The 115,343-nt window shown below is 41.7% G+C and carries 99 protein-coding genes, 1 tRNA gene and 2 pseudogenes (2 of these 102 only partly in view); 49 read left to right on the top strand and 53 right to left on the bottom strand.

Annotated features, from left to right (window positions below; translation table 11 throughout):
• Positions 1–137, top strand: the 3' end of a protein-coding gene (gene cysK, locus GSQ19_RS04870; protein ID WP_011321669.1) for a cysteine synthase A. 826 nt of this gene lie to the left of the window's left edge; only the last 137 of its 963 coding nucleotides appear in the window; the start codon falls outside the window, past its left edge; the stop codon is at positions 135–137.
• A gap of 95 nt (positions 138–232) precedes the next feature.
• Here the strand turns inward: cysK and GSQ19_RS04875 are convergent, their stop codons facing one another.
• From GSQ19_RS04875 to GSQ19_RS04890, 4 genes are all read right to left on the bottom strand, one after another.
• A complete protein-coding gene (locus GSQ19_RS04875) occupies positions 233–658 on the bottom strand; it encodes a YidH family protein (protein ID WP_011321670.1) in 426 nt (141 codons plus the stop codon).
• A 303-nt stretch (positions 659–961) separates the two neighbouring features.
• Complete coding sequence (locus tag GSQ19_RS04880) at positions 962–1,762, bottom strand: RMD1 family protein (RefSeq protein ID WP_011321671.1); 801 nt, start codon at positions 1,760–1,762, stop codon at positions 962–964.
• Positions 1,763–2,211: 449 nt separating this feature from the next.
• Positions 2,212–2,835: a hypothetical protein gene (locus GSQ19_RS04885; RefSeq protein ID WP_011321672.1), complete on the bottom strand. Its 624-nt coding sequence runs from the start codon at positions 2,833–2,835 to the stop codon at positions 2,212–2,214.
• Between the two features lie 107 nt (positions 2,836–2,942).
• Positions 2,943–3,695: a cadmium resistance transporter gene (locus tag GSQ19_RS04890; RefSeq protein WP_011321673.1), complete on the bottom strand. Its 753-nt coding sequence runs from the start codon at positions 3,693–3,695 to the stop codon at positions 2,943–2,945.
• Positions 3,696–4,064: 369 nt separating this feature from the next.
• Here GSQ19_RS04890 and GSQ19_RS04895 point away from each other — a divergent pair, with 369 nt between their 5' ends.
• The gene (locus tag GSQ19_RS04895; RefSeq protein WP_011321674.1) at positions 4,065–5,000 is read left to right on the top strand and encodes a LysR family transcriptional regulator; all 936 of its coding nucleotides are present in this window, start codon (positions 4,065–4,067) and stop codon (positions 4,998–5,000) included.
• Here GSQ19_RS04895 and GSQ19_RS04900 read toward each other — a convergent pair.
• Together GSQ19_RS04900 and GSQ19_RS04905 are read right to left on the bottom strand one after the other, a co-directional pair.
• Positions 4,997–5,683, bottom strand: coding sequence for a cadmium resistance transporter (locus GSQ19_RS04900; RefSeq protein ID WP_011321675.1), 687 nt, complete (start codon positions 5,681–5,683; stop codon positions 4,997–4,999). The two genes, GSQ19_RS04895 and GSQ19_RS04900, sit on opposite strands and share 4 nt — an antisense overlap.
• 53 nt (positions 5,684–5,736) lie before the next feature.
• The gene (locus GSQ19_RS04905) at positions 5,737–6,528 is read right to left on the bottom strand and encodes a sulfite exporter TauE/SafE family protein (RefSeq protein ID WP_011321676.1); all 792 of its coding nucleotides are present in this window, start codon (positions 6,526–6,528) and stop codon (positions 5,737–5,739) included.
• Positions 6,529–6,959: 431 nt separating this feature from the next.
• Between GSQ19_RS04905 and GSQ19_RS04910 the strand changes: the two genes are divergently transcribed.
• Complete coding sequence (locus GSQ19_RS04910) at positions 6,960–7,727, top strand: phosphatase PAP2 family protein (protein ID WP_011321677.1); 768 nt, start codon at positions 6,960–6,962, stop codon at positions 7,725–7,727.
• Between the two features lie 147 nt (positions 7,728–7,874).
• Positions 7,875–8,303 carry a DUF7980 family protein gene (locus tag GSQ19_RS04915; RefSeq protein WP_011321678.1) on the top strand — a complete coding sequence of 143 codons (429 nt, stop codon included), beginning with the start codon at positions 7,875–7,877 and terminating at the stop codon, positions 8,301–8,303.
• Between the two features lie 34 nt (positions 8,304–8,337).
• On the opposite strand, the gene GSQ19_RS04920 is transcribed toward GSQ19_RS04915, so the two are convergent.
• The 3 genes from GSQ19_RS04920 to GSQ19_RS04930 all read right to left on the bottom strand — a co-directional run bounded on the left by GSQ19_RS04920 (position 8,338) and on the right by GSQ19_RS04930 (position 10,984).
• Positions 8,338–9,141, bottom strand: coding sequence for a prohibitin family protein (locus tag GSQ19_RS04920; protein ID WP_011321679.1), 804 nt, complete (start codon positions 9,139–9,141; stop codon positions 8,338–8,340).
• A gap of 592 nt (positions 9,142–9,733) precedes the next feature.
• A complete protein-coding gene (locus GSQ19_RS04925; RefSeq protein WP_011321680.1) occupies positions 9,734–10,558 on the bottom strand; it encodes an alpha/beta fold hydrolase in 825 nt (274 codons plus the stop codon).
• 195 nt (positions 10,559–10,753) lie between these two features.
• A complete protein-coding gene (locus GSQ19_RS04930) occupies positions 10,754–10,984 on the bottom strand; it encodes a hypothetical protein (RefSeq protein ID WP_011321681.1) in 231 nt (76 codons plus the stop codon).
• Between the two features lie 87 nt (positions 10,985–11,071).
• Between GSQ19_RS04930 and GSQ19_RS04935 the strand changes: the two genes are divergently transcribed.
• The 3 genes from GSQ19_RS04935 to GSQ19_RS04945 all read left to right on the top strand — a co-directional run bounded on the left by GSQ19_RS04935 (position 11,072) and on the right by GSQ19_RS04945 (position 16,286).
• Positions 11,072–14,695: a WD40 domain-containing protein gene (locus GSQ19_RS04935; protein ID WP_104009998.1), complete on the top strand. Its 3,624-nt coding sequence runs from the start codon at positions 11,072–11,074 to the stop codon at positions 14,693–14,695.
• Positions 14,696–14,994: 299 nt separating this feature from the next.
• A complete protein-coding gene (gene ycaC / locus GSQ19_RS04940; protein WP_011321683.1) occupies positions 14,995–15,630 on the top strand; it encodes an isochorismate family cysteine hydrolase YcaC in 636 nt (211 codons plus the stop codon).
• 62 nt (positions 15,631–15,692) lie between these two features.
• The gene (locus tag GSQ19_RS04945) at positions 15,693–16,286 is read left to right on the top strand and encodes a putative antibiotic biosynthesis monooxygenase (protein WP_011321684.1); all 594 of its coding nucleotides are present in this window, start codon (positions 15,693–15,695) and stop codon (positions 16,284–16,286) included.
• A gap of 58 nt (positions 16,287–16,344) precedes the next feature.
• Here the strand turns inward: GSQ19_RS04945 and GSQ19_RS04950 are convergent, their stop codons facing one another.
• On the bottom strand, positions 16,345–16,773 hold the full coding sequence (locus GSQ19_RS04950; RefSeq protein ID WP_011321685.1) for a hypothetical protein: 429 nt from the start codon (positions 16,771–16,773) through the stop codon (positions 16,345–16,347).
• 368 nt (positions 16,774–17,141) lie between these two features.
• Between GSQ19_RS04950 and psbQ the strand changes: the two genes are divergently transcribed.
• From psbQ to GSQ19_RS04965, 3 genes are all read left to right on the top strand, one after another.
• Positions 17,142–17,609 (top strand): photosystem II protein PsbQ, encoded by a 468-nt coding sequence (psbQ, locus tag GSQ19_RS04955; protein WP_011321686.1) that lies wholly within the window; start codon positions 17,142–17,144, stop codon positions 17,607–17,609.
• A gap of 136 nt (positions 17,610–17,745) precedes the next feature.
• On the top strand, positions 17,746–18,828 hold the full coding sequence (locus GSQ19_RS04960) for an NAD(P)/FAD-dependent oxidoreductase (RefSeq protein WP_011321687.1): 1,083 nt from the start codon (positions 17,746–17,748) through the stop codon (positions 18,826–18,828).
• 136 nt (positions 18,829–18,964) lie between these two features.
• The gene (locus tag GSQ19_RS04965) at positions 18,965–19,813 is read left to right on the top strand and encodes an alpha/beta fold hydrolase (protein ID WP_011321688.1); all 849 of its coding nucleotides are present in this window, start codon (positions 18,965–18,967) and stop codon (positions 19,811–19,813) included.
• A 4-nt stretch (positions 19,814–19,817) separates the two neighbouring features.
• Here GSQ19_RS04965 and GSQ19_RS04970 read toward each other — a convergent pair whose 3' ends face one another.
• Positions 19,818–20,468 carry an esterase/lipase family protein gene (locus GSQ19_RS04970; RefSeq protein WP_011321689.1) on the bottom strand — a complete coding sequence of 217 codons (651 nt, stop codon included), beginning with the start codon at positions 20,466–20,468 and terminating at the stop codon, positions 19,818–19,820.
• Positions 20,469–20,862: 394 nt separating this feature from the next.
• Between GSQ19_RS04970 and GSQ19_RS04975 the strand changes: the two genes are divergently transcribed.
• Positions 20,863–21,315 carry a hypothetical protein gene (locus tag GSQ19_RS04975; protein ID WP_011321690.1) on the top strand — a complete coding sequence of 151 codons (453 nt, stop codon included), beginning with the start codon at positions 20,863–20,865 and terminating at the stop codon, positions 21,313–21,315.
• On the opposite strand, the gene GSQ19_RS04980 is transcribed toward GSQ19_RS04975, so the two are convergent.
• The 4 genes from GSQ19_RS04980 to GSQ19_RS04995 form a co-directional block, all read right to left on the bottom strand.
• Positions 21,312–22,391: a tetratricopeptide repeat protein gene (locus GSQ19_RS04980; protein ID WP_041456528.1), complete on the bottom strand. Its 1,080-nt coding sequence runs from the start codon at positions 22,389–22,391 to the stop codon at positions 21,312–21,314. The genes GSQ19_RS04975 and GSQ19_RS04980 overlap by 4 nt on opposite strands.
• A 167-nt stretch (positions 22,392–22,558) precedes the next feature.
• The gene (locus tag GSQ19_RS04985) at positions 22,559–23,266 is read right to left on the bottom strand and encodes a 16S rRNA (uracil(1498)-N(3))-methyltransferase (RefSeq protein ID WP_011321692.1); all 708 of its coding nucleotides are present in this window, start codon (positions 23,264–23,266) and stop codon (positions 22,559–22,561) included.
• Positions 23,267–23,489: 223 nt separating this feature from the next.
• Complete coding sequence (gene sir / locus GSQ19_RS04990) at positions 23,490–25,442, bottom strand: sulfite reductase, ferredoxin dependent (RefSeq protein WP_011321693.1); 1,953 nt, start codon at positions 25,440–25,442, stop codon at positions 23,490–23,492.
• Between the two features lie 345 nt (positions 25,443–25,787).
• Positions 25,788–26,765 carry a DUF1517 domain-containing protein gene (locus GSQ19_RS04995; RefSeq protein ID WP_011321694.1) on the bottom strand — a complete coding sequence of 326 codons (978 nt, stop codon included), beginning with the start codon at positions 26,763–26,765 and terminating at the stop codon, positions 25,788–25,790.
• 1,056 nt (positions 26,766–27,821) lie between these two features.
• On the opposite strand from GSQ19_RS04995, the gene GSQ19_RS05000 reads away from it, so the two are divergent.
• Positions 27,822–29,069, top strand: coding sequence for a glycosyltransferase family 4 protein (locus GSQ19_RS05000; RefSeq protein WP_011321695.1), 1,248 nt, complete (start codon positions 27,822–27,824; stop codon positions 29,067–29,069).
• A gap of 15 nt (positions 29,070–29,084) precedes the next feature.
• On the opposite strand, the gene thiS is transcribed toward GSQ19_RS05000, so the two are convergent.
• Both thiS and GSQ19_RS05010 read right to left on the bottom strand, forming a co-directional pair.
• The gene (gene thiS, locus GSQ19_RS05005; RefSeq protein ID WP_011321696.1) at positions 29,085–29,297 is read right to left on the bottom strand and encodes a sulfur carrier protein ThiS; all 213 of its coding nucleotides are present in this window, start codon (positions 29,295–29,297) and stop codon (positions 29,085–29,087) included.
• Between the two features lie 98 nt (positions 29,298–29,395).
• Positions 29,396–30,502 carry a thiamine phosphate synthase gene (locus GSQ19_RS05010; RefSeq protein ID WP_041456531.1) on the bottom strand — a complete coding sequence of 369 codons (1,107 nt, stop codon included), beginning with the start codon at positions 30,500–30,502 and terminating at the stop codon, positions 29,396–29,398.
• Positions 30,503–30,898: 396 nt separating this feature from the next.
• On the opposite strand from GSQ19_RS05010, the gene GSQ19_RS05015 reads away from it, so the two are divergent.
• Positions 30,899–32,611 carry a DUF1565 domain-containing protein gene (locus GSQ19_RS05015; RefSeq protein WP_011321698.1) on the top strand — a complete coding sequence of 571 codons (1,713 nt, stop codon included), beginning with the start codon at positions 30,899–30,901 and terminating at the stop codon, positions 32,609–32,611.
• A gap of 204 nt (positions 32,612–32,815) precedes the next feature.
• On the opposite strand, the gene GSQ19_RS05020 is transcribed toward GSQ19_RS05015, so the two are convergent.
• Positions 32,816–33,466: a group I intron-associated PD-(D/E)XK endonuclease gene (locus GSQ19_RS05020; RefSeq protein WP_011321699.1), complete on the bottom strand. Its 651-nt coding sequence runs from the start codon at positions 33,464–33,466 to the stop codon at positions 32,816–32,818.
• A 68-nt stretch (positions 33,467–33,534) separates the two neighbouring features.
• A tRNA-Arg gene (locus GSQ19_RS05025) sits at positions 33,535–33,608 on the bottom strand.
• Positions 33,609–33,972: 364 nt separating this feature from the next.
• Between GSQ19_RS05025 and GSQ19_RS05030 the strand changes: the two genes are divergently transcribed.
• The 3 genes from GSQ19_RS05030 to GSQ19_RS05040 all read left to right on the top strand — a co-directional run bounded on the left by GSQ19_RS05030 (position 33,973) and on the right by GSQ19_RS05040 (position 36,963).
• Positions 33,973–34,632 (top strand): Npun_F0813 family protein, encoded by a 660-nt coding sequence (locus GSQ19_RS05030; protein ID WP_011321700.1) that lies wholly within the window; start codon positions 33,973–33,975, stop codon positions 34,630–34,632.
• Positions 34,633–34,815: 183 nt separating this feature from the next.
• Entirely contained in the window at positions 34,816–35,673 is an 858-nt protein-coding gene (locus GSQ19_RS05035) for a hypothetical protein (protein WP_011321701.1), read from the top strand.
• Between the two features lie 18 nt (positions 35,674–35,691).
• Positions 35,692–36,963, top strand: coding sequence for a hypothetical protein (locus GSQ19_RS05040; protein WP_011321702.1), 1,272 nt, complete (start codon positions 35,692–35,694; stop codon positions 36,961–36,963).
• Between the two features lie 120 nt (positions 36,964–37,083).
• Here GSQ19_RS05040 and GSQ19_RS05045 read toward each other — a convergent pair whose 3' ends face one another.
• From GSQ19_RS05045 to GSQ19_RS05065, 5 genes are all read right to left on the bottom strand, one after another.
• Positions 37,084–38,025 (bottom strand): ADP-ribosylglycohydrolase family protein, encoded by a 942-nt coding sequence (locus tag GSQ19_RS05045; RefSeq protein WP_011321703.1) that lies wholly within the window; start codon positions 38,023–38,025, stop codon positions 37,084–37,086.
• 152 nt (positions 38,026–38,177) lie between these two features.
• On the bottom strand, positions 38,178–40,028 hold the full coding sequence (locus tag GSQ19_RS05050; protein ID WP_011321704.1) for a bifunctional serine/threonine-protein kinase/formylglycine-generating enzyme family protein: 1,851 nt from the start codon (positions 40,026–40,028) through the stop codon (positions 38,178–38,180).
• Positions 40,029–40,415: 387 nt separating this feature from the next.
• A complete protein-coding gene (locus GSQ19_RS05055) occupies positions 40,416–41,141 on the bottom strand; it encodes an ABC transporter permease (RefSeq protein ID WP_041456536.1) in 726 nt (241 codons plus the stop codon).
• Between the two features lie 415 nt (positions 41,142–41,556).
• On the bottom strand, positions 41,557–41,727 hold the full coding sequence (locus tag GSQ19_RS05060; RefSeq protein WP_153228335.1) for a hypothetical protein: 171 nt from the start codon (positions 41,725–41,727) through the stop codon (positions 41,557–41,559).
• A gap of 63 nt (positions 41,728–41,790) precedes the next feature.
• Positions 41,791–43,212 carry a site-specific integrase gene (locus GSQ19_RS05065; RefSeq protein WP_011321706.1) on the bottom strand — a complete coding sequence of 474 codons (1,422 nt, stop codon included), beginning with the start codon at positions 43,210–43,212 and terminating at the stop codon, positions 41,791–41,793.
• Positions 43,213–44,007: 795 nt separating this feature from the next.
• On the opposite strand from GSQ19_RS05065, the gene GSQ19_RS05070 reads away from it, so the two are divergent.
• The 3 genes from GSQ19_RS05070 to GSQ19_RS05080 all read left to right on the top strand — a co-directional run bounded on the left by GSQ19_RS05070 (position 44,008) and on the right by GSQ19_RS05080 (position 47,393).
• Entirely contained in the window at positions 44,008–45,087 is a 1,080-nt protein-coding gene (locus tag GSQ19_RS05070) for a glycosyltransferase family 4 protein (RefSeq protein ID WP_011321707.1), read from the top strand.
• Positions 45,088–45,298: 211 nt separating this feature from the next.
• A complete protein-coding gene (locus GSQ19_RS05075) occupies positions 45,299–46,444 on the top strand; it encodes an alanine--glyoxylate aminotransferase family protein (RefSeq protein ID WP_011321708.1) in 1,146 nt (381 codons plus the stop codon).
• Between the two features lie 298 nt (positions 46,445–46,742).
• Positions 46,743–47,393: a hypothetical protein gene (locus GSQ19_RS05080; protein WP_011321709.1), complete on the top strand. Its 651-nt coding sequence runs from the start codon at positions 46,743–46,745 to the stop codon at positions 47,391–47,393.
• A gap of 240 nt (positions 47,394–47,633) precedes the next feature.
• On the opposite strand, the gene GSQ19_RS05085 is transcribed toward GSQ19_RS05080, so the two are convergent.
• Positions 47,634–48,227, bottom strand: coding sequence for a MarC family protein (locus tag GSQ19_RS05085; RefSeq protein ID WP_011321710.1), 594 nt, complete (start codon positions 48,225–48,227; stop codon positions 47,634–47,636).
• Positions 48,228–48,474: 247 nt separating this feature from the next.
• On the opposite strand from GSQ19_RS05085, the gene GSQ19_RS05090 reads away from it, so the two are divergent.
• Entirely contained in the window at positions 48,475–49,290 is an 816-nt protein-coding gene (locus tag GSQ19_RS05090) for a carbon-nitrogen hydrolase family protein (RefSeq protein WP_011321711.1), read from the top strand.
• Between the two features lie 97 nt (positions 49,291–49,387).
• Here GSQ19_RS05090 and GSQ19_RS05095 read toward each other — a convergent pair whose 3' ends face one another.
• The 7 genes from GSQ19_RS05095 to GSQ19_RS05125 form a co-directional block, all read right to left on the bottom strand.
• Positions 49,388–49,975 carry an HMA2 domain-containing protein gene (locus GSQ19_RS05095; protein ID WP_011321712.1) on the bottom strand — a complete coding sequence of 196 codons (588 nt, stop codon included), beginning with the start codon at positions 49,973–49,975 and terminating at the stop codon, positions 49,388–49,390.
• Between the two features lie 822 nt (positions 49,976–50,797).
• Positions 50,798–51,100, bottom strand: coding sequence for a DUF5132 domain-containing protein (locus tag GSQ19_RS05100; protein WP_011321713.1), 303 nt, complete (start codon positions 51,098–51,100; stop codon positions 50,798–50,800).
• Positions 51,101–51,174: 74 nt separating this feature from the next.
• On the bottom strand, positions 51,175–53,487 hold the full coding sequence (locus tag GSQ19_RS05105; RefSeq protein ID WP_011321714.1) for a heavy metal translocating P-type ATPase: 2,313 nt from the start codon (positions 53,485–53,487) through the stop codon (positions 51,175–51,177).
• Positions 53,488–53,590: 103 nt separating this feature from the next.
• On the bottom strand, positions 53,591–54,298 hold the full coding sequence (locus GSQ19_RS05110; RefSeq protein ID WP_011321715.1) for a hypothetical protein: 708 nt from the start codon (positions 54,296–54,298) through the stop codon (positions 53,591–53,593).
• Positions 54,299–54,333: 35 nt separating this feature from the next.
• Positions 54,334–55,491 carry an HMA2 domain-containing protein gene (locus GSQ19_RS05115; RefSeq protein ID WP_011321716.1) on the bottom strand — a complete coding sequence of 386 codons (1,158 nt, stop codon included), beginning with the start codon at positions 55,489–55,491 and terminating at the stop codon, positions 54,334–54,336.
• Between the two features lie 91 nt (positions 55,492–55,582).
• Complete coding sequence (def, locus tag GSQ19_RS05120; RefSeq protein WP_011321717.1) at positions 55,583–56,122, bottom strand: peptide deformylase; 540 nt, start codon at positions 56,120–56,122, stop codon at positions 55,583–55,585.
• Positions 56,123–56,435: 313 nt separating this feature from the next.
• Positions 56,436–57,686, bottom strand: coding sequence for an HhoA/HhoB/HtrA family serine endopeptidase (locus GSQ19_RS05125; RefSeq protein WP_011321718.1), 1,251 nt, complete (start codon positions 57,684–57,686; stop codon positions 56,436–56,438).
• A 169-nt stretch (positions 57,687–57,855) separates the two neighbouring features.
• Here GSQ19_RS05125 and dnaA point away from each other — a divergent pair, with 169 nt between their 5' ends.
• Both dnaA and dnaN read left to right on the top strand, forming a co-directional pair.
• Positions 57,856–59,238: a chromosomal replication initiator protein DnaA gene (gene dnaA / locus GSQ19_RS05130; RefSeq protein ID WP_011316900.1), complete on the top strand. Its 1,383-nt coding sequence runs from the start codon at positions 57,856–57,858 to the stop codon at positions 59,236–59,238.
• 417 nt (positions 59,239–59,655) lie between these two features.
• Entirely contained in the window at positions 59,656–60,819 is a 1,164-nt protein-coding gene (gene dnaN, locus GSQ19_RS05135) for a DNA polymerase III subunit beta (protein WP_011316901.1), read from the top strand.
• A gap of 94 nt (positions 60,820–60,913) precedes the next feature.
• Here the strand turns inward: dnaN and GSQ19_RS05140 are convergent, their stop codons facing one another.
• From GSQ19_RS05140 to GSQ19_RS05150, 3 genes are all read right to left on the bottom strand, one after another.
• Positions 60,914–61,855 (bottom strand): ABC transporter permease, encoded by a 942-nt coding sequence (locus GSQ19_RS05140; RefSeq protein WP_011316902.1) that lies wholly within the window; start codon positions 61,853–61,855, stop codon positions 60,914–60,916.
• A 3-nt stretch (positions 61,856–61,858) separates the two neighbouring features.
• The gene (locus GSQ19_RS05145; RefSeq protein ID WP_011316903.1) at positions 61,859–62,821 is read right to left on the bottom strand and encodes an ABC transporter permease; all 963 of its coding nucleotides are present in this window, start codon (positions 62,819–62,821) and stop codon (positions 61,859–61,861) included.
• A 350-nt stretch (positions 62,822–63,171) separates the two neighbouring features.
• Complete coding sequence (locus tag GSQ19_RS05150; protein WP_041455884.1) at positions 63,172–63,891, bottom strand: class I SAM-dependent methyltransferase; 720 nt, start codon at positions 63,889–63,891, stop codon at positions 63,172–63,174.
• 308 nt (positions 63,892–64,199) lie between these two features.
• Between GSQ19_RS05150 and GSQ19_RS05155 the strand changes: the two genes are divergently transcribed.
• The 3 genes from GSQ19_RS05155 to GSQ19_RS05165 all read left to right on the top strand — a co-directional run bounded on the left by GSQ19_RS05155 (position 64,200) and on the right by GSQ19_RS05165 (position 65,598).
• Positions 64,200–64,652 (top strand): DUF3531 family protein, encoded by a 453-nt coding sequence (locus tag GSQ19_RS05155; protein WP_011316905.1) that lies wholly within the window; start codon positions 64,200–64,202, stop codon positions 64,650–64,652.
• A 7-nt stretch (positions 64,653–64,659) separates the two neighbouring features.
• A complete protein-coding gene (locus GSQ19_RS05160) occupies positions 64,660–65,091 on the top strand; it encodes an NUDIX hydrolase (RefSeq protein WP_011316906.1) in 432 nt (143 codons plus the stop codon).
• Positions 65,092–65,304: 213 nt separating this feature from the next.
• Entirely contained in the window at positions 65,305–65,598 is a 294-nt protein-coding gene (locus GSQ19_RS05165) for a DUF6679 family protein (protein WP_010996177.1), read from the top strand.
• Positions 65,599–65,953: 355 nt separating this feature from the next.
• On the opposite strand, the gene GSQ19_RS05170 is transcribed toward GSQ19_RS05165, so the two are convergent.
• Positions 65,954–66,364: a hypothetical protein gene (locus tag GSQ19_RS05170; protein ID WP_224311609.1), complete on the bottom strand. Its 411-nt coding sequence runs from the start codon at positions 66,362–66,364 to the stop codon at positions 65,954–65,956.
• Positions 66,365–66,697: 333 nt separating this feature from the next.
• Here GSQ19_RS05170 and GSQ19_RS05175 point away from each other — a divergent pair, with 333 nt between their 5' ends.
• A complete protein-coding gene (locus tag GSQ19_RS05175) occupies positions 66,698–67,237 on the top strand; it encodes a PadR family transcriptional regulator (protein WP_041455885.1) in 540 nt (179 codons plus the stop codon).
• A 352-nt stretch (positions 67,238–67,589) separates the two neighbouring features.
• Positions 67,590–68,018 (top strand): hypothetical protein, encoded by a 429-nt coding sequence (locus GSQ19_RS05180; RefSeq protein WP_011316909.1) that lies wholly within the window; start codon positions 67,590–67,592, stop codon positions 68,016–68,018.
• Positions 68,019–68,112: 94 nt separating this feature from the next.
• Here GSQ19_RS05180 and GSQ19_RS05185 read toward each other — a convergent pair whose 3' ends face one another.
• Together GSQ19_RS05185 and GSQ19_RS05190 are read right to left on the bottom strand one after the other, a co-directional pair.
• The gene (locus GSQ19_RS05185) at positions 68,113–69,126 is read right to left on the bottom strand and encodes a serine/threonine protein kinase (RefSeq protein ID WP_011316910.1); all 1,014 of its coding nucleotides are present in this window, start codon (positions 69,124–69,126) and stop codon (positions 68,113–68,115) included.
• A gap of 342 nt (positions 69,127–69,468) precedes the next feature.
• A complete protein-coding gene (locus GSQ19_RS05190) occupies positions 69,469–70,371 on the bottom strand; it encodes an alpha/beta fold hydrolase (RefSeq protein WP_011316911.1) in 903 nt (300 codons plus the stop codon).
• Between the two features lie 210 nt (positions 70,372–70,581).
• Here GSQ19_RS05190 and GSQ19_RS05195 point away from each other — a divergent pair, with 210 nt between their 5' ends.
• On the top strand, positions 70,582–71,103 hold the full coding sequence (locus tag GSQ19_RS05195) for a Ycf51 family protein (RefSeq protein WP_011316912.1): 522 nt from the start codon (positions 70,582–70,584) through the stop codon (positions 71,101–71,103).
• Positions 71,104–71,272: 169 nt separating this feature from the next.
• Here the strand turns inward: GSQ19_RS05195 and GSQ19_RS05200 are convergent, their stop codons facing one another.
• Positions 71,273–71,500, bottom strand: coding sequence for a hypothetical protein (locus tag GSQ19_RS05200; protein WP_153228364.1), 228 nt, complete (start codon positions 71,498–71,500; stop codon positions 71,273–71,275).
• Between the two features lie 164 nt (positions 71,501–71,664).
• On the opposite strand from GSQ19_RS05200, the gene GSQ19_RS05205 reads away from it, so the two are divergent.
• Genes GSQ19_RS05205 through GSQ19_RS05215 form a run of 3 tightly spaced genes read left to right on the top strand, consistent with a single transcriptional unit; the run spans position 71,665 to position 74,419 of the window.
• Positions 71,665–72,855 carry an iron-containing alcohol dehydrogenase family protein gene (locus tag GSQ19_RS05205; protein ID WP_011316914.1) on the top strand — a complete coding sequence of 397 codons (1,191 nt, stop codon included), beginning with the start codon at positions 71,665–71,667 and terminating at the stop codon, positions 72,853–72,855.
• Positions 72,852–74,063 carry an aspartate aminotransferase gene (locus GSQ19_RS05210; protein WP_011316915.1) on the top strand — a complete coding sequence of 404 codons (1,212 nt, stop codon included), beginning with the start codon at positions 72,852–72,854 and terminating at the stop codon, positions 74,061–74,063. The genes GSQ19_RS05205 and GSQ19_RS05210 overlap by 4 nt, the downstream gene beginning before the upstream one ends.
• Before the next feature lie 29 nt (positions 74,064–74,092).
• Complete coding sequence (locus GSQ19_RS05215; RefSeq protein ID WP_011316916.1) at positions 74,093–74,419, top strand: ArsR/SmtB family transcription factor; 327 nt, start codon at positions 74,093–74,095, stop codon at positions 74,417–74,419.
• 366 nt (positions 74,420–74,785) lie between these two features.
• Here GSQ19_RS05215 and GSQ19_RS05220 read toward each other — a convergent pair whose 3' ends face one another.
• A complete protein-coding gene (locus GSQ19_RS05220) occupies positions 74,786–75,094 on the bottom strand; it encodes a hypothetical protein (RefSeq protein ID WP_011316917.1) in 309 nt (102 codons plus the stop codon).
• Between the two features lie 452 nt (positions 75,095–75,546).
• Here GSQ19_RS05220 and GSQ19_RS05225 point away from each other — a divergent pair, with 452 nt between their 5' ends.
• Entirely contained in the window at positions 75,547–76,317 is a 771-nt protein-coding gene (locus tag GSQ19_RS05225) for a pentapeptide repeat-containing protein (protein WP_011316918.1), read from the top strand.
• Positions 76,318–76,347: 30 nt separating this feature from the next.
• Positions 76,348–76,968, top strand: coding sequence for a TenA family protein (locus tag GSQ19_RS05230; protein WP_041456542.1), 621 nt, complete (start codon positions 76,348–76,350; stop codon positions 76,966–76,968).
• 16 nt (positions 76,969–76,984) lie between these two features.
• On the opposite strand, the gene GSQ19_RS05235 is transcribed toward GSQ19_RS05230, so the two are convergent.
• On the bottom strand, positions 76,985–78,223 hold the full coding sequence (locus tag GSQ19_RS05235; RefSeq protein WP_011316920.1) for a glycosyltransferase: 1,239 nt from the start codon (positions 78,221–78,223) through the stop codon (positions 76,985–76,987).
• Positions 78,224–78,670: 447 nt separating this feature from the next.
• Between GSQ19_RS05235 and ilvD the strand changes: the two genes are divergently transcribed.
• The gene (gene ilvD, locus GSQ19_RS05240; protein WP_011316921.1) at positions 78,671–80,362 is read left to right on the top strand and encodes a dihydroxy-acid dehydratase; all 1,692 of its coding nucleotides are present in this window, start codon (positions 78,671–78,673) and stop codon (positions 80,360–80,362) included.
• 405 nt (positions 80,363–80,767) lie between these two features.
• Here the strand turns inward: ilvD and GSQ19_RS05245 are convergent, their stop codons facing one another.
• Positions 80,768–81,862, bottom strand: a complete 1,095-nt coding sequence (locus GSQ19_RS05245) for a sensor histidine kinase (RefSeq protein ID WP_224311612.1) — start codon at positions 81,860–81,862, stop codon at positions 80,768–80,770.
• Between the two features lie 515 nt (positions 81,863–82,377).
• Here GSQ19_RS05245 and GSQ19_RS05250 point away from each other — a divergent pair.
• The gene (locus tag GSQ19_RS05250) at positions 82,378–82,509 is read left to right on the top strand and encodes a hypothetical protein (RefSeq protein ID WP_306660006.1); all 132 of its coding nucleotides are present in this window, start codon (positions 82,378–82,380) and stop codon (positions 82,507–82,509) included.
• An 8-nt stretch (positions 82,510–82,517) separates the two neighbouring features.
• Positions 82,518–83,255 (top strand): hypothetical protein, encoded by a 738-nt coding sequence (locus GSQ19_RS05255; protein WP_011316923.1) that lies wholly within the window; start codon positions 82,518–82,520, stop codon positions 83,253–83,255.
• On the opposite strand, the gene GSQ19_RS05260 is transcribed toward GSQ19_RS05255, so the two are convergent.
• The 4 genes and pseudogenes from GSQ19_RS05260 to GSQ19_RS30615 all read right to left on the bottom strand — a co-directional run.
• Positions 83,235–84,395, bottom strand: coding sequence for an NAD(P)/FAD-dependent oxidoreductase (locus GSQ19_RS05260; protein ID WP_011316924.1), 1,161 nt, complete (start codon positions 84,393–84,395; stop codon positions 83,235–83,237). The genes GSQ19_RS05255 and GSQ19_RS05260 overlap by 21 nt on opposite strands.
• Positions 84,396–84,514: 119 nt before the next feature.
• Positions 84,515–84,814: an RNA-binding regulator gene (gene rbp, locus GSQ19_RS05265; RefSeq protein WP_011316925.1), complete on the bottom strand. Its 300-nt coding sequence runs from the start codon at positions 84,812–84,814 to the stop codon at positions 84,515–84,517.
• A 196-nt stretch (positions 84,815–85,010) separates the two neighbouring features.
• Positions 85,011–85,241, bottom strand: a pseudogene (locus tag GSQ19_RS05270) (DUF6745 domain-containing protein); the annotation flags it as partial.
• A gap of 234 nt (positions 85,242–85,475) precedes the next feature.
• Positions 85,476–85,610: pseudogene (locus GSQ19_RS30615) on the bottom strand (hypothetical protein); the annotation flags it as partial.
• 380 nt (positions 85,611–85,990) lie between these two features.
• Here GSQ19_RS30615 and topA point away from each other — a divergent pair.
• The 5 genes from topA (at position 85,991) to GSQ19_RS05295 (ending at position 93,460) form a co-directional block, all read left to right on the top strand.
• Complete coding sequence (gene topA, locus GSQ19_RS05280; protein ID WP_011316928.1) at positions 85,991–88,636, top strand: type I DNA topoisomerase; 2,646 nt, start codon at positions 85,991–85,993, stop codon at positions 88,634–88,636.
• 344 nt (positions 88,637–88,980) lie between these two features.
• On the top strand, positions 88,981–89,079 hold the full coding sequence (locus GSQ19_RS29680) for a DNA topoisomerase I (protein WP_162470529.1): 99 nt from the start codon (positions 88,981–88,983) through the stop codon (positions 89,077–89,079).
• A 19-nt stretch (positions 89,080–89,098) separates the two neighbouring features.
• Positions 89,099–89,548: a type II 3-dehydroquinate dehydratase gene (gene aroQ, locus GSQ19_RS05285; RefSeq protein WP_011316930.1), complete on the top strand. Its 450-nt coding sequence runs from the start codon at positions 89,099–89,101 to the stop codon at positions 89,546–89,548.
• A 180-nt stretch (positions 89,549–89,728) separates the two neighbouring features.
• Positions 89,729–90,664, top strand: a complete 936-nt coding sequence (locus GSQ19_RS05290) for an ADP-ribosylglycohydrolase family protein (RefSeq protein ID WP_011316931.1) — start codon at positions 89,729–89,731, stop codon at positions 90,662–90,664.
• A 270-nt stretch (positions 90,665–90,934) separates the two neighbouring features.
• Positions 90,935–93,460 carry an HD family phosphohydrolase gene (locus tag GSQ19_RS05295; RefSeq protein ID WP_011316932.1) on the top strand — a complete coding sequence of 842 codons (2,526 nt, stop codon included), beginning with the start codon at positions 90,935–90,937 and terminating at the stop codon, positions 93,458–93,460.
• A 34-nt stretch (positions 93,461–93,494) separates the two neighbouring features.
• Here the strand turns inward: GSQ19_RS05295 and GSQ19_RS05300 are convergent, their stop codons facing one another.
• Positions 93,495–93,986 (bottom strand): hypothetical protein, encoded by a 492-nt coding sequence (locus GSQ19_RS05300; protein ID WP_011316933.1) that lies wholly within the window; start codon positions 93,984–93,986, stop codon positions 93,495–93,497.
• 372 nt (positions 93,987–94,358) lie between these two features.
• Between GSQ19_RS05300 and GSQ19_RS05305 the strand changes: the two genes are divergently transcribed.
• Positions 94,359–96,302, top strand: a complete 1,944-nt coding sequence (locus tag GSQ19_RS05305) for an FAD-dependent oxidoreductase (RefSeq protein WP_011316934.1) — start codon at positions 94,359–94,361, stop codon at positions 96,300–96,302.
• A 324-nt stretch (positions 96,303–96,626) separates the two neighbouring features.
• Here GSQ19_RS05305 and GSQ19_RS05310 read toward each other — a convergent pair whose 3' ends face one another.
• A complete protein-coding gene (locus GSQ19_RS05310; protein WP_011316935.1) occupies positions 96,627–96,917 on the bottom strand; it encodes a hypothetical protein in 291 nt (96 codons plus the stop codon).
• Between the two features lie 353 nt (positions 96,918–97,270).
• Between GSQ19_RS05310 and GSQ19_RS05315 the strand changes: the two genes are divergently transcribed.
• Entirely contained in the window at positions 97,271–97,657 is a 387-nt protein-coding gene (locus GSQ19_RS05315) for a hypothetical protein (protein WP_041455889.1), read from the top strand.
• Between the two features lie 145 nt (positions 97,658–97,802).
• Here the strand turns inward: GSQ19_RS05315 and GSQ19_RS05320 are convergent, their stop codons facing one another.
• Positions 97,803–102,863, bottom strand: coding sequence for an nSTAND1 domain-containing NTPase (locus GSQ19_RS05320; RefSeq protein WP_011316937.1), 5,061 nt, complete (start codon positions 102,861–102,863; stop codon positions 97,803–97,805).
• 635 nt (positions 102,864–103,498) lie between these two features.
• On the opposite strand from GSQ19_RS05320, the gene GSQ19_RS05325 reads away from it, so the two are divergent.
• Positions 103,499–104,233: a hypothetical protein gene (locus GSQ19_RS05325; protein WP_011316938.1), complete on the top strand. Its 735-nt coding sequence runs from the start codon at positions 103,499–103,501 to the stop codon at positions 104,231–104,233.
• Between the two features lie 257 nt (positions 104,234–104,490).
• Here the strand turns inward: GSQ19_RS05325 and GSQ19_RS05330 are convergent, their stop codons facing one another.
• The 3 genes from GSQ19_RS05330 to GSQ19_RS05340 all read right to left on the bottom strand — a co-directional run bounded on the left by GSQ19_RS05330 (position 104,491) and on the right by GSQ19_RS05340 (position 107,288).
• Entirely contained in the window at positions 104,491–105,489 is a 999-nt protein-coding gene (locus GSQ19_RS05330) for a hypothetical protein (protein WP_011316939.1), read from the bottom strand.
• Positions 105,482–106,840: a radical SAM/SPASM domain-containing protein gene (locus tag GSQ19_RS05335; protein ID WP_011316940.1), complete on the bottom strand. Its 1,359-nt coding sequence runs from the start codon at positions 106,838–106,840 to the stop codon at positions 105,482–105,484. The genes GSQ19_RS05330 and GSQ19_RS05335 overlap by 8 nt, the downstream gene beginning before the upstream one ends.
• A gap of 157 nt (positions 106,841–106,997) precedes the next feature.
• Positions 106,998–107,288: a hypothetical protein gene (locus GSQ19_RS05340; RefSeq protein ID WP_235622525.1), complete on the bottom strand. Its 291-nt coding sequence runs from the start codon at positions 107,286–107,288 to the stop codon at positions 106,998–107,000.
• Positions 107,289–107,881: 593 nt separating this feature from the next.
• Between GSQ19_RS05340 and GSQ19_RS05345 the strand changes: the two genes are divergently transcribed.
• From GSQ19_RS05345 to pstB, 5 genes are all read left to right on the top strand, one after another.
• Positions 107,882–109,039: a sulfate ABC transporter substrate-binding protein gene (locus tag GSQ19_RS05345; protein ID WP_011316942.1), complete on the top strand. Its 1,158-nt coding sequence runs from the start codon at positions 107,882–107,884 to the stop codon at positions 109,037–109,039.
• 49 nt (positions 109,040–109,088) lie between these two features.
• Complete coding sequence (locus tag GSQ19_RS05350; RefSeq protein WP_011316943.1) at positions 109,089–110,090, top strand: PstS family phosphate ABC transporter substrate-binding protein; 1,002 nt, start codon at positions 109,089–109,091, stop codon at positions 110,088–110,090.
• A 70-nt stretch (positions 110,091–110,160) separates the two neighbouring features.
• Positions 110,161–111,102, top strand: a complete 942-nt coding sequence (gene pstC, locus GSQ19_RS05355; protein WP_011316944.1) for a phosphate ABC transporter permease subunit PstC — start codon at positions 110,161–110,163, stop codon at positions 111,100–111,102.
• 6 nt (positions 111,103–111,108) lie between these two features.
• On the top strand, positions 111,109–112,008 hold the full coding sequence (gene pstA / locus GSQ19_RS05360) for a phosphate ABC transporter permease PstA (RefSeq protein WP_011316945.1): 900 nt from the start codon (positions 111,109–111,111) through the stop codon (positions 112,006–112,008).
• 61 nt (positions 112,009–112,069) lie between these two features.
• The gene (gene pstB, locus GSQ19_RS05365; RefSeq protein WP_011316946.1) at positions 112,070–112,897 is read left to right on the top strand and encodes a phosphate ABC transporter ATP-binding protein PstB; all 828 of its coding nucleotides are present in this window, start codon (positions 112,070–112,072) and stop codon (positions 112,895–112,897) included.
• Positions 112,898–112,904: 7 nt separating this feature from the next.
• Here the strand turns inward: pstB and GSQ19_RS05370 are convergent, their stop codons facing one another.
• A protein-coding gene (locus GSQ19_RS05370) for a HEAT repeat domain-containing protein (RefSeq protein ID WP_011316947.1) crosses the window boundary here: on the bottom strand, positions 112,905–115,343 show its 3' portion. It continues 396 nt past the right edge of the window; 2,439 of the gene's 2,835 nt are visible here — the last part of the coding sequence; its start codon lies off the right edge, out of view; its stop codon occupies positions 112,905–112,907.

Consider the following 115,343-nt stretch of genomic DNA (forward strand, 5'->3'; position numbering starts at 1 on the left):
CAGCTATTCAGGTGGCAAAGCGTCCAGAAAATAGCGGTAAGTTGATTGTTATGGTTCAACCTAGTTTTGGCGAACGCTATTTGAGTACCACGTTGTTCAAGGATTTATCAGAGTTGGAAATATCTGCACTCAATTAATACTGAGTTGTCAGCAAAAATAGTAACTTAGGCCGGAAGTGGAGAGTGGAGATCCAGCATCTTCCATCCTAGTTTACTAATTTCTTTACACTCCATTACTCCAGAATATAAGTATTCAGATAATCTAGAGGAACGGTAAACACATAGTACAGTACACCCCCTCCCAGGAGAATCACAGCCAGACTCGCCAGAAGTATCCAACGGTCTGGTGGTTGATAAGTATCCTCGTCAATATCTTTGCGAACAGCGAAATAATGCTGTGTTGAAAGTAACACGGTCAATACTCCGACTAAGGCAAATGCCAATCCCAACTTCCAACCATTACCAGGAGGCTGTGATGCTAATGGAGGTTGAAGAATCCGCAATCGCACAATCAACACACCAAAACCCATGAGTGCAATACCACTCCGCATCCATGCTAGATAGGTACGTTCATTAGCTAAATGATCTCGGATTCTATCGGATCTATATTTCTTTTTTACTGAATTTTTACTTGGCAATTTTTCGGCTTCTATTGTCATGAGATATATTTATTTATTTGCTTCTCAAGTAATTTTAATATTTCATCTATTTTACAAAATTAAGCTGACATTTTTTAGGAAATCAATAAAGATTTCTCTAACAAAAATAGTAATCAAATTAATTGATTAACTTAGAGATTTTAATAAATGGTTTCTATCAAAAATTGGGCATTACTGAATATGAGGAGGAAAATTAATAACTCATCAAGTATGATTGTATTGCGATGCAGAGAGAAAACACCCGCAAAGATATGATGCGCGCGATTCATATTGTGATTCAGTAAAGCCAACTTTTTACTAGCATTAGCGTTTAAAAATTATGTCGTACAGCGACAGGAGAATTTCCACCACAATCAAAATCACCACATACCATTCTACTCGCTGGCTACTGCTATGCTGCATGAACTCCAGCACAGTTTGTGCAGTTTGAGAAATTAGCTCTAGTTTTCGTTCCAAAGCATTATGACGCTCACGGATTTCATATTCATCTTCCAAACGCAGATATAAGTTTTCTAGTTGTGGTGATTCCCATAGCAATTCCGGCTTATCGATAATTTCTACTCGACCCACAATTTTATGTTGAACTAACAGGGTAGCTCCAAGTTGACGCAATAATTCCCGACTTTTGCGTTGACTCCTATTGTCACCCTGGAGACTAGCCGCGAACGGTTCAATTTGATCAAATACAGTTGCTAGACTCGTTTCATAGTGAGATAGAACAACACTCTTAGCAAGAATATCAGCCACTATCTGTAAACGTTCTACGCTAAATTCATGCAGGAAAATTTTCCCTTCTTTAACTCTTTCACTTTCCGCAATATTGCGGCGAACATCTACCTCTTCTGTTTCCGGTTCAGTAAAAGAATCACTAACTAGAGAGGATAGTTTGCTCAAAAATGCTACCTTTTCCATAGGCTCAAGGTTGAACAAAACAACTGCACCATAACTCAGAAGCACAGCACAACCTTGTTCACCTACGGTAACTATTAATGGCATAGTCGCCAAGCAATCATAATTCTCCAATCTTTGTAGGTTAATTTTCTTACCAAGGAATAGGGCTTGCGCTTTAAAGCTATCTTTGCCGTGAAAAAGGAGTTTTTGCATTGTCGCCTGACACTATATTTTTGTCCATCAAGGGAATACCAGGAAATAAATTATCCCATCTTGTGATGCGATTAAGATGCCTGCTACTCATCACAGACAAGTAGGATATCCATCCTAGAATAAATTTTGGGACTTTTTTATGGAGAATTCCCTCTATGGCTATAGATTTTCTAGTAGATTACTAGCCAGTTGTAGTGGAGCGATGACCGAGTACTGTAAATTGGTTGCTGCGTGACTTTACAGCATAGGGTCAACAACTGGCGATTTGTTGCGGCTGTTCCGCTCTCTTGATATCTCATTTAAACTGGAAAATATAGATAAGTTATGCCAAATTGCCAAAATCTTTGAAGTCCGTCATAAATTGACAACAAAAGAGCCGGAAGAATTCCGACTCTTTATTTCTGTGCAATGTTTTAGCTGAACAGACCTATTCAATTCCTACCAGTCACTTAATCTTCGATTTTCGCTGTGGTAACTCCTGCATCTAGTGCGGCTTGAGAATTTTCGGGAATAAACCAGTTAACTTCGCCAGATTGGAAAACCTTTGCAGGTGGAAGATTGAATTCAATTTCACTAGTTTGGGGGTTGTTTGTAGCAACTAACCTAGTTCCATGAACAATCTTAACAACTTGAGCGGGAGTGGCTGCTTGTTCTGCTGTAGCAGCTTTTCCAGGAAGATAAACACCTTGACAGTCCCACTCATCATCAGTTTCTGCACCACTAGGAAGCAGATATAATTCATTGTCGTAGGTCGAGGTAGATTTTTTCGGTTTTTCACCGTATATCAATAGTGTTTTATCTGTTTCATTGCGACAAATTCCCACAGGTTCTTCACTATTTTCTATAATGTATTTTTGGTATTGCAAGTTAGAAATTCTTTGCTCAATTTCTGGTGTTCCCCCTTGGGTTTGTCTATCCTGTAAAGCAGAGTCTAGTGATTTGGTGATTTCTATATAGTCTGGGTCATTAGCTAATTTCTTTCCTGCCCAAGATGGTGAAGCAACCATCAAGTTGACCAAGAGTAATAAGCAAACTAGCGCGGTTTTGAGTAGAGTATTCTTGAAAATTTTCATGGTTTTCTCCTGAAAAATTAGTGGTTTCGGATGCTAACTACCTAATTGAAGGTATTAATTGAGAATTTTTACATCTATCTAATGATGCAAGTTACTAAGATAAAAGCTCATTTTTGTTTAATTCCAGGTATAACTTCTGCTTCAGGTGCTTCCAAGGAGAATCTATAATTTACTCGCCAAATATTCTTGCTTAAAATTAACAGGTAAGACCCAATGCTTACACAGATTATGAAAAGTAAAATGGGAGTTTCTATCGTTTGGCTTTCTATAAAAATGGAAACACCTAATCCTATTAAAAGAAAGGGAACTAAAGAATTACCATAGTGGGTAATTGCAGAAGCGATCGCCTTGATCTGAGTTAAGTGATAGGCTAGATAACACCACACACCTACCATCACAAAGAAAACTAGCAAAATTACCAGTAAGTTATCCCATGTATTCGTAGCAAACATGGGCATATAGATACTAATGTTGTCACTACCATTCGCAATTGTGACTGCTGCTACACCATAGGTTTGGGGTGAAAGAAAATTGTTCCACCAAGACGGCGAAGATTCAAGAGTATTTAAATCCTCTGTGTCGCTAGTCTCTTGATTTAGTAAGCGATTGATGCCAATAATTATCGGCGCAATACCCAGTAGACCAATCCAAGACCCTGGGATGATGAATCTGCCAAAGAAGCTAGGCAAACTGGCAACTACTAAGGCACTAAAACCCAAATACTGACCGATAAATATATGGCGACGGCGAAAACAAGCATTTATTTGTGAGAAAAACAGTGACAGGACGACAATATCGTCGAGATTAGTAGCCACAAAAGCCGTGAATCCTGTAGAAATAGCAGTCAGTAGTTCGCTCATGGGTGCGTTGTGTCTCCTTAATGGTAGTGACCGTCAAGCATCTGTATGGGTGAAATGGAGGTTGTGAGTGTGGAAAATTGGTAAGTTCAGAAAATCATCAGTGTAGTTAGCACTTTGACTAGAGGTATAGTTTCACTCTATGGTTACCTATCAATAAGAGCAAACAGTCTTTTTTGTTAAATCCATAGACTGAATTTATGGATGTGCAGATATGACTGCAACAGTGGAAGTAAAGATCATTACAACAATCTACAGTTAGTCGCTAAATTTACCGTATAATTCCTTTAATATCTTCAAAATAACTGCTACGCGATTTATCACAATTGCGGAGATAGTTAATTTTGAATTTTGAATTCGGAGCAGAGCGACGTGACGCTAGAACAGTTACGCATTTTTTTAGCTGTGGCGGAAATGCTGCACTTTACCCGTGCAGCTGAAGCACTTTATATTACTCAACCAGCAGTTAGTGCTGCTATTCAAAGCTTAGAGACAGAATATGGTGTCAGATTATTTCATCGCATTGGTCGTCATATTGAAATCACAGATGCTGGTAAATTATTACAAGGTGAGGCGCAAAAGATTATTGACCATGTACAGTTAACAGAGCGCGGTTTGAAGGAATTAAATAATCTGCAACGGGGAGAATTAAAGATAGGTGCAAGTCTCACCGTGGGTAACTATTGGTTACCCGAAAAAATTAGCCAGTTCAAGCAGTTATATCCTGGCATTTTTATCAATTGTCAGTTGGGAAATGCTGAGGAGATTTGTGATGGAACTGCTGTAGGTATGTATGATTTGGGTTTAGTGACAGGGGAGATTAAAGCATCATTACGACAATCTTTAGAGCAAGACGAAGTAGGAAGCGATCGCCTACACATTGTTGTGGGTAAATCTCACCCTTGGTTTCAGTATAATGAGATTTATCTAGATGAATTATTCCGTACAAGTTGGGTGATGCGTGAATCTGGTTCTGGCGCACAGCAGATGTTTGAGCAAGCCTTACAAAGTTGGGGAATTGAGCCTAGTCGCTTAAATGTTGTACTTAATCTCAACACTAGTGAAATGGTAAAAGCAGTTGTAGAAAGTGGTGTTGGCGCATCTGCACTTCCAGAATCAATGGTCAAGAAAGAATTACAACTAGGGACATTACGCGCTGTGCAAATTATCAACCCACAGAAACAATCCAAGACGGAATTAGAAATTATCCAGCCAATTTGGAAACTAAAACACCGTCAACGGTTCCATACACGAGTCATGATGGCTTTTGAAGATATGCTCATGCAGGATAATGTACAAGTGGCCTAGTTCGACGTTGGTTGCTTTTTTACTAAAATCGCTAAACAAATACAACTAGCTACCAACTTTACCAAAGTTAAAGATTCTGTTTTTAAAATAATTATTCCACCCAATATTATTAAAGCAAAAGGCAAAATATAGTTACTGTACTGACTTAATATATTAGCTATCTTAGTTTGATAAGTGAATTTATAAGCCGCATAACACCAAATTGCTATTAATATAAAAAATACTCCGATAATAATTATAAAATTCACTACATTACTACTAGCAAATAATGGTATATAGACGCTAATGTTATCGCTGCCATTAGCGATGGTGATGGCGGCAACTTTGTAAGTCTGTGAATTAAACAAGTTGTTTGTGTTTGTATCTTGATATTCTGTTGTAAAGTTTACCATCTCTAGAGTTTCATTTTCTTCTCCATTCACCAAACTACTGATACCCATTGCCATCGGTATTAATCCCAGGAGTCCAATCCAGTTGGGTGGTATGATTAATCCCCCAAATAACCCAGGGAGACTAGCAATAATTAACACTATAAAGCCTAAATATTGACCAGCGACAATATGCCGACATCTAAAAATAGAATTTACCTGAGAAAAAAGTATTAATAAAATTATGACATCGTCAATATTAGTAGCCACAAAAGCTGATATTGCTACTAAAAATGTAGTAATCAAATCACTCATAAGAGTGTATCCTAATTTATTAAATCGGCTTAATTACTCTCCACAAATTCCACCTAATAAACCAACTTTAAACTCACCAACATTAATATAAAGTAAACCATAAATCGTAGTGGTTTCTGTGGCGCAATTTGACAGACTTTAGCTCCTATTAATACTCCTGGTACTGAGCCAAGCCATATTGGTAATACGAGATTCCAATCAACTGTTCCCAAGGTGAGATGTCCAACAGCCGTGAAAATTAACAGAATTGCGGCTTGGGAAATATCTGTACCGACTAATTTCCGCGCATCCAACCGGAAAAATGCAATCAGTACCAAGGCAAACAATGAACCAGAAGCAACACTTGTCAGACCTACAACACAGCCTAAAAACGCTCCTACAATTACCGTCTGTAAGCGTCCTAGCTGAGTAGTTAAGTCAAATTTGGGTAGTTCAGGTAGTTGTAACTGTGGAAAGAAGGTCAATAGCAGCATTTGCATTAATGCCAAAATAGTGACTGATAAAATCGTCACACCCAACAAATGCAGCATAATGTCATTTAAGCTATGTTCGGCTTTCAGTTTTATCAGGTGCAGTATTCCTACTCCCAGCAAAGAACCAGGAACACTCCCCAATGCCAACCATTTCACCACTTCTCTATCGACGGTTTGTTGCTGCCAATGTTTTACGCTACCAATGACTTTCATTAACGTCGCCGCCACCACATCAGAACTTACTGCTACGGCAGGTGGTACTTGAAAAGCGAAAATCAACATTGGGGTAATGAGAGAAGCACCACCAATTCCCGTTAAACCAACAACTATACCAACTAGAAAGCTGAAAAGAGGCAATAAGAAAAAATCCATACTCCTGTCCTTAACTAGGGTTTTGTGAATGCGGCTTTGTTGAGCCGAAACTAAAAGACTGCTTGTAATACCAATTTGAAAAACGAATGGGACAGGTGGACTCCCAGAACCCAGACAGTGATTCTCAATCTAAAATCCAAAGTGGTGTAACGCTGTTGTGCAGAATGTTTCGTGTGACCACAAGTTTTTGAATAAATAGTGGGAGAATCTCATTAAGTACTTAAAGTTTACCGATTTACCGTATTTTAGTGTTAAAAGTAATAAAAGTCTATCTTTTTGTAGACCAGAGCAAAACTCCAGTATGAATTAATACTTATATAGGAATAGGATTTTCTGGAAAACAAATCATCACAAATACTTTTACTTCAGTGGATAAACTATAATAGTATTGATAAAAACTACACTATTTTTATCGTGATAGAGTATTTGATATGCCATTTTTAGAAAAAGTCCGAGATGAAAAGTTGCGATCGCCTATTGGATTTGTGCAAAGATTGTTAACCATACACTGGCGCTCTTTGTTGGTACTGTTTTTGGGAGTATATATACCATTACAAATTTTTGGACTGCTAGCGTTAGAGGTGCGGTATAACGAGGGTGGTTTTCCTTGGGATTTACCGATTTTGGTGACGCTTCACGCTGTAAAACTGCCAAATTTGGATATATTTGCCGCCATACTCACAAAATTCGGTTCTTTTTGGACTATAGCCCCTACTTTAACTGTTATTGGCCTGATATTACTATTGCAACGGCGCTGGCGCTCTCTCTCGTATTTACTGATTACTGCTGCGGGTAGTGCTACTATCAACCGCACAGCTAAAATATTTTGGCACAGAGTCCGGCCTCATCTATGGGAATCAGTCGCACCAGAGTTTGATTATTCATTTCCCAGTGGTCATGCTATGACGAGTATGACGTTGATTGCCATATTGGTAGTTTTAACTTGGGGTAGCACTTGGCGTTGGTTAACAGTGATTTTAGGTAGTGTGTATATCTTAGCCATTGGTTGGACAAGGCTATATTTAGGAGTACATTTTCCCAGTGACATTATCGCAGGTTGGATGGTGGCGATCGCTTGGGCAATTGGCGTAAGTTTTATCATTCGACCATTATCACAGGCAGCCAATATTACAACTGAAAAACCCATGATTGAAGCAAAGTTACTTCCTGAAGAACGGGAATTGCTCCATAATGAGTAAAACTTTCCATAGAATCATGGAGTATTTTAATACAAAAACCCTATGTATAATTCACCTGTTTCTTAAATTCCGACTTCTGTTTAGCTCTAGACTTTTTCGACCTTTTGCTTTAAAGTACGGTTAAACGATAGAATTACTGTACAAAAAATGAATGATATCCCAAACAGTCATCAAGAGTTGTTATCACACATCTCAGAAAATGTGCCTAAAACATTATTACAGAGGCTCAGAGGTGGGTTTTTCTTAGTAATTGGATACTTATTATCGCCATTATGCTGGTGGAATGATTTGGTATTTAATTTACCAATTGCTTATTTTTTCGGCTATATTTGTAGTCTGTTTGCACCTAAATTACTGATGCCTGGCGTGATTATCGGTTACTGGTTGTCTAACATCATTGGCATTTTGTTAATGCAGGCAGGTACGATTGATGTGTTGCAAAAACAAACTCAAGAACGTAACGTCAGAAAAGAAATCTTAACAGGCTTAGTTTCTTCAACTGCCTATACATTCTTGATTATGATATTAATCCACTTTAAAGTTCTCGATACTCCTAGTTTTTTTGCTGGTAGTTAGTGAAAAACCCAGTTACTTCCTCTGGGTTACTTAACTACTTTAGTTTTAAAATTTCACGCAAATTTAAAACCTGAGGTGCATCATTATTTATAATTATAGGTAATTTACCATCCCATTTTTCCACAGCTTGCCTTACCAAAATATCATTAGTTAAACTATCACTTAACAATCTATTTATTTCTGCTTCTCCCTTAGCCAAATTTACTTTAGCTTCTGCTTGTTTTACCGCTTTCATAGCTATAAAATCTGCTCTTCTAGCATCTTGCTCTGCAATTTGTTTGGCTTCAACTGCTTCAATAAACTTATCTGAAAATCTCACATTAACTAGTGAAATATCATCAACTGCAATATGGTAGTCACGCAATCTCGATGTTAATGTTTGATCAAAGCTAGATTTTAGTTCTCCTCGCCTAGTCACTATTTCTTCTGCTTTGTAGCCAGCGATAACTGCTTTGATGATTTCTTCTATTGCCGGATTGATAATTTTCTCAATTATATCTTTTTCCTCACCAATTTCTTGAAACATTATATTGGTTTCTTCAGGAAGAATATGCCAGTTTAACGCTACATCTATAAAAACATTTTGTAAGTCTTTAGAAGAAGCTTCAGTAGATATTTCTTGTTTTTGGATTCTGACACTGATCTTCTTGACTGTATGGACAATAGGAATGATGATATGTATTCCTTCATCTATAACTGTTTCTTGTACTTTGCCAAATTGCATTAATACACCGCGTTCTCCAGCATTTACAACTACAAAAGGTGTCAGCAAAATTGAAATTAAAAACAAAAATGCAGTTATTTTACCAGCATTATTTTTAAATTTAATTTGTTTCATATTTACCCACAATAATTATAAAACTGTAAAATTTTATAAAAATAGAATCCACATTTGTATGGTGTATTAAATGAAGTAGATTATTCAAAATCTAAAAATTCATAGACGATTATAAAGCAATAGAAAAATATGAGTATTATTTTGGAACTTTTAATTTTTGAACTATGTAAACAGTATCACTATTTTAAAGCTGATTTCAATACAAGTTGACCACAAATAATATAGTTAAACTTTCTTGTCGTGAAGCACGACAATATTTGCTTAATTATCAGAGTAATTGAATAATATTTTTAACTTTTCAATATCAATTAAATAATATCAGGTTAAGCTTTACAGTCTGACTTTTGACATAAGCGGTTATTTATAAAGCACAACAGTTCAGTTAAGGTAGCGCGTTTAGTCTAATGTGTTGGGTTAAGTAATCAATGACAATGATGAATTTTTGGTTTTTCATCTGATTAACCCAATATTTTAAGCTTGCCGCGCTACTACCTCTAATGCACTACTTTAGCTGTGTCAGTCCAGTAGTTTGACCTCATGCCACAGATAATAATTTAAACTTATTTTTGATTAAGGGCGAAACGCGATCGCTCTATTCTTTAAGAAACGATAGTAGGTCGGTGTTGAGTTGATCTTGGTGCGTATTCGTCAGTCCGTGGGGTGCGCCAGGGTAGATTTTCAGGGTAGCATTCTTCACTAATTTTGCAGCAGCGATCGCCGCAGCACCAATCGGCACAATTTGGTCATCATCGCCGTGGATTATCAGCGTTGGTACGTCGAACTTTTTCAGATCCTCGGTGAAGTCGGTTTCCGAGAATGCCTTGATACAGTCGAAGGTGTTTTTGTGACCCGCCTGCATTCCTTGGAGCCAAAACCAGTCGATCATGCCTTGTGAGACTTTGGCACCCGGACGATTAAAGCCAAAGAATGGGCCACTGGCAAGATCCTTGTAGAGTTGCGATCGGTCAGCCAAGGAACCAGCACGAAGCCCGTCGAACACTTCGATGGGTAGTCCATTAGGATTATTCTCTGTTTTCAGCATCAGTGGCGGAACGGCAGAAATCAGCGCAGCTTTGGCGACTCGTGCTGTACCGTAGCGACCAATATAGCGAGCTACTTCACCACCGCCGGTAGAGAAGCCGATCACCGTTGCCCCATTTAGGTCTAGGATTTCCATCAGTGCGGCAAGGTCGTCGGCATAGGTATCCATCTCGTTCCCTTCCCAAGATTGGCTTGAGCGCCCATGACCACGGCGATCGTGAGCAATGCAGCGAAATCCGTGGTCTGCGAGAAAAAGCATCTGAGCTTCCCAACTATCAGCATTCAACGGCCAGCCGTGGCTGAAAACAACGGGCTTTCCTACCCCCCAGTCTTTGTAATAAATATTTGTACCGTCTTGGGTTGTGATTGTACTCATAAGGCTCCTATGGATCTTGGGTTGAACAGAAAGATGGCTTGGCGTTCAAGCCGTTGTTCTCATTCTTCAACTTGTATCCAATTCAGACCACTCAACTTCTTTGAGTTAAGCTGCAAATTAGCAATTTCCACTATGGCTCAAATTCAACATTTGCGATAGATATCCACTAAACGCATTTCACTGGGAATCAAAGCTTTAAGTTGCTGCTTCATCAGTCTCAATCGCCAGTTTTACCTCTGTTTTAGGAACTTCTAGCAGTTGTTTTGAAAATGATGAATTTATCTTTTCAACAATCTTTTGCTGTGGTTTTTTGGCGCACCAAACAAATGGTATAAATTTTCTTAATTCTTTAATGGCGATCGCTTGTTCTATACCTAAAGACATATTTTTAGCTAGAGTTACAGTGAGATCCAGGCTAAATTCCATAAAACTGGTATATTCCTGGTGAATACATCACCGCTCTCAGTTCCCTAGAATACTTGCTTCACCTTTTTCTACTGCCCACTGGCCAAAATGGATGCTAATGCAACGAAATCCAAGCGCAAACGCTCTACTCATGGACGGGTGAGAGGAATTGTCCTATCGCCTCACGGATGGCAGAGGTTTCAAGCAGCAAAGCAAAAAGCAGAATCTCAGGAAACTTGGGGCAAAAGGTTCACTCAGGAAGATTTGAGCGATCGCACCAGACTATCACTCAATACCCTCGCCCGTATTTTTAAACGTGAACTCGGAGTTGATCGCCAGTCATTAGAGCTTCTTTTCCAGGCGTTTGGGATGGAATTAACCCAGACTGATTATGTAACCCCGATTACATCTGGAGCAGAATCAGCAAGTCATTGGACAAATCCTCAACAAGACTGGGATAACGCGGTCGATGCCTCGGTGTTTTATGGTCGTGAGGCGGAGTTAGCACAACTGTGGCAGTGGATAGTGACTGAACGCTGTCGCGTGGTTGGGCTACTAGGAATTGGAGGGATTGGCAAAAGTACGATCGCCGTAAAAGCAGCCCTGCAAATGCAGACAGAATTTGAAATTGTGGTCTGGCGATCGCTGGCTAATGCACCTTCACTAGATGAACTCCTGACCAGCCTGCTGAAATTTTTCATGCCACTTCAGGGTGATGATCCCATCATCCCTGCCACTCTCGAAGAAAAGCTTTCTCTATTGATGCAGTATTTGCGCTCCCAGCAATGTCTGTTGATTTTAGATAACACTGAAACCATTCTGCACAGTGAACAAGCAGGTCAATGGCGCTCAGGTTATGAAGCTTATGGACAACTTTTAAGAACTCTCGGTGAAACGCCCCACCAAAGTTGTTGCTTGCTAACCAGCCGTGAGAAACCACAGGAAATGGCATTAATGGAAAGCGCCCAGGGTAGAGTGCGATCGCTATCCTTAAGTGGACTCACACCCGATGATGGCCGCGCCATCTTTCGAGAAAAGGGAGAATTTACAGCTTCAGAAGCTCAGTGGCAAACGCTAATTAATCACTATGGAGGCAATCCCCTGGCGCTGAAGATGGTGGCAGCCGCTACCCAGGATGTATTCAACGGCAGCATTGCTGAGTTTTTAGCCTACATCAGTCAGGGAATTTTCATCTTTGAAGACATCCGTAATTTACTTGATCGTCAGTTTAATCGCCTATCGCCAGGGGAGCAGAAAATATTGTACTGGTTTGCCATTTACCGAGAACCAGTAGCGATCGCAGAGATTATTCACAATGTCGTCGGTTCAGCCGCCGGGCAAAGCGTTCCCCAACAGGTAAACTCACTACTGAGGCGATCGCTCATCGAAAAAATAGATGGGTTATTTTTCTTACAGCCTGTTGTCATGGAATATGTCACAGAACGATTGATTCAACAGGTCTGCACAGAATTTGCAACTCGGCAGCTTGATGTATTGCAAAGCCATTCATTGATTCTGGTACAAGCAAAGGATTATATCCGAGAGATTCAACTGCGATTAATCATGCAGCCTGTGGTGGAATGGCTTTTATCTTGTTACAGAAATCTGTCAGAGGTTGAGGACAGAGCCAGGCAATTATTGGCACAGCAGCGACAGCCATCAAGACATAGGGCAGGATATGCCGTAGGTAATTTGATCAATCTTCTAGTGCAGATGAAAGTGGATTTGCGTGGCTCTGACTTTTCTGAACTCGTAGTACAGCAAGCCGACCTGCGCCAGGTCAACTTAGCAGGAGTCAATTTTCAAAATGCAGATTTAACCAAGTCCATTTTTTCAGAAAGCTTAAATAGTGCCATGTCCATCGACATCAGCCCAGACGGTGAGACTGTTGCCGTTGGCGATTCAACTGGACTGATCTATCTCTGGCAGATCACTACAACTAAACTATTAGCTACCTTTGAAGGTCATACAAGCTGGGTATGGAGCGTTGCCTTTAGTCCCGATGGTCACAAGTTAGCCAGTAGCGGTAGTGATACTTCGATACGGTTGTGGGATGTCCAAAGCGGACAGTGCTTACGGGTTTTAACAGAGCATACAGGCTGTGTTTGGTCAGTGAACTTTAGTCCCGATGGTCAACGGTTGGCTAGTGGCAGTGACGATCAAACGGTGAGAGTTTGGAATTTACAAGGAGATTGTCTTCAGGTTTTAAAGGGACATACAAAAAACGTTTACTCAGTTCACTTCTCGCCTGATCATCAAACCTTAGCAAGTGGCAGCAAAGACGAGTCTATTCGCATTTGGAACGTAATCGATGGGAACTGTCTCAATGTGTTGCAGGGACATACTGAAGGCGTTCATTGTGTACGTTACAGTCCTGATGGTCAACTGCTAGCCAGTGGTAGTTTTGGTGGGTCGATTCGACTCTGGAGTGGGCAACTTCACACCAACGCCTATCAATCAAAAGTGCTGCATGGACACACCAATTGGGTTTGGAGCATGGCATTTAGCCCAGATGGTGGCATTTTGGCGAGTGGAAGTGACGATGGTACTCTCCGCCTTTGGAACGTCCAAGATGGACAGTGCATCAACGTTCTAAGCGGTCACACCGACGATGTTCTGGCTATTGCCATTAGAGGGCAGCTAATGGTGAGTGCAAGTCAAGATCAAACGGTGCGGCTGTGGAATCTGCACGGGCAAAGCCTGAAAACATTGCGCGGGTGTACCAGTGGAATTCGCTCTCTCAGCCTCAGTCCAAATGGTAAAACCCTTGCTAGTAGAGGGCAGGATGAAACAATTCACCTATGGCATTTGCAGTTCGATGGCGATTTATCATCACCCCTTCGCCCTGACAAAACCTGGCAAAGAGTGACTGATACAACTGCTGGTTTAACTAGTTGGACTTCATATTTAAGCTTTAGCCCTGATAGCCAAACAGTTGCAACTAATGGGCAGGATGGCTCGATTTTGATATGGAATCTGCAAACGGAATCTCTCAGTCAATGGTCAGGTCATGATGCGCCCGTGTGGACAGTAATGTTCAATCCTAGCGGGAAAACCTTGGCAAGCGGTAGCCACGATCAAACTGTGCGGCTATGGGATGTACAAACTCATCAATGTCTACAAGTGCTGCGCGGTCATCAGGATGGTGTGCGAGCGATCGCCTTTGGTACTGATGGTCAACGCCTGGCAAGTGGCAGTTCTGACCAAACCATTCGCCTGTGGGAGGTGCAAACAGGAGCGTGTCTGGGAGTGTTGCAGGGTCACTCTGGGGGAGTGTTCACCTTGGCATTTACTGCCCACGATCAGCAGTTAATTAGTGGGAGTTTTGACCAAACTATTCGCTTATGGGATCTCCAGACAAGAGAGAGCATACAAATACTGCGGGGACATACAGGTGGAATCTGGACTATTGCCATCAGCCCCGACGGTAAAACCTTGGCAAGTGGCAGTGGTGATCAAACCGTTCGCCTGTGGAATTTGCAAACAGGACATTGTCTACAAGTGTTGCATGAGCATAGGAGTTGGGTAACTTCGGTGAGCTTTAGTTCCAATGGTCAATTTTTACTGAGTGGCAGCGACGATCGCACAATTAAGGTGTGGGACATAGGGACAGGACGCTGTATAAAAACATTGATAGTGGATCGGCTGTATGAGGGCATGAATATTCAAAGGGCAAAGGGATTAACGAACGCTCAAAAAGCAACATTGAAAGCTTTAGGAGCCTTGGTGTAGTCTATGCCAAAATAAGTGCGTTAGCGTAAAGCCTACGGCATAGCTTCGCTTACCGCGTAGCGTTCCGAAGGAATAGAGATAGCTTACCGAAGGTATCACCTTAACTGGGTGATTAACTGGTGGATCTTGAGTGGTGTAATTTGGTCAGATTTTGCAAACTGAGTTCGTGTTGCAACAGCTTATGCCATAAGCCATTGAAAGATAAAGCACATTTAATTTTTACAACTCAATGGTTTCTGATTCTGGAGAACATTCTGCAATTCCTCATTCCCAGTAACTCAAATTAGGAGAAATACCTTATGTCTACATTCAAGTACAACCGTCTAGACAAAAATAATGCTGCGGTTTTGCTAGTCGATCACCAAACTGGACTGTTCTCACTTGTGCGTGATATTGGTGCAGCCGACTTCAAAAATAATGTGCTAGCCCTAGCAAGTGCAGCCAAGTTTTTTAACCTACCTACAGTTTTGACAACTAGCTTTGAGCAAGGCCCCAATGGAGTCATCATACCTGAACTGAAGGAAAAGTTTCCAGATGCTCCCTTTATTCCGCGCCCTGGACAGATCAATGCTTGGGACAACGAGGACTTTGTTAAAGCCGTAGAAGCAACAGGTAAGAAGCAATTGATCATTGCCGGAATTGTCACCGATGTGTGTGTTACTTTTTGTGCGCTTTCGGCATTAGAGGCAGGTTATGAGGTGTTTGTTGTCACCGATGCCTCTGGAACCTTTGATGAAGCCTGTCGCTATGCAGCATGGGATCGAATGTCTCGTGCTGGAGTTCAGTTGGTCAATTGGTTTAGCGTTGTGTGTGAATTGCACCGTGACTGGCGTAACGATATTGAAGGACTAGGTAGTCTCTTAGCTGGGTTTATTCCTGACTACAAAAACCTGATGACCAGCTATGCAGCAAACTCAAGTGCTGGATCTCCCTAGTGGTGAGCCACATAAACTTTGCGTGGTGGTGATCTGAGAGGCAAAATATCAAAATACTCAGAATGTTAAATCCTATGTTCGATGAACCATTAGCAAGCAATACCAGTGAAGAAAGCTATCCAGTCACAGCAGTGATCTCTCATGTAGTGAAATCGGGGCGCGAGCAAGGTTACGAAGCATGGTTTCACGGTATCGCCGCAGATGCACGAAAATTCAAGGGACATCTGGGTGTCAGCACTATTCGACCCCAGGATCACACCCATCTTGAATATGTGGTCATTCTCAGGTTCGATTGCTACGACAATCTCAAAACCTGGCTAGAATCTGATATTCGGCGAGAGTGGATTGAGCGATTGCAGCCCTTGATTGAAAAGCCTGAAACAGTTCAAACACTAACCGGATTGGAAACCTGGTTTACTCTTTCAGACAGGCCGATGAAGTCTCCACCACCCCGCTACAAAATGATGTTAGTAACGTGGTTGGCAGTGTTCTTAACTCTCCCTATGCTCAATCGTTTGCTAGCACCGTTGTTGTCTGGCTTGCCTGTATTGCTCAATCAATTGATTAGTACAGGAATCGGTGTCGCCCTACTCACCTACGTGATCATGCCGCGCCTAACACAATTATTTCGCAAATGGCTGTATCCTACTCCATAAAACTAGATCCTTCGAGAAGTTTACATCTTCAAAATCGATGTAAACTCAACCAGACTACCTAATCACCAGGTTGATTGAATACATCTAAAATATGGCGGCAAACTTGTTTAAGCTGATTACCAACTTGAGGCGAAGGTACAGACTCACCAACAAAAGACCAGTTTTCCACGGTAGACAGTCGCCATACTTCACCCCGATGGTCAAATCCGGCTGCCTCCAAACCGATCGCCCGGCGTAATTTTGTGATCGGGTCTTGGTAAAATCGGATCTGGATTAAAACACTACGACTACGCCAAGATTTGCTAACCCCAGGAAAATGAAAACCAATATCAATAGAATCTGGATCAACTAACTCTCTAGTTTCCGGATCATTCTTCCAAGGTTTTAAATCTGATTTGGCATCAGGAAACTCAAACTTAAATAAATTGACTACTGTGGCAATCTTGCTGGCGAGTTCAAGGTTGATTGCTTGTTCAGCTGCGTTCACTAAAAAACACTCCTTTATTTTGTCAGTCTAGGGGGAATGTGACAACAAAAAATCGCCAGAAGGCTTATCATATTGGTGTTTTAGCTTATCAATACCTTGGAGATTTCGCAACTCCATATCATGCTTTCCTCATAATGAGGGTGAGGTAAATTGAGTAATGAGTATTTGATTTACAGTTCGGACAGTATACTAAATTATCTTGGGTAATTATACTCAAAAAAAGCTGTTACTGCATCCTTTGGAGAAAATACCAAGTGAGCAAATTAAAAATTTTCGACAAAATCATTTATTACTAAGAACGATAACCTACCTTTGCGATCTAAAATTACACTGTGAATCGGCAAAAGGAAACCAACCAATTTCAGTGTATGGCGCGTCAACGCTCAATTATTTCATTACTTCTGGTATTATTAGCAACTTTCCTGATTAGTTGTGGTAGTCCCACCACCGCAGTTGTACCCCCAACCTACACAGCTGCACAACTTGAGAAAATTCAAGGATACGCGCCTGATATTCAGGCCGTACGCGATCGCGCGGACGAACTAAAAAACCTCATCCAGAAAAAAGAATGGATCAAAGTAGGTAATTTTATTCACGGCCCCATTACGGAAGCCAGATTAAACATGACCTACATCACACCTAACCTGCTACCCAAAGACCAACCCACAGCAAGGCAAATCACCAAAGATTTGCTCAACCACCTAGTCAAAATCGATCAGGCCGCTAGTGTTGGTAATTCTCCCCTGGCTCTAAATAACTATCAAGCTGCTGTTGCAGATATTGATAAGTTTGTTCAACTCCTACCTGACACCAGTAGTCAGTCAGAAGAAGGTTAAGACAAGGGAAAATAAGAGATGAGGGAAGGGAAGAAGTTGGAGAATAGGGTGCAAGGGGGAGAGTTTTCTGCTTTTCCTTGGCTTATTTCCTTATCCTTCCTCTTCTCCTCCCAATCTCCCATTCTGTAAAAAACTCATGGATGTAGCGATTATTGGCTGTGGCGTAGTTGGTGCGGCGATCGCCTATGAACTCAGTCAAATCCCAGGAATCAAAATCACAGTTTTTGATAAACAACGACCCGCCCAAGCTTCTACAGGCGCAGCCCTTGGTGTTTTAGTAGGCATCATCAGCCAAAAAATCAAGGGTAAGGCTTGGCAGATGCGACAAACTAGCATCCAACGTTATGAAACCTTAATTCCTGAACTGGAAGCTATCACAGGGCGGAAAATCCCTTTTAACCGTCAAGGAATTCTCAGTCTGTGCTTAGAAGCAGAAAAGTTAGAAAGCTGGGAAAATTTAGCAGCCATTCGCCACAACCAAGGCTGGAAATTAGAAATTTGGGACACGAACAAACTCAAACATATCTGTCCCCAAGTTGATCATCCGCAAATTATCGGCGCTGTCTACTCTCCACAAGACCGCCAACTAGACCCCACAGCTTTGACTTTAGCTTTAGTTGAGGCTGCCCAACATAAGGGAGTAACTTTTAAATTTGGTGTGACTGTGTTAGGTTTCCCCAATACAGAAGCGATTCAATGCACATCAATTGAGACAACAGAAGGTAAAATCACCGCAGATTGGATAATTATTGCGGCCGGGTTGGGTTCCACAGCCATCACAACACAACTCAATCAAAAAGTAGATATTCGTCCCGTGTTGGGACAAGCTTTGCAAGTACGCTTAGACCATCCATTAGGGAATCCCGACTTTCAACCAGCAATTACAGGTAATGATGTGCATATAGTCCCTGTAGGTGGTGGAGACTATTGGATAGGTGCAACGGTGGAATTTCCCACAGATAGCCATGAAATCCCACCCAATCAAGAATTACTGGAATCAGTCAGACAACAGGCGATCGCTTTCTGTCCAGAATTAGCCACAGCCGAAATCATTCGCACTTGGTCAGGATTGCGCCCGCGCCCCGAAGGTCGCCCCGCACCAGTTATTGATGAGTTACCAGGGTTTAGTAATGTTCTGTTGGCTACTGGACACTATCGCAACGGTGTTTTACTCGCACCCGCCACGGCAAAGGCAATTCGTGAGAAGATTTTCAAATAGGGACTGGGGATTAGGGATTAGGGATTAGGGATTAGAGATTAGGGATTGATAGACAATTCTCCTCCATTACCCAGTACCCAGTCCCCAGTCCCCAGTCCCCATTCCCAGTATTTTAAAAAACTTTTAGGAAAATCGCGTGTCAATAACAGAACATAAAATAACAGTAAATACTTTAGAGTGGTTTTATCGGGAATCTGAACCAGTTGGTAGAAGTGACTTATTACCCGTGTTGTTACTGCATGGCATACCATCACAAAGTTACAGTTGGCGTAATATTATACCAGCTTTAGCAGCTCAAGGAACGCGAGCGATCGCCCCAGATTGGATTGGTTCTGGCTTTTCTGCCAAGCCGGAGAAACACGAATTTGCCTACACTACTGAAGCCTACATCACGGCCTTAGCAGGATTTATTCAAGCTTTGGAAATTGAGCGTTTTTCTCTGGTTGTGCAGGGATTCTTAGGGTCTGTTGGTCTACAATACGCCTTAAAACATCCCGAACAAATCGCCAACATAGCTATACTAAATGCACCAATTTCTACTGACGCTAAACTACCTTGGAAAATTAAACAAATGGGTCTACCTTTTATCGGTGACATGATGACTCAAGACCCATTATTAATTGACCGGACTCTCGAAGGTGGTAGCCGTTATCGCATCGAAGACAAAGATTTAGATGTTTATCGTAAACCTTTTTTGAAAACTTCGGCTGTGGGACGGGCGCTTTTAAATACAATTCGCAACTTGCAACTCCCCGCAGCCATGACAGAAATCGAATCTGGTTTTAAACAATGGCAACAACCAATTCTGGTTCAATGGGGTATGATTGACCCCTGGTTGCCTGTAGAAGTAGCACAAAAGTTTGTTGAGACTGCACCCAATGCTGAATTAATCAAACTCAATAACGTCGGTCACTACCCACAAGAACACTACGATAAAACAATCCTAGAAGACCTTCTGCCTTTTGTGCGCCGTGCTGAATCTTGATTTCTCAATTGTGAATTGATGAGTTAGGAATATATTCAAATCGGCGATCGCAATTAATCGGTTCTGCTAAAGCTGCGGCTACGGCCTCTATACTCCTCACATCTCTCAGCATCCATGAATGCAATGCTACGGGAATACTCAGTTCTTTACCAACTGGCATTTTTGAACTGTGGGTAGGTACAATCATCAAATCATAAGGTGTCCAAATAGAAGTGAAATTTAACTCCTCTAACATTTGGACATCATGATTCAAATCTTGAAGGAAAAGGCTATTAGGACGCATCTGCACACAGCCAGGACGCTGAGAAGCATAGGCAATCACAGTACCATAATGAGGAGAAGAAATCGTCACAAAGCGTTGCACATGACTAATACCCCCCAATCTCTGCACATAATAACGGCTGACAATTCCCCCCATACTAAAGCCAACTAAATCGAATGGTTGTTCGGGAGTAATGTTTGCAGCAACATAATCAGCTACCTGCTGTGCTAATACATTAAGCGGGGCTTCGCCGTTGTTAGGTACTAAATTCAGTGTGTATACAGTCCAACCCATTTGTCTTAAATAAGCTGCCATTTGATCAAATACAGCTTCTGTATCGGTAATGCCATGCACTAGCAATATGGGGTTGCGTTGCAGATTTCGAGTTTCCATTGACAAAATTGCTTGTATTTCAGTCTGTAGAAAATTTAACTGAGTCTGAATACTGTCTGCCCAAAGATTATGACAGTCCTCCCACTGGTTTAGAACAAAACCATTATTTATATCGATGTATAGCTATAGAAGAAAGTAATATTAATTTTTATTAAGCAAGCTTTCAGAATCTTGCTCTAAGTTGGGGTAAAATTTAATAATTATTCTTGGTATCTACAGCTTGTAAGTATTTGCCAATAAGACCTGAAAACACTTAGCCCGTATTATTAAGGTTGATGAAGCCCAGACCTACTAGGTTTGTTACTAAGTAGCTGATAGTCAAAAACATAGTATTCCGACGTAATTTTTAACATTACGGTCAATTGAAAAATATAAAACTTCAGGAGCCATTCTAATGTTCGGTTTTATCAAAAAAATCATCGCTGGGATTTTGAGTTTCCTTACCGGATTGATCGGAGGTAAGAAAGGTGGTAGCTACTACCTAGAACTCAAAGAAGATACCACTGATGAAAAAGCAACGATACCAGCCCCAAAAGCCGCACCAGCAGAATCTAATGGTACAAAAGCTGCTGTGAAAGCAGAAGCACCACCAGCTACAGAGAAAAGCCTTGCACCTACACCTGCCAAAGTAGCTAAGGTGGAGGCATCCAAAAATGGCAAGAATGGTAAAACTGCCCCTGCTGAACCAGAAAAAGCGCCAGTTGCTAAAACCACTAAACCATCTGAAACTACATTTGCCCCTAAATACTTAGCGCCTTCAGGTTCCGGTGCTAATGGCCGTCGTCGCCCTGGTGCGAATATGAGTTCCTACTTAGATATGGCAAGCCAAGTAAAAACTCCTGGCTAAGTTTTCGGCATTCCTTGAATAAATATCAATCCACTATATAAATGAAATGCTGGGTCCCAGTTAGTCTCTTCCCTACGATATAGGTGAATATGAGACTGAAGGTTATCCAGCATTTCTTTTTGTTCTAATACTGTCTCAGCAAAATGTGTAAAATCTGCCCAAATCTTGACTTCTGGTAAATGGAGGTTAACCCAATCTAGTAAGTTATTCCAATTGATTCTGATGGTGTTTTGACTAGCTGTAGGAGAAACTTCTACACCTTGTTGAAATTCATAGCCATGATCATAGAGTCTCAAAATACAACGTCTGCTAGGTAAATGTAAATCACAAAACTGAATGTAGTCTTGGGTTTGGGTTTTGCGTTCAAGTTTGCGCCTAGCGTCAATGTCTACAACTTCCTCAAAAATGGGTAAAAGTCCCATCACTCGTGCGGAAACTTCTGACCAATCAAATGTGAGTGAACCAACTTGATTTGTCTGATTGCAGCAGATAACAGTAGCTTTTGGTTGAGATGCTGAAAAATTTCTGACTTGAAAAACTTGTATTTGTTCAATGGCGCTGATGGCTGTCCAAAAGCAAGGAATACCTGCTTGCTGTAGCTGTGTACCGTAAAACCGGAGTTCTCCCACACGCCCAATACGGTAAAATTTCCAACTACGACTAGGCAGCACTAACCTAGCACTGTAGGGGTCTAGCTGCATGATTTCTGCAAACTTGGCTGCGGCTTGGGCTTTTAGTTCATTGCTGAGAGGTTCTAGTATGAGTATGCCTTGTTCAGTATTGCCAGGTTCTGCTGTTGCTTGAGCGATCGCTCTTTGTCTTTCTTCTTGCTCAATTTCTTGTATGCGCTGCAAACCTTGTCGGGCGAGGGTAACGATTTTGTTATTTTGTGTGCTGCGTAATAATTGCCGATAAATATTTTCTGCTTCTCGGCGCTTTTGTGAAACTTCGTACAATCGCCCTTGATAAAACTGCACCCAAGGATTTTCCGGTGATTCTTTTAGCAGCTGTTTGAGTAATTTAGCGGCTGTTTGATAGTCTTTATGTTCAAAGGCGATCGCAACTTGCTCAATCATGAGATCCATTCAATGCACGCTATTGATATGGTTCCCAAAAAAAAGAGTTAGGGAAGCAGGGGAAGTAGGGGAGGCAGGGGAAGTAGGGGAGGCAGGGGAAGTAGGGGAGGCAGGGGAGGCAGGGGAAGTAGGGGAGAAGAGAATTTCAATGCCTAAAAAATCTAAATTTATCCTTCACAAGCTGCGCTAATTAAGGATAATGCTACTAATGGGGCTGTAACTGCACGTAGGATTCGTCCCCCTAAGGATACTGGTTGAAAGCCAAAGGTGACAGCTTCCTCTAATTCTTTATCTGTCCATCCACCCTCTGGGCCGATCGCTATCACAATTTCCCCAGATATGTCTGTGAGAAGGTTTTGCAAATGCACATATTCGCCACGGGCTTCACAGATGTATCGATGAAAGGCTGTAACATTATTAACAGCATCACTAAAAGCCACAGGCTCTAAAATCGTTGGCACAAAAGCCCGTTCTGATTGTTCAGCAGCTTCGGCGGCTATACGTCGCCAACGTTCTAGCTTTTGGGGACTGGGATTTAGTAAAGTGCGATCGCTCAACACTGGAGCAATACAAGCTACTCCCAACTCCGTACAACTCCGCACAACTTCATCAAATCCACTACCTTTAGGTAAAGCAATCATCAACGTAATTGCTACAGGTAATTCTGTTTTTACGGCTAATTCTTCTAATACCTGGGCTTGTTCTTCCGTGAGTCTAGCCAACCACCACTTACCCAGTCCATCCATAACAATAAAGCGATCGCCCTCACGCAATCGTAACACCCGTTTTAAGTAATGTTTTTGTTGGGTTGTCAGTAAAACTTGTTCTTGTTGGAGTTGAGAGGGTGCGATCGTAATTCGCTGTAATTGGCTCATGAAATTTTATCAAACAAGGCTAGAAGCTATAGCGCTTCTCGTTTGTATGCCATACACTTTGACCTATCTCCTACGAGGAGATAGGCTTTCATTCTTACCTCCCTTCCCTTGTAGGGAAGGGGCTGGGGGTTAGGTCTGTATTTGACTCAATTGCAAACCTGAAGCGGGAGACAGGGGAAATCTTTTTCTATGTCTCCTGCTGCTTCAATTCCCTAACCCCTTTTTAAGAAAGGCTTTGGAAGTAAGCCTCTAGGGCATCTTTGACTAAATCAGTCATCGAACGGCCTTGACTTGTCGCTGTCGCCTTCACTTTGTTATACAAATCATCGTGCAGGCTGACCCGATACCGGGCTTTACGGGATTTAGATACAGCTTCAGGCTGCTCTGGTTCTATGGTGACTGGTGTTGTTTCCGGTTGATACTGGGCAACAAATTCACGAATACCATCAAAGCCGACGCGATCGCAAAAATCACCGAAGCTTTCCCCGGACTTGCGAGATTTTCGGAAATACACGAAAATCGGCTCTAGAAAGCTTTCTATGTCGTTATCGTGCAGTTTTTCTACATAAGGCTGTGCCAAGCGTGTTTGATTGGGTGACCCCCCTAACCACACTTGGTAACTTTCCGGCGCGCTACCAACAAAGCCTAGTTCTGCCATGTAAGGACGGGCGCAACCGTTGGGGCAGCCTGTCATTCTCACCACAAAATGTTCATTTTGTAAACCCACTTTATCTAGGAGCGTGCGAATCCTCTCCAAAATACCGGGGATGGCTCTTTCTGATTCTGTAATTGCCAAACCGCAGGTAGGTAGGGCTGGACAAGCCATTGCATAACGGACTAAAGGCTCAATGGTGGTGGGGTCGGAAACCACACCGCAACGGTCGAGAATGGCTTGAATTGCTGGCTTGTTTTCTGGGGTGATTTCGTAGAAAATCAGGTTTTGATTGGGTGTCAGGCGGATGGGTAAGTTAAACTGCTCGACAATTTCCCGTAAAGCTGTTTTCAGTTGAAACGAGCCTTCATCTTTCACCCGACCATTATCGATGGAAATACCTAAAAATAAATTGCCATCACCTTGTTCATGCCAACCAAGGAAATCGTGATATTTAAACTCTGGTAGTTGCTTGAAAGGAGCGATGGGTTTACCAAAATATTCTTCTACCTTGGCGCGGAACTTATCCACACCCCAATCATTGATTAAGTATTTTAACCGAGCGTGACGGCGGTCAGTGCGATCGCCATAATCTCTTTGAGTCGCAACAATGGCTTTGACGGCGTTATATACATCTTCCTTGGCTACATAGCCAATGGGGTCTGCCAGTCGAGCGAATGTTTCTTCTTTGTTGTGTGTTCGTCCTAAACCACCACCAGCAAAGATATTAAATCCTTCTAAGTTGCCTTTTTTATCAGTCAGAACAACCAATGTCAGGTCTTGGGAATATAAATCAATGGAATTATCCCCTGGTACAGTCACACTGACCTTAAACTTACGCGGCATATAATAAGTGCCGTAGAGGGGTTCTTCGGTGTCGTGAATGATTGTCCCGTTACCATTGCTTTGTCTAGCTGCTTTTACTTCTGGACTTTCTTCCGCACTGATGGCTTTTTCACCATCTAGCCAGATTTCGTAATAAGCGCCTGTTTGGGGTGAGAGTAAGTCCGCGATATTTTGGGCATATTCCCAAGCGTACTGGTATTCAGCCCGTTTTTTGAAGGGGGCTGGGGGAGCCATAACGTTGCGGTTGATGTCGCCACACGCACCCAAGGTTGAACCTAAGTTTTTGACAATTGTAGCGATCGCTGCTTTGAGATTTTTCTTTAAAATCCCGTGCATTTGAAAACCTTGACGAGTGGTAGCTCGTAAGGTATGGTTGCCATATTCATCAGCTAGCTTGTCTAAAGCCAAGTAAAGCTGCGGCGGAACCAAGCCACCCGGATTTTTTGTCCGCAGCATAAATTGGTAATCTTTCTCTTGACCCTTGGTACGATTGTCACGATTATCTTGCTGATAAGAGCCGTGAAATTTCAGGATTTGTACCGCATCTTCAGTAAAGTGAGTAGTATCCTCAAGGATTTGCGTTGCTACAGGTTCACGTAAAAAATTACTGTTTTCTTTCAGCCCTTCGACTTTAGAAGGTTTACGGCCAGTGGTAGGAGGAGGAGCAGATTTAACCATCAGAGTTCTATAGGATTCTCAATAAGGCATCAGTAATCGCCGAAGCAGCAAATTAGGGGCATTTTTGCGGCCGATAGTTTCCCGGTAATCCGGTCGGAAATATGAATAATACCTCAATTTTAACACGGCGAAAAGCCGACTTAGTCAGTGATTCTACACCTAATTAAACCAGCTTTTTGTATTTGTGAGTAATGAGTAATGAATAAGCTGTTCTGCTTTTGAGTTGCAAAATCCATCGTGAGGGCTGTTGACAGTTAACAGCCCTTATTAGTAGAGACGTTGCATGCAACGTCTCTACATCATTTATTTGGCGCAACTTCATAGAGAATTGGTATTAGAAGTTGCTTACACCAGTTTCAAATCAGGATACTCAGCAAACAAATCATCAGATGTGAGAGTATCACCTTCAGCTTGTGGTGTCCACAAAACTTCAAATGCTAAAAGTTGTTCAGCCGGAATGCTACCAATTTGCCGTAAGGCTTGACGCAATTCATCAGAACTATTAACAGCCGGGAGTTCAAACTTACCCAATGTCGCCGCCAATAAGGTGACGATAATATATTCGCCAGGGCCTTCTGTAATTAGACGGGTGGGGTTATCTATTTCATCAGCCCCAGGTAAAGCATCTTTAGTCCGGGCTGCTTTTAGCTGGTTGTTGACATTAGACAGGGTTTCTTCGCTGAACTTACTACGTTCTGCTAGTGCTAGGCGGTTAAATTGAGATTCGGCAGAATTTAACTTCGCCTGTTGTGTACCAACACCTGCGTATACCCAATATTCAGGATGGCGCAGCAAAGCTAGGCTGGCTTCTTGCAGTACTTCTGTACGTCCTGTAGGGGAATTGGTATCAGCCGTTTCCGCGATGTGGTTAAGTTCTGGTTGCAAATCTCGCGCTTGCGCTAACAAGCCAACTTGCAAGCGAGTCACGGTAACGGTGGGGTTGCTGTTGTAGCCAACATCTTCGCTGACTTCACCACTAGAGACACGACGGAAGGTTTGTACTAGGAAATTAGCGATCGCAAAAAATATTAAAATGCCAAATAAACCGCCAAATCCTCCCCCTATACCCCATAAAGGCAGCAAGAAGGGAAAGCCAAAGCCACCACCGGGGTAGGGAGAATAACCATATCCACCACTAGGGGGTGCATAACGTGGTGAATAGGTGCGGCTAGAAGGCGCTCTAAAGGAACCACCACCGATTCGTCCACCACTGCGAGCTGCTAACGCGCCATCGGCGTTTCCTAACGCCAACACCAATACTAGCCCCAGGGTAAAGACGGTTTTTAAGAAAGGTTTGATGCTTTGTAGTAGTTTTTTAGGCATAGTCACATTCGCTTGAAAAACGATATTACTTATTTCATTGTTATCTTTGGTGGAAGCATGACGGTGCTTATGTGATGCCAGCCAGTAATTCAGTCAGCGATTCTTATGATTGGCAGTAGCTCGGTGTACTCCTTGGCTACATATTCAATCTATCGCGTCTTGTCTTGGCTGGGCAGCAAACCCAGGGGGGATTTCTGTAGTAGATAACCGTACCTCAAAAGTTACCCCCTTTAAGTGAACTTTGGGATGAATTAAGAATTAATATCGGAGAAGAGGAAAAGCCAGGGGATCAATTGCGGAGGGGCAGGGGTAAAAAATCATAACCAATTACCAATTACTTATTACCCATGCCCACAATATGTTTTTGTAAACAAAAATTTCCCTCTAACTTCATAACATGAGGCATTTTGGCATGATGTTATCATGTTCTCAAGATATTATTTGAATAGGGGATAATTTTAGTAGTTTTTGTGTCAGTTTTTTATTTATTCATACGAATCAGATTATTATATTTTTGTTCTATAAATGTTTTTTGCTGACAGTTTTTTTACAAAAAATAAATGCAATAAATAAAATATTTAATTAATAAATACTTCATCAAATTAATAAATAGATATCCATGTTCTCTCTTTTAAAATAGAGTTATACCCTAACTCTCAAATCCTTTGCATTTAGGATAGAAAGTATGGAATAACACAAAAATACACGCTTTTTAGCTGGCATTGAGTTAATTACAGTTTGTAAAATTTTATTAAAAAAATCTGTAAATACTGAGATTTTTGAGGCTAACCGTTGGCTAAATAGAAAAAAGGGGAGAAAATTAGATACAAAACCAGCATTTATTTCAGTAAATCTACTACTTTTACGGCTAATTCCTGTAAAACGATGTATTAACCATAACAGTGATTTTCGGTTACAAGTAAGTACTAGCTCATGTAGGTATAAATGTAGTAACTCCTAGCTTTGATTACAACAAGCAAGCTCACACTCATTATTTTGCTTTAGTTGCAGTTTGAACTAATACAACTTATTTGAATTAACTTCATTCAACTTAACATGGAACATATCTCGCAACTGGCTACAAAAATCAGAGACACGACTGCATCCCCAAATATCTTAGTAATATCGCGTTTTTTCTTGCCTAAAGAAGCTGTAATTGGGGAATATCTCTACAATCGCTGTCTTCAAGATCCAGAACAAGTAATAGTTCTGGCAGCTAGTTGTAGAGGTGATAAAGTGTTTGACCAAGCACAAAAATTTCCTGTATATCGCTGGCCTAACCCTAAATACTGGCTTGGTGGTTTTTTAGGAAGTTGTCTACAACCTTTGTTTAATTTGGTTGCACCATTTGTTCTGGCGCTCAAACTTTATTTTCGTTATCACTACCGCTATATTGAATGGGGACATGGCTATAACTTCCCATCACTCCTATTATTAAGCTATATCTTACCCATACGCTTCTTTATTTACTTACACGGTAATGACCTTGGTAGCGTTGTAGACAATCCTGTATGGCGATCGCTCTTTAAGTTAACACTGTCACGAGCTGAAGGCATTGTGTGTAACAATTCCTTAACCCAAGATTATCTGAGAAATACCTTCCGGTTACAAACCCCTACCCACGTTATCCATCCAGTAGTTAGACCAGAAAAATTTGGACTGGGAAGCAATAGCCAGAGTCTAGATGAATTAGGTGATGGCATTCTACCCACTTTAGGCGATCGCCTGCGTCAAGCTTATAATATCCCCCAAAGTGCCATAGTCATTCTTTCCGTAGGGCGCTTAGTCAAACAAAAAGGCTTTGACCGTGTTATTGAAAACCTACCACTACTTTTAACAATTGGTGTAGATGTTCATTACATCATTTGTGGTCAAGGTCCTTGTGAGTCTGAACTAAAAGCCTTAGCAGAGAGGTTGCGTGTAGATAAGCGGGTACACTTTGCCGGGTATGTGAACAATCGAGAATTAGCAGGTTATTACGCAGCTTGCGATATATTTGCCATGCTCGCTTTGTCAAATACTCCAGCTAGCCGATTAGAAGGATGTGGTAGTGTCTACTTAGAAGCTAGCTATTTTGGTAAACCTGTAATTGCTTCTCGTCACCCGTCCTTAATTGATACGGTACGCCATGAAGAAAATGGCTTGCTGGTAAATCCCAAGTCTGGTTACGAAGTTTTTCAAGTATTCAAACAATTGTGCCAAAATCAGCAATTGCGTGAACAACTTGGTCGTCAGGGAAAAGAATTAGCCAAGCGCAAAACCTTACACCGTTCTTTATACCTTGGGCAAGGGGTTAGAAGCTAGGGGCTAAAGTCACAACTAACCACCACCGACAATTGTCACTACCTCTAAGCGATCGCCTGATTGTACTTGAGTCTGTTCCCAGAACTGGCGATGTAAAATTTCCCCATTATACTCAACCGCCACTAATCGGGGATTGAACCCCAATTGTTGGAGTAAATCGGGTAAGGGAGTTTGAGATGAGCAATTATGGGTTTCCCCATTTACTTGTAAGGTAATTGGATTAGACATAAGAATAATTCGTAAGTCGTAATTAACATACACAAAAATTAGACATCTTTTACCAATTGGATATGAGATGTCTTGATAAGCTTTAAATTGTCAGTTGATTAACTTTCTGGCTGAATGCGATGGAGTTGAGAAATCAAATATTGTGTGACTAGGGTAGGTTGTTCCGCCTGCATGAGCGATCGCACTACCGCCACTCTTTCAGCTCCTGCATCAATCACATCATTGATATTATTGGCATCAATGCCCCCAATAGCAAACCAGGGAACTGAACTATGTTGAGCCGCATAACTCACATATCCTAAACCAGCCGCCGCCTTACCTACTTTGGTGGGAGTTTCGTATACGGGCCCTACACCTATATAGTCTGCACCTTCAGCGATCGCCCTTTGCATTTCATCAGCATTGGTAGTAGAACGACCGATAAGACGTTGGGGGCCTAGTAATTGCCTAGCAGTAGCGATGGGCATATCTTGCTGACCTAGATGCACACCATCAGCATCCACAGCCAGAGCCAAATCCACCCTGTCATTGATAATAAATAAAGCGCCGTAGCTGTGACAGAGTTGGCGGAGTTTCGTCGCCAGTTCCAAACGGACAGAATCATCAGCGTCCTTGTCACGATATTGTAACAATGTCAAGCCGCCCTTGAGAGCAGCTTCCACCGTCGGTAATAAACTTTCCGATGGGGAAGTGACAAGATATAAACGCGATCGCCGCAGCAGTTGATGGCGCTGATGACCCATCAAATTAGTTTCCAGGCTGTAAACTCGATATCGCATCTGCTTACAAGCCTGTCCCATTTTCGGGTGATAAAGCTTACCGTATTCCTCCAACACCCGCAAAGCTTCTTCCACACGACAAAAGTTAGCTTGTAACAACGCCTTAATACTAGAGCGTTGTTCCTCATGTGGATGGCTCAAATCAGTGCCGGGATCACCTGCTGTATCTCTTGCTGCTCGCAATTCTTCTGTGTGCCAAACAGCCACCTCTTGGCGCAAGTACTTACATTCCCCTGCCAACTGGCCGCTATTCAACCCAAAGCGACACCATTCTTCAATAATTCGCAACCCTTCACGAGCGCGGTCTAAATTAGCATCTAATATACGGTAAACAACCTGCTGGATTTGCTTTTGTTGGCTGTATGGTTCTACCATTACAACTACCCCATTAGTGATGCTTTCATCGTAATAGCCAGCCTCTTTCATATTTGCAATGTTTCTCGCATCAAGGATTTGCATAGGGATTGGGTATCGGGGATTGGGGATTGGGTAATGAAAGAAAATTTAATTTGTCCCCAGTCCCCAGTCCCCAATCCCTTTATTAATTACTTTGTATTCAAAATAGCCAATAGGTCAATATAGCGGATAACATAATCGACATACTGAATATTGCGAGTATGAAACTTTATTATTAGTTCTAAGGAGTGGTGTGAATTGGTTTCCCCCATTTTGTTTAGATATCATCCATTAGACACCTTGCAAGTTAAGCCAACTTCCCTGGAATTAGCAAGGTATGCGGTTTCTAGCCTGTCTATACTATCTACTCTGGCAGTATGCAGCATAACCGTGCTGGGTACTATCCCTGGCAGTGTTATTGCTCAGATGCCGCCTGTAGCAGAGCAGATGCCCCTCAGTGAAAGAACAATGTCTCAGGTTAATGTACTGTTTGTCAACCCAAGTGCCGGGGATGACACAGTAGGTAATGGTGGTGAAAATACACCTTTGAGGACTATTACCCAAGCATTGAAACTAGCCAGCCCTGGTACAGTAATTAAACTGACACCGGGTAATTACAGTGTGGAAACAGGGGAGACGTTCCCTTTAATGCTCAAACCAGGTGTTTCGATTCAGGGAAACACCAGTAACAAAGGGCAGGAAGTTAAAATTCAGGGCGGAGGCCTGTTTCTCAGTCGCAGTTTTGGAGGGCAAAATGTCGCCATCGTTGGTGCTAATCAAGCAAGCCTAACAGGGGTGACAATTACAAATACCAATCCCCGTGGTTATGGTTTATGGGTTGAATCGAGTAATCCAGTCATTAGTGAAAATACTTTTACAGGCAATACCCAAGATGGTATTTCTGTGACTGGTAACAGTGCTACCACAATCACCAAAAACTATTTTTACCGTAACGGAGCTAACGGTATCACTATTGGTGGTAATTCCCCCGCCCAGGTGCGAGAAAATGTGTTTGAGGAAACTGGTTTTGGCATTAATGTCGCCCAAAATGCCGTGCCAATGTTGGTGAGTAATCAAATTCAAAATAATCGTGCAGGAATCATTGTTCAAGCTAATGCTCGCCCGATTTTACGGAATAATTTAATTCAAGGTAGTAAAGAAGATGGCGTAGTGGCGATCGCTCAAGCAATGCCGGATTTAGGTAATGCTACTGAATCGGGTGGTAATGAATTTCGCAACAATGCCCGTCATGACATTAATGCTAGTGCAGCTAAACAGGCGATCGCCGCAGTTGGTAATACAATTGACAGCAAACGAATTACTGGTAAAGTAGCCCTCAACGCCCAAGATGCACCCGTGGCTAATAATGCCCCGCCTACTGCCGTATCCAACCGTGCGCTGCCAACCATCCCTAATGAGAGGGAAGTTATATTTACCGCCCCTAGTGTATCCAATACTACTAATCGACCAAGTAAGTCTGTGGTTCGTAGCCAAGGTAATAGCCAATTACCAACACTAGTATCAGCTGATGCGCCCTTGACTGTACCTAGATACAATCGACAACCACCAGCCCCGATTCCTGAACGAGTCACAAACCAAAATATACCAGGAAATATTCCCACCACTTCTACAACTAATCTCCCCCCCGTAGCCACAACGAGGACACAGACAGCACAGTTAAATTACGTGCAGATTGACCCCAACACCATTGAGTTTGTCGCACCCCAAACCGAGCAACCAGAGCAAATCGTCAATACTCAAGCACCACCCTTGAATGTACCCCCCCAATCAAGAGTTAGTGATACTAGTATTTTGCCTGTACCTGCTGGTAATATTCCCCTGGGTGACACCCGCAATTTGCCAAAGATAGCAGCACCTCAAGCTAATACAACGGGTTTTGGTGGTAATTATTTATCAGCCACCAGTGGCAACTCTGTGCGCTATCGCGTGGTAGTAGAAGCCACAAATGACAGAGAGCAAGAATTAGTGAAATTTTTGGCTCCTGGGGCATTTTCCACCTTCTGGCAAGGTCGCAGGGTGATTCAAGTGGGAGTTTTTAGCGATCGCAGTAATGCCGATGAAATGCTAAGAGTTCTCAATAGTAGTGGCTTAAGAACCATTGTAGAGCCATTAAATTGATCACAAAAAAGTCATAAGGGCTGTTTGCAACGGTCGCAAGAAGCAGGGGAGCAGGGGAGCAGGGGAGCAGGGAGCAAGGGGGAGACTTGGAACGGAAGCTCAGACTCCGCCCCACTAAGAGCGCCCTGGAAGGGCGGGGCTTGATACCCTTCGCTCCACTCCACGGCTCCAGAGCAAGGGACTGCCCCCTGCCCCTCCGCCTCTTTAGTCAACAGCCCTCCCCTGCTTCGCCCAATATCCTCTGGGCGGCTTGTCTATCCCGTAAGCCTTACACCACTTTTCCACAGATTTATCTGACACACCAAAATCTTTACCGATTTGCGCTGTTGGCTTTTCCCACACCAACTTTTCTAATTCTTCCTTAGACGGCCTGACAACTTTTCTCGTAAGAACTCTGGCTTCCAAATTCACCTTCCTAGTGGTCAAATCAACGCCAAACTCCTTACAGGTTCGCTTAGGCGCTTCTTCAGTAAAGTCTGTGAAATCTTCCCACCAGTAGAAAGGACTGGCTGATTTAGGGGGTGTTGTTCTGATGCAGCAACCACCAAACTTAATTGATGGGTATACTATTTTGTCTATAGCTGGTAGGTAGATACCATAAAAGTCAAAATCGTCGGGTTTGTACTTCTTTTGATGGTTCCCGTTTCTGTCAGCCCAAGTGCTTTTATTGCTGACAAAATTATTAGCTGAATATTTGGCTTGGATTCGATAAAATTTTCCATCTTTGTAAGCAATAAAGTCAAAAGGAGCGTGTTCAGTGACTACTGGTACAAAAATGGAGTATTCCTTCTCGACTAAATCTGCTATGACTTTAGCGGCAGCAAGATCACCTTTATCTTTAGTATGGTGTGTCAAAACCAACCCTCACATCTATTAAGCAATTTACCCCAAATTAGGTATGTGAGGAGATGAGTTTTTATCAACAGGCGCGGCAGGACTTGAACCTGCGACAGTCCGCTTAGAAGGCGGATACTCTATCCAACTGAGTTACGCGCCCAAGTTAATACTCAGGCTCCCATAGGAGTCATCCAGGTAATTATATCGTTTTCTTTCATAAGAAGCAAACAAAAAATTGCAGATTTACAGATCGCAAGGCTAAGATGCTAGTCGCCAGTTAGTTGATTTAGATTAAAAATGCGGCAAACTGGCTATTGATTAGCTATATTGTGTGGTCAATGGGCAGTTATTTGCGTGTTGAGTTGGAAACTGACTGGTTCAGTTAGTCTAAAGTAAATTCTTTTACAAGCACTAGTCTGATTCCACCCACATCACGTAAGTAATCGCACTCTTGGCGATACTGCTAAATCAGACTATAAATCGCTTATCTACAAAGCCCCTGTGAGGAGTTATTTGCTAGTGCCATGTTTATTTTGAAACGGCAGGATGTTGAAATATCAAGCATTCAGCACCCAAAAAAGGATCAGCAAGTGCCGATCCTCCATTATCAGGGGCAGACTTTTCGCTTGATTAGCGTATTCAAGGCTGGACAAGAGGAAGAGGCTAGAGCCTTGTGGCGAGAATTAACCGATAATCGGGGTAAAGCTTGTGTCTTGCTGGAAGAACCGGATCGCTTTAGCGTTTGGGGTAAGGTACGCTTAGACCAACTAGGTAATGATACTGGTGGCCATAATAAAAATGGGGTATTTGTTCAGGCGAGTATTTTGCTGTTGCAAGCCGTCCACATGGACATTGAAGATTTTTTAGGTACAAAACAAGCTGCACTATTTGAAAAAGATATCGCTGAAGTCATGCGACAACAGCAGTTTCCAGAAACTTCTTCTATTGAAGCAGTCAAGCATTGGGTGAAAACTAATCCTTTGGAATCCGCCAAACTCCCCGCCTGGAAGGAAAATCATGTGACCAGCTTCTTGCAAGAACTACATAAGCTGGGAAAAACATATTTTGGTAACGCCAACTTTGCTTGCCAAGTAGCCGATAAGTTACAAGATATGCCAGAAGGTGAGCGATCGCTCTTTATATCTTGGCTAAATCAATCTTCACTGAGTAAACTGTGGCAATAGCATAAAACTTGTAGAAAAAAAGTAACTATTGGCAGTTGCGGGGAAAACAAAAAAGTGCTGGGTGCTAAGTCCTGAGGTAGGAATCAAGAATAATTACTTCCTAATACCCAATCCCCAGTCCCCAATCCCCTCCACAAGTTCTTGCACAACAAAATCTTACCAGAGTGCATTTAGTTAAACCTTATGAATAGTTCTTACAAGAATTCGCCTCAAACTGTTAAATCCTTGTTCACTACCCAGAACATCGTTTTAGCTAGCATTGGTTGGGGTGTACTGGCACTGTTATACTTTTTGTTATTCAGTGCCAAGATCCCAGGAGCAGATGGTGTCGAAAGTCGGGCAGAATGGTATGTACTAGGGACAAATATTTTTGAAGCCTTAGCTTACCTAAATGCGGGGATATTGTGCTTGCGGAATTGGCGGAGTCCACAAATTGTGAGTAGTCGTAATGTGTGGCTAGCGATCGCCATAGGTATGATTTCTTATTTCCTGGGGGGGATATTTTTTGGCTATACAGAAATAGTTTTAAAAGAAGAACCGGATGCCTCTATTGGCGACGTGTTTTTTGTATTAAGTTATGTATCTCTAGGCGTAGGCATGATTTTAGCAGTAGCTACCAGGCGAATTAATCTGGAAAAATGGCAATGGCTCATTGTCTTGGCAATTGGAGTATTCGGGAGTTTATTGGCATGGTGGATTTCTATCCAACAAGCAACAGGCTCAGAAGAAACAATAGTCACTATTTTGAATTGGTTTTACATAGTCAGCGACGTATTGCTATTAATCATCGCCACCACCCTATTACTAGCTTTTTGGGGAGGACGTGTTTCCCAATCCTGGAGAATGATTGCGGCGGCCGCCTTTTCGCTCTACATTGCAGATATGTGGTTTAAATACGCTCAAGGTCCCAATTATCAAAGTGGAGAAATACTAGAAGTGTTTTGGGTGTTTAGTGGAGTGTTATTTGGTATGGGCGCTGCCCTAGAATATGACGCATCATTAAGCCGGACTCGGCGGGAGCGCGGAAGAAAACGAGCATAGAAAAGATTGGTATCTACCGTGAGAAAACTAACAAATTCTGACAAACAAGAAATTCTCAAGCTATATCGAGAAACTGCTGAAACGACCTCAACCTTAGCAGAACGCTATGACGTGAGTAATTCCACAATTAGCCGTCTGCTCAAAAGTACCTTGCCTGAAGATGAGTACGAATTTCTCGTTTCTTTGAAACGTGCCGCTAGGACTCCTGAAGGCAGAGCGCAAGTCAGTTACGACCAAATTCCTTTTGTCGGTCAACCAGAGGAAGCCCCGGTCATCAGCACTCAGAAGGTTGAGTTACCAGAGCCAATCACAAAACCGGAACCTTCACGGGTAGAAGACAAGCCAACCCCAGTCATTAAAAAGGGACGGCAAGCTAAACCGGCACCTCTGCCGGAAGAGAACCTCCAACCTTTGTTGGCAGAGGAGGAAAAACCAACCCCTGTAATTAGGAGGGGACGGCAAGCCAAGCCAGCACCTTTACCTGAAGAAGAGAAACCAACCCCAGTCATTAGAAAGGCGCGGCAAGCCAAACCAGAGTTCTTTCCTGAGGAAGAAGAAAAACCAACCCCAGTTATTAGAAAGGTACGGCAAGCCAAACCAGAGTTCTTTCCTGAGGAAGAAGAAAAACCAACCCCAGTTATTAGAAGGGTGCGGCGGCGTTCTGCCTCAGAGGGAGAAGACGGGGAACCCATAGCACGGCAATTGGAAATTCCGGTAGGGAAACCCCAGGAAATTATCAGTATTTCCAGTCCGTTGCTAGAAGATGAAACGGCGGAAGTCACACCGATGGGTTATGCTCCACCGCAGGTAATCGCCGAAATGCTTGGTGAAGACTTACTAGACGAATCCGAGGATTTAGATGATTTAGAGGAGGACTTAGACGAAGATTTAGATGAGGAAGACTACGAGGACGAGGAAGACGACTTAGAGGAAGCAAGACCTCTAGTTACTAGAAGAAGGTTTGGGGATGCCGCAGTGCAAGTTCTACCCCTATCTGTGGCATCTTTGCCCAAGACCTGCTATTTGGTTATTGATCGCTCCTCCGAGTTAATTACCAGACCACTCAAAGACTTTGGTGATTTGGGGCAAATTCCTAGCCTAGAAACCCAGCAAAGAACACTACCGATATTTGATAATCACCGCGTTGCCAAACGCTTTTCTACCAAGCGCGATCGCGTGATTAAAGTCCCCGATAGCAGAATGCTGCACAAAGCCCGCACCCATCTGCAAGCTAAGGGTATCACCAGGCTGTTAATTGATGGTCAGGTCTATTCTTTGTCTCTGGTTTAGGGGTGTAAGGGTGTAGGGGTGTAAGGGAAAGAATTAACGGATAAAATCTAAATCCAAGTGATTCGACGCTGTTTGGGGTTTTACATATACCCCTACACCCTTACACCCCCATACCCCTAACTATAAATAAACAGCCGCCGCAAAACGATTCGCCAAGTTAATGATGTCTTGTTTCCGAGCAATTTGATTTACCCATTGTTGGGGAATACATTCGATTCCGTAGTAAATCCCCGCTAACCCCCCTGTTACCGCCGCCGTTGTGTCTGTATGCCCTCCCAAATTCACAGCTTTCAGCACAGCCTCGGAGTAAGAAGAAGTATTTAACAAACACCACAGAGACGCTTCTAAGGTGTCAATTACATAACCACCAGAATTAATCTCTGCTGCCGATAACTGGGCAATTTCTCTGCTGAGGATGCGCTGAAAATGCGGGTGTTCTCGAATATATTCTTCAGCCGAATAGATTTTGTGGATATTTTCCAGCCCTTGTAAATAAGCTGTGGGCAGATCAGCCCCTTTGAGAATCTCCACGGCAATACTAATGTAAATACCGCAGGCCATTTGGGAACGACGATGAGCGTGGGTAATACCAGAAACTTCATGCACACGCTGAATCAACTCCCCAAAAGGTAAATTTTTATGGCAATAGGCCATCGGTAAAATTCTCATCAAAGAACCGTTACCATTGCTCATTTCACTAATTCCCCCTGCGTGTAACGGGGAAATTCCCTGCTTGAGACGCATAATTACGGCATGAGTACTTTCACCAATACCGAAGATTTCCCCACGGGGTGTCCAGTAAGCTTGTTTGTACCAACGCCAGAAAGAATGAGCGATCGCATCTAATGAATAGCCTCTACATAGACTTTCTGCCAGGCAAAACGTCAGCGAACTGTCATCAGACCAAGTTCCTGGGGGTTGGTTCCATGTGCCGTAGCCTTGCATCTTTGTCACCGGAGATTTAGCTAGTTCGGTGCGGCTAGTAAACTCCACCGGCACACCCAACGCATCACCGACACATAAACCCATCAAACCAGATAAAGTTTTTGGAGCGGTTAGCATTATCTAATCTCCATGTAGATGATCAAAAATCTACTTTATAGATTTCCTAGAAAGCTTGTTGCCATAGTTGTTACAAGGTGGGAATGGGGATTGGGGACTGGGGATTGGGAAGAATTAAATTTTCTTCCATTACCAATTACCAATTACCCAATCTAACCTGGGGAAAATACAACTCGAAAACCGCATATCCTTAAGCCACCGTCTGACTCATTCCAACTGCGGCTGGCGCTGCGACACAGTTCTGCGGCAAAGTTCCAAGAACCGCCACGCAACACTCGGCGATATATATCACCACCTGCTTCCCACACACTACCGTCAGTTGGTGCGCCGTTGTAGTTATTGTGCCAAGGGTCGGCACACCATTCCCAGACTAGTCCGTGCATATCGTACAATCCAAAGGCATTGGCTACGCGAAAGTTGCCGACATCTGTAGTTTCTTTGCGGTATCTGGTTTTGGCTTCAAGATTGTGAATATCGCCGTCGCTAAAGTTGGCTAAATCGGGGGTGATGGTTTCGCCAAAGTGAAAAGATGTAGTTGTTCCAGCACGACAAGCATATTCCCATTCGGCTTCGCTGGGTAGGCGATATTCCCGTCCGGTTTTTTCGGAGAGTCTAGCACAAAATTCTAAAACTTCGTGCCAAGAGACGTTTTCTACTGGTCGATTTTGACCTTTGTATTTTGAGGGGTAGGGATTTAAGGCTTGTTTAATTTTGGGTAAGCCAGCCACAGCTCGCCACTGTGCTTGAGTTACGGGATATTTTCCCATGAAAAAGGGGGCGATCGCTACTTGGTGTTGGGGGCGTTCGTCGGCATCGCCTTCAAAGTTGGGCGAACCCATCAGGTATGCACCGCCAGGAATTGACACCATTTCTAGGGTAATGTCTTTGTTTAATTGTTCTACCAAAATTTGGGTATTGGTGCGATCGCGGTTGACGATGCGGCCAGCTGTATCTACTGTAACTACCTCATACTCAAAGGTTTGTAGGGGAGGTAATGGCCGTTTTGTTCTTTGTGTTGCTGGTGCTAATGGGACTAATGTTGTTTGAGTATTTGGCAGAATTTGAGTTTCTTCAACTATGGCTGTGGATACTTGTAAATCATGGAGGACTTCGGCAGCTGATTGATATCTTTCGCTAGGTAAATGCTTGAGTAATTTATCTAAAATTTGACTTAAATTCTCACTAATCTTGATACCTCTGTCCTGTAGATATTCTTGCCATAACCATTTACCATTCATGGGGTCATAAAGACCATCATCGATATGTCCGTAAGGATTTTGTTGCGGTAGGCATTGGGTTAATAATCTAACACAAGTAACACCCAAAGCATATAAATCACTAGCATGACAAGCAAACCCTGCCATTTGTTCCGTTGGTGCATAACCAATGGTATAAATAGCTGTTGCTTGTCTAGCTATACTAGTTTGGGTAACTTGTTTAGCACCACCAAAATCAATTAATACTAATTTGCCATCACCATCACGGCGAATAATATTTTCTGGTTTAATATCTCGGTGGATAACTTGATGAAAATGAATAAAATCGAGAACTGGTAATAAATCAATTAACAGTTGCCGAATTTTTTCTTCATTAAAGGGTTCTTGCTGAACTTCTTGTAAAAGTGTTAGTCCTTTAATAAACTCTTGAACAAGATATAAGCTAGAACCTTGTTCAAAGTAAGCTAATAATCTCGGAATTTGAGTGTGATTTTCTCCCAGTTCATACAGACGGAAGGCTTCTTCTTTAAAGAATTCTGCCGCTTTGCTGCGCTGTCCAGTTCCTTGAATTTGTGGAAAGAATTGTTTGATGACACAAGGCGCATCTAGTCTATCTGCGTCTTCAGCTGCGTAGGTTTTGCTGAATCCACCTTCACCTAATAGTCCTAGTACGCGGTAGCGATTTCTTAGTAGTTTGCCAAAGTTGCTTTGTCCGCAACTCATGCAAAATCTATTGCCATCAGGATTGAATGGGTTTGAACAATTGGGATTTTGGCAGATTTGCATAACGAAGGGATAGTAGCATCTTGTCCAAACTTAGCCCCAATATTATCGAATTGAAAAGGGATATCTAGACAAATAAATATTAATAATTTCCATCTGTATAAATACTTAAACGGCAAATACAGATGAATTTATTGAGTTAATCTGTTACTCGTTACTGGGTAGTTTGTGAAGATACATTTGTAAGGTGAGCAAGCTAGTGCGAATAAAATTATAGTTCGTAGATAGCAATTAATTACCCAAAGTAATAGTAACTAGGAATAAAGCCATGACTACAAACTTATATTTATTTTTATTCACCTGCGGACAATGCACGAGTTAACAGATATTTATTTCTAAAATAATATTAGAATTAAATAATTAAGTTTGTCAAGTGTGTTTATATTTTGTTTATTTTCGTTCTCCTAAGGAGCGAATTGATTCTGCTATAAAGGCAACAATTGCAGATAGAAAAATCAGCAAAACACTGAGAGCATTAATATCAGGTTTAACACCACTTCTAATCCGACTAAAAATTTCCATTGGTAAGGTGTTGTAACCGCTACCTGAGGTAAAACTAGCAATGAGAAAGTCATCTAGACTAAGAACAAATGCTAGTAAACAGCCAGCAACAATTCCTGGCATTAATTGTGGTAGTAATACTTGCAGAAATGCTTGTATTGGTGTAGCGCCTAAATCAAGTGCAGCTTCTTCTAAATGGGGGTCTAAATTTGTCAGTCGTGATGAAACCACTAAAGCGATATAAGCTATACAAAATACCACATGGGCAGCCACAATCGTCCATAAGCTGAGGGGGATGGCGAAGGTAGCGAGAAAGACGAGAGTGGCAACAGCGATCGCAATATCGGGAATAATTAATGGTAGATAAGCAATGCCACGATACAAATTCTTTCCAGGAAACTGATAACGCGCCAAACCCACAGCCATTAAAGTTCCTAATACGGCAGAAATACCGACGGCACTACAGGCAACCAGCAAACTATTTTTCAAAGCTGATAAGATGCGATCGTCACCTAATAGCTGGTAATACCAATCAAGGGTGAAGCCTTGCCAAGTTGCACTGTAAGGTGATTTATTGAAGCTATAAAATCCCAGTACCAGGATAGGTAGGTACATGAATATAAATAGGAGTACGGAGAAAACCGCCTGCCATGAGGAAAACTTGAAACTCTTTTTTGACAACATTTTTAGCTCCTAATATCACTTTAATGCTCAAATAATTCTCAAAATCACTAATTTCAATGTTTGTTATCCTATTTTGAGTATTATTTTATATGCGTTTTTAATGCTAGTTTAATGCTCAATTTTATTATCTGTTACCCTGCATACGCAAAAAAGAAAGGGAGTGTAACAACTCCCTAACGCTTCACCCGCTTTAAAACCTCAGTTACATCATCACTGACAACTCTATAACCTTGCTATATTATTCTTGATATTGCATTGGTTAAATAATCTGTCTTGTTGAGATTCATCAGAGGGAGACATATCAAAACATTCAAATGGTATTGTTGTGACATATCTAATAGAGTAATCAATCAGCTCTATAGACATGAGAGCCGTGTAGATTCTTTACATAAAACTTTAATTGCTCTGAGTTGTCATGCACATAAAAGCAATACTCGCTACCTTCACGTATTACCGCAACATATTTACCTTGGTCAGTGATTTCGTAAACTTCTACCTTGTCGCATTGAATTTCCATTCCTTCAAGCTGCTGCCATTGTGCATTGGACTATGTCATTTCGCTAGAAGGGTATAGTGTAGACTATTTAGTCTCTTTCTCAGCTAGTAATTTATTGATTAACTCCTGTTGTTGCCTTAACTGTTCTTTCAGGATATCTAACTCTGTTTGTTGTATTGATTGTTGGTTAGCTGGCAAATCGGGATTAGTTTTCTCTGCGAAGATAGCCACGTCTTGGTAATGCTTATTGCTGACGTCGATGTTGTGTCCACACCATTTAGCAACTATTTTTTCATCTTGTCCTAAATCAAATACTTGATGTGTAATGAATGTATGGCGTGTGTTGTAAGGTGAAAGATACTTTGAGAGTTTGCCTTGTTCTATTAACTGAGGGATTATTCCTTGTTGATTGTGTGTTCCTCGCCAAATATGCCCAAAATTAGCATCATTAATAATTTTTCCGTTTTTGGTTGTGAACACCACATCATTATCTTGACCTTCAGGAATTGATTGTAATAGCTTCCATAGCTCACCGTCTCTAATGATCGGAAACCTGCGAATTAATTCACCCTTGTAACTACTATCATTTTTCAATGGATAAAACTTACGTGTTCTAGGTTCATAAGTTCTACGAATTAAAATCCTCTCTTTGTCCCACTCAATATCGCACCACATAAACGCTACAGCTTCACCAGTTCTACATCCTGTAAGGAATTTGAATTTAATGAAATTATAATAATGGGTGTATTCGTACTTCACTAAATCAAGTATTGCTTGTACTTCATCCCAGGTGTAGGCTTTTGATTGGTCAAGCACATCATTATCGCTGCTTACTTCATTTTGTTTTTTCCCTTTAGCGCCTTTAGTGGTTATCTCGTCGGCTAGACCGTCATAGGGATTATGGGTCAATAGCTTGTTTTTTATGCCTAATTGATAGGCTTTTGAGAGATTAATTAAAATCTGCTTAGTTGATTTAGTGTTCCTATTTTCTATCAACCAATTCCTGATTTTTAAAGCATCTTCACTCTTTGTAGCTTCTATTGCTAATTTAATAAAATTACGATAAAGCGTTTGATATAAATTTTTATACGTACTCTCCCTCAATCCTGGTTTTCTGTACTCACAATACATATCCCAGACTTCTAGTAGCGATAACTGGGGTTTAGGTGGTATCTCGTCACTGCTACTTGTCGCGGAAACATCTCTAACTAATCTGAGTTTTGCTCTTAAACCATATTCTTCAAGTATTTCCTGGTATCTACCTAAATTGAATATGCCCTCATTGGTAGATAACTTCCCATCTTCTAACTCAAGTTGTAACCGACGCTGTAATTTTGCGGCTGTAGCTTCCCAGTCATCTGGGTTAATGCCTGTCCCTAGCTTTATTTGCTTACCATCTGCAAAGTAACTCCGAGGGAAGCAAGCCTTAACGCTACTAGAGTCTATCCTGACAACTACTTGACCCTTCTTAGCCTTACCTGTGGGTGTTTTTGCACCGTTCACCATAATGCTCAATTAATGCTCAAATGTGGATACTTAATATTATATTTATTGATTTATAAGCATTGTACATAATAAACCGCCTGCGTATACGCAGGCGGTTTATTGTGAAATGGAGAAATATTCACCTTTTTGTGATCTATTTAGGATTACCAATCCTGAAATGTGTTCGACTCGATATGAAACGTCAATATCGTAGCCGAAATTTCATTCATGGGTTTCAAGAATTATCTAGTACCAAAATATATAACTGCTATAGGGCTAGTATTTGATTTCTGAAATAGACTTAGGGCAATGCCCACCACAACCATGATACGGTGGGCATTGCCCACCCTACAGATACTTAGATATTTTCAATAATCAAATTAGATTCCTATAGCTTAGTTTAGTAAATAAGAGGATAAACAAGTAAATAGTAGCAAATACTTTAAATATTGGTGCAGGAAACAGGAGAAACTATAAAATTACTAATTTCCTGGGTTTTTACTCAGATAAAGGGGGGAAATTACTTGAATACTTTCGAGTTATTGAGTTTAATTAGTCCAATAAATTATATTTGATAATTTATTAAATGCAACAAACTAATTAATCATAGAACAAAAATCATCTCTTGGGAATGGGAAGATTTCCCTACTAAGATAGACAAGGAATTAAGAATATAAAGCATAAGATGATGAGGCAGTTAATTTAAAAATTGGTGTTAAGAAGTAGTTTCTAGTGCAAATTTAATTGTCTATCAGGCACTCTTGAAACAAAAGATCAACACACCTAATTCAAATCTTAGTTTGTAGGAGGTTTGTGATGCGAATTGCTCAGGTAGCCCCATTATGGGAGAGAGTACCCCCGCCTGCTTACGGCGGTATAGAGTTAGTAGTGGGGTTATTAACAGATGAGTTAGTCCGACGTGGACACGAAGTTACTCTGTTTGCATCGGGAGATTCTATCAGTTTAGCAAACCTAGTATCAGTTCATCCCCGTGCGCTAAGGCTTGATTCCAGTGTTAAGGAATACGGCATTTATGAAATGCTCCAACTAAGCACAGTCTATGAGCGTGCAGATGAGTTTGATATCATTCATTCACACATGGGTTGTGCATCATTACCTTACACAAAGTTAGTCAAAACACCCACTGTTCACACTCTACACGGCATTTTTACCCCTGACAACGAAAAAATGTTTAGGTATGCCAAAACAGAGCCTTTTGTGAGTATTTCGGATGCACAACGGGATCTGAGATTAGGACTTAATTATGTGGGAACAGTCTACAACGGCATTGATGTTAATAGTTATAAATTTTATCCCCAACCGGATGAACCACCATATTTAGCGTTTTTAGGTCGAATATCTCCAGAAAAAGGTACACATCTAGCAATAGAAATTGCCAAAAAATCTGGCTGGCATTTAAAAATTGCAGGTAAAGTAGATGTCGTTGATGTGGAATATTTTGAAAAGGAAATTAAACCATTAATTGATGGTAAGCAAATTGAATATTTAGGTGAAGCAGACCACACACAAAAAAATGTATTGATGGGAGGTGCAGTCGCCACCCTATTCCCTATTACGTGGAGAGAACCATTCGGATTAGTAATGGTTGAGTCAATGGCATCAGGTACGCCTGTGATTGCGATGAATCTTGGCTCTACAACAGAGGTAATTGCCCACGGTAAAACAGGCTTCCTATGCAGTAATGTAGAAGAATGCGTTAGTGCGATCGCCAAAGTTGCAGATTTAGACCGTTATACTTGTCGGGAGTATGTGCAGAACCGTTTTAGCCTGCAAGCCATGACCGAAGGCTATGAAGAAGTTTATCGACAAATTTTGCAACAGCGCTTTGCTAATAATGGGCATCACCGGAGTACAGTTGCTTTGAGTAAAGTATAGAACATGGCTGAATCTTTATACCTGCTCATGTGAAGGGTGATAATGTAACACCAAAAGCTTCTTGAGTTGGTTTGGTTGGTAATGCTAATGATTTTTGATGATTACCCATTACCAATTACCAACTCCACAGAGGAAAATAATTCTCTAGACTTATAAAACATGGGTGATGCGATCGCTTTATGATGCGGTAAGTGGTATATAGGCGATCGTTATGACGCAGATAATCTCAATCAATGACAATCAACGTTTACAACTGGAACCTTTAGAAGTTCCCTCCCGTTTGCTGTTGGGGCCTGGGCCATCAAACGCCCATCCCGCAGTCTTGCAAGCGATGAATGTTTCACCAGTGGGACATCTTGACCCGGCTTTCCTCGCACTGATGGATGAAATTCAATCCTTGCTGCGCTATGTATGGCAAACAGAAAACCCCCTCACCATTGCTGTGAGTGGTACGGGGACAGCTGCAATGGAAGCAACCATCGCCAATGCTGTAGAACCCGGTGACGTAGTATTAATTGGTGTAGCTGGTTATTTTGGTAATCGTCTTGTGGATATGGCTGGACGCTATGGCGCAGATGTCCGCACAATTTCCAAACCTTGGGGACAAGTTTTCTCACTGGAAGAACTCCGCACAGCTTTAGAAAACAATCGTCCGGCAATTTTGGCTTTAGTTCATGCAGAAACTTCCACAGGCGCACGTCAACCCTTGGAAGGGGTGGGTGAGTTGTGTCGAGAATTTGGCACTCTGTTATTAGTAGATACAGTTACTAGCTTGGGTGGTGTCCCTATCTTTTTGGATGGGTGGGGAGTAGATTTAGCCTACAGTTGCAGTCAGAAAGGTCTAGGTTGTTCTCCTGGCGCTTCGCCTTTTACCATGAGTTCCCGTGCTATTGAGAAGTTGCAACGGCGACGCACCAAAGTTGCAAATTGGTATTTAGACATGAATTTGCTGGGTAAGTATTGGGGTAGTGAGCGAGTTTATCACCATACAGCCCCGATTAATTTGTATTATGCTTTGCGGGAAGCGTTGCGTTTAATTGCCCAGGAAGGATTAGCAAACTGCTGGCAACGTCATCAAAAGAACGTAGAATATTTGTGGGAAAGATTAGAAGATATAGGCTTAAGTCTGCACGTTGAGAAAGAATACAGACTACCAACCCTCACAACAGTCCGTATTCCCGACGGAGTGGATGGTAAAGCAGTCGCCCGTCAGTTACTCAATGAACATAACATTGAAGTTGGCGGTGGTTTAGGCGAATTAGCAGGTAAAGTCTGGCGTGTGGGGCTAATGGGTTTCAATAGCCGCAAAGAAAGTGTTGACCAACTGATTCCAGCTTTAGAGCAAGTTTTACGTTAGGGTCAAAATTCTTTGTAAGTCCTCAACTTGGGCTAAAAGTCTGAGTTTAGCTACAAAGGATTTTACTAAATGTTTTAGGGGGAAATATTTTGTTTACACCCCTAAATTCTGATAACTGCGACATAAGTACTGGGCGAGTTTCCTAATTCACTCAGTACTTATTACTTATTTATGCTTACTCTTCTTATTTCAGAGATAACATTACGATACAGAGCTATCCTCTGGAGGATTGTGACGCTTAATAATAATATATTCTTGCTGGTTGTAACGCTTTCTTGCTTTCTTCTCCAAGACAATTATGGTTGAATTTGATGAACAGCTACGCTCCTTAGTTGCTCAAGCCTGTGGACATCCACCCGGAAGCCCTCAGCGTCAAAAGCTGCTCACGCAAATTATTCGCATGACTTCCCGTAAACTTTGGAAGGAATACACTCCCTACTATCAAGATGCACTGCAACAAACTTGGCTGTACTTTTGTCGCAACGTTTGTGAAGGGTTGACAGGACAAAAATATGACCCTACTTATGGTACTGTGATTACCTGGCTGAATGCCTATCTTAGACGTAGATTACAAGACTTTTATATCAACCAAAATAAAGAACAAGCAACAACAGTTCCTTTAAGAATTCGCCAATCTAAATCAGGTGAAAGCAGTGATGTTATTGACCCTGTAGAAAATTTGGCTGCTACTCCTGAAACACCACCAATTTTGGAAGAGTTGGAAACTTGGGTAAAGAGGGATTTGAGCGGAGAACTGCGCGGTACTCATGTGAAAGGCCGTCCTGATGTAAACTGTCAGGTGTTAATTCTCAAGCGCTTACCTCCGGAAGTAAGTTGGAAAGAATTGTCTGAGCAATTTGGGCTGGCAATTCCTACATTGAGTAGTTTTTATCAGCGTCAGTGTCTGCCACGGTTACGTAAATTCGCTGAGTCAGAAGGTTTAATTTGAAATAATAATAATGGGTGATTGATAAGAACTAGGACTTACGCATGAAAACGAAAGATCGAGGGTTTGGAGAAGGGTATAGGGGTATAGGGTAGCCATTTGCGTGGGAGGGTTTCCCGACTTGAGCAAACTGGCGTGTATAAATGTTTGAAACCCTTACACCCTTACACCGTTCTCAACAGACAAACCGTGTGCGTAAGTCCTAAGAATGTATTCTTAATTACCCATAAGTAAAGAATCATCTCACTGCAAAAATAACTCTCGAATTCCTGTACTACCAATCTCCACAGCCAACGCCGCCAAGAGGAAACCTAAAAGCTGGGTGACAATTACCCCACCTTCTAAACCAATCCGTTTTTCTATGGGATTTGCCAAGCGCAAAATCAACCAAGTGACAAACATCGCCGCTAAAATCCCTAACACTACAGCCAAATGTGGACTTTGGGATTTAGACATAAATAACATCACTGTTGTTAGCGTACCCGGCCCGGCTAACAATGGTAAAGCCAAGGGTGTAATCGCCACATCCCTTCCTTCTTCGATGGTTGGTGTCTCCAATTCTCCCCGCAGCATTTGCAAAGCAATTAACAGCAACAACAGCCCCCCAGCTACCCGTAAAGATGCCATGCTGATTTCTAAATAAGTCAAAATATATTGACCACCAAAGGCAAATAGTAATAGAACTGCGATCGCCACAATACTCGCTTTATCAATTACTCTATTCCTATCCTCCGGTTCCATACCCTTGGTCAAAGCTAAAACTATGGGTATATTACCTATCGCATCTGCTAAGACGAACACAGCAATAAAAGTTTGAATCAAAATAGACGTATCCACAGCAATGCGCTTTTATCAAAGTTTGATAACAACTTACCTTGAGTGGGTTCAGTTGGCTATAGCCCGTAGGATGATTGAATAGTTAGTTGTCAGTGGTCAGTGGTCAGTTGTCGGTTGTCAGTGGTCAGTACCCAATCCCCAATCCCCAATCCCCAATCCCCAGTACCCAATCCCCAGTCCCCAATACCCCCAACTAACGGTATATTTAAGTATCTATCTCACACAACTCTACTGTTTTTTTAAGTCTATGAAGTCTTATTTAGCTGCTGCTATTCAAATGACCAGTGTGCCTGATTTACACAAGAATTTGGCACAAGCGGAAGAATTAATTGATCTGGCGGTGCGTCGGGGTGCTGAGTTAGTGGGTTTGCCAGAAAATTTTTCTTTTATGGGTGAAGAACAGGATAAACTGGCTCAAGCAGAAGCGATCGCTCGTGAAAGTGAGATTTTTATTAAAACGATGGCGCAGCGCTACCAAGTTACTCTGTTAGGTGGTAGTTTCCCCGTACCGGTGAGTGATACAGGTAGAGTCTATAACACCACTATTCTCGTCAGTCCCAGTGGTGAAGAACTTGCTCGCTACAATAAAGTACACCTTTTTGATGTCAATGTTCCTGATGGTAACACATACCGCGAATCTAGCACTGTTGTCGCCGGTCAGCAATTACCCCCTGTCCATTTCTCAGAAAATTTAGGCAATATCGGCGTTTCTATTTGTTACGATGTCCGCTTCCCAGAACTCTACCGCCATCTCTCAGACAAGGGAACAGATATCATTTTTATACCTGCTGCTTTCACTGCTTTTACAGGCAAAGACCACTGGCAAGTCTTGCTACAAGCCAGGGCTATTGAAAATACAGCCTATGTAATTGCACCTGCTCAAACAGGTAATAACTACGGTCGCCGCCTCACCCACGGACACGCTGTGGTTATCGATCCCTGGGGAACAATTTTAGCTGATGCCGGGGACAAACCAGGAATTGCGATCGCAGAAATCAATCCTTCACGCCTAGAGCAAGTCCGCCGCCAAATGCCTTCCTTGCAACACCGTGTATTTAGTTGATTTTAGAAGTTAGGGGTTAGGGTTTAGAGGCTAGAGGTTAGGGGCTAGAAAAATTAGGAGAAGTTATTAATTTATCCCAGTCCCCAGTCGCCAATACCTATTCCCCAGTTTCAGTACTGGGTTTTTGTGGTGTAATGCCATGCAGTTTTATAAAACTGTCAAAGGAATACCAAGCTAAAACGTACCAGGGAATAATTTCAAATTGCAAACCTTTAATAATTAGCTGTCTCACTGCGAGAATGCTAAGTCCTAATGGGAAAAGAAAACGAATATCGACAACGCCATCGGTTGCTTGTCTGACTCGTTTATTCAAATCTACAACGGCAGTTGATACAGTAGTAGCTGCTTCGGTGCTACCTTGGGTAATCTCGCCAAAAATAATTCCTAAATCTTTCAATGTTGTGAAAACGTTATCCAAATTGCCATTTTTCTCACTATATTTAATGACAATACTGCCATGATCAACATTGGTACGCACCTCGTCAATATGAGCTTGTGCATCTAGTGCATTAGCAATATGTTCCATTGTTTCTGGTTGACGGTGACAGTGAGCAACTCTCAACCTTAATCTTCCTGGGGTATCACTAATAATTTTTGTAGATATAGGTAAGGATGGCGTATTGAAGTTAATTTTCTGTTTAACTTTTGGCATTTTCGTGAGATTACCATGACTATTGGTCAACATGAGCCACCCTCCAAACTGATACTTTGGTTTATTAATTAGTTATCCAAAATGTAGGGTGCGTCAGTGCAAGAAAACTTAGCTGCATCGAAAAATATTCATACTGACGCACCCTACTAACCTATAAAACTAGTGCTTGAATAGCAAATTTCTCAAATAGAAATATATTGATGAAAGTAATTATTAAGCTGTTACGCATTTAAATTGTATATTTCGCACTCAGGTTGTCAAAAGTCCACAGTCCACAGTCCAAGCTAGCCTTTGACTCTGGACTCTTGACTATGGACAGCCCTCACGCATGAATATTTGATTTAGGTGCGTATCACCTTAGTAGTGTTGCTTCAGCAATAATCAAATATCAACGTAGATAGGTATTGCTTACCATATCCGTTTTGTGGTGGGCATTGCCCACCCAGCCCTTTCAACGCGATCATTTGTACTAAATTTTCCTCCAAAAATACACGCTCAATTAATCCTTACATAATCAGGCTTAGGCGAGATTATCCAAAAAAATGCTCAATTCTAGAGGCAATAAATTGACCGCTTTTGCTTGGCGATCGCATAAACTAGCATCGATAGCCTAGAAGCATAATTTTTGGCTCTAGTCTGGGAGCAGGTTTCAGCCTTTGGTTTAGTAGTTCATTTGTTCGCGTTGAAAGGGCTGGCATTGCCCACCCTACTAATCAGGTTCCGCCAATAATAATTAGATATTAAAGAATTTCATCGGCGGTTAATTAGCGAGGAAATTTTAGAGATGGGAAAATTACCCATCTCATTAATATCTAGATAAATCAGGTCGCTTCTATGGAAACGAAATCGACCAACCTATACACCATTATCAGAGGAACTATCTATAGTGCTAGCAGCCTCAAATGCTGGTGTTTCCTTATCTTCTGCTAATTCAGCTTTAGCTTCAGCTACGATATCTTCCCAGGTTTCACCCAGTTCTGCAAAAGCTCCCTTGCTCTTTTCGTAAGCAACAAGACTACCTTTGATGATTGACTTGGCGATGGGTTTACCAATACCTGCAACAACTGGGATGAGAACAGGTGCTAACAAAACTGCGCCAATACCTGCAATGAGTCCAGGTGCGCCGGCTTCTTCAATGAAATCAGTGATTTTAGGCATGATTAATTCCTCCTGTAATTTGTTTGAAAATTTGTATGAAAGCTATCTAGGCTAACCTATCTAGATTAGTCATTTCATCTCTCTGCTGGGAGAGCTTTTTTTGGGGATTGCTTGAGGATGGGGCGTAAACCGTTCACTCCAGCAACTATTGTTGAGCCATTGTTGACTACTGTGGCTGCTAATGGGTTTAGACCAAACAACACCGCTACCAATAAGGCTCCCAAGTTGGGGATAGCGACGATGCCGGTGTTTTGTCGAATCAAACTCTTGGCTTGACGAGCGATCGCAATTGCTTCTAATAATCCATGTAGGTCATTCTGCATTAACACCACATCGGCGGTTTCACGGGCGATTTCCGAACCGTGGGCAAAGGACACAGAAACATCAGCGTAGGCTAAAGCTGGCGAATCGTTGATCCCATCCCCAACAAATGCAACTGTCTTACCTTGTTCGTGCAGTCCACGGACTACCGTTGCTTTTTGTTCGGGAAAAGCTTCTGCATGGGTATGCGCTGGGGCAATTCCCAATTCTGCTGCCACAGTCGTAGCTGTACGCTTGTTATCGCCGGTGAGCATATGGACTTCCACACCTTCTACCGTCATGAGTTGGGAAATTACTTCTCGACTCTCAGGGCGGAGAATATCACTATATCTTATTTTACCTTGAAGTTGCCCGTTACTGGCGACATAAATCACTGATGTGGCTTTGTGTCCATTGCCGTTGAGGGCTGCCATATCAACGCCTTCCTGACGTAAAAAGCGCTCACTACCGACGTAAACAGTCTCACCGTCAATTTCTGCCTTCACACCCAAACCAAGTTTATAGTCCCATTTGCTGCGGCTGGGGATCGCTACTTGTTGGGCTTCTGCATAGCGGACTATGGCTTCGGCTACTGGGTGGGTTAAACGCTGTTCGGCGGCGGCGGCGATCGCTAATATGCGATCATGGGTAACTTCAGGATTGTAACTATCAACGCCAATTACAGCTACTTCCCCTTGGGTGAGTGTGCCTGTTTTATCAAAAACAATGGTATCAATTTCTGCTAACTGCTCTAAGGCGCGACCACTCCGAATGAGAATTCCTTGTCGTGCTGCATAGGAGAGAGCTGCTAAAACCGTTGTGGGAATGGATACACGAATCCCTGTACATAAGTCAAGGGTAAGAATGCTGGCAACCCTGACTGGGTTACGGGTAACGGCAAATACGGCTGCCCCTAGTAGCAAAGTTGGCACTACCGCAATTTCAGCAATTCTGGTGGCATGATTTTCCATCCGAGTATCATGAACGGGGGCTTCTTCCATCAGTTTGATGCTCTGCCCTGCTCGCGTATCATTACCGATGCGCTCGGCAAGTATATATACTTGTCCTTCCCGTACTAAGGTTGAAGCAAATACAGACTGTCCCTGCTTTTTCAAAATGGGTACAGATTCCCCTGTTAGCTTCTGTTCATCGAGTAAAGCCTTACCTCTGAGGATTGTGCCATCTATGGGTATTTGTTCCCCTGGATAGACAATCACAGTGTCTCCTGGTAACACTTGTTGGATGGGGATTTGGGTCTTCTCACCATCACGTTCTACCCAAGCAAATTGACCCAAGGAACCCAGCAGATCCAATGTTTGCATTTTGGAAGAACGAGCAGTGCGATCGCGGATATTTTCCCCAATCTCAATTAAACTCAGCATCAGGGATGGGGTGAGAAACTGACCTTGGACTGTAGTAATGGCGATCGCAATAAAGTCTAAGAAGTCTATACTTAACTTGCGTTCCTTAACAATTCCATCTACTGCTCTTTTAAATACGGGTAAGGTTGCTAGAGCAATGGTTCCCGCCGTGACAATTGGTGGAACCGCTACTCCTAAAGGCCCCCCCAGCACCGCCAAGCCAGTGGCTAAAACCGAAAGCTGCATTCCCGGCCAAGGCTTTTCCTCTTCTTGTGGAGATACCTTTTTCGGATTCAACAAGACGATCCCAGGATCACTTGCAGCTATCATCAGACAGCCAAGACGCGATCGCATCTTAGCATCAGTTACAGCACTGGCTTTATAGTTAACAACTAAGGATGCGGCTGCTGGCTTAATTTTAACAGTTGTCACCAGGGGATCAGCTTCCAGCAAAGTTTGTAACCTTTGTCCATAGTCTTTATCGTTGCGTAAGCGAGGTACACGCAACCGCAACCTACCCTGAATTGCATGGACAACACTATAAGTGACATGGGGAGTTTTCTTAGAGGATTGTACTTGAGCAGAAGTTAGCGCTACTCTGCTGTTTTGTTCCCCTACTATCTTGTAAGGTAGGGAAGTTATAGATACTTCCCCACTCTTTTCCTCCAATGTCACATAAGACTCTTTCACAGGAAGCGACGCTAGTTGAACTGTCATTTTTGCCATTTCTTAAATCTCAAAATATGTTGGATAAGCTTGTTTTTTGGACACTGCTGAGGAGGACAAATGCACGTCTAGCCTCTGACTCTGAGAGAATGCAGATTTGCTTTTATACACGACTGGATATCTTGGCAGTTGCCGCAGATTGAATCAGACTGGAAAAGTGTGCAATTGCGACTGCGAAAATACTTTGCAATTGCTGTTTTGGCCTTTGTACTTTTCCTGGTTTGTAAATAATCACCACAGAAGCAGCCTCCCGATTAATTCGCTCACTGATCACTACTGGGTCTGATTGGAGTAAAGCTTCTAAACGTTGGACGTAGGCTGGATCTGTAGCGACTTGCGGGACATGAAACCGCACTCGTCCAGGGATCGCATGAACGACGCTATGAGCTACTTTTATCTGTTGCTCAGTTGGTTGTGAATGAGTGACAGACTGAGGGGGAGAGGATGAAGTTACTGGTTCTGCCGTTGGTGATCCAGGGGTTAATTCTGTATCATCCGTCATATCAGCAGACTGGAGTATATTAGCTAGATGCTCACGCATTTCCACATCAGACATTAGTCCAGACTGGTAAGCAATTACTAAAGACCCTGTAGCGAGATTAACTTCCTCCGTGGTAATCCCTGTTTCCTTTGCTAGCAACCTTTGTAGATGTTGCAAGTAGTTTGGATCTTCACTAATTCGCGGAATACAAAATGCTACTTGTCCGGGTAGGGCGTAGGTAACACTATAAAATACTTTTATGGGATGTGTGCAATTGTGGCGCGGCGGTCGCGGGACAGCATCTGATGATGAGGATGCAGAATCATCCATTTTGATTCCTCCATTGTTCCTGACTTGGGAACGTTCTACAACGGCAAGTTAGCTATAAAGTTTAAAGAATAGGATAATGCGGCAGGCTTCATATCAACCCAGAAATCAGAAATATTTAGGGTTTGGTTGGCGCTGGGGGAAAATTCTGTTTCTGTTGGCTGAGTTGGCTGACTAACGGCTTCTGCTACCAACGTTGGTGAAGTTGTACTCAATTTTTCTACGGCTATATCTGCTGACTGATTGATTTTTGTTATGGGTTGTGTAGGGGGGGTTGTCTGCATGGCTAATTCCATCAGACTCACCCAATGAGATGTAGCTACCTTACCACTTTGATAAGCGATCGCCAAAGATGCTGCATCACGATTTATCCGCACATTGTTAACCAAAGGATCAGCTTTTAATAGCCTTTCCAGGCGCTTTGCATAGGCGCGATCGCTAGCTATTTGAGGTATATGAAACCTAATCCTACCAGGAATTTCATGGACAATACTATAAGTTACTTTCGCAGACTTAATTGTTGTCTTAGTAATTCTATTTCCTGCGCTCTCTGGCTTACTTTCTTCAGTTACTATCACAGCTTTTGCCGACTCTTTGACTGCATCTGAACCCGTAATTTGCGGTTCTAGATAGTCAATTACTAGCCGAGTTGCATCTGCCGTAATCATATAGAGGGGAATCGCCGCTAAACCACTAACTCCTAACCCTCCTGTCACCGCCAAACCTGTCATTAAGGGAATAAACGAGACAGTCTGCTCTTTCCAAAAATCTACAGATTTCCAAGGAGCAAAGGGGTCTGATAAAGGTGAATTTTGTGAAGTTTGAATATTAAGTTGTTGCAAAATACCCAACATCTGCGGTAGTGACAATTGATTTTCATCAAAGATGATTACCATACTGAGAGTTTGCTCATTACTAGCAACTTCTCTGACACTTTTATACTGTTTTAAGTGTTGGGTTATTGTCTTGATGTTGGCGCTAAAACTACCATCAGTCGCCTTGATTCGTATGCGTCCATTCGTTGCGTGTACAACCTGCATACCAGTAGCAGAAAGTTGCAACTGGGGATATTCTCCCAATCTACTGCTATTCGTATTCACTTTTACTTCATCGGTTTGACGCTGATTAGAGGTTAAGTCAGAAGATATGGTTAGATGCGGACTTAACTCTACACGACTACTAATAGTTTTTGCCATTTATTCGATAGCTACACCCGGCTTTCTAGGTTAACAATAGGTTAAGTATACATTAAAAAAACTTGTTGGTTCTCATTCTTAAGAAGAATTTTTATTTTGTATCTTTGGCTACTATTTTTTGGTATTCTTCCTCCGTAATTATATTTAAATTACTTTCCACGCGGTCTATAAACAGTACACCATCCAGATGATCAAATTCGTGTTGAAATATACGAGCAACAAAATCAGTTAAGGTTTGTTTTTGTAAATTTCCGTAACGATCCTTGTATTCAACCTCAATTGCTTGATGCCGAGGAACTAATCCTCTAATTCCCGGAACACTAAGACAACCTTCCCAACCTTTGACTATTTCGGTTGAACTTCCCACTATCTTAGGGTTGATCATGGCAGTGGGTTCCATTACGGGAGCATGAGGATACCTGGGGTTAGGACGGGAAGCGACAATAAATAAACGATAAGACTGTGCTACTTGAGGGGATGCGATTCCCACGCCATTAGCCTTGGCAACCGTGGCAATTAAGTCATCAATTAATTGCTGTATAGCTGCATCATGAATATTTTCCACCCAAGCAGCTTTTTGGCGTAATGTGGGATTGCCTAATTGAATGATGGGGAGCAATTCGGGATTCATGTGGGGGTTGGGGATTGGGGACTGGGGACTGGGGATTGGGGATTGGGGACTGGGGATTGGGGACTGGGGACTGGGGAATGGGGAATTGTAATACTCTACGCCCTGATACTAAGTACATGGTAACAACTTTGGATTTTTTGGGTAATTTTGATTAATCGTGAACTATATTTAGCTATGGATTTTTGACCGAAAATAATGGTTACAAGCCAAGTCCTTCTAGTTTTAAGGTGTGTCGATGAACCAAGAATCCTCGTACCTTCAGCTGGAGGAGTGTCAACCCAATACCCAATCCCCAGTCCCCAATACCCAATCCCTACCCTTCTCGTTGCACAGGTAAAGGTGCTGGACTGACGGCTACCTGTGTTGTTCGACCATTGCGTTCTATTTGGACTTGTAAAGGGTTACCTATTTGGCTATTTTCCACAATTCTTTGGACTTCTTCAACGGTTGTGACAGATTGGTTATTAATACTTTGAATAATATCTCCTGGTCTGAGTCCGGCATTGGCGGCGGGAGAACCAGGGACGATACGAACTAATAAAACGCCTCTATCTGCTGTAATATTGATGCGATCGCCCAATCTTTCGTTAATTCTTTCCTTAACTTGTGGCGTGAGGGTTGCCATCTGTACACCCAAATAGGGATGATCTACCTTACCTTGAGTGATTAATTCCTGAGCAACTTTCTGCACAGTATTAATAGGAATAGCAAATCCCAAACCTTGAGCGCCTTGGATAATAGCTGTGTTCATCCCAATTACCTGACCGCGAGCATTGAGCAGGGGGCCGCCAGAGTTACCAGGATTAATCGCCGCATCTGTTTGCAGATAGTCAACGCGCTTATCACTTGCGCCAATATCAGTACTAGAACGACCTGTGGCGCTGATAATTCCTGACGTAACACTATTATTCAAGCCTAGAGGATTACCGATCGCAATAACCGCTTCACCTGGTTGTAAAACTTCAGAATTACCGACAGCAACAGTTGGCAAGTTATTAGCGTTTATTTTAATAACAGCTACATCCGTTACTGGGTCTTCACCAAGTACCTTACCATCAAAAGTCCTACCATCTTTGAGGGTAACTGTTACCTCATCAGCACCATCGACAACATGAGCATTAGTTAAAATTTGACCAGAGGAACTAATAATAAAACCTGAACCGCTACCCCTTTCTACGCGCTGTCTTGGTTGTGCTTGCACTCCATCTCCGAAAAAACGGCGGAAAAAAGGATCATTAAATCCATCTGGAACTCTGGAAGTTACTGTTCTGGCAGAATCAATCCGCACTACAGCCCCTCCCACTTTTTGTACTACTCCGACGACAAAATTAGGGTCGCCAGTGGATGAAAAAATAGCTGGGGGGACAATTGCTGGACTATTATCATTCGACTGGGGCTGAGATTGATTAGCTTGGGATTGTATTGTCCTTGTGGGTAGAAGGGAGCAGCTTCCTAAAAACATAGCTGTTACCCCACCCAGCAGCATCAAAACCGCACTACTGCCACCCTTGTGGGGCAGACTCCAAGTATAAATCTTGTTATGTGCGCCATTATATGTCTTCATGTGTCTTTGTTTCTCCGTGTTGGTCAGTGAGTGCTAGGATGTTGCCTACTGGGTTTGTCCCAACATGATTACAACTCAAAAGCTAGTTCCAGGTCTAGAGCGTCTGAATGCTAAGTTGGTGCTTGCTTATATCTTCTATTGTGACGATTAGCAGCAAAGGTGGTAAAGGATGGAAATTTCCATTGACAGTTTATGGAGTCAGGTACTAGAGCGCCTACAGATAGAACTATCTCGCCCCACCTTTGAAACTTGGATTAAAACTGCTAATGCAGAACGCTTAGAAAATAATTGTCTAGTAATAATTACACCTAACCCTTTTGCACGCAATTGGTTACAAAAGTATTACATCACTACTATTGCTAACGTTGTACAAAGTATTTTGGGACATCCTGTAGAAATTTACATTACAGTGGCTAAAGGTGAGGAATTTGAAGAGATTGGTGGAGGTGGAGCGTGGGAACTACCAACTACAAATAGTATCTACGAAACTCCGAATCAAAACAGGCAACCGAATACAGAATTAAATGCCAAGTATGTATTTTCGCGGTTTGTCGTTGGAGCTAATAATCGGATGGCTCATGCAGCCTCTTTAGCTGTGGCTGAATCTCCAGGGAGAGAGTTTAACCCTTTATTTTTATGTGGTGGTGTAGGACTGGGAAAAACTCATCTCATGCAGGCAATAGGGCATTACCGTTGGGAAATTTGCCCAGATTCTAAGATATTTTACGTTTCCACAGAGCAGTTTACCAATGATCTGATTACAGCTATTCGTAACGATAGTATGCAGAGTTTCCGAGAACATTATCGAGCTGCTGATGTGTTGTTAGTAGATGATATTCAATTTATTGAGGGTAAGGAATACACCCAAGAAGAGTTTTTTCATACTTTTAATACATTACATGAGGCTGGTAAGCAAGTAGTGATTGCCTCTGACCGTCCACCAAATCAGATTCCTAGCCTGCAAGAGCGCCTGTGTTCGCGGTTTTCGATGGGTTTGATTGCAGATATTCAAGCACCGGATTTAGAAACGAGAATGGCAATTTTGCAGAAAAAATCAGAGTACGAAAAAATCCGTCTACCCCGCGATGTCATTGAGTATATTGCTACTAACTTTACTTCTAATATTCGGGAATTGGAAGGGGCGTTAACTAGAGCGCTGGCTTATATTTCCATTTGGGGTTTACCCATGACTGTTGCCAATCTTGCACCAGTGTTAGTGACACCAACAGAGAAAATAGCAGCTACTCCTGAGGCAATTCTCACGGTGATTGCTGACAATTTTGATATCTCAGTTGAAGACCTGAAAAGTAACTCCAGACGGCGGGAAATTAGCTGGGCGCGCCAAATCGGGATGTATCTCATGCGCCAACATACGGATTTAAGTTTCCCTAGAATCGGTGAGGAGTTTGGTGGGAAAGATCACACAACGGTGTTGTATAGTTGTGACAAGATTGCTCAATTAGTAGAAAGCGATCGCGGTTTATCTCAAACTTTACGTCAATTGAGCGATCGCATCAAGATGAATAGCCGTTCTCGAAAACCATCATTATAAAAGTTCGACGTTTTCCACAGCCTCACTGCAATTAATGATTTGAAAATATTAAAAATTGTATAAAGATAGATTAAATTTAAATCTTGCCTGTGGAAAAATAGCTGTTTTTTGTGGAAAACTTGACACTTTTTGAGCAAAGATTAGCTTAAGTATAATTACCCTGTGGAAAAGATAGAGGGTTTTTCCACAAGTTTTCCACAGATTTAAATGCACGGTAGACAAAGAAAACTCTTTTATATTTGATTGCAGGATTGTCCCGTGATGGTTGTATTAAAATGAAACCGACTAGAAAAACAGTTCAAAAGGTACAAATTCAGATAAGATTTTATCTCGTTGACCTTCGGGACGCTAACGCGAACACGCCTTTAGGCTGAGTTTAATCAAAAGTAAATACTCATTCCCCATTCCCCACTCCCCATGAAATTAGTTTGCGCCCAAAGCGACCTCAGTACCAACCTTTCCTTAGTCAATCGTGCTGTACCATCACGACCGACTCATCCAGTACTTGCTAACGTGCTATTACAAGCTGATGCTGAAACTAATCAAGTAAGCTTAACAGCCTTTGATCTCAGTTTGGGTATCCGTACTAGTTTTAATGCTGATGTATGGCAAAGTGGAGCGATCGCACTTCCTGCTAAATTATTGGTAGATATCACCTCACGTCTGCCAGAGGGAGAGATTACCCTAGATGATGAATCAGCCACCGACGGTACAGCAACCGGAGAAGGTTTAATAGTTAGCCTAACCCCAAAAACCGGAAAGTATCAATTACGAGCAATGGGAGCGGAAGAGTTTCCCGAATTACCCCTAATTGAAAACACCACAGCTATTTATCTCACAGCTACTTCCTTGATTGAAGGATTGCGTGGTTCATTATTTGCTACCAGTGGCGACGAAACTAAGCAAGTACTCACAGGAGTACATCTGACCGTTAAACAAGATACTTTAGAATTTGCCGCTACTGATGGACATCGCCTAGCCGTAGTCGAAACCACTAATGAGCGTCCTTTAGAAGATAACGACCAGCAATTAGAGGTAACAGTACCAGCTAGAGCCTTACGCGAACTAGAAAGGATGTTGGCTCATAATGCCGCCTCTGAGGAACCCATAGCTTTATATTTAGACCAAGGTCAAGTCATATTTGCATGGCAAAACCAACGTCTAACTAGTCGTACATTAGAAGGTCAATACCCAGCTTATCGCCAACTCATTCCCCGCCAATTTGAGCGACAAGTAACCATTGAACGCCGACAATTCTTAAGCACATTAGAAAGAATTGCTGTACTAGCAGACCAGAAAAATAATATCGTCAAGCTAACTATTGATAGTACAGCCCAAGAACTTACCTTATCTTGTGAAGCTCAAGAAATGGGCAGTGGGAGAGAGTCGATGAATGCCGAAATTGCCGGAGAAGATATAGAAATTGCTTTTAACGTCAAGTACTTAATGGAAGGATTAAAAGCCTTACCATCTCCAGAAATTCAAATGCACATCAACCAAAATCTCACACCAGTAATTTTTACTCCCCTGGGTGGTTTGAAGATGACTTATTTGGCTATGCCGGTGCAATTAAGGAATTAACTAATCGTGGGTAATGGGTAATGGATAACAAAAGAGAATTTTATTTGTCCCCAATCCCTAATCCCCAGTACCTAATCCCCAATCCCCCAGCTAATTAAGATAATCGAGGATCAAGGGCATCTCTTAAACCATCACCTATGTAGTTAATACTTAACACAGTCAGAAATATTGCCGTCCCTGGAAACACTACCATATACGGTGCAAACTCCAAAAAGTTTTGTGCATCGTAAAGCATCCGTCCCCAAGTGGGGACATCAGGGGGAAAGCCCAAACCAAAAAAGCTGAGTGTAGATTCTGTGACGATGGCGGTACTCACAGAGAGGGTTGCTGCTACCAATACCGGACTGATGACATTGGGCAAAATATGAATCCAGATTAACCGTCTGGGGGAAGCACCGAGGGCGCGGGCTGCTGTGACAAATTCCTGTTCGCGCACAGTTAAAAACCCAGCCCTAACTAACCTAGCGACAGACATCCAGTTGAGTCCGCCGATAACTAGCACGACTAAGACAAATATACCTAGTTCTGGGCCAGCGATCGCCTTAATGGCATCCCGGAACAAAAATATCACCAATAACAATAAGGGTAGGCGCGGTAAAGCCAGGCACAAATCAGTTAACCGCATCAATACCACATCTAACCAACCGCCATAAAATCCTGAAAGTGCGCCGATGAGTATCCCCAAGGTTATCGCCACCACCATTGAAAACACACCCACAGCAATGGATATTCTGCCACCATACAAAATCCTGGCTAATATATCTTGACCTAAATCATTAGTCCCAAATGGATGTTCCCAACTAGGTGGTAGGGTGGACTTAGCAAAATCAATTTTATTGATAGGGACAGAGTAAATCAAAGGCCCAAACACAACACTCAAAACAATAATCAGTAATACTACAGCACCCAACATAGCCTGACGATTACCGCAAAATTTGCGCCACGCTTCTTGAGTGAGGCTTTCTTGCCCAGCAATAGTATTTTTAATTGATATTTCGGGTATTGTGGAAGTGAGATTTAGCCAACGTTTTAACATAAATTATTTCGTATATTTAACGCGAGGATCTAAGAAACCATAGAGAATATCGGCAACTAGGTTAAAAATCACAATTAAAATTGCATATATAAAGGTAATTGCCATCACCACTGGCGTATCATTTTTATAAATAGAGTCAATTAATAAAGCTCCGATACCAGGAACACGAAAAACTTTTTCTGTGACCAAAGCACCTGTAAACACACTAGGAATATCCAATGCTATTAATGTGACTACAGGAATTAAGGCATTTCGTAAAATATGCCGTCGAATCACTACAAATTTGGATAATCCTTTTGCATAAGCAGTCCGGACATAATCTTGATGGATATTTTCCAAAATTTCTGAACGGACAAAGCGCATGAGCATAGCTGTTTGCCAAAGTGCTAATACAGAAATTGGCATAATAGATTGTTGGATTTGGGCTATAAAACTCTGCCAATCTTTTACTTGTAATGTACTGTTATAAATAAAAGGCAACCATTTCAATTGAATACTAAAGATAATAATAAATAGTAAACCTGTGAAGAAAGTCGGCAGAGAAAAGCCGAAAAATACTAAAGTAGTTAAAACATGATCAATAACTGTATGGCGCTTGAGGGCAGAAATCACGCCTAACGGAATAGCGAGAATTGCACCTATTAAATAAGCAGCACCAACTACCCATAATGTTGTCGGTAGACGTTGCAGAATTAAATCAATTACAGGACTGCGACTAGTGAAAGAATAGCCCATATCCCCACGCACAAAAGCTATCACCCACTTGATATAACGAATATGAATTGGTTGGTCTAATCCTAAAGACCTTTTGATATTTTCCCTCACCTCTGCTGTGATGGAAGGATTCAGGGCAAATTCACCCATGGGATCACCGGGGGCTAATGCCAAAATAGTAAATATGACAAGACTAATAGCAATTAGTGTGGGGATAGCAACTAGTAGACGATTGATTAAATATTTATTCATTTTTGATGCAAAATCTGTCTTACCCGTTAACTCAATAACTATATCCAAACAAGTTTAATAGGTAATTTGCTAAGTAGATAGCATCAAGGATACAAAAAATTTACCTTTATCATTTATACAAATTAAATGCGCTCATGATAGTTAAGGGGCTTACGGTATAAGCCAGCCCACGTTAAACCAATTCTCTATGAAGTTGCGCCAAATAAATGATGTAGAGACGTTGCATGCAACGTCTCTACAGTTTCAGGGGAGAGGTACTCTACGAGAAGCGCTCCGCGCTATAGAGAGGGGTTTCAAAAATAAGTTGCACATCGCGTTGAGTCCTATTAACTGTGGACTCAGCACTAATGTTACTCCACCCAACCGCCGAAAACGGCTAAACCATAATATTTCCAAGGTACTGCTACCGTCGTAAACCCAGACTTTGTCAGCATTTGCAAATGGGTATCTAAAGTAGCGAGTTGGTCTGGATTGGAGTATCCTTGGGGGCTACTATTGCCAACCTTAGCGCGGACTTCTGTAAAATTGCTTCCCTGTTCACTTACCCATTGTTCTCGCGCTGCTTGGTAAATTTCTGCAAGGGTAGGTGATTCTGGTAAGGTGGGGTCTGCGTTCCAGAAACAACCGTTTGGTGTCAGACTAGCAGCGATACGCTGAAATAGCCGTAACTTCATGTCGTCATAGAGGTGGTGAATTGCTAGAGATGATACACAAGCATCAAATTCATTACCAATATTCAATGTCTCAGGATTGATAGCCCAGTCGCCAAAATCAGCTTGTAAACCAGTCCAACGTTCTTTATACCCAGATGAGGCGATTTTATGTTGAGCAAATTCCAGCATTCGCGGTGAATAATCCAAAGCAATGACTTGAGCATTGGGACAGCGTTGGAGTATTTTGAGACTAAGTTCACCTGTACCGCAACCTAAGTCTAAAATGCGATGACTTGTCAAAGGCAGACAACGACTGATCACCTCCAGTATTTCATCATAGCGAGGTAATAACTGGCGAATCCCAGTGTCAAAATCAGCAGTATTAGCGAAGACTTCTCCAGGGAATAACTGTGACATATCGATTGTTGGGTTAAGGGAAGATGCAGAAAAAAGATGATTTGAGTTTATCTTGTTGACTAGTACAGCTTTGTTTAAAAGCATAGTGTTTTTAAACGCAGAGGTACGCAAGGTTAAGCGCGGTGAACCAGCGCTGCGGGAGGGTTTCCCGACCCAGGCGACTGGTGAACCCAAAGGGAGGTACGCTGAGTTTTCTTAAGAGGTGTTGCTACAAACTTAAAAATTGTGTATTTAGTTAGCATACATAGAGATTGTTGATTCCCAATCCCCTGATATGCTTATTTGATGTGAGTTCAATTTACCGAAAAATGCACATTCAGTTTCGTGAATTTGATCAATTTGATGTGTGGATGTGGCTAAAATTTAGTACCATCCCTTCTCAAAGAGAAAAGCAGTATGTAGAAGAAGTCTTTAATTCCTGGTTTTATTTAGGGAAATTGGGTGCATTTAATGCCGAAAATCTCCAGGTACAAGAAACTGGGGTTGATTTAAGTTACCTTAATTATGACTCCCAGGGTTATGACAAAAGCCTATTGGCGCTGATGCACAATATGGGTGAGTTGGAGTATGAAGGACAATGGGCGCGATGTTGGTTTGATTTGGGAACTAGTGATGCGATCGCCATTGATATTTTAATCAATGCTCTCACTCAACTAAGTGAAGAATACGTCACTATTGAAGAATTTTACATCGGCGGCGAGAATGAAAATTGGCCGGTCGAAGATAGTGACAGTCGCCCTCACTCTATTTACGATAATTAATCTAAACATGACTAAACACGGCGAAATTCGGGTAATAGTCTTAGGATTGGTTCAAAACGGGAACCGCATTTTTGTCTCCGAAGGCTACGACCCCGTCAAGCAATCAACTTTTTATCGTGCTTTAGGTGGTGGTGTGGACTTTGGCGAAACCAGTCTAGCAGCTTTGAAAAGGGAATTTCAAGAAGAAATTCAGGCAGAATTAACAAATATTCGCTATCTAGGTTGCATAGAAAACCTATTTACATTTAATGCTAGAAAGGGACATGAAATTATTCAGCTTTATCAATGTGATTTCACTGATCCCAAGTTTTATCAGTTGGAGAGCTTAGTATTTTATGAATCTGAGCATCATAAACATAGAGCAATATGGATAGATATTGACCGCTTCAAATCTGGTGAACTGATATTAGTACCAGAGGAATTTTTTAATTATTTATAAAACTTTCATTTCCTAAGTAACAGTATTCAAAAGAGAAATAGAGTCACAAATTCAATCCTAAGTACATCGTAAAGATTACGCAAAATTATAAATAGCGGTTCTTCCGTATTACTGTTAGTAAAGTATCCGGCAAGTTACGCATTTTTACGATTGTGCTAGTGTTTCATACCCACATAGTATTTAGCACATCGTTTTACTACTACTGCACTAATTGTGAAATCTATTCTACAAACTTACCTAGAGAAAGAAATCTGGATACTGATACGAGATAAATGGTATTACGCAACCATTATTGGGATTTGGGATGACTTGTTGTGCTTTAAACATAGAACTCACAACAAAGACACGGAGGAAGATACTTTGTGGGAAATGATTGTCAAAGTCAGCGAAGTAGTTGCCATTGATAAAGTTGTCTCAGTTGTGAGTAGAAAACCGGATGTGTTTATGTCACGACTTCTAGAAACCGACAGACATACTAATAATCATCAGGAACATGAAAATTCTTGAGTTATGGCGAAGCATTGAGTCATCAATATCAGACCACTTGCTTTCTTGCTCTGAACAATTGAAATTTTCCTCACTTATATGACTATTGCTTTAGCTGAGACGCTTTAAATGTTTAGTTGTGCATATCCTACACAGCAGAGTACTCTAATGTATTCTTCCTGTAGATAGAGAAAAGCACCGTGAAATATCTCACAGTGCTTTTTTATTTTTGAATCCTTTCAGGTTCTTCAATCTAACGTGGAGAACAGCCACCGCTTTCCTGATGATGGTTTTCTAAGACAATGCTTACTTATATCTCAAAAATCAAGTATGAACCCCACCTATCATCAAATGTCTAGTGACTGCTTATATGTCATCAAGCAAATGCAAGCAGTTGTGAAACTTCTGCGTGTGCTAGAACCACACTGGGTTCACCTTGCAGTGCAGTGTAGTATTTTCTAGCAAATGTATTTCCCTCTTCTGATGGCGAGAGTAAAGTACGGATATCGACAATCAAGTTTTTGACGTTATCTGGCGATATGGGTTCATCTGCTGTGAGGATTTCATCAATTTGAACAATCACCTCGGAAATACTATGTAACCAAGCAAACTGCTCGTGGCTAATTACAAGTTGCAAAAATTCTCCACTTGATATTCTGCCACTCACTTGTTCATAGGTAATGCGTTCTTTATCTAGCAAAACCTTATGTAGCTTGAGTAATTTGTTTCGTAAATTCTTGAGGTGCTGATGTTGATTTATACGTTGTAAAAGCGTGTTAGAAGTCAATGGAATCGATCCTCCCATTACGATATTCTTTAATAGCTGAAATTTCTGTTCAGGCTGGCATCACAAACGCTTCTCATCAAACTACTTTGTTAAATGCCATATCAGGAAATTAGTCATCCATTCAATTATGCTTTGTGTATGATGGATTTGTGGTCTGTCATTTCCGAAAATATAGCGCAAACTCTTTGTCTGCAATCAACAAAGTAAATATTATTGTTGAGAATGCTTTCGTTTTGGCATTTGTTTTTTATATATGAATATTCATATATTAGCATAATCAATATAGGAGCTATCAAAGACAGTATTTACTACTTTATTTTCGGAAAACCGTCTATGTCCTTGGCTTATATAATCCTCGGTTTCCTACAAAAAGAAGATATGACAGGTTACGACCTCAAGACAAATTGTTTCGATCAATGTATTGCTCACTTATGGCCAGCCGATCAAGGGCAGATTTATAAGACGCTCGATAAGCTGTTTGAGCAGGGTTGGATTAATTGCCATGTTGAGATTCAGCGCGATCGCCCCAACCGTAAAGTCTATAGTCTCACAGAAATGGGCAAAACCGAGTTTGTAAGGTGGTTGCAATCCCCCCAGCCCTTGCCTATAGTCAGAGAACCTTTACTTGTACAATTATTTTTTGCAGCTCAATTATCGAATGAGGCGATCGCTAGTCTACTACAACAGCAGCTAGCAGCTCACGATGAAAAAATCAGTAGTTGTGAAGCCATCAATTTTCCACCTGTTGAAGATGAATTGGGAATGCGTGAGCAATTAATCCATAGGCTAATGGTGGAATTAATCGTGCGTCGTGAGGAAACTTATATTGACTGGTTAAAGTCAGCCATCAAAATGCTAGAAGTTGAAAATTAATATATTCTCTCTAAATAACTATTATTTTTTATTAAATTAAAACTACTATTTTGAATTTATCTAAAGTTATAATATGTTTTTTAACAAAATACTCATTTGAGTTAGTAATATATCAATTTAGTTCTATTAATATATGATAAAAGACTAACATTATTTTTACCATACTCAGTCCAAAGTACAGATTTCTGAACAGAGTAAGAATTACTTGGTACCTTCGTACTTATGTAACTACCCCAACCTTGACGATCCCCTTATTGGTATTCTCTGTGTTCGCGTAGCATCCCCCACACAAAGATGAGTAGTCTTTTAACTTAGCACTTTCAACTCAGCATTCTTCATCAGCATAGGAACTATGAATATAGGATATTTTCAAAAAATTCCTGTGATGCCACTAGTACTACTTTGGTTAGCTTATGCCCTCTTGGGGTGGTATCTTGCCGCGCATCACATTGTTTGGTTAGTCGGAGCTTTTATCGCCACTATTGCTATAGCTGTAGTCCGCAAGAGTATTTCTTGGTTAGAAAGCATAGTTTCCTTTGGTTCTCGAACTTTAGTAGTAGTTATAGTTTTAAGTGCATCTATTGCTTTAGTTGCAACTTGGTCAATGTTATTGAGTTTATTTCTTATCCCTATAGCAACCACTCTTTTAGCTGATTTAGAACTGCGTTTTGCCGGCTTCAAAAAAATAGATTCGTTTTGGATTTTAACTGTTTTGGCGGGTTGGGGTTTGACTGTCGGGGAAATTGTAGATATTTTACTTCTGCCCAGTGGTAGATACTAGCGGCTAGGGGAAGCCGGGGAGGATAAGACAATTTTACAGACGCGATTAATCGCGGCTATAACAACTGTACAGACGAGATCAATCGCGTCTCTAATTACAAAACTTCTGATTTCCTAGCCTCTTGTAACTGTTGAGCAGTTCCACCTTGTTGAGACAATATCAAAGTAGCCCCGGCGACTGCTAGCACCCCAATTATTGCTAAACACAAAACTGTAGTTTGATATTTCAACTTGATGACTGTGGCTAATATTTCCATAGCTGTGGCATTACCAGTAACTTGAATGGGCTGGAGTGCTGCCAAAGCATCTGCGGCATTAGCATAGCGATATTGCCACTTGGGTTCCACCATGCCCATTAACCAAGAGCGGAAGCGTAAATCGATGGGAGAATCTAGTTTTTGAAAATCAAAATAACCCTTACTGTTGATTAACTTATCAATATCCACAGAACGGATATTAGCAAGTAAACAAACTAGTGTCGCCCCTACACTGTATAAGTCCGAAGCCAAAGATAAAGAATAGCCTGATTGTTCCTCTGGTGGTATAAAGCCTGGTGTTCCTGTTAGTAAGCTGGTGAGAGCTATTTTTGTATCCTGTACCCTAGCTAAACCAAAATCCACTAAGTAAGCATTCAGTTGGTCATCAACTAAAATATTTTCTGGTTTGATATCTCGATGAATAATTGGGTCAATTCGTTGCTGTAAATACACCAAAATTTCTAAAATTGATACAGCTATTTGTTTAATTTCTTCTGCTTGGAAACTGCGTTTTGAGCTTAAGGGTAGAGCGTGTTTATATTCCTGTACTAAATAGAAAGCTGTCTGCGTTGCAAAAGAATCCAGATAGCGGGGTATGCGGGGATGATTTAGTTTTTGTAAGATTTGCGCTTCACTTTCATAAGCTGTCACACCAAACCAGTCAGCATAGGTATGAGCAAAACTGAATTCTTTAATTACTACCTGTTGCTTAGAATGATGATGAGCTAAATAAGTGATGCGACCTTCTTCTTGGTTTCGTCCCAGTTCTCGAATAACTTGATAACCTAGAGCAGAACAATCTGGATGATTGATTAAGGGAATTGCTCCTTTATTAAACGCATCAAGCTCCATACACACCACCTGAGTTTGATTTTGTCAAGGTGCAATCAAAAAATTATAAATACTCACCCAGATTGTTACCTGCCATTCTGCCTTAATCTCCCTATGGAATGATGAGTTAAAAAGAGGGCATTATTAATGGGGTTTAAATCCCCAACTCCAACTGTCTTTAACTTTGAATTTTGAATTTTGCGAAAAGTTCTGTAGGCGGTGAATCCATTGCTGTAGACGGGTTTCCCGCCGTAGGAACGCCACTTGCTACAAGCCGGGGAACCCGTCCAACGCAGTGGCTCAACTTTTCAAGACGAATTTTGAATTGTTAATTCCCTCTACTCTCCTGCTTTTTAAGAGTTTTTATTTCCTTTGCGCCAACCAATCAATAATCTGGGCATTGACTACATTGGGGACTTCATCGTGGGGACAATGACCAGCACCAGGAATGGGAATAATTGTTATGTCTTGACCACTCTCCTGGGCTTGCTCGTAAATCTTCGCCCCTGTAATTGGTGTCCACGGGTCGTCAGCGCCCCAAATCACTAGTAAAGGACGTTCTATTTGGGGTAATAGTTCCTCTGGTGTGGGGCCAGGAGGTGCTGTGAGGATGGAGGCGAAAACTTGCTGCGCTCCAGGGTCGCAGGATGGGGTGTAAAGTAAATCGACTAACTCATCGGTGACGGCTGTACGATCGCGGTAAACTTGGTAGAGTGTGCGGCGAATTTGAGCTTTTTGTCTGATACGGTTAAAGACAAATTTGCCTGTAATGGGCGATCGCACTACTCGATTAAATGTGGCCATCACAATCCGTAGTGGTGGGTTTAGTTCATGGGGGCGATGGCTTAAACCACCTGCTGAGTTGATTAAAACACCACCAGATGTAATCTCTGGATGTTTTGCCAATACTATCAGGCTTAAAAGTGCGCCAATGGAATTACCGACAAATACGGCTGGTTGTTGAATATGGGCTGTCCAAAAGTCTTTTAGCAGTTCTACCCAAACATCTACACTGTAATCGATTACCGCTTTGTCAGAGCCGCCAAAACCCAGCAAATCAATCGCAAAGACTTGGTAGCCAGCATTCGCCAAAACTGGAATGTTCTTGCGCCAATGTCCGATGGAAGCACCAAAACCGTGAACTAGGACTAATGGCTGTCCAGTACCCATGACTGTGTACTGAATTTTGTAATTACGCCAATTCCACACCAGTTTATCAAAATTAGCGATCGCCGTCGCTGCTAGCGGTTGAGTCTTTAAAGTCATTATTATTAAGATTTCTAAACTATTGCTTTATATATTAAAGCCTCTCACGAGTCGTGTATGAAAAAGCAGAGGAGCTTGTGCATCTTAAATTCGGCTTGGTTTTTACCTCTCCCCCTGCCTCTTATCAAGCATTATTCCCTGCTCCATGCACTACTCCAGTAAAATAGGTGTGTCCGTGATCAACTAAAAACACCTAAGTAGCCAATCTGTATGCTCACAACGGCTGAATTTCTGAAATATACTCAATGGTCTGGTATTGCCACTGTGGTATTTGCAGTTTTGGCAATATTAGCCTTCCTATTCAAATGGGGTATCCGCTTTCGGCTAGTGGGTACGACTGGCTTTATGTTGGTGCTAACTGCTGGTTTATTTGGACTTTCAATAGTTCCTTTGAGCCGTACTGTGATTCCTGGGGCTGTCAAATACACTCTAGTTTACGATAATGGCTCAAACCAAGCAGTAATCTCCCTATCTCCCAAAATTTCCCCTGCGGAAGTAGAAGCAACTTTATTACAAGTAGCCAGCAATCTCAATTCTTTTGGGCGTTCTGGTGGCAGGAATGATGACAAGGTGACAATTCGCGCTCGTACTCTGATTCACCCAGAACCAGGGCTAACAGTACCAATTTACCTTGGAGAAGTTAAGCGATCGCTCGCTAGTCGAGAAGATACTCAGATATCTGTGGAAATATATCCAGAGAAATTTGCCCAATTACCACCAACAGAAGCTTAACATCAGGAGTGCTGAGTCAAACTCAGCACAGGCTGAACGCCCCGCAAACAGCAAGTATTATGTTTTTTCACCACGTATAACGAGTGCATAAGTTTTTTGTATTTTCATATACAATTTTTGTTATTTTTAGATTAAGATATTATTTACCTAAATTTAATCAACCAGTCATTCATGGGTAATGAAATTCCTCATCTGTGGGTGAGGAATCTGGTAATAGGTAATTGGTAATAGGTAATTGGACTATTACCTGCATCGGCGCTTTAAGCAACCTCGACCACCCACCTTCGTACAGCGTCCCGCTTTCTGAGGGATGGAGTTTCCCGCCGCTTTGATCAATAACAATACTTTGGCTGAGTATTCTGACAGTGGTATTGTTAATTACTATATGTTTATTCAAAAGTTTGGTAGTTCAGAATTTAAGGATAATGGGCAATATTTAATTTCAGGCAACCCCGCTAATTATGTTCTGACAAGCATTTCCCTTCTTTGGGGAAACCGATATGAATTCTAATTAGTCTAATTTTATGAAGATATATCAAGGTTTTTGGCAAACTAGAGTATATGCCTAATCAATTATCTAATCAAACCTTGTCTACTCAAACTGCTAGTTCATTAATCACCCTCGCGGTTGCCCCGGCAAAAGTAATCCGTGGCTCTAATATATTGCAGGTAGCCGCCACAGAAATTGCCAAGTTGGGCAGTCGTCCTTTAATTGTGGCAGGTAATAGCACCGTTGCTATCAGCCAAGAGAGTCTGCAACCAATTTTAGAAGCCCAGAATCTGCACGTTGCCCAAGCCTCCTACGGTGCAGATTGCGCGGAAGCTAGCTTAAAAGCCTTGAGGAAAGCAGCCAAAGAACATAAAGCCGATGCCATTATCGGCATTGGTGGGGGTAAAGCTTTAGATACAGCTAAGTTAGTTGCCCATCAGTTAGATTTACCTGTAGCCACAATTCCCACCTCAGCAGCTACCTGTGCCGCTTGGACGGCGCTATCCAATGTATATTCTGAAGACGGGGCGTTTCTTTACGATGTGGCTTTATCTCGCTGTCCCGATTTACTAATACTTGACTACGACTTGATTCAAACAGCACCACAACATACACTAGTGGCAGGGATTGGGGATGCGATCGCTAAATGGTACGAAGCTTCCGTTAGTAGTGGTCATCTAGAACAAACTTTAATTATCTCCGCAGTCCAACAAGCGCGAGTTTTACGTGATATTTTATTCCAAAAGTCGGCAATTGCCTTACAACAACCAGGCAGTGAAGCTTGGCGGGAAGTTGTTGATGCCACAGTTTTACTAGCTGGTGTCATCGGTGGACTAGGTGGGGCCCAGTGTCGTACAGTCGCTGCCCATGCAGTCCATAATGGTTTAACTCACATTGCCGGACACAGTAGCATCCACGGTGAAAAAGTCGCCTATGGAATTTTGGTGCAACTGCGTCTGGAAGAAATGGTGCAAGGCAATCAACTAGCCACCGCCTCACGACAGCAACTATTAAAGTTTTATGCAGAGATTGGCCTGCCACAAAAATTAGGAGACTTGGGGTTGGGTAATATTACCTTAGGCGAGTTGCAAACAGCCGCCGAAATCGCTTTAACACCTCAATCTGACATTCATCGCCTACCATTCAAAGTTGCGTTGGAACAGTTAATGGCAGCGATGGTTTCTACCACTGCACCAACAGATAGTAGAGACTCAGTTCATCGTGTCTCCACCAGGGGAATAAGTGACGAGGTTGAGGAATGAGTTTCGATTGGATTACGCCAGCAGATAGGATACAGCAACTACCACCTTATGTATTTGCCCGTCTTGACGAGCTGAAAGCTAAGGCACGGGAGCAAGGAATTGATTTAATAGATTTGGGGATGGGGAATCCTGATGGCGCGACACCACAACCAGTGGTAGATGCGGCTATTCAAGCTTTGCAAAATCCCGCCAACCACGGTTACCCCCCCTTTGAAGGTACAGCAAGTTTCCGCCGTGCCATTACTAACTGGTACAATCGCCGCTATGGAGTTGTCTTAGATCCCGATAGTGAAGCCTTACCCCTACTGGGTTCTAAAGAAGGATTATCTCATTTAGCGATCGCCTATGTGAACCCCGGCGATGTGGTGTTGGTTCCTTCCCCCGCCTACCCCGCCCATTTTCGTGGCCCGGTAATCGCTGGGGGTACAGTCCACAGCTTAATTCTTAAACCTGAGAATGACTGGTTAATTGATTTAACCGCCATTCCCGAAGAAGTAGCCAGAAAAGCCAAAATATTATACTTTAACTATCCCAGCAACCCCACAGGCGCGACTGCACCCCGTGAATTTTTCGAGGAAATTGTAGCATTTGCCCGCAAATACGAAATTCTCTTGGTGCATGATTTGTGTTATGCCGAGTTAGCCTTTGATGGTTATCAACCCACCAGCTTACTAGAAATTCCTGGGGCGAAAGATATCGGCGTGGAGTTCCACACCTTATCGAAAACCTACAATATGGCTGGTTGGCGTGTGGGTTTTGTTGTCGGGAATCGTCATGTCATTCAAGGCTTGCGAACACTCAAAACCAACCTGGACTATGGTATTTTCGCCGCCTTGCAAACAGCCGCCGAAACAGCCTTACAACTACCAGATATTTATCTGCACGAAGTACAACAACGCTACCGCACCAGGCGGGATTTTCTCATCCAAGGATTAGGCGAGTTGGGTTGGGATGTTCCCAAAACCAAAGCCACCATGTATCTGTGGGTGAAATGTCCTGTAGGTATGGGTTCGACAGATTTTGCTCTCAACTTGTTGCAGCAAACAGGCGTTGTCGTCACCCCTGGTAATGCCTTTGGGGTTGCCGGAGAGGGATATGTGCGGATAAGCTTAATTGCAGATTGCGATCGCTTAGGTGAAGCCTTAGGCCGAATTAAGCAAGCTGGCATCCGTTATCGTCCGGAAGCTCTCGTTTCTACGCCAGAATAGAAATAGCAGCCCTTTATTGACTTTCATTCATGCAAACCCCCACTGCTACCGTTCCTCATTTCATCGCTGCTGGGTTCCATGCTCTTTCTGATCCTATTAGGATTAATGTATTGGAATTACTCCGTCAGCGAGAATTGTGTGTCTGTGACTTGTGCGAAGCTTTGGGGGTAAGTCAATCAAAACTGTCTTTTCACCTCAAAACTCTCAAAGAAGCTAGTTTAGTTAACTCCCGTCAACAAGGACGCTGGATTTATTACAGCTTAAATTTGCCTCAATTTGCTTTATTAGAAAAGTATTTGACAGATTATCAACACTTTGGGCAAGTATTACCTGCACGGTGCTGTGATAATAAGTAGCGGCACTATATAGGAATCATATTTTATTTTTGAAAATATCTAAGTATCAGTAGGGTGGGCAATGCCCACCGTATCATAGTTTTGGTGGGCATTGCCCACCCTACTTATATTTCAGAAATCAAATACTAGTTCTATGCTAAACAACCCCTTACTTTATTTAATGACGGGGTGAGGTAGTTCTAAACAACATGATACGCAGTTATTACCAACTTTTGGTCTGGGCTATATATTGACTCAACTCTCGGATAACTACTGTGAATCCACCAGACTTTTACTCTATTTCCTTGTGCTGGCGCGCTTCCTGATTTTGAGTACCCTGCACCAGTCATCATTGTTTCAAATGCACTTGAGTCTAAGACAGTAGTACTAAAAGCTGGAAGTCCCTGTATCAGATGCTTGTTTAGGGTCATAGTTGCCCTGGTAGGTCGAGAAAATCCTATACCCTGGTAATACTAAAGCAATTCCGGTATCACTGTGAATTATTCCTGGATATTTGTAAGGATGATCATCGGGTACACTACCACCAATCCGAACACAGAAGGCTGGCAACCAAATATATAAGCCAGGGATTAGCAAATCCATACTATAAGTAATTGCCCTCATTTGCTCATTTTCTTGAGGTGCAGCGATATTTCTTATTCTCAATCCGAAGCTTGGTTTTGTGACACTTAGCATAGTTTCAATCCCGTAAGGGGATTTTTAATTGGTTAATTTCCTTGTGAAAATTAGCTGGTCATCTTAGAGGTTTTGGGAGTTTTTTTCCCTAATAGGGATTGTATCTTGATACTTTCTATTAGTTACAAGTTTTAAGTGTTTCAATCCTTATTAGGGATTATATCTTGACATTCTCTATTAAAAATCCGTTTAAGTCTGAAACGACATTGTAACAACGGTTATACGCTTTATCTTACTGAACCTGATAGAAGACTGCGACTGCCTCACAGTCACTAGTCAAAATCAAGGTTTTTGGACTGTGGACTATTGACTATTGACCACTCTCAGAAGGTTTTTTTGGTTCAGTGCGTAAGTCCTAATTGCTTTATATCGGTCTATACGGAGGGCAAACTGCTCAAGTGACTCATATTATAAGCGGTTGAGTACTGAGTAGAAAAACTCTGAAACCGACGATGAAAAACCTAATTTTTATTGCTACTACTTTTATAACTACAATTAGTTTGACCAATATTGCCCAAGCGGCAAATCAAGAACATATTAGACAGTTATTAGCGACTAAGCAATGTCAAAACTGTAACTTGAGTGGTGCTGGTTTAGTGATGGCTGACTTAACTGGAGCCAATTTAAGCGGCGCTAACCTTGCGGGTGCAAATCTGAGCCGGGCAAACTTGAGTGGTGCTGATTTGCGTGGTGCAAACTTAAGTGGTGCGGGTTTATTTGGGGTGAATTTGAGTGAAGCTAAACTCGGTGGAGCAAATTTAGCCGGTGCTGATTTAAGAAGCGCATTTTTAAGTAATGCCGAATTTACTGGTGCATATTTGCAGGGAACTAACTTTCAAGGTGCGTTAGGCATACCATTGCAAATTGCGACACCAGACGAATTTTATGCTTTGGGTGTAGCTGAGGCACAAAAAGGCAATCAACAACAGGCTATTAACTATTTTAACCAGGCGATCGCATCTAAACCAGAATACGCTGGTGCATATTTAGCCCGTGGTATTGCTAGATACCAGCTATTTGACCGTCAAGGTGCTACCCAAGATGCCCAAACTGCCGAAAAGCTCTTTACATCCCAAGATAACGCCACAGGAATACAAACAGCCCAAGCTTTCATCAAAGAATTACAAACACCATACACAGAAAAAGTAAGTGCCGGTAAACCCAGTTTTTTCGACTTTTTAGGCAGTCTAGGTTCAGTACTGCTACAATTCTTACCATTTTGAATGCTTAATTTTGAATTGGAGCGAAGCGACTTGACTCTCTCAAATCAACTTTGGACAACAAATCAAGATTTAGCCGCAGCTTGTCTAGAGCATCCCTTTGTTCAAGGTATTGGTAATGGTAGCCTGGAGAAGCAGAAATTTGCTTATTATGTAGGGCAGGATGCTTTTTTCTTAGAAGCCTTCGCCCGTGCTTACAGTATTGCTGCGGCTAAATCACCAGACTGGATAGGTTTTACTACGTTTCACAATTTAGCTGGTGGTGTATTGGCAGAGATGCGTCTACATGAAAGCTACGCAGTCCAATGGGGAATTGATTTACATTCTGTGCAACCAGGAGTAGCCACCCGTCGCTATACCGATTTTTTGTTGGCTACTGCTTGGGGTGGAGATGTAGGTTTAACTGCTGCGGCCATGTCGCCTTGTATGCGTCTGTATGCTTTTTTGGGAGAACAGTTAGCTAAAAATGGTGTTCCTAATCATCAATACGCTGATTGGATTCGGACTTACAGTAGTGCTGATTTTCTACCATTAGTACAACAGTTAGAAAGTTTAGTAGAAAACTATGCTACTGCTAATACCTTAACCAATTCAACTTATCGCTACGCCATGCTTTGCGAACAAGAATTTTTTCAAGCGGCCTGGATGATTTAACCAAGGCACATTCTACTTATTTGACTTGAGTCACGCGCCAACTGAGTCGCAAGTTTACCCAAAAGTTCCAAACAGTGGCTATGGCGATCGCAATCAGGTTGGCAATATAGCGGTTAGGAATGAGATAATTAAAGATAATATTCAATATCAGTACATTCAGCACTACCCCGGCCAGACAAACAATATTAAATTTTAAAAATCGCTTCAACCGTTGATGCCAATGCTGTTGCTGCATGGATACATCTGCAAAAGTCCAGGCATCATTCCAGAGAAAATTGTTGAAAATTGCTATTTCTGAGGCAATAATTTTACTGCGGGTCAGTGGCCAGGCTAGTGTTGATGGGTCACTTAATAGGTACAGTATCACCATATCCACAAACACACCACTCAACCCTACCAAACCAAAACGGATGAATTTATCAAAGGGAAAGCTTTGATGAATTCTTTGCAGCCTGCCGGTGGAAAGTCGCAAGCGAATTAAATGGTGGATGTAATCTACATACTGCTTCCAAGTAACTTTGCTCTCACCTTCTTGGCGTTCACAAAATACATAACCCACTTCGGCAATTTCGTCTACTTGACCCCGCCCAATCACTTCTAATAAAATTTTGTATCCTACCGGATTGAAGGTGGCATTAGTAATACAGTTACGCCGCACCATAAAATAACCACTCATGGGGTCGGAAACCCTACCCAATACACTAGGTAGAATCACTAGTCCTAATAATTGCGCCCCACGAGACAAAAAGCGTCTGATAAAACTCCAGCTACTTACACCACCCCCATCTACGTGACGACTGGCTACAGCTAAATCTGCACCCTTATGGATTTTCCGCAAAAGTTCCAGCAATACATGGGGGGGATGCTGTAAATCTCCATCGATTACTCCCAAAATACTACCTCTAGCTACCTGCCATCCACGAATTACAGCTGTAGATAGTCCTCTTTCTTCCTGCCGTCGCATTACTCGTAACTGTGGATATTCTGCCATCAAAGATAGGGCTACTTCCCAAGTGCCATCTGGGCTATCATCATCTACTACAATCAGTTCATAATCTCCTGGTATAAACTCATCCAGTATCTGACTTAATCTCTCCACAACATTCCTAATGTTCCCGCTCTCTTTATAAGTAGGAATGATGAGAGAAAATTGGATGGGTTGACCAGTCACACCCGAATCACTAGGTGGAAACTCAGGAACTTGTAAATTACCTGCGGGTACTGGCAACAATGACTGAGTTTTATTGATACTCATGTATTAGAATTCAGGTGGTAGAAGATTCTTTTATGACATTAACTGTATCTGCTTAAGTATACATAGAGTCAGTAGATATTCTTCATGAAATCTTAAATATTTTTTTCGGTGGAATCAGCTAAAGGATACAAGTATTTTATCTCTGTATTTAAATTTTCCTGACTTGAAGACGGTACTAGGCACTAGATTTATCTATAATGCTGTTGAATCGTAAATTTAATGTTGTTATTTGAATTCTTATACAATTTACGGTTTGTCTATTGACAAATAGAGATGTGTGTGTAATTAGATGACAAATCATCAATGAAAATTGTCCGTCTAGACTATAGGTAATGGTAAGTAGATGAATTTTCTCTCAAGATGGATGCAAATTAGTACATCATCCGCATGAGAAAATACAGGTAATACAATCGCAACACAAGCGATGAAGGCACTGAAGGAAAAACGATGTCGGAGAATCTTAGAAGCAAGGCTATCACACAAGGGGTGCAGCGATCGCCTAACAGAGCAATGCTGCGGGCTGTTGGTTTTCAGGATGCAGATTTTACCAAAGCCATTGTCGGTGTTGCCAATGGTTACAGCACTATTACCCCGTGTAATATGGGGATAAATCAACTAGCACAAAGGGCAGAAGCTGGTATAAATCGCGCTGGAGCGAAGCCACAAATATTCGGTACAATTACGATTAGTGATGGGATTTCGATGGGAACCGAAGGGATGAAATATTCCCTGGTATCACGAGAGGTAATTGCTGACTCCATTGAAACCGTTTGTAATGGGCAAAGTTTAGATGGGGTAATTGCCATTGGTGGCTGTGATAAAAATATGCCAGGGGCAATGATAGCGATCGCTCGGATGAACATCCCTGCTATCTTTGTTTACGGTGGCACAATTAAACCCGGACACTACAACGGCAAAGATTTAACTGTTGTTAGTTCTTTTGAAGCTGTCGGTGAGTACAGCGCTGGCAAAATCGACGAAAATGAACTGTTAGCAGTAGAACGCAATGCTTGTCCTGGTGCAGGTTCCTGCGGTGGGATGTACACAGCAAATACTATGTCCTCTGCTTTTGAAGCACTGGGAATGAGTTTGCCCTATTCGTCTACAATGGCAGCAGAAGACGACGAAAAAGCTGATAGTACGGAAGAATCAGCCAAGGTATTAGTAGAAGCAATTCGTCATCAGCTATTACCCAGGCAGATTATCACTCGTAAATCCATAGAGAATGCCATAGCAGTAATTATGGCGGTGGGAGGTTCCACCAATGCCGTGTTACATTTTCTAGCGATCGCCCGTGCAGCTGGTGTAGAGTTAAATCTAGACGACTTTGAAACTATTCGTGGTCGTGTCCCCGTTTTGTGCGACTTGAAACCAAGCGGTAGATATGTAGCTACAGACCTGCACAAAGCTGGTGGTATACCCCAAGTCATGAAAATGTTACTTGTGCATGGTTTACTCCACGGCGACTGTATAACCATCACAGGTAAAACCATTGCCGAAGTTTTAGCAGATATCCCAGAAGAACCATCGCCTAATCAAGACGTGATTCGTCCTTGGAATAAACCCATGTATGCCCAAGGTCACTTGGCTATACTCAAAGGTAATTTGGCTACAGAAGGCGCAGTCGCCAAAATTACAGGTGTGAAAAATCCTGTGATTACCGGGCCAGCCAAAGTATTTGAATCAGAAGAAGATTGTTTAGATGCAATTTTGGCAGGTAAGATTAAAGCCGGAGACGTGATTGTCGTCCGTTACGAAGGCCCCAAAGGCGGCCCTGGGATGCGAGAAATGTTAGCCCCCACCTCAGCTATTATCGGTGCAGGTTTAGGTGATTCAGTGGGATTAATTACCGATGGACGCTTCTCCGGTGGTACTTATGGGATGGTAGTCGGACACGTTGCACCAGAAGCAGCCGTTGGTGGAGCGATCGCACTGGTACAAGAAGGTGATAGCATCACAATTGATGCCCATACCCGTTCTTTGCAGTTGAACATATCAGACGAAGAATTAGCCCATCGTCGTGCCAACTGGCAACCCCGTCCCCCACGTTACACTAAAGGCATACTCGCAAAATACGCCAAGTTAGTAGCTTCTAGTAGTGTAGGTGCGGTCACCGATTTAGACTTATTTAATGAATAGGCGGTAAATTAGAGAAAAGGCTCCTATTTTTAGATTTTGCATTTTGAACTAGTGCAGAATTACCGTCGCTGATTTTAAGTTTTAATTAGACGTGAGTTCGACGAAGAAAAAAACCCCTCTCCACTAGACGCGGCTTCCCGCAGGGTACCTCTCCCCTGCAAGGAGAAGCCACTGCGTTGCGCGGATTCCCCGCGTTGTAGCAAGTGGCGTAGAGGCTTTAAAACCCCATTTTTCCTTGATATGTTAGCTCTTTACTCCCCTCTCCAGGTCGGAGCCAAAAGTCTGAGGGGCTGGGGGAGAGGTCAAAAAAGACTTGTCGAACTCACGTTGAATTAATGGAGGATAAATTTTGAAGTCTACAACGAGCGTCCACCTAACCGTGAAATAGCTGGCATAGGCATTACCCTAATTGCTATTCTCTAATTGTTTAATCGGGAGTACAATATCGATTTTAGTTCCCTGGTTCTCAATAGAAGTACATTTGATAGAGCCACCATGCTGCTCAACGATAATTTGATAGCTAATAGACAAACCTAAACCAGTTCCTTGACCAACAGGCTTAGTAGTAAAAAAAGGTTGGAAAATGCTCCGACAAATCTCTTCACTCATACCACAACCATTATCAGCGATTGAGATAGTGATTTGATTGTCCTGAGAATGAAATGTACGAATCCAAATCGTTGGTGTTTCATCTATATTTGGAGCGAGAGTAGCTACCTTTGAAATCAAAGCATCGATGGCATTATTAATTAAATTTAGAAATACTTGATTTAAAAAGCGAGGATTACAAAAAATTTGAGGAATTTTCCCGTACTCTTTAATCACTGAAATAGGCTGGCCATTACTACCATCACAGTTAAGCCGATGCTGCAAAATGACTAGTGTACTATCAATACCCTCGTGGATATTAGCTTTTTTATAGTTAGCTTCATTCAAACGTGAGAAATTTGAGAGCGATTCTACAATCTCCTTAATGCGAACTGCGCCAACCTGCATTGAATTCAGCAGATTTGGTAAGTCGCTCTGGATATACTTCAAATCGCTGTTAGCAAGAGCCTTAACAATTCTGACATCTGGATTTGGATATACAGAAGCATAAGTTGCTAGAAGGTTTAGTAAGTCATGAGCATACTGGTGAAGATATTCTAAATTGCCATGAATAAAACTGACTGGATTATTAATTTCGTGGGCAACCCCAGCAACCATTGTTCCCAACGCTAACATAGTTTCACGTTGAATTAATTGCATTTGGGCTTGCTGAGTTTCTTTTAATTGAAATAAAGCTGATTCAGCATTTTCTTTTGCTGCGCGGTATTTTTCCTGTACTATAAATAGTCGTTGCAGTGTGTGGTAGTAAATAGTAACGCTAAAAAAAACGAATAATGCTCCGAAAAAGAAAACCATGCCAGTAAGCAATGGTATCCATTCAATCAGCCTCGCAATGATTAAATAGATGCTCCCCAAATAACCACCCAGAAAAAAAATCATTAGTAAAAACATGATTTGCCAACTCAGTTGCTCTGGTTCGGTCTTGAATAATTTGAGAATTTTTTGAGTCCTGAGAATGGATAGTCCCATTATCCAAGCCCCAAGTGTAATCAGAATGATAATGAAAGACAGAAAAATTGAAGAATTCAACATAGTATTATTAAATCGACATAAACATAAAAGACTGTAAGATGCTCTGTAAACTCCTACTATATCTACGCCTAGTAGACATAAGTTATGGAGATATTTATCAGTAACTTTATCTATATAAATAGATTGACAGCGCTCACGTACTACTTCATAAATAGGTATAGTGGGGGTTTCGCGCTCACTCCTTTTTTAGCTTCATCAAAGATTTTTTATTCCCGTACATTTAAGCACCTTTCTAATATTCCCATCTGTCGTATCCAGTGCCGCAGTAATCACTGAATGCCTGACCCCCCTATGTGGTGACATGGGTTTCTTCACCACCGCGAACTTAAAAGCTGCCGATACTATTTTTTGGCCTAGCTTTTGCCAAAATGGAAATGAAGATTATTGCAGCCCATCTTTTGCGTCGCTATCATTGGGAAATCTTGCCCAATCAAAGTTTAGATTCGGTGCCAGTCCCTAACAACCAACCTCAAGATGGGTTGCGAGTTCGATTCCAACCTCTGTGAGATGTTTTATGTCACCCCCAGTAGAAATAAACTTATCTGAAGGTTTATTACAACATTGGCACACAGCAAAGGGTTATGTTGACCAAAGCGTTAACTCTTTAACTGACTCAGCACAAAAACTTGGACAATCTTTACAAGAAACGACTAATACGAACACTGATAAAGCTATTGATGTCGTTACAAAAACTCTAGGACAAAGCTGGCAAACGGCAGAGCAAATTAAGAGTACAACATCTGTGGCGCTAAAAACAGCCATTGATGCTTCTGTTAATGATTGGCTAGTACAACACCCTACATTTTGGCGATTAGTGCAAATATTAGGTTGGGCAACTAATCACCCAATTATCAGTTTTATAATTCTACTATTTGCCATAGCTGTTATTTGGAACATTATCAAAGCAATAATGTACTTAATTGAAACAGCTAGCTGGTCAATTTTGCAATTACCATTAAAATTAATTCAAGCTTTGATTCAAGGGGTTGTTTTAGCTGTAACTAAAATTGTTAGCCTTGGTATACAAAAAATCAGCAATTCTCACATCATGGATGATACAAAAGCTTTGCCAGTGACAAGCACTGAAGTTTTTGCTCAATATAAACAGCAAAGATTGATAGATATTTCTCATCGCCTGGAAGAAATTCAACAGGAACAGCAACAGCTTTTACAAGAAGCTCAAGAGCTAATTGCTTCAGATACAATTGAGGTAAAACTTCCAGAAATAAAATTAACTCCCAGTCAAAATTAAAAAATCAGAAAATTGGGGAATAATATCATCTTCTGTACCAGATAAAAATTTAGCAAAGCGCTGTGCTAAGGGTGGTATCAAAACTAAAGGATTGCTGAAACCAGAAAAAATATGCACACCTGGTAATTCGGAAATCACACCAATTACAGGTAAGCTATTACTACTAAATGCAACTAAACAATGATGCCAATTTCCTGGTAAATTACCCAAGATGGGTAAAATATGACTAATACTTTGTCGCAACCAATCCTCACTTTCTTCATGGTTGATATAAGCATCCACATCTGTCAGCACACGACTAATTTGTCCCAAGCGTAAACTCCCATCTAAAAACTGAATTGCACCTGCATCTAATATAGGTGGTGCTAGTTGATTACCGGGTTTATTCCATAATTCATCAACTTCAGTAGATGTAGACTCTAATTTAAATCGCTGTAAATTAGCTGGCATTACTAAAGTATTTAACCGCAAATCAACAGGGGGAGTTTCAATTATTTCTGCATGGGTAAAATACACTTTAATGGAAACACCTACGGATTTTAATAACCGTCGGCTGAGTCCGCCAGCGCAAACGACTACATTAGCACTGTGATAAGTTACAGTAGTCGTCTTAACGCCACCTGAGGTTACTTGCGATACTTCACCTATTTGCAACTCACCCCCAGCACGCAAAAAGGCTTGAATGTAAGCTTGCACAGTTTTTTGGGGATGAATATGACCATGTTTGACAGTTAACGCACCTGCGATCGCTCCTGGGTTCAGCAGTAGTTCTAACTCACAAGCTTCTGGTACACTTAACAAGCATGGCGGTACTGCACACTGAGCATATAACTCTGCTGTAACCTGTGGGTCACTGTCCGCAGGAATTGTTAATAATAAATCCAATTCTCGCAATTCAATATCAGCATCTAACTCTTGGGGAAGAATGTTGTAGCGATCGCGCGCCTCCTGGCATAATTGTCTGGTTAATGGTGTACTCCCCGACCAATAGGCAAGTCCACCATAACTGTAACGAGTAGCATTCTCAGCTACAGCATCTTTTTCTAATAGCAGTACACTAAAGCCTGTTTTCACCAATTCGTAGGCGAGTACAGCACCCGTCATTCCCCCACCAACAACAATCCAGTCGTAAGTTTTCATTTAATATGTTGCTTGTAGATGACTTACAAAAAAAGCAGATCAGTGAATCACTAATCTGCTAATTATGGGATGATTTGCTTGTAAGAAATACTAAATTTTCTCAAGAAACAATGTTGGCATTAGTAGCCACCATTATTTCTTGACCAATTACCCCCACCGGAACGAGCGCCTTTCTCTTCCCGTGGACGAGCTTTATTAACTTTAAGTACACGCCCCATCCATTCTGCGCCATCAAGAGCTTGAATAGCTGCATCTTCTGCGGCTGATGATTCCATTTCTACGAAACCAAAACCGCGAACACGTCCGGTTTCTCTATCTGTTGGTAACTGAACGCGTGTGACTGAACCGTACTCGGAAAATACTTTAGTAAGGTCGTCTTGTGTGACGCTGTAGGACAGATTCCCTACGTATATTGACATGAAACTCTCCAGAATCCATTGATGCAGAGATGTTGATCCGGAGAGCCGCTTGAAATTATTACTAAAAACAAGATACGTATCACCGAAATTAACTTCTCTAATTATATTTTATCACATCTTCATGATTAGTAAAGTATATATTGATTTTTTTGTTTTAATGTATGGTAAAATACAAAACTTTTTGACTATCTAGAAATTAAGTCTGTACAAAGAAAGTCTCTGGATCAGTTCCCCAGTTTATCCAGCGAATCGCCTCACGGGCTGATTTTGTCTGGGGTGGAACCCGCAAAACGTGAATGAATCCTGTGCTGGGGCAGGTCATTTTTAATAAGTAGATTGGCTCAACATCAATGGAGTTGTCAATCTGCATAAAGGTATATTCTGCCTAACTATCTAATTCAACCGCTTGCAATTCTTGGCAGATACGAACGGAATCGACCCTTTTGTCAGGAAAATATTTAAATTTTGATTGCACATAACCACTGACGAAACGGATTATCTTGATCAAACCTGCTCCGCGTACCTCAGCGCTAACCTTAGCGTGCCTTTGCGTTAAAAAGCCTCTAATCTCTTTATAAACCTCAGAAGATCGCAAATTTCTATCTAGCAAAGCAGTCTCGGAAAACACACGCAAATCAAGTGTGTCACCTTGCTGGAATAACTGAGCCTCATCCTCAGTGATGTGGCGTTGATGCCCTATAAACTCACCCTCTGCCAAAGTTAAGTGAGGTATCATTTCTCCAGTAACTTCCTGCATAGGTAGTAGAATAACATCGCCTTGACGAATTGCCCGCATAATTTTGCCTCTGGAATAAGTACAAACCCCTCTTCGCTTTTTCTCTCAAGTTTGGTTTAATTTTGAGTCATTGCTTCTCTTCTCTCCCCCTGCCCAAACCATAAGGTATCGTTGTACTAAACTCACGGGGTATATTGAAAACTCTAGTCGCCAATTTGCCTTTGATAAGTTAAAGATGGAAATAGCTGGAATTTCCAGCAGCATTCTTCTAACATATGCTCTAGAAAGGACTAAACCCGCAGTTTGAAGGATTTTCAACCCAACAGACAATCTTGATGAGGCTCAATCTAAAGCAATCTTGACGTTTCATCTTGACATTTCATCGAAGTTAACTCAATTTAACTGTTTAGCTTCACAGCTATTCTTTTTTTTGAAATTCCATGTCAACTCTCGTCATTGTCGAATCTCCAACCAAAGCTCGTACCATTCGTAACTACCTGCCAAAAGACTATCGGGTAGAAGCGTCGATGGGTCATGTACGTGACCTACCCCAGTCAGCTAGTGAAATTCCCGCCACTGTTAAAGGGGAAGCATGGGCGCAGCTTGGGGTAAATGTGGACGCGGACTTTGAACCAGTGTATGTTGTCCCCAAAGACAAAAAGAAAGTTGTCACCCAGCTCAAAGAAGCGCTAAAAGATGCTGATGAACTGATTCTAGCTACTGACGAAGACCGAGAAGGTGAAAGCATCAGTTGGCATTTATACCAGTTGCTGAAGCCAAAAGTGCCGACAAAGCGGATGGTGTTTCATGAGATTACCCAAGAAGCCATCAAAAAAGCTTTAAAGGACTGCCGCAACATCGATGAGCAGCTAGTCCGCGCCCAGGAAACACGACGGATTTTAGATCGTTTGGTGGGCTATACCCTCTCCCCTCTGCTGTGGAAAAAAATTGCTTGGGGATTATCTGCGGGACGGGTACAGTCTGTGGCTGTGCGACTGCTAGTCAACAAAGAACGCCAACGCCGGGCTTTCCGTGAAGGTACATATTGGGACTTAAAGGCGTATTTGGAGCAAAGCAAAAGCCCATTTACCGCCCAGTTAACCACCTTAGCAGGCACGAAAGTGGCGACTGGGAGCGATTTTGATGCGTCTACAGGCAGAATCACCGCCGGGCGCAATGTGGTGCTGCTGACTGAAACAGAAGCAGTTGCTCTCCAAGAACGACTGACTGGTAAAACCTGGAATGTCTCAGAGGTAGAAGAACGCCCAGTGACGCGTAAACCCGCGCCACCCTTTACCACTTCTACATTACAGCAGGAATCTAACCGTAAACTGCGCCTGTCAGCACGGGACACGATGCGGATTGCCCAGAATTTATACGAGCAAGGGTATATTACCTATATGCGTACAGATTCGGTGCATTTGTCAGAACAGGCGATCGCAGCTGCTCGCAATTGTGTAGAACAACTATACGGCAAACAATATCTCAGCCCCCAGCCTCGCCAATACACCACCAAATCCAAAGGCGCACAAGAAGCCCACGAAGCTATTCGTCCGGCTGGTAGTACCTTCCGCACGCCCCAAGAAACCGGCTTAGGTGGTCGAGAACTTGCCCTCTATGATTTGATTTGGAAGCGTACCGTCGCCAGTCAAATGGCTGACTCCCGCCAAACCCAAATTACCGTGCAGTTGCAAGTAGAAGACGCTGGTTTCCGTGCTTCCGGTAAGCGGATTGACTTCCCTGGATATTTACGCGCCTATGTTGAAGGTTCTGATGACCCAGAAGCCGCCTTGGAAGACCAAGAGGTAATCTTACCCAGTCTAAAAGTCGGGGATCATCCAGACTGCAAAAATATCGAAGCAGTTGGTCACGAAACCCAACCTCCAGCCAGATACACTGAAGCCACCCTAGTCAAAACCCTAGAAAGTGAAGGCATTGGTCGCCCTAGTACCTACGCCAGCATCATCGGCACAATTATCGATAAGGGTTACTCCCAATTGGTGAATAACGCCCTCATCCCCACCTTTACCGCCTTCGCCGTCACCGATTTGTTGGAAAAACATTTCCCTGATATCGTTGACCCCAGTTTTACCTCCAAAATGGAGCAAACCTTGGATGATATTGCTGAAGGTGAAGCTCAGTGGCTACCCTACTTAAAGAAATTTTATTTAGGGGATCAAGGTTTGGAAACTCTGGTGAGAGAACGGGAAAGCCAAATTGATGCAGGTAAAGCCAGAACCGTAGAACTAGAAAACTTAGATGCTAAAGTCCGTATTGGTAAATATGGGCCTTATATCGAAGTGGAAAACGGTGACGGTGTAGTTACCGCCTCAATTCCCAAAGATTTAACACCCGCCGACCTCGACCCCAAACAGGTAGAAATCATCCTGCGGCAAAAAACTGTCGGCCCAGACCAACTAGGCCGCCATCCGGAAACCGGCGAACCAATTTACGTGAAAATCGGCGCTTACGGGCCTTATGTCCAATTGGGTGATAAGTCTGATGAGAATCCCAAACCCAAACAAGCTTCTCTACCCAAAGGGGTTACCCCAGAAAACATCTCCTTAGAGACGGCTATTGGCTTGTTATCACTACCCCGAACCTTGGGAACCCATCCTGCTACTGGAGGGAAAATCCAAGCCAGTCTAGGACGTTTTGGCCCTTACGTCGTCCACGACCAAGGCAAAGAAGGTAAAGACTACCGTTCTCTCAAAGCGAGTGATGATGTTTTAACAATTTCTTTAGAAAGAGCGCTGGAGTTGATATCGGAACCGAAAAAGACCCGTGGTTCTACTAGTAGTAAATCAAAGGCTGCTTTACGGGAATTAGGTACACACCCAGAAGACGATGCACCTATAAACATCTATGACGGCCCCTATGGCCCTTATATTAAACATGGTAAGACCAATGTAGGTCTTCCTGAAGGAACATCTGTCGAAGATGTAACATTAGCTACGGCGCTAGAATTACTATCTGCCAAAGCTTCAACCGCTAAAACTACACGCAAAACAAGTAAAACTAGTACAACTAAATCTAAATCAACGGCGAAATCATCTAGTACTGCTACGAAAAAAAAGGGGGCGTAAGGTTAATGGTCAAGGGTCAAGAGTCAATAGTCAACAGTCCAAGATTTTCGACTATGGACTATGGACTAGTGACCAATGACCAATGACCAATGACCAATGACCATCCTTGGATGCAGTCCGATGGGTTGCTAATGTGATACTCTAAAAAGTAAGAGAGATAACAACACGAAAATTTTAAAATTAGCCTGCGACTGCAATACAAAAAAATGTATCAGTCCGGTTGTAGGCCAGAGGTGCAAAATTACGCCAGTTTCTGCGTAGCTGTTAGTCAAAATTGAGGTAGTATCTCAGGAGCGGTCAGTTTAATGGACTATATAGAAAAGGTACTGGAAAAGCTGAAAGAATTGGCACGTAAGCTAATTGAGTCCTTACTAGGACCAGAAGCCGAGCCGGAACCGGAGCTGATTCCGATTCCTGTAAACGATCGCTCACGTCGTCGCTAAAAGCCCGAAGGTACGAAACTTGACATCGCAACCTCTAAGTATTTTGGTGCTACATGGGCCAAACTTAAATTTGCTGGGAAAAAGAGAACCAGGAGTTTACGGCTCTACAACTTTGGCTGAGATTAATAGCTTATTGGCAGAAGCAGCTCTTAAGTTACAGGCACAAGTGTTTCCCCTACAGTCCAATCATGAAGGCGTGTTAGTAGATGCTATTCATGAGGCTTTGGGGAAGCATCATGGAATTTTGATTAATGCGGGAGCTTATACTCATACCAGCGTAGCTTTACGAGATGCGATCGCTGCTGTAAATTTACCCACAGTAGAAGTCCATCTCAGTAATATCTATCGTCGAGAAGATTTCCGCCATCATTCCTACATCGCCCCCGTAGTTATTGGTCAGATTAGCGGTTTTGGTGTACAAAGCTATTTATTAGGCTTGCAGGGGCTGGTGGCGCATTTGAGGGGATGAGATTTAGAGCAGTGGAAGTATGGGGAGAAAGAGTCTATCTATTATCTCCGCGTGCCAAACTGAATAATTTAATTTCTGGAAGTCCCTAATCAGTTTTTATCTACTCTCAACTGAGCAGTTTTCCTGTTAAAAAGTTAAAAGTGGAAAGGTAGAATAACTTGCTTTTAACTTTTGAAGATTATGCGCTACTCGTTGGTTAGTAGGTTCAGGGGTGCTTTTGTTGGAGGAATATTAGGGGAAAATTTGGCTAAGGGTGGGGTAGGTAATAACAGGGAAGGTTTCTCCAACTTTGCTAGAACTATTATTCCTGGCACTGAAAGTTTAATTAAACTGGGAAAACTAGATGTAGATGAGTGGCAAATAGGATACCAAAAAGAATTTATCACTTCGCCTGGAAACTCAGGTATCGAGAACAAACTAATTTTTGCCACAATCCCAGTAGCACTTTTTTTCCATGAAAATCCTGTGAAACTGCGTCAAAATTTGGTGCGGGTATCAAAAATCTGGGATGATGCTCCAGTTGTTCGTGATAGTAACCTAGCAATAGGGTATGCGATCGCTCAATCACTGACAGAAAAGCTGCACCTCCACACCATAATCCCGCAAATAATCTCTTTTATTGGAGAAACCGAGACATTACTTCCACAAAAATTATTAATAATACACAAACTTTTAGAAGAACACGCTGGTTTAGAAAGACTAAAAGCTGAGTTGAGTAGAGAAGAGAAGCTTTCTCATGCTACTGCTGTGGCATTTTACTGCTTTCTCAGCACCTTGGAAGACTTTCGTTTCTCGGTTTTGCGTAGCTTGCAACTAGAATCTATGCACTCACAGACAATAACAGCCATTACTGGTATTTTGTCTGGAAGTTATAACAGCACTGTAGGTATTCCTGCTAATTGGCAGACTTCACTTTTACCAACTAACTCCACAGCCAACGAAGAAACCAACCTCTGCCAGATGCTAGAATTGGCGGATGCTCTTGCTGGGGTGTGGTCAGGAGTGTATAATCTTCCCCTAAATTCCAGAGAGTTTTCAGAATCAGGGTTTATCATGCCTAATCAATCGGTTCCATTTTCTGTTTATGCAGCGCCTAACATTATTCGAGGGCGTTAGATCGATTAAATAACTCTCTAAGGTGATACGCGCTTAGATCAAATATTCTTGAGTCAGGGCTGTCCATAGTCAAGAGTCCAGAGTTAAAGGCTAGCTTGGACTGTGGACTTTGGATTTTTGACAACCTGAGTGCGAAATATACGATTTAAATGCGTAACAGCTTATCTACTCATATTTGTACAAAAGTCCCAATTCATCCCGCATTTATGCAACGCCACATGGGAAAAAGCTCGTTGCATCAGCTTTTGAGCCTGAGAGACCTAGCAAAAAATGGCAAAATCGTTAAAGAAGAAAAGTTGGGTAGATGCAGTAAATCTGGGCTGGGTGCATGAACAGCGTTCATCCGTTGTTTTGGCGATCGCTATTGTCTCTCTTACGGGGGTAATTGGTCATAAGTTATATAATCAACCAAAGCTGAAAATAGGGACGGTTGCACCCCAAACGATTAAAGCACCTCGTACCGCTAGTATTGAAGATAAAAAACGCACTGAAATTGAACGCAAAGCAGCTCGTAAAAGTTTAACACCAGTGTTAATGGTCGATGTGAGAACTACCGCACAAATCGGCCAAAACCTAGAGAAAATGCTGGATCAGGGTAATGAAATTCGCATATCGGCTGGTTCTTTCCCTTTTTATGATACTTCAGTCCTGTCCTTATCTAGCCAACATTACCTACGCTCTTGTTCTGATGCAGAATGGCAAATGATGCTGGTGGCTTTAGAAAATACGGGTCAAAAAAGGTTGGGATTGTTCTTAGAAAAACCCAGTACTCGCAGCCTGCGTAAACAAGAAAATTCCCAGAATTTGCCGAATACGGAAACACAAACTTCTTTATTATTTCCCCCTCCGACAGTTTCCCTCGGCCAGGAAAGTCAAGTTCAAGGTGTTTCTCTTGACCCTGGTCAACCAAAAGAAAGTATATCTTCCCCAAAAACACAAAATCCTGAAGTCTCTACAAACACTCAGTTTGTGCAAGCGTTGGCAGAATTAGCTACTTTTCGGATGACCACTGCCAATCAAAATTTACCGAGACTGATCAATCAAATTACTCAAGCAAGGGAAGCTTACGCCCAAGCTAGTGTGCAAATTTTACACGTAGATACCATTACAACACAGACAATTTATCACGAAACTGTTCTTCTGGAATTGTCAGATTATGAATGGACCCAAACACAAAAGGGAATCCGCCAAGGTGCAGAACGGATTTTAGCCCAAGGTATTCCTGCGGGTTTGCCTCAGAGTGTTTTACAAAACGCTGTAACTTTGCAAGTGCAAGCTTTTGTCCCCAAAAGTGCGGAATCTTTAGCGACTAAACTATTGTTGGCTGTACTGGAACCGAATCTGAAGAAAGATGAGGAACAAACCAGAGAACACGCTCAAAAAGCTGCATCTGTGGTTGCACCTGTGATGGTTGAGGTGAAACAAGGTGCAGTTATTGTCAAGAAAGGGAAAGAAATTACTGAGTGGGATTTTGAGGTATTAGAGCATTATCAACTGATTAGCCGCGAAAATAACTGGTTAGCTTTGCTGAAATTAGGCGGTTTGGTGACTGGGGGAGTTTGTATATTTGTCCTAGTCGAAACACGAAGTAAATGCCCACTCAGACAACGCGATCGCCTGTTAGTTTTGTTACTGACCTTGAGTACGCCAGGAGTCCTGGCAATGGGTGTGTCCTATACGACTTGGGGCGCTGTCGGTTTGCTGTTGGGTAGCTTTTATGGCCGTGAGTTGAGTATGACAGTTATCTGCTTACTTTTGTTCATTTTACCCATGAGTATGGAAATCAGCACTATTGGACTAGTAGCTGGTGCGGCTGGGGGAATTTTAGGTAGTTACATCGCCCACAGATTGCGATCGCGTGAGGAATTAGCCCTTTTGGGTGGGGCGATCGCTATTACCCAAGGTGGAGTTTACCTACTGATGAAAGTCTTGATTGGTGCGGCTTTTGGTTCCTCCTGGTATCTCATCCTCCAAGAAGCAGGGTTATTTACTTTATCGGGACTAGCTTGGAGTGTTGTGGCTTTGGGTTTAAGTCCTTATTTAGAAAAGCTATTTGATTTAGTTACCCCCATTCGCTTGGCAGAATTAGCAAATCCCAATCGACCTTTATTAAAACGGTTAGCGACGGAAACACCAGGGACATTTCAACATACCCTATTTGTGGCAACCCTGGCGGAAGCTGCGGCAAAACACCTGGGATGTAATGTGGAATTGGTGAGGGCTGGGACTTTGTATCACGATATTGGCAAAATGCACGACCCCCTGGGCTTTATTGAAAACCAAATGGGGGGGCCAAATAAACACGAAACGGAAATCAAAGACCCGTGGAAGAGTGCAGAAATTATTAAAAAGCACGTCAGTGAAGGCTTGGTAATGGCGCGGAGACATCTTTTACCCACAGCGATTCAAGCCTTTATCCCCGAACATCAAGGGACAATGTTAATTGCCTATTTTCATCATCAAGCAGAACAGATGGCACAGACAGACCCTAATATTGTCGTCAATGAAGCCGATTTTCGCTATGACGGCCCGATTCCCCAATCGCGGGAGACAGCCATAGTGATGTTGGCTGATGCTTGTGAAGCTGCATTGCGATCGCTCAAGGATGTAAATACTGAACAAGCTTTAACTGTTCTGAATAATATTCTCCGCGCTAGATGGCAAGATAATCAACTCATTGATTCAGGTTTGACGCGGGAAGAAATGTCACAAATTGCCGAAATTTTTGTAGAAGTTTGGCAACAGTTTCATCATAAACGGATTGCTTATCCCAAAATGAAGTCTGGTAAGGGGTAATTAGACAAATTTGATATTATTTTTAACTCTAATTCTAGTCGGCGATCGCCCACCGCACATAAGGACGAAAACCAGCTACAGTTTTATCAATAATTAACCGTCCTGGCGCATTAATATTTCGCAAATCTACACGAAAATACGCTTTCTTATTTTTAAACTCTACATTGTAGAAAACATATTCCTGACTGCTTGCTTGACCTACACAAGAAGCGTAGTTGCTGCGTAGAGGGGAAACAAATTCTACAAACTGCTGATTATTAGATGCAATTAACTGCGTGTTATCTGCAAAAGCCCTGATATCAGCCACTACTGTATGTTCTGCACCACCCTCATAAGGTAAGATAATCCACCATAATCCCACTGTTGGCGGACAAACTCCACTAATGCGCTGCACCTGAAGATTGACATTAGGCGAAAATAAAGCACCTGGCGCTGATTGTGCTTGTGCTGTAGCGGTAATTGTTCCTAAAAGGAGTATTGGGCAGAATATTCTAGCAATATTTGTTAATTGCGCCCAGTTTGTCATAAGTTTCAGTCTAGATAATTCATTTTATTAGTTTTGACTGCACCAAATATAGAAAAGTGTCTATATAACAGAAAGTTACAGTAGAAAAGCTACTAATCACTTACAAAATGACACTATCAAAACATTTACTCATTTGTATTAATCCAAGGGGTTGCTTTTTTATTTTGATACATATATGCTAACAAATCTACATACAGCATTATCGTAAGCAAATGTAATTTATTACACTTTTTACGTCAAATCATTGACAATTTTCTTGATTCTGTAAAAATAATTTCGTTTAGAATTAACAAAGATTAGGGGAAAAATACCCCAAAATTTACTGATAATGTTACGCCAGTATTTCATTGTGAAGAGTTAATTTGATCACCAATGAGTTTATTACCTAATTTGCCAGAGTCTACTAATAATATATCCCGTCGCACCCTTTTAAAGGTGTTTGGTGTTGGTGCAGTTGCAGGAGTAACAGGATACTCTCGCTTTACTAAGCCTAAGCCAACGGTATTTCAAAAAGATACCTTGAGTTTGCCACGGTTACTGAATCAAGCAAAAAGTGTCATAGTTATCGGGGGTGGTTTAGCGGGTTTAGCTTGTGCGTATGAATTGAGTCAACGGGGGTTTACAGTCACACTGATAGAAAAATCACCCCAACTCGGTGGTAAAATTGCTAGCTGGCAAATAGAAGCCGTGGGCGAAACCTTCATGATGGAACATGGCTTTCATGGCTTTTTTCCTCAGTACTATAATTTGAAAAGTATAGTTGCAGAACTGGGAATAAATGATAATTTTCAATCATTAAACTTTTATTCAGTTGTTTATCGAGGAGATCAATACAAACCAGAGGTTTTTCGTCCTAGTCATTCAGCCTTTCCTTGGAATATTGTAGACTTAGCGATCGCCTCTCCTAATCGCTTCCAATGGGGAATTAATTTAACTAAGATTAAACACCTACAAGTATTTCAAGCCATCACAGGTTTTCAGCGAGAAAAGAACTATCAACGCTTCGATAATATATCGGTGGCTGATTGGGTAAAAACAGAATTTCCCCAAGGTTTGTACGATTTGTATTTTCTCCCATTTGCTAAGTCTAGCTTGAACGCACCAGATACAATGAGCGTGGGAGAATTAATGCAGTTTTTCCATTTTTATTTTTTTGGCAATCCAGAAGGACTGGCTTTTAATGGTACGAAAGATGATATGGGGACAAGTTTAGTCCAACCCATTGCCAACAGTGTGAAAAATAAGAATGGGACAATTCTTACTGATGCAACGGTGAGCGAAATTATTGCCAAAGATGGTAAAATTCGAGGTTTGAAATATTATGTTGGCAGTAATCAAAATAATGTCCCTTTTTGGGTAAAACGTAACTCAGTGATTACTGAAGAAAAAACAGAGTATTTTGGTGCGGCTGATGAAGTATTTGCTGTGGAATCTGCTAGCGAAACAGCAATTTCTTTAACTTGTACTCATCAAGGTTGTACTGTGAAAAAATCCACAGATGGTAAATACCGTTGCCCTTGTCATGGGGCAGAATTTGCGGCGGATGGTAAAGTGTTGAAGGGGCCAGCCAAGCGGGATTTACAAAAGTTGCAAGTTGTACAAAAACAAAATGATGAATTGCAACTGTTAGCTACAACTAATGATGCACTGTTACCAGAGACAATCACCGCAGATTATTACGTGTTTGCCACAGATGTGCCTGGAGTACAACAATTATTTAAGCATATTAGTGGAGATGTAGATCAAACAGTGCGATCGCAAGTAGAAAACTTGAGTATCGCTGATCCTTTTGCTGTGTGTCGTTTCTGGTTTGATCAAGATTTTGAGTGGGAACAAAGTAACTTTACTTCCTTATCTGGCTATCAGTTAACCGACAGCATCACCTTATATCACCGCATTCAGCAACAATTTATTGATTGGTCACAAAAAACTGGCGGTAGTGTGGTAGAGTTACACGCCTATTGTTACAAAGAAAAAGAATTTCCCACCCAGGAAGCTTTGTTAACTACCTTTGAAAACGAACTATATGACATAGTCCCCCAGTTGAAACAAGCAAAACTCCTGCATCGGGAATTGGTAAATCAACATAACTTTTCCGGTTATCCACCCAATAGTTATGGAGAACGTCCAGAAACCAGTACAAATATTTCTAACTTATTGTTTGCTGGTGATTGGGTAAAAATGCCCTTTCCCTGCGGCTTAATGGAACGCGCCGTCAGTAGTGGTTTAATCGCAGCCAATGAGATTTTACACCGGGAAGGTTTGCAGAGGCGATCGCTTTTATCGGTGAATCCAGAGGGTTTGTTGCAGATTTAAAAATTAGAGATACCCGACTTTTTCAAAAAGTCGGGTATCTGCATCTTTTGTAGTGCGCCTACAGAATTTTTCTTCATTTTGAATTTTGTAGCTTTAGCTTCCCGTAGGGTATTTTGAATTAATTCATTAGGTGTGTGCGTTTTAGACAATTAATACTTTAATTGTAAAAGGCGATCGCCTACAATATGGCAAAGCGATCGCAACGAAAGTTAAGAGACTTCCAGATCAAAAAATATCTAAGATGTAGGGTGTGTCATGGCGATAGACCCTAACTATACTCAGCAATTATTCATACTGACGCACCCTACTAAACTAATTACTTGATTATTGAAATATACGTAGGGTGGGCAATGCCCACCAAAACCATGAGATGGTGTGCAATGCTACAGATACTAATAATTTTATGTGCAAGCGCAGGCTACGCCAACAGAAATCAAATCGGATTCTTATGGTGTGGTGACGAATAAAGTTAATTTCGTGACCAATCAACTTAGTTTGGTGACGAATGAAGTTAGTTTTGTGACCAATCAACTTAGTTTCGTAACGAATAAAGTTAATTTCGTGACCAATCAATTTAGTTTGGTGACGAATGAAGTTAGTTTCGTGACCAATCAACTTAGTTTCGTGACCAACGCGAGTTTTTTAAGTGAGTTCACTAGCACACAAATATAACATTATGGAGTAATACTAATTCTGCTTTTAAGTTGCATAATCAATCGTGAAGGCTGTTAACAGTCAACCGTCAACAGCCCTTATTAGTAGTTACTAGTTTTTGTGCATAAAAAACACAAGTCACATCTATTGGGATAATGTAGGGAATTTTTTCTGGAAATCAGGAATGCTGTAAGTTGAGTTTGTAGTTAACAATCACAATGCAATATCTACACAGATATGGCTGTAGCTTGTTTTTTATGTGTGATTTCCGGTGATTTGGCTACGAGTAATTATTTAACAAAAAACGTAGGTTAATGATGAATAGTCAAATTTATAGTGTAGCGATCGCATTACCAACTATATTACTCAGTGCATTGCCCAGTTTGGCAAGCAATAATTATAACGCTTCCCAGATTCAGAGACTAGATGCTAGTTACGTTGCCCAAATACAAAGTACTGGTGCAGATGAAGTATCAAGACCTAGACCCCGTGGCCCCGGTGGTCATGAAATCGAGGCTGTACAAGAAACAACTATAATTAATCCATCAGGATTACGGGAACGTCCTAGACCAAGAGGGCCAAAGGGTTCTGAAGACGGAATTAATGCAATACAAGGGCAATTCCTTCACTTATCACCTACTCTTTTAGAGCAACCTAAACTAGAGGGTGTTCAAAATACTAAATTTAAAACTCAATATTAAAGTGTTTGACCTCTCCCCAAACCCCTCTCCGACGCGGAGAGGGGCTTAAATATCCTGAAAACTCAACGAAAATTAGGGTTTTGAAGCCTCTCTCCTTGCAGGGGAGAGGTTTGGAGAGGGGTTTTTTAAATTCGTCGAACTCACGTTAACTAGGACAGAGTTTTTGTTCGTTGGTCGTAACATGGGGATTGGTGTTGAGGTAATCCTGTAGCCAGTTGCAAGCAGACATGACTAAAGTATTTATCTGGGAAGTTTGGGCTTGCTGGCTATCAAAACGCCAAATTTTGGTGGTAGTGTCTAAACTGCCGGAGATGAGAGTTTTACCATCTGGGCTAAAAATTGCACTCATGACTCCGGCTTGATGCTGGGGTAGGGTGGTTAACAGGTGACCGTCGAGTTGCCAAATTTTGACTGTTTTATCTTCGCTGGCTGATGCAATGTAACGACCATCGGGAGAGAAGCTGCTACTATAAACTACATCACTATGGCCTGAGAAAGTATGTAGTAAATGACCGTCTTGACTCCTCCAGAGTTTGACGGTTTTGTCGGCGCTGGTTGAAGCAAGCATACTACCGTCAGGACTGAAGTTGACGCTGTATACTAAGTCATTATGGGCTGGAAGACTTTTAATTAAGTTGCCGCTAACACTGTCCCAGAGTCGGATAGTTTTGTCCGCACTAGCAGAGGCGATGATTTTACCATCGGGGCTAAAACTAACCCAAAATACTTCCTCTGTATGACCTTTGAGGATTTGTTTTAACTTACCATCGCTCACATTCCAAAGTTTAATTGTGTTGTCTCGGCTGGCGGAAGCGATCGCTTTACCATCTGGGCTAAAATTTACTTTGTTGACTTCGTTATCATGTCCTATGAGTGTTTTTAAAAGCTGACCATCTCTAACACGCCAAATCTTCACAGTTTTATCGGCGTTGGCGCTAGCGATTAAATCACCTTGGGGTGTAAAACTAATACCATAAATTGCTTTGTTCCCTGGTAGGGTTTTTAGTAAACTACCGTCTTGACTGTGCCAAAGCTGAATCTTGCCATCTGCACCTGCTGTAGCAATGATACTACCGTCAGGGCTGAAACTGAGCGCATACACGCCGCTATTGCCGGCAAGAACTTCTAAGGGAGATATTAAGGGACGCTGCCAAAGTCTGATGGTGTTGTCTAAACTAGCGGAAGCGAGAGTTTTACCATCAGGCAGGAAATTTACAGCATACACACCACCGCTATGACCTGTAAAGGTTTCTAGTTCGATGCCGTGACGGTTCCACAGTTTGATAGTGTTATCTCTACTCGCAGAGGCGATCGCTTTACCATCTTGGCTAAAGTTAACATCCCAGACTGAATCATTGTGACCTTTTAGGGTTTTGACCAATTTACCATCAGCGATGCGCCACAGTTTGATGGTTTTGTCAGCACTAGCGGAAGCGAGAGTTTTACCATCAGGGCTAAAACTCAGGCTATTTACCCAATCTTGATGTCCATTGAGGGTTTTTAATAATTTCCCATCTTGGCGATGCCACAGTTTAACGGTTTTATCTTCGCTAGCGGAAGCGATGGTCTGACCATCAGGACTGAAACGCACACTGATAACTCCAGCGCTATGACCATTGAGAGTCATCAAGAGTTGACCAGATGTACTATCCCACAACTTGATGCTGTGATCACTACTGGCAGAGGCGAGAGTTTTACCATCGGGACTAAAATTAACATTATTGACTGTTTGCTCATGACCAGTGATGGTTTTGAGTAGGGTTCCATCACTGGTTTGCCAAAGTTTAATGGTTTTGTCACTCCCCCCGGAAGCAATGGTTTGACCGTCGGGAGAGAAACTTACACTATAAACAGCGTCTTCATGTCCGTTGAGAGTTCTAAATAACCGACCGTCTCGACTCCAAAGTTTAATAGTCTTATCTAAGCCACCAGAGGCGATAGTTTGACCATCTCCACTGATGCTAATACTAATCACGCCGTCCTTATGTCCTTCTAGCCTGTTCCGTTCCTGCATCCCCAACAGGGCTTGTTGTAAGGTAGTGACAGTTGCTAATTTGAGATTATTGGGAACTGCTATGACATTATTTACCTGTTGTGCAGCTTTGAGACTGGCGATAAGTGCTGCTAATTGTTGATGAGATAACAGATTTGCCTGGGATGAAGAATTTAACGCTGCAATTTCCCTAAATTGGGCTTCCCTACCTTGCCAATAAGCTAAACCCCCAAAACTGACAGATGCAATACCTAAAACACTCAAGGCGACTACAGCCCTTTGTGCTTGTTTGAGGCGATTTTTTGCTTGTAATTGTTGATGCTTGCGTTCTGCTAAACAAGCGCCGATAAATTCTTGCACATCCGCCCCTAGTTCATCAGTCCAGTGAATATAAATGTCTTCGGCTTCTGCTAACCTAGCACCTTGTAATAAAAAGTCTGCTTGTTTGCCGCTTTGTTGCCACAACTGACAAGCATGATTAATTTGTCTTTGTTTACGCAAGCGATCGCGGTTTTCTTCTAACCACCAGCGCAAAGTTGACCAATGGCGTATTAAAATTTCGTGGGCGACCTCTACTGTAACAAAGGGAGTAGGGGAAGCAGGGGAGGCTGGGGAAGCAGGGGAGGAACTTTTACCTTGTGCTTCTATGTCTGTTTCTAAGTTAATTACTACTAATTTGGCAGTAGTCAAAGCATTGAGGGTTTGTTCTACTAACCCAACCGGATATTTTTTAACTATTAAATCTGACTTATATATGCGTCTTCTGGTATCTTCTGTACCTTCCCCTAACTGAGTTAATGAAAGAAAAATCCACTTGGCACATTCTTGTAATTGTGGTGGTAAACTTTCATAAACCCCTTGACACGATCGCTCTAATGCGCCTTTAATTCCCCCTAGTTGTTCTTGATAGCTTTGTAGAGTTAATTTACCAGCCGTTCGTTGTTGCCATAACTGTTCTAAAACAAATTCCAGTAAAGGTAAATCCCCCACGGATTGATTTAACTCCCGTAACAGCACTTCCACCAGTTCCCCTTCCACCTGCAACCCTACCTGCTGTGCTGGGTTGAGAATCACCCGCCGATAATCATCCAAACTCAGTTTTGGGGGAACTAACACACTAGCTACCTGTAGTGCTTCAGCTAAAGCTGGTACTTCCAAACAAGGAGCAATAAAATCAGCCCTTAAAGTAATAATTAATTTAAAGCGATCGCCTGCATACTGTACAGCCCCCAATAACAATTCTAGAAATAACTCCCTATCTGGTGATGGTGCAAGGGTAAATAATTCCTCAAACTGGTCTATTACCAACACCGTCACCCTATGGGGAAGGCTACGCAGCCAGTAAACAAAACTTTCCACTCCTTGATGTAAAATTCCCTCAATCACAAGATGGGTTTCTCTCCATTCCCCCAACTTCCTGGCTAAAGCCTCCACAGGATTGACACCAGGACGGATAGTTTTAATCCCCCACTGTTCACTATTGGGGATGTGTTTCCCCTGTCGCAGTTGGGGAATGAGTCCAGCTTGCACTACGGAAGACTTCCCACTACCCGAAGCACCGATGACAGCGAGAAATGAGTTATCCCGCAGATGATGAATTAACTGCTGGGTGACAGTTTCTCTCCCATAAAAATAGGCTGCGTCTGCTTCCGCAAAAGCATTTAAACCCATGTAAGGACACACCCCTAAATCCAACCCGCTTGTCTGTTGGCTTTTGTGTGTGTTGTTAGTCAAAATTTCGATAATTCCCTGTGTCCCTGATAGCCAAACATAGAGAGGGGTTTTACTATCCGCTAAAGATAATTGTAATTGAGCGATCGCCCCAGCCGCAGACAAACCATTTCCTTGAGCAGATATCATCAAGGTATCGAGGAATTTTTGGGCAAAGTTTTCTGGTGCTTCTGGAGGTGAGGCGCAAGCAATTAAACATTGTCCGTGATGAGATTCAATTTGTAAATCTTCTATCCAATCCCCTAACGATGCAGTCCCTAACGGACAATCCAAGATAATTACCTGTTGGCTAGTGCATTGGCGTAACTGTTGTTTTAACCAGGAACGTTTGATGCAGATATCTTCTCCCAGTCGTAGCCATTCCCCAGCTTCGCTTTCCTCAATGCGTCCCCGCAGATATAACAGAGTTAATTCTGCTTGGGGTTGTTGCCAATGACGAGCGATCGCTGCTTTAATATCCTCAGCCGATGTTTTAGTAGCTGGCAAATACTCAACCGCAAAATCTCCAGTACTACCCAGAAGTTTACTAATATCTAATGTAATTTTACTATTTGATAACCCCTCCACCACCATCCCCAAACCATGATGCACCCCAGAGGCAATTTTCTTTAATCTTTTCCCTAAAATTAATTCCCCCACTCCTTCCACAATTCTTTTAGGAGTTTGCAGGGGATATTCGTTATAAAGTTGCGTATCACCTTTACCCCGTTTCTGCTGATTAATTAGCCGTAATTGTTGATTAGTTTTATCAATATATTGCAAGGTTTGGTGATATACATAACGATATAAACCATCCAAATAAATCAAGCCTTGACTATCTACCGCCTCACCTTGCAAACCCCGCATCAAATAATATGTAAATACCCCATGCCCCAATTCGGGAAATTCCCAAGATTGCTGATTATTATCACAAGAAAGTAAAGCATAAAACCCCTTACTCTTAGCGGCACTTTGTTGTAGTAGCTCCACTAGTTGCAGTGTTACTCCCCTAAGAGACATCCCCCCACTATGACAAGCATCTAACCACACTAGCTGATTCTGTACCCCACTGTTACCCAAAAGTTGCAATATTTCTTGTAAAGCTAAACCTGTATTTTGCAAGTTTGATTTTTGCGTATCTGCTAAACACAAAAATACTTCTTGTGTCTTGGGATCTACCACCCCATGACCAGAAAAATAAAATAAAATCGTATCAATAGGGGATACAGTAGACGTTATATCTTGTAGTCTATGACGGACATTTGCTAAAGATGGTGATTGTGGTGCAAAATCGTGGTAAATGTTGACAATCTTTTGGGTAAATTGGGAGGCCGCCTCAGTTAAAGCCTCAGATAAACCCTGACAATCTATTGCTGAGTAATTCAGGTTGGGTAGGTGTTCGTCCTGGTATTGATTTACTCCCACCAGAATTAACCACAACTTAGGGATGTTGGTTTGTTTGGTATGAGTTGTACGGCTGGTTGAAAGACCAATTGGTGGCATTTTTTACACAACAGTAGCTAAAGATGAGTAAGGGTGTGAGGGTGTGAGGGTTTTAAACTTAAACATTTATACCCCTATACTTTTATATCCCCATATCCCTATACCCTTGATTTTCCGTTTTCATTGACTAAATATGTTTGACATCCTTTTTTTATGTAGTGTTATGCAAATGTTGTTCCTAAATGCAATGCGATCGCCATTCAATTAATCAATATTCAACATTTATAAATAGAAATCAACAATCCTAAAATCTATCCCTTATGGCTTATTCCTTAAGAAATAGACTTTAGATATAGTCAAGAATACTACGGTAAACCCTCTAATTTATTCTCTGCTGAAAGTGATATAAAAATGTCAAAACGTAACGTTATGTAGCGCGTTGTTTTTTTTTGAAAAAAATAACTTATATTACTAGATAGTCAAGCAATTATCATAGTTAAGACTCTTCATTAAAGAAGGGAACAAAAGACCCCTGCAACTAGGTATTAACAGTTTCAGATGCGGTCTAAACACCCTTTTGTCTTATTTGCTGCTGTTCCCTGTTGACTTTTGGCTGTTCCCTGTTCCCTCTCTAAATAGTCGTTAATTTAATGTAATTGCTTGGTATTAACCACTGCATTAAAGACTTTTTGATCATGTTTACAACTAATAAATTAAGCAAAACCTTTGCTTGTGCATCGGTAACACTTGGTGTTGCGATTGGTGCAAGTATGGCTGCTTCTCCCGCTCAGGCTGGAACTCTTAACTGGAATGATGGAACTAGCAACTTTTTTGAACAGGTAAGTCCTGCTATTGGGGATACTTTTTCCGTCACTTTCTCTCCTGCATCACTTGGAGGATTTGCGTCTATTTTTCAAGCCAATGGTGAGTTTGCATCAGCTTTCTCCGCAATTCCTCCCAACCCTCCTGTATTTCGCTCAATCCTGCCACCAGACTCTGCTGTGGGAAACTTTTTGTATACGGGTACTAGTGATGCGAAGTTTATCTACAAACTTACGAATGATTTAGTGTTTCAGTTCGATGCCGACAATGATAACGTTTTTAATCCGCTTCAAGATGTGAGCGTGAAATATGCAAAAGACTCTAAATTTCTAGGTACTTTTGCTGGTGGAGGTGTGGCATTTGAGTTAGACTCCAAGACTGCGGCTTCAGTGATTACCATTCAGGGAGTCAATTACGATCCATCTCGACTTCAACTAGGTTTTCAGGATCTTCCAGGAGGACAAGGAGGGGGATATAGCGGTGTAGCTCAAGTTTCTACTCCCGAATCTGGTTCTATTTTGGGGTTTATCGCCCTTGCTGGCTTAGGACTTGTATCTAAGGTCAGAAAAGAAAAAACACAGTCACTGGCGTGTGCAAGACACCAGTAACTGTTTCGTTAACTAAGTATGACTAAAAGTTAGAGCTATTAAGCATCTAGCTTTTAGTTAACTATATACCTAAGTCATAATAGCACTTTCAAGAGTTGGCAAGGACATAATTATGTACCCCTAGCTCTTGATCTTTTTCAATAATCTTTGCAAAGCAGATATGGCTATAGGGGCGTACAACGGTACGTCCCTACTAAGACTAGCTGTTCTTGCTTTAATTTGCACATATTTTTGTGTTGACAGTTGACGGTTAACTGTCAACTTCTCATTAGAATAAGTTTGTGTGGCAAATCATTCCAAGACAGTGAATCTTGGACAATTTCTTGACGAAAATCTAACCAACCTTGCTCATTGCATAAAGCCAACAAATCATTAATTATTGTGTACCAAAGCAGAGGTGTATCAGCACGTCCTTGAGCAATAAACTGAGCAGCTTGTGTGAGAAAAGTGGTGATATCTTGCTCCACAAATGCTTGTTTGATGGAAAACCAAGCATAGGAACGTGGGTAGCGAGATTTTTCAGTGTGAACTGGTAACTGTAAATAATCTGCCGCAATTGTTAACAAATTAGCTACTTGCTTGCGGTCTTGACCTGCCAAAATTAAAGCAACTTCACCAGTAATTTGGGCAAACATAACAGAGACAAACTCAGGAGGTTGGCGTGCTATGCGTTCAAAACCCCAAGGATGGGGAGTAGGTAAAGTCTGCAATTGTCCATCAAGATAGGCAAGAAGTTGAGCAGCAAGTGCGATCGCTCCTGTAAAATTTAATCGTCGTGCTTCTGTCCGCACTAGATTGTGTAACAGTTGGATACGCTGCATCAGGAGAATATCATAACCATATTCTTCCTCTAAAATTGCACTTAATCTTAAAGCCTCCTCAGTGCGACTGTAAACTTGGTCAAAATTCTGATGACAATAATCGAGATAAGCTGCTGATTGTTCTAAAAATGACTGATGTAGTAGCTTAGATTCCCGTGACAGTGTAGCCATTTGCAAAGGTTTACGGGCTTCCTCAAATAACTGCGCGGCTGTTGTCAGTTGGCGGTGGCGAGCAGCTACCATCCCTTGACTACGAGCATTACTATAGCGACGCAGTAATAATTGCTCTTGTAAGGGTAAACGTTGCGCCATCAAAGCTTCTAGTTTTTCGCTAAATAAATCACCACTACCTGCGGGTATATTCATAGTTGCAGTACACCCTTGGCGATAACTTTCTGTGATTTCTGCTAGGAGTTGACTAGAAGTATTAAGCATAAACTAAAGCCTCCTCGTTGGTTTCTGCTTCTTCAATCCGAGATAACGCATAGGTAAGTAATAAACGTTGCTCAATGTTATGTTTAGCACTGGGGCATGGTTCAATACCTTCTAACCAACTCTTCGGACAGGAACCACCGCAAACAGGTAGCATGGGGCAAGTAGAACAGGGATATGCACCTTGACGCACTTTATCATTGAAACTAGCTAAACGTTCCCTTTTACCGGGCATCTGTTTACCTGATAAATGATCAATGGCATATTCATTAGGTGTGCCGTATGTAGGAACATAAGACACCTCTGTACAATTAAAAATATTGCCATAGGCATCAACTAATTCCGAATGGGGCATTACAGCCATACAAACTAGAGGTCTGCGCTCTGGTAGTAGCCCAACCTTGAAACCTAACTCAATCATTTCCCCAAGCCAAGTTATTTCCCAATCAGCAAATTCTTCTTTCGATAAGGAACGAGTATGAGCATCATTTCCCCAAGAATGAATCGGTGCAACATAGAAATTAATCTTATCTTGTATCTCTGCCTCAGCTAATTTTTGTAGTAACAAAGAGACAGATTCATAATTTTGATAATCAACATTACAACGAATATTAATTTGTACATCCAAATCTTGCCGATGAGCTAAGGCAACCGTATTAGCAAAAATTTTCTCAAATGTAGGTAAGCCATTTTTCTGCATCCGCCGAACATCATGATATTCACCAGTGCCATCAAGAGTAATTTCAACAGAATTTACGCCTAATTCTTGAACAATTTCCGTTGCTACTTGATGTGTTAAAGCTAAACCATTGGTGACAACTTTTGCATGATAACTACAACCAAAACTGGCCGCAAGAGCCTGTAGTTTTGGCGTAAGAGTTCTCATCACTGGCAGACCTACCAAAGGTTCTGCACCAAACCAACCAATTGAGAGACTACGAAAGTTCTTGCTGGCGAGTTTTTTAGCAGTTCGTTCTATAAATTTTTGTTGCTCATCTTCGGTCATCATTTTGCTAGTATGTTCCTGACCACAGTAATGACAACCCAGTTGACAAAAAGCAGTTGGTTGAACAACTAAATGTAGATCATCGTTATCAATTGCTAAGGCATTATTGTAATCTAAAATAGTTTGTAATTCGTTTTCATCATCAGGTACAATTAGTTCAACATCAACTAGATCAAACAATATATATTGAGGTAATTGAGCAAAATCACCACTAGCTAAAATGTGCCAACTATGCTCATCAATAATTCTGACATTTGATGTTCGACTAGAAAAGATAACGCGCTTTGTTCGTTCTTCAATTTCATCGAAAAATGGTTGTGTTACTACATGATAATGTGAAAGCTTCATATTTATAACGTCCCTACAAAATAGACAGGAAATACTTGTGAAGTAAGTTGCTAGTTATCAATTGAAGGATTGGTAATAGATAATAATTCCGACTCAATTACGAGTTACCAATTACCAAATCCAGAAACCATATCTACATAACTAGCAACTCGATAAATTACTTACGGATTTGATCCTTAAAAGTAGCTGGACTAATAACTCTGCGTCCGTTATCAGGTAGGCGTTCAGAGCAACCTGCGTTAACACAACCTGCATTATGTGCGTTTGCTCCACCCGGTTTTATAGTCCCTGGAAGTTTCTGTACAGAAGGAGTTATATTATCAACTGCCCCTGGACGCACTTTGATAGAATCAGTACTTAAATTAGCGCGGTTCAGGAAATTATCAACAGCACCAGGTTGGGGAGTTTGAGCATTAACTGCTGGGTTTAAAGCTGCAATGCTTGTCATTGCAATCATGCTGAAAATGAACTTGATTTTGCTGGATTTTTGAGTAGACATGACAGATATCCCTATAGAAAGAAGTGAATAAACAGATTTTGAATTGTGTGATAACTACTGAAAAACTGAGATTTTTGTTTTCAGGTTTCACCCTTCACTTACTCATAGGTTGGGGTTTATTTTTTTATGCAGTTTTCTCAAAAAAAATTTTTGCTGTGGTGAACTTATTGCTTAAAATCCTTACCCATAAAGGAATTTAGTGATTGATCAATCACCTATGACCCATGCTTGAAGTTACTTTGATGAAACTCAAACGTTTAGACAGTCTGAGTATTAAGCTGTTACGAATTTAAATTGTATATTTCGCGCTCAGGTTGTCAAAAGTCCATAGTCCAAGCTAGCCCTTGACTCTGGACTCTGGACTATGGACAGCCCTGACGCAAAAATATTTGATTTAGGTGCGTATCACCTTACTACATAATTTAAACATTTGTAATGGATAAGTTACATTCTTGACAGCTATCGGATTTTCATATTTGATAATGATCATAAATCACGGTATACAGATCGGAATACCGATGATTATAAGGGTGAGTACTTAGATGAATAAGTCGCAATATTGGGTGCATTTATTAACTTGCCAGATACAGCGAATACATACTTGCGTTGTGAAGGCTGGGCAAACTGTGCAGCTTTCGGCTGAAAAAATTATGCAGATTACCGGGAATAGAAGCTCTAATCAAAAGTATATGAGCCTATTCTTGATAGGTACTATATTAAGTGTAGCGATCGCCTCCTGCGCTGGAAGTGGTTTTGCTAACAAAGGTGATGTAAAACTCAAACTCGTTTCCTTCTCTGTCACCAAAGCCGCACATGATCAGATAATTCCTAAGTTTGTGGAGAAATGGAAACGGGAACATAACCAAAACGTCACAGTTGAAGCGACTTACGGAGGTTCTGGCGCTCAAACGGCGGCGGTTATTGCAGGCTTGCAAGAAGCAGACATAGTACATTTGGCACTACCTTTAGATGTCATCAAACTCCAACAAGCAGGTTTAATTAAATCAGGTTGGGAAATCAAAACTCCCAGAAATGGTATTGTTAGTAAATCAGTGGCGGCGATCGTTACTCGTGAGGGTAATCCTAAAAACATTAAAACTTGGGCAGATTTAGCCAAAGATGGGGTGAAAATAATTGCAGCTAACCCAAAAACTTCTGGTATTGCTATTTGGGAATTCTTAGCTTTTTGGAGTTCCGTCAGCCTAACGGGTGGTGATGAAACAGCAGCATTAGATTATGTCACTAAGGTTTACAAGAATATTCCTGTGCTAACGAAAGATGCTCGTGAAGCTAGTGATTTATTTTTCCAGAAAGGCGAAGGAGATGTTTTAATTAATTACGAAAATGAGGTTATTTTGGCAGGTAAAAATGGTAACGAACTGCCTTATATTGTCCCTCAAGTCAATATTTCTATTGATAATCCCGTGGCTCTCGTTGATAAAAACGTTAATAAACACGGTACAAGAGAAGTTTCACAAGCATTTGTTGATTTTCTTTATTCAACAGAAGCGCAACGGGAATTTGCTAAATTGCAATATCGTCCTGTAAATCCAACTGTTACTCAAGAAGTCGTGTCACAGCAACCGCCAGTTAAAACTTTATTCACCTCACAAGATTTAGGTGGTTGGGAGCTTATCCAGAAAAAATTTTTTGAAGATGGGGCAATTTTTGACAAAATTCAAGCTGCAAAAAAAGCGTAAGCATCACTTTTTATGTAGCAAATAGTCACTTTATTTCAATTGGGAATTTATGAGATTTCATGACAAATTTAAATATAGCTTTTGCTTAACATCTTTAATACTTTCTACTAGTACTATCACTGGTTGTAACAGTGGACAAGAATTGAAAAGTCAAGTGAGTATTGATGGTGCAGCCGTAGGCTTTCCTATCTCTTTAGCTGTTGCCGAAGAATACCAGAAAGTTAAAGCTGACGCAAAAGTTAGCGTTGCTTCTAGTGGTACAGGTGGCGGTTTTAGTAAGTTTTGTAATGGTGATATTGATATTGTTGGCGCTTCTCGTACCATTAGAAATGAAGAAATTGCCAAATGTAAAAGTAAGAATATTGAGTTTGTAGAGTTACCCATAGGTTTAGATGGTGTAGCTGTAATTGCTAACCCTAAAAACAAATTTGCTCAATGTCTAACTATTAAAGAAATGAATACGATTTGGAGCGCCAAATCAGACGGTAAAATCTTGACTTGGAATCAAGTTAATCCTAAATTTCCTAAGCTACCTCTGAAGCTTTATGCTCCAGCTTCTGATACAGGAACCTTTGATTATTTAACTCAAGCTGTTACTGGTAAAGCCAAAAATGGACGCACAGACTACACTCCTAGTCATAATCAAAATCTACTAGTACAAGGTGTTTCTGGTGATGAATCAGCATTGGGCTATGTGGGAATATCTTACTATATTCAAAACCAAGAAAAGCTCAATTTAGTTGCTATAGAAAATCTCAAAGGTGAATGTAAAAAGCCAGTTCCTCTAGATAACGTACTCAAAAACACCTACACACCTTTGTCTCGTCCCCTCTTTATCTACGTCAGTAAAATATCTTTAGATAACAAACCAGTAGTTAAAGAATTTGTAGATTTTTATTTAGAAAATTCTTGGAAGTGGGTAGATGGCGCTGGTTATGTAGCACTACCTGATGAAGCCTACGTCAAAGTAAAACAAAAATTTGCTGCTGGAGAGACTGGAACGAAATTTCAAAAAGCCAAACCAGGTGAACCAATCACAAATTTCATTTAGAAAATACCCAGTTTTAGCAATTCAAACATGGTCATTTGTAATTTGATTTGTATTTATAAATTCAATATCTATGCAAAATAACACTTTTCACGATGATCCTTATTTACTATCTAGACAATCACTAGATAAAAATATATCTGAAGATATAATAGAAAGGATTGTGGGAGCAATTTTATTTGCTTGTGCTTTAGTTTCCGTGTTGACGACATTTGGTATTGTCTTAATTATCTTTCAGGAAACATTTAGTTTTTTCCAAGAAGTTTCCTTTGCCCAATTCTTTCTCGATACTAAATGGACACCTCTGTTTGCGGAGAGACATTTTGGTGTTTGGCCTTTAATTAATGGCACTTTCTTGACTACAGCTATTGCTATGTCGGTGGCGATTCCTTTGGGTTTATCTTCTGCCATTTACTTGAGTGAATATGCTCAACCCAAAGTAGCAGCAGTTTTACGCCCTGCGGTGGAACTTTTAGCGGGTGTGCCAACGGTAGTATATGGCTACTTTGCGCTATTGTTTCTCACGCCATTACTACGATATTTGATTCCTTTGGAAATATTCAACGCCTTGAGTGCAGGATTGATGATGGGAGTAATGATTACTCCTACCGTTGGTTCTATTAGTTTGGATGCTATTCGCTCAGTTCCACGTTCTTTGCGGGAAGGAGCTTATGCTTTGGGTATTACTAAATTGGAAACCATTTTTAAAGTAGTCTTACCAGCAGCACTTTCGGGAATTGTTGCCTCAATTATTTTAGGTATTTCTCGCGCCGTAGGTGAAACAATGACTGTACTCATTGCTGCTGGACTACAGCCAAAACTGACTATTAGCTTTGCAGAGTCAATAGCAACCATGACAGCTTACATGGCACAAATCTCTGGAGGAGATAGCCCGCGTGGAAGCCTTAATTTCAAGACTTTATATGCTGTGGGGGCAGTTTTGTTTGTTCTTACCCTATCCTTAAATATTGTTAGTTACTGGATTGCTAATCGTTATAAAGAAAAGTACGAGTAATTAGGTATGGCTAATAGTTATCAATCAAATGATTCCTTGGCATCTGAGACAGAATTTACTGATAATGTTGATAGAAGAGAGACTTTAGGAAAAATATTTGAATTAGTTTTTTTGTTAGGATTATTGATTGGTATATTCGTCCTAGCATTGCTACTATTTGATATTTTTGGAGACGGATTAGGTAGATTTTTAACACCTGGTTTTCTGACAGAAACCCCTTCTCGCTTTCCTGACGAAGGTGGTATCCGTCCTGCTATTATCAGCAGCATTCTTTTGGGACTTGTGGTGATTTTTGTTACTGTTCCCATTGGTGTAGGAGCAGCTTTATATCTAGAAGAGTATGCACCTAAAGTTTGGTGGACAGCGATTATTGAGATAAATATCAGTAATCTAGCGGGTGTACCTTCTATTGTCTATGGTTTGCTAGGTTTAGGGGTGTTTAATTATTTATTGGGATTCGGCCCCGCTTTAATTTCTGGAGCCTTGACTTTATCTTTACTGTCTTTACCAGTGATTATTGTCACCTCTAGAGAAGCTATTCGCGCTGTTCCTGATTCCTTAAGAAACGCTTCTTACGGATTAGGTGTTACCAAATGGCAAACTATCCGCAGTCATGTCATACCCTATGCTATTCCCGGTATCTTGACCGGGGTGATTATCTCAGTGTCTCGTGCCATCGGTGATGCAGCCTCGTTAATTGTTGTAGGTGCTGTGGGTTTTCTCACTTTCGATCCTGGTTTGTTCCAGAGATTTATGGCACTACCTATTCAAATTTACAGTTACATCACTCGTCCTGAACCGGGTTTTGCTAGTGCAGCAGCAGCAACAATTATTGCACTTTTGAGCTTGATTTTACTCTTAAATGGTGTGGCAATTTATATCCGACAGCGATTTTCCCTTCGTTAAATAATCAAGGTAATCTTCATAAAATTAGTCCAAATTTCATTCAGATTAGGAAACTTTAATTATGTCCTACAACAGTAGAAATCAACGAGATAGTGCCACAATCAATCACAAGAATCAAGCTGTATTTAATGTTGAAGGTGTCAAGGTCTATTATGGTGGATTTTTAGCACTAATTGATGTACATTTGCAAATACCAGATAAGGAAATTATTGCGTTTATTGGACCTTCTGGATGTGGTAAAAGTACATTATTACGCTGCTTTAATCGCATGAATGATTTAATCCCCGGAGCCAAGGTAGAAGGGAGATTACATTACCGCGATCGCAACATTTATGACTCCAGAATTAATTCTGTAAAATTGCGCCGTCAAGTAGGAATGGTGTTTCAAAGACCTAACCCCTTTCCTAAATCTATATATGAAAATATTGCTTTTAGCCCTCGTGCTAATGGCTATAAAGGGAATCTGGATGAATTAGTAGAAGATTCTCTCAGACGTGCTGCTATCTGGAATGAAGTCAAAGACAAACTCAAAGCCAAAGGTACGGCTTTATCTGGTGGACAACAGCAACGGCTGTGTATTGCCAGAGCGATCGCCATGAAGCCCGATGTATTATTAATGGATGAACCATGCTCTGCTCTTGACCCTATTTCTACACGTCAAGTAGAAGAACTTTGCTTAGAACTGAAGGAGCAATACACCATAATTATGGTGACTCATAATATGCAGCAGGCTTCTAGAGTAGCAGATTGGACAGCATTTTTTAATACAGAAATTGATGAATATGGTAAGCGTCGGGGTAAATTAGTAGAATTTAGTCCTACAGAACAAATGTTCAATTCTCCCAATACTAAAGAAGCACAAGAATATATCAGTGGACGCTTTGGGTAAACTTTTATTAACTGCTATGCCAAGCTTGGTAAAACTCCTGATAAGTCAGATTTTCGGCACAGTACCACAGCAACTTGTAACAATCTCGGTGTAGTTCCAACTCGTGTTCCCTAACTGTGGGGGAAAAGCAATCTTTCAGGTAGAAGATTACTTGTGGTAACTGTTCATCAATCAGGATTTCTTTTAAATTGTCTGCTGTGCGTTTGCGTAACGATTCGCGTTGGGTTGATTTGAGTAATTGTAGTAAGGTTATCAATGCAATCTTATTACCTGGGTCAAGTTGTGCTAATTTGTAGGCTCTACGTCTTTTGGTGTCTTCATCCTCACATGAAGAGATACCACGGATTAAGGCTGTGATTTTTTCAGGTACAGGGTAAAGTACCTTTTGTTGTTGTTGTTGTTTACCTTGCCATTTATGGGTAATTTCTTCACCGCGTAAAGTTGCTAGATTCTCGGTGGCTTGGCGGCGTTGAGAAACATCTGTGGCTGATTGGGCGATTTTTTCTAATGTGGTAATAGCCGTTGCGTTGTGGGAATCAAGTTTACCTAAACTATAGGCAGCCTTACGACGAGTAGATTCATTGTCAGTAGTTGCAATAATTTGCAGCAATGCAGTCATAGCCGTGGGATTTTCTGCATCGACTCTGCCTAGACTATAGGCGGCTTGCCAACGGATAGTTTCATGCCGAGCTATTTTAACAAGATTTTCCAAGGAAGCGATCGCAATCTTGTTCCCAGGGTCAAAAATCTTACCTAAACTATAGGCTGCATTCCAACTATCAAACTCATTGTCACAGGCAGTGATAAATTGTTCTAAGCAGGCGATCGCTTTTAGGCGATCGGTTTTGAGTAAAGCTATGCGCGCACCTTCTACAATTGGTGATGGGTATCTACACCATTTTTGCTTTTGTGAATCAAAGTAGCCAAAACGCCACTTAATTAACTGCTGAATCATCGCCTCAGCTTGTTGAGAATCGGTAAATTCAGTGATTCCCTGGGCTGCCAAGAAATAAGCTTGATAATTATAGAATCCCCCGCATCCGTCCTCAAATTGAATTAGTGCGTTAATCAAAGCCTCTTTTTCTACCTGTGGTACATCATCTCTACCCAGCCACAATAGTATTACCTCTCGCCATTGCGGTTCAAAAATCCGGTAACCACTTTCCCCTGAAAAATCTGTAATCGCCTGAGCGGCAAAATATTCTTGAAATGTGGGATGGTAAAAAGCATAAACTTTTTCCCCTTGAGTTTCTAAAATACCGACTTGATTCAACCAACCTAACTGGAGTGCTAGTTGGAACAGTCCATCATCGGGAGTGCCTAAAACTTGGCAGACAAAACGATGTCTGAGGCGAAACTTTGTCTGTTCTTGGGCAATTGCCAACAGTGCTAATTTTCCCAACGCCCGGTTTAACTCCTGTCGCTGAGTGGAAGTAGTAGGGAAAATGTCTTGTTTCCACTCATAGATTGCTTCCACAAACTGCTGATAAAGCATCGCCTTACTATAAGGTAATTCTCCCTGAGTGATGCCCCAAATCCGACACAACAAAGCCAAGCGTAGGGGATTTTTTACCGTATCTTTGACGCGCCGCCTTTCTGGTTGGTTTAACTCATGTCGCAGTTTTTCGCCTAACGCTGGATTGTACTGAAACCATCGACAAATAAATTGCCCTATCCGATCCTGTGTTTGATCCAGGCCGTAGCTAAAATGTAAATTGCCATAAGTGTCAAAATTTTCTAAGGCATTCTTCCCCGCATCCCAAACATTCAGCCGACAGGTAAGAATAATTGTGGCATCGCCTACCCAACTTTTCAAGAAACTAGCAATTTTTGCCAAGGCGCTGGTAGATTCTATTGCCATTTCATCCACCGCATCCAGCAGTAACCAAACTCTTCCTTGGTTGAACTGTTCACAAAATGCGTCTTCAAGTTCTGGCGAAACCCTAAGTTTACGCATAGCTGAAGGTAGCCAGTCTTGAATTAAATACTGTTCCAGAGTTTTACCTTGTAAATCTGCTAGGGAAATCCAAACTGGTAAATCTGCGGTATTATCTAACACCCAAGCAGCAATTCTCTGCAAAAAAGTAGTTTTCCCTGCGCCTGGTTCGCCGATAATGGCAATTCGCTGACTTTGCTTTTGTCCTAGTACCTGTTGAATAAATTCATTATGGTCAAAGGTTTGGGTAATATCCAATTCCTCTGGTTCATATAACCGCGAACCCTCTTGGGGAGTGACATCATCACGATGACGTAAACGCTGTTTTCGCTGCACTAAGCCCAAAGGTACGTAAACCTGATTCAATTCAAAAGTGACACCATCTACACTGGTGAGGGGATTTGTTGTCAGGCGGTTGTTGAGGTTGGCGCGACATAGTTCTTGCCAATTTGGGTGAGGTACTTGTTTGTCCGCTTTTGCTGCTGTGACTTCCTTGGATTTTTCTGGACG

Origin of the sequence: Trichormus variabilis 0441 (genome assembly GCF_009856605.1) — a bacterium.
Classification (GTDB): Bacteria; Cyanobacteriota; Cyanobacteriia; order Cyanobacteriales; family Nostocaceae; genus Trichormus; species Trichormus variabilis.

Excerpts from the sequence above, each read along its gene's own strand:
- GSQ19_RS04945 (WP_011321684.1), top strand. The coding sequence starts at position 15,693 with ATGTTAAATCCTATGTTCGATGAACCATTAGCAAGCAATACCAGTGAA.
- GSQ19_RS04995 (WP_011321694.1), bottom strand. The coding sequence starts at position 26,765 with ATGCCTAAAAAACTACTACAAAGCATCAAACCTTTCTTAAAAACCGTC.
- dnaA (WP_011316900.1), top strand. The coding sequence starts at position 57,856 with ATGGAAATTTCCATTGACAGTTTATGGAGTCAGGTACTAGAGCGCCTA.
- GSQ19_RS04925 (WP_011321680.1), bottom strand. The coding sequence starts at position 10,558 with ATGAGTACAATCACAACCCAAGACGGTACAAATATTTATTACAAAGAC.
- GSQ19_RS05110 (WP_011321715.1), bottom strand. The coding sequence starts at position 54,298 with ATGGATGATTCTGCATCCTCATCATCAGATGCTGTCCCGCGACCGCCG.
- GSQ19_RS05345 (WP_011316942.1), top strand. The coding sequence starts at position 107,882 with ATGAATAAGTCGCAATATTGGGTGCATTTATTAACTTGCCAGATACAG.
- GSQ19_RS05030 (WP_011321700.1), top strand. The coding sequence starts at position 33,973 with ATGTTTATTTTGAAACGGCAGGATGTTGAAATATCAAGCATTCAGCAC.
- GSQ19_RS05205 (WP_011316914.1), top strand. The coding sequence starts at position 71,665 with ATGCCTAATCAATTATCTAATCAAACCTTGTCTACTCAAACTGCTAGT.
- GSQ19_RS04980 (WP_041456528.1), bottom strand. The coding sequence starts at position 22,391 with ATGATTGAGCAAGTTGCGATCGCCTTTGAACATAAAGACTATCAAACA.
- GSQ19_RS05090 (WP_011321711.1), top strand. The coding sequence starts at position 48,475 with ATGAAGTCTTATTTAGCTGCTGCTATTCAAATGACCAGTGTGCCTGAT.
- GSQ19_RS04975 (WP_011321690.1), top strand. The coding sequence starts at position 20,863 with ATGTTCGGTTTTATCAAAAAAATCATCGCTGGGATTTTGAGTTTCCTT.
- GSQ19_RS04905 (WP_011321676.1), bottom strand. The coding sequence starts at position 6,528 with ATGGATTTTTTCTTATTGCCTCTTTTCAGCTTTCTAGTTGGTATAGTT.
- GSQ19_RS04930 (WP_011321681.1), bottom strand. The coding sequence starts at position 10,984 with ATGGAATTTAGCCTGGATCTCACTGTAACTCTAGCTAAAAATATGTCT.
- GSQ19_RS05335 (WP_011316940.1), bottom strand. The coding sequence starts at position 106,840 with ATGAAGCTTTCACATTATCATGTAGTAACACAACCATTTTTCGATGAA.
- GSQ19_RS04875 (WP_011321670.1), bottom strand. The coding sequence starts at position 658 with ATGACAATAGAAGCCGAAAAATTGCCAAGTAAAAATTCAGTAAAAAAG.
- GSQ19_RS05125 (WP_011321718.1), bottom strand. The coding sequence starts at position 57,686 with ATGAAGACATATAATGGCGCACATAACAAGATTTATACTTGGAGTCTG.
- GSQ19_RS04985 (WP_011321692.1), bottom strand. The coding sequence starts at position 23,266 with ATGAGCCAATTACAGCGAATTACGATCGCACCCTCTCAACTCCAACAA.
- GSQ19_RS04910 (WP_011321677.1), top strand. The coding sequence starts at position 6,960 with ATGCCATTTTTAGAAAAAGTCCGAGATGAAAAGTTGCGATCGCCTATT.
- dnaN (WP_011316901.1), top strand. The coding sequence starts at position 59,656 with ATGAAATTAGTTTGCGCCCAAAGCGACCTCAGTACCAACCTTTCCTTA.
- GSQ19_RS05330 (WP_011316939.1), bottom strand. The coding sequence starts at position 105,489 with ATGCTTAATACTTCTAGTCAACTCCTAGCAGAAATCACAGAAAGTTAT.
- def (WP_011321717.1), bottom strand. The coding sequence starts at position 56,122 with ATGAATCCCGAATTGCTCCCCATCATTCAATTAGGCAATCCCACATTA.
- GSQ19_RS05185 (WP_011316910.1), bottom strand. The coding sequence starts at position 69,126 with ATGGAGCTTGATGCGTTTAATAAAGGAGCAATTCCCTTAATCAATCAT.
- GSQ19_RS05340 (WP_235622525.1), bottom strand. The coding sequence starts at position 107,288 with ATGACAAGCATTGCAGCTTTAAACCCAGCAGTTAATGCTCAAACTCCC.
- GSQ19_RS05035 (WP_011321701.1), top strand. The coding sequence starts at position 34,816 with ATGAATAGTTCTTACAAGAATTCGCCTCAAACTGTTAAATCCTTGTTC.
- GSQ19_RS04920 (WP_011321679.1), bottom strand. The coding sequence starts at position 9,141 with ATGAAACAAATTAAATTTAAAAATAATGCTGGTAAAATAACTGCATTT.
- GSQ19_RS05010 (WP_041456531.1), bottom strand. The coding sequence starts at position 30,502 with ATGAAAGAGGCTGGCTATTACGATGAAAGCATCACTAATGGGGTAGTT.
- GSQ19_RS05325 (WP_011316938.1), top strand. The coding sequence starts at position 103,499 with ATGTTTACAACTAATAAATTAAGCAAAACCTTTGCTTGTGCATCGGTA.
- GSQ19_RS05210 (WP_011316915.1), top strand. The coding sequence starts at position 72,852 with ATGAGTTTCGATTGGATTACGCCAGCAGATAGGATACAGCAACTACCA.
- GSQ19_RS05260 (WP_011316924.1), bottom strand. The coding sequence starts at position 84,395 with ATGAAAACTTACGACTGGATTGTTGTTGGTGGGGGAATGACGGGTGCT.
- GSQ19_RS04900 (WP_011321675.1), bottom strand. The coding sequence starts at position 5,683 with ATGAGTGATTTGATTACTACATTTTTAGTAGCAATATCAGCTTTTGTG.
- topA (WP_011316928.1), top strand. The coding sequence starts at position 85,991 with ATGTCAACTCTCGTCATTGTCGAATCTCCAACCAAAGCTCGTACCATT.
- GSQ19_RS05070 (WP_011321707.1), top strand. The coding sequence starts at position 44,008 with ATGCGAATTGCTCAGGTAGCCCCATTATGGGAGAGAGTACCCCCGCCT.
- GSQ19_RS05250 (WP_306660006.1), top strand. The coding sequence starts at position 82,378 with ATGAAGATTATTGCAGCCCATCTTTTGCGTCGCTATCATTGGGAAATC.
- GSQ19_RS05180 (WP_011316909.1), top strand. The coding sequence starts at position 67,590 with ATGAATATAGGATATTTTCAAAAAATTCCTGTGATGCCACTAGTACTA.
- GSQ19_RS05000 (WP_011321695.1), top strand. The coding sequence starts at position 27,822 with ATGGAACATATCTCGCAACTGGCTACAAAAATCAGAGACACGACTGCA.
- GSQ19_RS05095 (WP_011321712.1), bottom strand. The coding sequence starts at position 49,975 with ATGTTGACCAATAGTCATGGTAATCTCACGAAAATGCCAAAAGTTAAA.
- GSQ19_RS05195 (WP_011316912.1), top strand. The coding sequence starts at position 70,582 with ATGCTCACAACGGCTGAATTTCTGAAATATACTCAATGGTCTGGTATT.
- GSQ19_RS05115 (WP_011321716.1), bottom strand. The coding sequence starts at position 55,491 with ATGGCAAAAACTATTAGTAGTCGTGTAGAGTTAAGTCCGCATCTAACC.
- GSQ19_RS04915 (WP_011321678.1), top strand. The coding sequence starts at position 7,875 with ATGAATGATATCCCAAACAGTCATCAAGAGTTGTTATCACACATCTCA.
- GSQ19_RS05225 (WP_011316918.1), top strand. The coding sequence starts at position 75,547 with ATGAAAAACCTAATTTTTATTGCTACTACTTTTATAACTACAATTAGT.
- thiS (WP_011321696.1), bottom strand. The coding sequence starts at position 29,297 with ATGTCTAATCCAATTACCTTACAAGTAAATGGGGAAACCCATAATTGC.
- GSQ19_RS05080 (WP_011321709.1), top strand. The coding sequence starts at position 46,743 with ATGGTTGAATTTGATGAACAGCTACGCTCCTTAGTTGCTCAAGCCTGT.
- GSQ19_RS05320 (WP_011316937.1), bottom strand. The coding sequence starts at position 102,863 with ATGCCACCAATTGGTCTTTCAACCAGCCGTACAACTCATACCAAACAA.
- GSQ19_RS05290 (WP_011316931.1), top strand. The coding sequence starts at position 89,729 with ATGCGCTACTCGTTGGTTAGTAGGTTCAGGGGTGCTTTTGTTGGAGGA.
- GSQ19_RS05075 (WP_011321708.1), top strand. The coding sequence starts at position 45,299 with ATGACGCAGATAATCTCAATCAATGACAATCAACGTTTACAACTGGAA.
- GSQ19_RS05315 (WP_041455889.1), top strand. The coding sequence starts at position 97,271 with ATGATGAATAGTCAAATTTATAGTGTAGCGATCGCATTACCAACTATA.
- GSQ19_RS05160 (WP_011316906.1), top strand. The coding sequence starts at position 64,660 with ATGACTAAACACGGCGAAATTCGGGTAATAGTCTTAGGATTGGTTCAA.
- GSQ19_RS05175 (WP_041455885.1), top strand. The coding sequence starts at position 66,698 with ATGTCCTTGGCTTATATAATCCTCGGTTTCCTACAAAAAGAAGATATG.
- GSQ19_RS04970 (WP_011321689.1), bottom strand. The coding sequence starts at position 20,468 with ATGGAAACTCGAAATCTGCAACGCAACCCCATATTGCTAGTGCATGGC.
- pstC (WP_011316944.1), top strand. The coding sequence starts at position 110,161 with ATGCAAAATAACACTTTTCACGATGATCCTTATTTACTATCTAGACAA.
- GSQ19_RS05060 (WP_153228335.1), bottom strand. The coding sequence starts at position 41,727 with ATGGAAATTCAATGCGACAAGGTAGAAGTTTACGAAATCACTGACCAA.
- pstB (WP_011316946.1), top strand. The coding sequence starts at position 112,070 with ATGTCCTACAACAGTAGAAATCAACGAGATAGTGCCACAATCAATCAC.
- GSQ19_RS05065 (WP_011321706.1), bottom strand. The coding sequence starts at position 43,212 with ATGGTGAACGGTGCAAAAACACCCACAGGTAAGGCTAAGAAGGGTCAA.
- GSQ19_RS05045 (WP_011321703.1), bottom strand. The coding sequence starts at position 38,025 with ATGCTAACCGCTCCAAAAACTTTATCTGGTTTGATGGGTTTATGTGTC.
- GSQ19_RS04880 (WP_011321671.1), bottom strand. The coding sequence starts at position 1,762 with ATGCAAAAACTCCTTTTTCACGGCAAAGATAGCTTTAAAGCGCAAGCC.
- GSQ19_RS04890 (WP_011321673.1), bottom strand. The coding sequence starts at position 3,695 with ATGAGCGAACTACTGACTGCTATTTCTACAGGATTCACGGCTTTTGTG.
- GSQ19_RS05105 (WP_011321714.1), bottom strand. The coding sequence starts at position 53,487 with ATGGCAAAAATGACAGTTCAACTAGCGTCGCTTCCTGTGAAAGAGTCT.
- GSQ19_RS04960 (WP_011321687.1), top strand. The coding sequence starts at position 17,746 with ATGGATGTAGCGATTATTGGCTGTGGCGTAGTTGGTGCGGCGATCGCC.
- GSQ19_RS05100 (WP_011321713.1), bottom strand. The coding sequence starts at position 51,100 with ATGCCTAAAATCACTGATTTCATTGAAGAAGCCGGCGCACCTGGACTC.
- GSQ19_RS05145 (WP_011316903.1), bottom strand. The coding sequence starts at position 62,821 with ATGAATAAATATTTAATCAATCGTCTACTAGTTGCTATCCCCACACTA.
- sir (WP_011321693.1), bottom strand. The coding sequence starts at position 25,442 with ATGGTTAAATCTGCTCCTCCTCCTACCACTGGCCGTAAACCTTCTAAA.
- GSQ19_RS05255 (WP_011316923.1), top strand. The coding sequence starts at position 82,518 with ATGTCACCCCCAGTAGAAATAAACTTATCTGAAGGTTTATTACAACAT.
- GSQ19_RS04885 (WP_011321672.1), bottom strand. The coding sequence starts at position 2,835 with ATGAAAATTTTCAAGAATACTCTACTCAAAACCGCGCTAGTTTGCTTA.
- GSQ19_RS05050 (WP_011321704.1), bottom strand. The coding sequence starts at position 40,028 with ATGCAAATCTGCCAAAATCCCAATTGTTCAAACCCATTCAATCCTGAT.
- ilvD (WP_011316921.1), top strand. The coding sequence starts at position 78,671 with ATGTCGGAGAATCTTAGAAGCAAGGCTATCACACAAGGGGTGCAGCGA.
- GSQ19_RS05150 (WP_041455884.1), bottom strand. The coding sequence starts at position 63,891 with ATGTCACAGTTATTCCCTGGAGAAGTCTTCGCTAATACTGCTGATTTT.
- psbQ (WP_011321686.1), top strand. The coding sequence starts at position 17,142 with ATGGCGCGTCAACGCTCAATTATTTCATTACTTCTGGTATTATTAGCA.
- GSQ19_RS05155 (WP_011316905.1), top strand. The coding sequence starts at position 64,200 with ATGCACATTCAGTTTCGTGAATTTGATCAATTTGATGTGTGGATGTGG.
- GSQ19_RS05300 (WP_011316933.1), bottom strand. The coding sequence starts at position 93,986 with ATGACAAACTGGGCGCAATTAACAAATATTGCTAGAATATTCTGCCCA.
- pstA (WP_011316945.1), top strand. The coding sequence starts at position 111,109 with ATGGCTAATAGTTATCAATCAAATGATTCCTTGGCATCTGAGACAGAA.
- GSQ19_RS05235 (WP_011316920.1), bottom strand. The coding sequence starts at position 78,223 with ATGAGTATCAATAAAACTCAGTCATTGTTGCCAGTACCCGCAGGTAAT.
- ycaC (WP_011321683.1), top strand. The coding sequence starts at position 14,995 with ATGTCTACATTCAAGTACAACCGTCTAGACAAAAATAATGCTGCGGTT.
- rbp (WP_011316925.1), bottom strand. The coding sequence starts at position 84,814 with ATGTCAATATACGTAGGGAATCTGTCCTACAGCGTCACACAAGACGAC.
- GSQ19_RS05215 (WP_011316916.1), top strand. The coding sequence starts at position 74,093 with ATGCAAACCCCCACTGCTACCGTTCCTCATTTCATCGCTGCTGGGTTC.
- GSQ19_RS05305 (WP_011316934.1), top strand. The coding sequence starts at position 94,359 with ATGAGTTTATTACCTAATTTGCCAGAGTCTACTAATAATATATCCCGT.
- GSQ19_RS05220 (WP_011316917.1), bottom strand. The coding sequence starts at position 75,094 with ATGCTAAGTGTCACAAAACCAAGCTTCGGATTGAGAATAAGAAATATC.
- GSQ19_RS05055 (WP_041456536.1), bottom strand. The coding sequence starts at position 41,141 with ATGTACCTACCTATCCTGGTACTGGGATTTTATAGCTTCAATAAATCA.
- GSQ19_RS05140 (WP_011316902.1), bottom strand. The coding sequence starts at position 61,855 with ATGTTAAAACGTTGGCTAAATCTCACTTCCACAATACCCGAAATATCA.
- GSQ19_RS05190 (WP_011316911.1), bottom strand. The coding sequence starts at position 70,371 with ATGACTTTAAAGACTCAACCGCTAGCAGCGACGGCGATCGCTAATTTT.
- GSQ19_RS05015 (WP_011321698.1), top strand. The coding sequence starts at position 30,899 with ATGCCGCCTGTAGCAGAGCAGATGCCCCTCAGTGAAAGAACAATGTCT.
- GSQ19_RS05245 (WP_224311612.1), bottom strand. The coding sequence starts at position 81,862 with ATGTTTTTACTAATGATTTTTTTTCTGGGTGGTTATTTGGGGAGCATC.
- GSQ19_RS05295 (WP_011316932.1), top strand. The coding sequence starts at position 90,935 with ATGGCAAAATCGTTAAAGAAGAAAAGTTGGGTAGATGCAGTAAATCTG.
- GSQ19_RS05350 (WP_011316943.1), top strand. The coding sequence starts at position 109,089 with ATGAGATTTCATGACAAATTTAAATATAGCTTTTGCTTAACATCTTTA.
- GSQ19_RS04935 (WP_104009998.1), top strand. The coding sequence starts at position 11,072 with ATGGATGCTAATGCAACGAAATCCAAGCGCAAACGCTCTACTCATGGA.